Here is a 112,150-nt window from a genome sequence, read left to right as displayed (position 1 = left end):
CACCCTGGTCACGGGGCCGAGACGCCGGTCGACGATCGGCATCCACCCCTCGAAGCCGGAGGCCATGGCGAAGACGCCGATGGTGGCCAGGCCGAGCGCCAGTGCGACGGTCCCGAGGGAGCCCTGGGCGACGAGCGCGGCATTGAGGGCGAAGCAGAACGGGATGATGTACTTCACGACGCCCAGCCGCATGGCCATGAAGCCGGTGGCCATCGGCGGCGACTTCGCGATGCCGGCTGCAGCGAATGCCGCCAGCGCCACGGGTGGGGTGATGTACGAGGCCGCCGCCCAGTAGATCACGAAGAGGTGCGCCGCGACCGGGTTGACGTCGAGGGCCACGAGTGCGGGGGCCATCACTAGGGCGAGGAAGACGTAGACGGCCGAGATCGTCATGCCCATGCCGAGCACGAAGGACGTGACCGCCCCGGCGATGAGGATGAGCAGGACGTTGTCGCCCACCAGGGTGACCAGCTCACCGGCCAGGGACAGGGAGACCCCGGTCATCGACAGGCCACCGACGATGAGACCGACACCGGCGATGATCCCGATGATCTCCGAGATGGCGCGCGCGGACGCGGTGATGATGTCGCGCAGGCCTGCCATGTCGAGACGGTTCTGCCGGCGGGCGAAGGCGATGAGGAGCATCACGACGACGGTGATGAACGGCGCCTTCGCCTCGTCCCGACGGACGACGAGCAGGAAGGTCAGCAGGGCGATGGCGAAGATGAACGGCCAGCCGCTGATGAGGGTGGCCTTCATCTTCGGCAGCAGGTGCTTCGCCTCGCCCCGTAGCCCGTGCTTCGCCGCGTGCGCGTCCACCTGGACGAAGATCCCGAGGTAGTAGAGGAAGGCGGGGATCGCCGCGGCAATGGCGACCTCGGAGTAGGGGATGCCCAAGAAGGACACCATGAGGAAGGCTGCGGTTCCCATGATGGGGGGCGTGATCGAGCCACCGGCTGCCGCCGTGGCCTCGATGCCGCCGGCGTAGGTGGCCGGGTACCCGGACCGCTTCATCGCCGGGATCGTCATGGGCCCGGTGGTCAGCACGTTGGAGACGGCGCTGCCGGACATCATGCCCATTCCTGCGGACGAGGTCACGGCAACCTTGGCGGAGCCGCCGCGTGCTCGACCGAAGAGGGCACGGGCCACGTCGAGGAAGAAGTCGGCGCCCCCGGTTCGCTGCAGGACCACCCCGAACATCAGGAACCCGATGAGGATGGCAGCTGCCGTCTGGAGCGGGAGACCGAGGATCGAGTCGGGACCCAGTGCGTGCCGCTCCGCTGCCGAGTTGGAGTCGAACTGCACCCCCTGGAGGATCGGTACGGGGATCGTCGCCGCGATCATGGGGTAGAGGGAGAACGCCAACGCGATGACCGTGACCGTGAGGCCGGCACTGCGGCGGAGGCACTCGAGGACGAGCGCCCACAGCACGTAGGCGAGGACGAGCGCTTGCACGGGCGACTGGACGTCCCAGCCGAAGGTGACGATGGCCTCCCCCTTCAGTGCGAGGTAGAGGCACACCCCCATGGTGACCGCGACGAGCACGGCATCCCACCACGGGACGTCGAAGACGCTGTGGTGCAGCCTGTCGTCATGAGCCTCGGAGCCGGACGGCTCGACGTCCGTGGGGTCCTTGGGCTTGCGGGCCCGGTAGTAGATGAAGACCTGGGACAGGAAGAAGGCGAGGATGACGTACAGGAACTGATTGGTCAGCAAGGTCGGGCCGAAGGGGTTCCACAGGAAGACCTGGCTGACGACGACTGCCGTGCCGGCGAGCGTGAGGAGTATCGAGACGAGCCGCCACGAGCGGGCGCGTGCCGTGATCCTCGGATGCGTGGGCTGGGTCATGGTGCCTGCCTCAGAGTCCATTGCCTTCCTTCCACTGGGCCCAGGTGTCCGCGAGCCTGCTGTCGTCGTCGACCTCCGTGGTCACGATCTGCCACCCCTCGTTCAGTCGTGGCTCGCGAGCCAGCAGCTCCTCCTGCTTCTTCCGAGCGGCGTCCGTCCACAGATCCCGCTCCTCCAGCACGGCGACGAGCCCCTCGTGGAACGGGACCTGCTGCGGCTCCAGGACGGCGGAACCGGGAGCCCAGTCGGGGGTGGTTCGGGTGGAGTCCTTGTACACGTCGTAGGAGTCGAGGATCGCGTTGACGAATGTGCTGACGGTCTCGGCCTCGGTCTCGGCATAGCTGATGATGGGGACGCTGTAGATGTACCCGATGCTCGTCTCGCCCTCCTTCTGGCCGGGCGCGCCCGAGAACTCCCCGAGCATGAGGGAGGGGCTGAGGTCATCGATGGCCTGCTGGAGGGCCGCGTCGTCCTTGCGGAACTCCACCCAGCGGACGTCGACGGAGCTCTCGAGCTCGAAGAGCGAAGAGCCGTAGACCTGCTGGAAGAGGATGTCGAGCTGCCCCGACTTGAGTCCATCCGCCTGCTCCCCGTACGAGATCGGGACCATCTCGACGTCGTCCTCGGTGAGGCCGGCGGCAGTGAGGGCGACGCCGATCTTGCTGTTCACGGAGGGGTTGGCGGTGATGCGCGGGATCTTCTTGCCCTTCAGGTCCTCGACTCCGCGGATCCCGGTGTCCACGCGGGTGAGCAGGCCGTGGGGTGCGGTCGGGCCCCACACGAGCCGCGTTGGCTGGGGACCCCACGCACGCGTGGCGAACTCGTACGACGCCTCGAACGCGAAGATGTAGTCGTCACCGGTGCGGGAGAAGGTCGCCGTCCCCTGCTTGAGGGGGAGCAGCCGGCCGATCGCGGTGTCAGACGTCATGATCCGGGTGCGGATGTCCTTGACGTCGGCGATCGCGTTGGCCACGGCCGCCATGTCGGCGTAGGTGGCGGTTCCCGTCCCGTACGTGCTGACGACGGCCATGGTGAGCCGTCCGTCCGTGTAGGCGGCGCCCTTGTTGGTGCCACACCCGGCGAGGGTGAGCAACGATCCTGCGGCTGCCAGCGTGAAGAGTTCTCTCCTGCGCACGCCGTCTCCCTTCCTCCCGTGGTCGTCCTCGACCACGGCCGTCGTCCGTGACGCGTTGGTGACCGCAAGCGTGCAGGGTGGGGGCGGATGAACTCCAATACTTCTTCGCCCACGCACTGTTGTCACATGGGCATCAATATCGCGGCGATAGATACCTTTTGCGCCCATAGGCTCGGCGCCGAGAAGCGATCGAGAGGGCGGCAGATGGTGGACGAGATCACCTTCGCTCAGCTGTGCGAGATGCTCACGCTGACCGAGGAGAAGGGGGCCGACGGCGAGCGCCTGTGGAGCGCGCCCGACCAGGCCGTCCCGGAGGACAGGGTCTTCGGCGGCCTGCTGCTGGCGCAGGCGATCATGGTCGCCGCCCACGGTCTGCCGGGTGACATGGTGCCGGTGACCCTGCAGGCCGACTTCCTCGCCGGAGTGCCGGTGACCGGTCGCAACCGGTGGCGCGCCGAGACCCTGGGCGAGGCCGCGAGCCTCGTGAGCAGGAGGGTCGCGCTCGTCGGCGACGGGGGAGCGGAGCTCTTCACGGCGACCGTGCGCCTGGCGCGCGAGCGCGTCGACCTGCCGTCCTACTCGTCGATCCGGCCGCGCGACGTCGTCGGCCCCGAGGGGCTGCTCGACCTGTCGTCCCGCTACGCCGACGAGCCCCGTATCCCCACGTGGTGGCGGATCCGGCGACCGGCGGACCTGCGCCACGTGGAGTTCCCGAGCTTCCTCGAGCCCGCGTCGTCCCGCAGCACCGAGCAGAGCCTCTGGTGGAAGCTTCGCGGGGACGTCGTCGGCGATGCCCTGCGCACGGCGGCGATCATCGCCTACGTCTCGGACATGAGCCTCGTCGAGCCGGCCTTCCGCAGCACCGGTACGGCCAGGCACCGGGACGGGAGCCGGATCCTGAGCCTGACCCACTCCGTGACGTACCACCAGCTGCCCGATCTCACGGACTGGATGCAGATGGACGTGGCGGTGCCGACGATCTCCCACGGTCGCGCACTCGGGCGCGGCGAGGTCTTCCTGGGCCAGCGCCACGTCGCGACCCTGGGCCAGGTCGCCCTCGTGAAGCTGGCGTGACTCATTGATGTCGAGAGTGCATCAGTGCGATATCTAGATCGCGCTTGATGATCTCAATCGATGTCGGAAGGATCATCAACATGACACAGACGTCCCCCCTCGGTTCGCAGCTCCCCCTCAGCGGAGTTCGCGTCGTCGCCCTCGAGCAGGCGGTTGCCGCCCCCTTGGCGACACGGCACCTCGCAGACCTCGGTGCCGAGGTGGTCAAGGTCGAGCGACTCGGGGAAGGGGATTTCGCCAGGGCGTACGACGCGTCGGTGCAGGGCGTCGCCTCGCACTTCGTGTGGCTCAACCGCGGCAAGGAGTCGATCGCGGTGGACCTGAAGTCCGACGAGGGGCGTGAGCTCGTCCTCCGCCTCCTCGACGAGGCCGACGTCTTCGTGCAGAACCTCGCCCCCGGTGCTGCCGACCGGCTGGGCCTGGATGCCGACTCCCTGACCGAGCGCAACCCGCGACTGGTCGTCGTCGGCCTCACCGGCTACGGCACGAGCGGGCCACGACGGGACCGCAAGGCCTACGACATGCTCGTCCAGGCTGAGTCGGGGCTGGTCTCGATCACCGGGACGCCCGAGCAGGCGGCGAAGACCGGCATCCCCACCTCGGACATCGCCGCCGGGATGTACGTCTTCTCGTCGGTCCTCTCCGCGCTCTACCGGCGTGAGCGGACCGGTCGCGGAGCCGTCATCGATGTCTCGATGTTCGACGCCACCGTCGAGTGGCTCGGGCACCCGATGTACGTCCAGATGTACGAGGGCCGGCAGCTCCCGCGGATGGGCCTGAGCCACGCGGCCATTGCGCCGTACGACGCCTACCCCACGACCGACGGGCAGGTGCTCATCGGTGTCCAGAACGACCGCGGCTGGCAGATGCTGTGCCACAAGGTCTTCGCCGACCCGGACCTGGCCGAGGACCCGCGGTTCGTCCGCAACGTCGACCGGGTGGCCCACCGGGCCCAGCTCGACGCCGCCGTCGCGGAACGAAGCAGCCGCATGTCCACGGCCGAGCTCGAGGAGGCCCTCGAGAGCGCCGGCGTGGCGGCGGCCCAGGTCAACGACATGGCCGGCCTGGTGGCCCACCCCCAGCTGAGCGAGCGAGACCGCTGGCGGGACATCGGGACGGAGGCCGGCCCCGTGCGGGCTCTGCTGCCCCCGATGAACTTCCGCGACGTGGAGCTCCCCATGGGCAACGTGCCCGCCCTCGGGCAGCACACCACCGACGTGCTCGCGCGAGCCGGCCTCTCGCCGGAGGAGATCGCCGAGCTGCGGCAGCACCAAACAGTCCAGTGACGACGTCGACACGTCGGACACGCCAGTACACACGCACTGCAGAGAAGGGGAAGCGCTGATGGAGCCTTCAGAGTTCGAGTCCATCCTCGACGCCGTCCGGACCTTCGTCGAGAAGGAGGTCGTCCCGGCCGAGGACGAGATCGAGGAGACCGACCAGATCCCGGAGCGCATTCGCACCGCGGCCGCGCGCATGGGCCTGTTCGGGTACGCACTCCCGGAGGAGTACGGGGGCCTGGGCCTGACGATGTCCGAGGAGGTCCAGCTGGCGATGACCATCGGGCGGACCACCCCCTCCTTCCGCTCCATGTTCGGCACCAACAACGGCATCGCCGGGCAGGTGCTCGTCAACTTCGGGACCGACGGCCAGAAGGAGAAGTACCTCCCGGGGCTGGCCGCCGGCGAGCTCATCGGCTCCTTCGCCCTCACCGAGCCCGATGCCGGCTCCGACCCGTCGGGTCTGCGGACCAAGGCCGTCAAGGACGGCGACGACTACCTCGTCAGCGGGCAGAAGCGCTTCATCACCAACGCGCCGGAGGCCGATGTCTTCATGGTCTTCGCCCGGACCGGTGACGTCTCGGAGGGGACCCGCGGCATCTCCGTCTTCGCCGTGGACTCGGCCCTCGACGGCGTGACCGTCGGCCCCACCGACGCCAAGATGGGCCAACGGGGCGCGCACACGGCCGAGGTCTACTTCGACAACGTGCGCGTGGGCAAGGACGCGCTCATCGGCGGTGTCGAGGGAGAGGGATTCGCGGCGGCGATGCGCTCCCTGGCCAAGGGGCGCCTGCACATCGGGGCCCTCTGCGTCGGCCTCGCCGAGCGGCTCATCGAGGAGTCCCTCGCCCACGCGACCACCCAGACCCAGGGAGGATCGCCGATCTCGGACTTCCAGCTGGTGCAGGCCATGCTCGCCGACAGCAAGACCGAGGCGTATGCGGGACGAGCGATGGTCGTCGAGGCGGCTCGAACGTATGACGACACCAGCGACATGCGGATGGCGCCGTCGGCCGCCAAGCTCTTCTGCACCGAGATGGTCGACCGGGTGGCCGACCGTGCGGTCCAGATCTTCGGCGGCCTGGGCTACATGCAGGAGGTCAAGGTCTCCCGCTTCTACCGGGACGCGCGCCTCTTCCGCCTGTACGAGGGCACGAGTGAGGTCCAGCGCACCATCATCGCCAAGCAGATGATCCGCGGGCAGCGGCGATGACGAGCGACCGGGCGACGAGGGCCGGACGTCCCCTGCACGGGGTGCGGGTCCTCGAGCTGTCCAGCTACGTCGCGACCCCGTTGTGCGGTCTGACACTGGCGCAGCTGGGTGCCGACGTCATCCGTGTCGAGGCCCCCGGAGGGGCTCCGGACCGGACCCGTCTGCCGACGACCGATGACGGCTGCAGCTACTACTGGACGGGGTTGAACAAGGGCAAGCGGGCCATCGCCGTCGACCTGTCGACCCACGAGGGTCAGGAGGTCGTGGCTGATCTTGCCGACGACGCCGACATCGTCATCGCGAACGGGCCCTACAAGGGCCTGGTGACGGCGGAGGCGCTGCGCGCGCGCAACCCGCGTCTGGTCCACGTGCGTCTCAGCGGGACCTGGGACGGCGGGGCGTCGGTGGACTACCTGGCGCAGGCCAAGGTCGGTTTCCAGCACGTGACCGGTCCCCGAGGGCATGCCGCGCCGGTCAACCACGTCCTGCCCGCGTGGGACATCGCCGCCGGCCTGTACCTGGCCACGGGCGTCCTCGCCGCCCTGCGGGAGCGTGACGGGACGGGTGTCGGGACGAGCATCACCCTGGCGCTCGAGGACGTCGCCTTCGCCACCGCGGGCAACCTCGGGCTCCTCACCCAGGCCCAGCTCGACCCGACCCCGCGTGGCCCGGACGGCAACTACGTCTACGGCACCTATGGCCGCGACTTCGCTCTTGCCGACGGACACCGGATCATGCTCGTGGTCCTCACCGCCCGGCACTGGCACGCCCTCCTGGAGGTCACCGGCCTGCGAGCGGCCGTCGCCGGCCTCGAGGAGGCGCTGCAGATCGACCTCGATGACGAGCAGGTGCGCTACGCGCACCGGGACGTGATCAGCGCGCTGCTCGAGCCGTGGTTCGCCCGGCACGACCTGGCAGGTCTCGCCGAGATCCTCGCCGGGCGCAAGGTCCTGTGGTCGGTCTACCGGACCGTCGAGGAGGCCGCGGGGCAGCTGGGCGACAACCCCCTCTTCGCCGAGCTCGACCAGCCCGGCATCGGGACGCACCTCGCCCCGGGGTCGCCGCTCGTCTTCGACGCGCGACGACCCGCCCCCCTGCCCGCCCCGTCCGTGGGCGAGCACACGCACGAGGTCCTCGCCGACCGGCTCGGCGCGGACCGGTACACGAAGCTGCTGAAGTCGCGTGTCGTCGACTCGGCCGACAATCCACTCAGGGAGACAGCATGACTCTGCTCAAGGACACGATCGCCGTCATCACCGGTGGAGCCCAGGGGCTCGGACTGGCGATGGCTCAGGAGTTCGTCGCGGCGGGCGCCAAGGTCGCCATCGGCGACCTCGACGGTGCCCGCGCCCAGGAGGTCGCCGACGGCCTCGACGGCGAGGCGATCGGCCTGGCCTGCGACGTCGTGGACGCCGCGCAGGTGCAGGCCCTCATCGACGCCGCCCGTGAGCGATGGGGGCGGCTGGACGTCTTCGTCAACAACGCCGGCATCACCCGTGACGCGACGATGCGCACGATGTCCGAGGAGGACTTCGACGCCGTGATGTCCGTGCACCTCAAGGGCTGCTGGAACGGCACCCGCCTTGCCGCCGCCGTGATGCGCGAGCAGAAGTCCGGGGCGATCGTCAACGTCTCGTCGCTCTCGGGCAAGGTCGGCATGGTCGGCCAGACCAACTACTCGGCCGCCAAGGCCGGCATCGTCGGGATGTCGAAGGCAGCGGCCAAGGAGATGGCCCACCACGGCGTGCGCGTCAACGCGATCCAGCCGGGCCTGATCCGATCGGCCATGACGGAGGCCATGCCGCAGAAGGCGTGGGACCAGAAGATGGCCGAGATCCCGATGCAGCGCGCCGGCGAGCCCGACGAGGTGGCCAAGGTCGCCCTCTTCCTCGCCAGCGACCTCTCCTCGTACATGACCGGCACGGTGCTCGAGGTCACCGGCGGCCGCTTCATGTGAGCGTGACACCCCCTTCCACCCCGCCCCACGAAGTTGCAGGAGAACACCCATGCGTGACCCCCAGGACGTCGTCGTCTGCGCCCCTCACCGCACCGCCGTCGGTGCCTTCGGCGGATCGATGCGACCGCTGATGCCGGCCGACATCGGGACCCAGCTGATGACCGGCCTCGTCGAGAGGACCGGTCTCGACCCCGCCGCGATCGAGGACGTGATCCTCGGCCACTGCTACGCCAACGGCGAGGCCCCGGCGATCGGCCGGGTGATCGCGCTCAACGCCGGTCTGCCCATCACGACCACCGGCATGCAGCTCGACCGCCGCTGCGGTTCCGGTCTGCAGGCGATCATCCAGGGCGCCATGCAGGTCATCACCGGCGCCAACGACCTCGTCGTCGCCGGCGGCGTGGAGTCGATGAGCAACGCTCCCTTCTACTCCCTGGACATGCGGTGGGGCGCGAAGGGGGGCGTGCGGATGCACGACATGATGGGCCGCGGCCGCGAGACAGCGGGTGGGGTGAACTACCCGGTCGCCGGAGGCATGATCGAGACGGCGGAGAACCTCCGCGCGCAGTACTCGATCTCCCGCGAGGAGCAGGACGCCCTGGCCGCGCAGTCCCACCAGCGGGCGGCCGCCGCCCAGCGCGACGGCATCCTGGCCGAGGAGATCCTCCCGGTGCGGGTGCCGCAGCGCAAGGGGGACGACCTCGTCGTCGACACCGACGAGCACATCCGCCACGACGCCTCGGTGGAGACGCTCTCCTCCCTTCGCCCCATCCTGGGCAAGGTCGATGCCGCCTCGACGGTCACGGCCGGCAACGCCTCCGGGCAGAACGACGCAGCGGCCTTCGCCGTCGTGGCCGACCGGGCGACCGCGGAGGCGCAGGGACTGCGTCCGCTGATGCGCCTGAAGTCCTGGGCGGTCTCGGGGGTCGAGCCCAAGGTCATGGGCATCGGCCCCGTCCCGGCGACCGCCAAGGCACTCGACAGCGCCGGCCTGACCCTGGCCGACATGGACGTCATCGAGCTCAACGAGGCCTTCGCCGCCCAGGCGCTGGCAGTCATGCGCGAGTGGAAGTTCACCGACGCCGACCACGAGCGCACCAACGTCCACGGCTCCGGCATCTCGCTCGGCCACCCCGTCGGGGCGACCGGCGGACGGATGACCGGCGCCCTCGCCCGGGAGCTTCACCGGCGTGACGGCCGCTACGGCCTCGCGACGATGTGCATCGGCGGCGGGCAGGGCCTGGCCGCGGTCTTCGAGAAGGTGGACGCATGAGCAGCCCCCGGACCATTGCCGACCTCGAGGAGCTGAAGGCGCTCGTCGGGCAGCAGATCGGGACGACCGACTGGATCGAGGTGACGCAGGAGCAGGTGGACCTCTTCGCCGACGCGACCGGCGACCACCAGTGGATCCACGTCGATGTCGAGCGCGCGAAGGAGGGGCCCTTCGGCGGCACGATCGCCCACGGCTTCCTCACCCTGTCAATGCTGCCGTCCTTCGGGGCGCAGCTCTTCTCGATCGGGTTCGGAGCGGCTCGCCTCAACTACGGGCTGGGCACCGTGCGTTTCACCAACCCCGTCCCCGTCGGCTCGAGGATCCGCGCGACCGCGACCTTCGAGGAGGTCAACGACCTGCCGAAGGGGACCCAGGTCCTCACCCGCTACGTCGTCGAGATCGAGGGCGTCGAGCGTCCGGCGGTCGTCGCCCAGCAGATCACGCTCATCACCGGCTGAGAGAAGGAGCCACCATGGAGGACCTCAATGCCGAGGAGCGGGAACTCGTCAAGATCGTCCGCGACTTCGTCGACAAGAAGGTGCGGCCCACCGTCCGCGACATCGAGCACGCCAACGAGTACCCGGAGTCGTACATCGAGACGATGAAGGAGATCGGCATCTACGGTCTCGCCATCGACGAGCCCTGGGGGCCCGGCAAGGTGAGCTCGTCGTGCTATGTCCTCGTCACCGAGGAGCTGGCACGTGGGTGGATGAGTCTCGCCGGGGCGATGGGCGGACACACGGTCGTCGCCAAGCTCATCCAGGACTTCGGCACGCAGGAGCAGAAGGACCGGTACCTGCCGCGCATGGCGACCGGCGAGGTCCGGGCCACCATGGCACTGACCGAACCCGGCGGCGGTTCCGACCTGCAGGCCATGAGCACCGCCGCACGGGTGGGCGATGACGACACCTACGTCGTCAACGGCAGCAAGACGTGGATCTCGAACGCACGCAGGTCCTCGCTCATCGCCCTCCTGTGCAAGACCGAGCCGGCCGCCACGCCGGCGCACAAGGGCATCTCGATCCTGCTCGTCGACAAGGAGCAGGTGGAGGGGCACGACGCCGGAGGGTCCGACACCGGTGGCGGCCTCACCGTCAGCCGCGACCTGCCCAAGCTGGGCTACAAGGGCGTCGAGTCCTGCGAGCTCGTCTTCGAGGACCTGCGCGTCGATGCGGGGCAGGTCCTCGGCGGCGCGGAGGGTCGAGGCTTCGCCCAGATGATGCGTGGGCTCGAGGTCGGTCGTCTCCAGGTGGCCTCCCGGGCGCTCGGGGTGGGGCGGGCCGCCCTCGAGGATGCCCTGCAGTACTCCCAGGAGCGCGAGTCCTTCGGCAAGCCGATCTGGAAGCACCAGCAGATCGGGGCCCACCTCGCGAACATGGTCACCAAGCTCACCGCGGCACGGCAGCTCACCCTGCACGCTGCCCGCGTGTACGACAGTGGCGCCCGTGCCGACATGGAGGCGGGGATGGCCAAGCTCCATGCCTCGGAGGTCGGGATGGAGATCGCGCTCGACGCGGTGCGTATCCACGGTGGGTACGGGTACTCGACGGAGTTCGACGTCGAGCGGTACTTCCGCGACGCCCCCCTGATGATCGTCGGTGAGGGGACCAACGAGATCCAGCGCAACGTCATCGCGGCGCAGCTGGTCAAGCGGAACTCGGTGGCCCCGTGACCTCCCCGACCGCCTCGCCGGGCGGGGCGTCCCGCTTCGAGGACGCCCCGACCGCGGAGCGCTCCGAGGTCGCCGAGGTCCTCGACGTGGGCACGGCACACCGCCTCGCCGGTCTGCTCGACGTCGGTCCCGAGGTGCTCGCGGACGGTGAGCTGCCGCCCCTGTGGCACTGGGTCCATCTCCTCGAGCGGCCTGCGTCCGCCCAGATCGGCCCGGACGGGCACCCTCTCACCGGGGTACCGGCCCCTCCGGGGGAGGGCATGAAGCGCATGTTCGCCGGAGGTCGGGTCAGCCTGCACGCGCCGCTGTGGCTGGGCAGGACGGCCACCCGCCGTACGTGGGTCACCGGCTCCCGGACGAAGGAAGGCCGCTCGGGCGCCCTGCGCTTCGTCGGTGTCCGGACCGAGATCAGCCAGGACGGACGGCTGGCCGTCGTCGAGGAGAACGACATCGTCTACCGCCAGGCCGGCACGCGCATCCCGGTCGAGGCGGGCACGCTCGACGCGGCCCCGCCCGACCTCGGCGAGCGCGCCACGGTACGACTGCGGGCCGATGAGGCAACCCTCTTCCGATTCTCGGCCTTGACGTACAACGCCCACCGGATCCACTACGACCTCGGGTGGTGCGCGGTCGAGGGTTATGACGGACTCGTCATCCACGGACCGCTCCAGGCGCTCCTGATGGGCGAGCACGTCCGTCGACACGGGGGAGGACTCCTCGGGCGGCGCTTCGACTACCGCCTCGTCAGCCCGGCCGTCGGCACGCAGGTGATCACCGCGGTCGCCGACCACGGGCAGGCCGGTGGGCAGCTGGCGCTCGTCGACGTCCACGGGCGGACAACGGCGACGGCAAGCCACTCGCCGGTCCCGCCCCTGCCGCCGGACGGTGCATAGGTCGCGCCTATCGACGGGATCGCGGGAGGGTCTTTGTCCTGCGACCCCACCTGCCGTTGGATGTGAACAACCCCCCAATGATGTGGACGCGCACCCTGCGAGGGCGCGCCCCGGAAGTCGAGGCCGAGCAGACGATGACTGACACCACGAGCGGCGACCCGGACGCACGTGACGAGGTGCTCCTCGAGGTCGCGGCCGGGGTGGCGACGATCACCCTCAACCGCCCGGAGCGCAAGAACGCCATGACGGCCGCGTCCTGGGCGCGACTCGGGGAAATCGTGCGCGAGGTCCGTGAGGACCCCGCCGTGCGCGCCGTGATCCTCACGGGTGCAGACGGCGAGTTCTGTGCCGGAGCCGATCTCGGTGGACCGCCCGACCCCCGTCACCCCCTGACCCGGATGCGCAGCTACTCCGACCTCGCGGTCGACCTCTACGAGATGCCCAAGCCCGTCGTGGCGCGGGTCGACGGAGTTGCCGCCGGCGCCGGGTGCAACCTCGCACTCGGCTGCGACCTGGTGGTCGCCACGCCCCGGTCGCGGTTCTCGGAGATCTTCGTCCGGCGTGGGCTGTCGTTGGACTTCGGTGGGGCGTGGCTGCTGCCAAGGGTGGTCGGCATGCAGCAGGCAAAACGTCTGGCACTGCTCGGCGAGATCATCGACGCAGCCGAGGCCGAGCGCATCGGCATGGTCACCTGGATTCGACCCGAGGACGAGATCGACGACTTCGTCGCCGACCTCGCGTCACGGCTCGCCGCGGGGCCGCAGACGGCGATGGCACTCAACAAGCTCATGCTGCACGAGGGGTCCAACCAGGAGCTGCGCGCGGCGCTCGACTCCGAGGCCCGCTCCCAGGTCATCAACTTCGCCACCGACGCCCCCGCTGCCAAGCAGGCCTTCCTCGACAAGACCGAGCCGGTCTTCGAGGGCCGCTGGCGGCTGTGAACAGCCCGACACAGGAGAGACAGATGTCCCGGATCACGACCCGATTCACCGAGACCTTCGGGGTCGAGCACCCGATCGTCCAGGGCGGCATGCAGTGGGTGGGGCGAGCCGAGCTCGTGGCAGCCGTCGCGAACGCGGGCGCCCTCGGCATGATCACCGCGCTCACCCAGCCGACTCCCGAGGACCTGGCCAAGGAGATCGCCCGGACCCGGGAGATGACCGACCGTCCCTTCGGCGTCAACCTGACCATCCTCCCGGCGATCACGCCGCCGCCCTATGCCGAGTACCGCCAAGCGATCATCGAGGGAGGCGTCACCATCGTCGAGACGGCGGGCAACCTCCCCGCCGAGCACGTCGAGGCGCTCCAGCCGGCGGGGGTTCGGATCATCCACAAGTGCACGAGCGTCCGGCACGCACTCAAGGCCCAGTCCATCGGAGTCGACGCGGTGAGCATCGACGGGTTCGAGTGCGCCGGCCACCCGGGCGAGGACGACATCACCGGTCTCGTGCTCATCCCGCGCACCGCGGACGAGCTGTCCATCCCGTTCATCGCCTCCGGCGGCTTCGGTGACGCCCGAGGACTCGCGGCCGCGCTCGCACTCGGCGCCGACGGCATCAACATGGGCAGCCGATTCATGGCCACCACTGAGGCGCCGATCCACGACGACGTGAAACAGGCCATCGTCGGTGCATCAGAGCTGGACACCGAGCTGATCTTCCGCCCGCTGCGCAACACCACGCGGGTCGCCAGCAACACCGTCAGCCGGGAGGTGGTCGAGCGTCTGTCCGACGGCGCTGCCTTCGAGGACGTCCGTCATCTCGTGGCCGGACAGCGGGGCAGGGGCGTGTACGAGACCGGCGACCTCGATGCCGGCATCTGGAGCGTCGGTCAGGTGCAGGGGCTCATCGACGACGTCCCGACCGTTGCCGAGCTCGTCGACCGGATCGTGGGTGGGGCGGCCGACATCATCGAGTCCCGCCTCGCGGGCCTCGTCACCCGCTGAACCCGACCCGCCCCCTTCGAGGAGAAACCGTGCGCCGCACCGTCTACACCGAGGACCACGAGTCCTTCCGCTCCGCCGTCCGCACCTTCGTCGACCGGGAGGTCAGCCCGCACTTCGAGCAGTGGGAGCAGGAGGGACTGCCGGACAAGGAGGTCTACCGCAAGGCCGCCGAGGTCGGATTCATCGGCCAGCAGATCCCCGAGGAGTACGGCGGCCAGGGGGAGGGCTCGTACAAGTACAACGCCGTCTTCATCGAGGAGACCATCGCGGCCGACGTCAACCTGGGCTCCATGCGCGTCCACTCCGAGGTCTGCCTGCCGTACCTGCTGCACCTCACGAACGACGAGCAGAAGGCACGGTGGCTGCCTGAGGTGGCTGCCGGGCGGATGGTCCTCGCCATCGCGATGACGGAGCCGGGCACCGGGTCAGACCTCGCGGGCATCGCGACGACCGCCGTGCGCGACGGTGACTCGTACGTGCTCAACGGAGGCAAGACCTTCATCACCGGTGGGCGCAACGCCGACCGCGTGCTCGTCGTCTGCCGCACCTCCGCGGCGGGGGAGTCGGACCGGCGTGGCGGCCTGTCCATCCTCGTCGTCGACACGAGCACCGAGGGGTTCGCCGTCGGCCGGACCCTGGACAAGTTGGGGCTGCACGCCCAGGACACCGTCGAGCTCTCCTTCAGCGACGTGCGGGTGCCCGCTGAGGACCTGCTCGGCGAGGAGGGGCGGGCCTTCGAGTACCTCTCGCACAACCTCCCCCAGGAGCGGCTGACCATCGCCGTCGGCGCCACCGCCGCTGCCACGCGTGCGATCCAGCTCGCGACCGCATACGCCAACGAACGCACGATCTTCGGCAAGGCGCTCGCGACCTTCCAGAACACGAAGTTCGTCCTCGCCGAGTGCGCTGCCGATGTCGCCGCAGCCCAGGCGATGGTCGATCAGGCGCTCGAGGCCCACGATCGTGGGGAGCTCGACGCCGTCGACGCTGCGAAGCTCAAGCTCTTCACCACCGAGGTCCAGGCCCGGGTCGTCGACAAGTGCCTGCAGATCCATGGCGGTTACGGGTACATCACCGAGTACCCGATCGCCCGTCTCTACGCCGACGCCCGCATCAGCCGGATCTACGGCGGGACGAGCGAGGTCATGAAGACGATCATCGCCAAGTCCCTCGACCTCGTCCGCTGATCCCGAGAGCCACAAAGGTTGCCATGAGTTCCGAATCCCAGACCACCACCTCGGACGTCGCAGAGGGGGCCGAGGTCCTCGTCGACGAGCGACCCGGGGTCCTCGTCATCACCATCAACCGTCCCCAAGCGAAGAATGCCGTCACCCTCGCAGTGTCCGAGGGCATCGCAGCGGCCCTGGACACCCTCGACTCCCGCGCCGACCTCTCGGTCGCGGTGATCACCGGGGCCGGCGGCTCGTTCTGCGCCGGGATGGATCTCAAGGCCTTCCTGCGGGGTGAGCGTCCCTCGATCCCCGGACGCGGGTTCGCCGGCATCACCGAGCGCCCTCCGCGCAAGCCCATCATCGCCGCAGTCGAGGGATACGCACTCGCCGGTGGCTGCGAGGTCGTCCTCGCCTGCGACCTGGTCGTCGCCGCCCGCGGCTCCAGGCTCGGCATCCCCGAGGTCAAGCGGGGTCTCATCGCCGCCGCGGGCGGTCTGCAGCGGCTGCCCGAGCGGGTGCCGCGCAACGTCGCCATGGAGCTCGCGCTCACCGGCGACTTCGTCTCCGCCGAGCGCTTCCACGAGCTCGGGCTGGTCAACGAGCTCACCGAGCCCGGTGGCGCTCTCGAGGGAGCGATCGCGCTCGCCGACCGCATCGCCGCGAACGGCCCGCTGGCGGTGGCCGCGAGCAAGCAGATCATGGTCGAGTACGTCACGTGGCCGCACGAGGACCGGTGGACCCCGCAACGGTCCATCTCGGATGCCGTCAACGCGTCGGAGGACGCCAGGGAGGGCGCCCGCGCCTTCGCGGAGAAGCGCCCCCCGGTGTGGCAGGGGCGATGAGCACGGCACCTCGGGTCGGGCCCCTCACCGGAGTACGGGTCGTCGAGCTGAGCGGGATCGGCCCAGGGCCGTTCTGCGCGATGATGCTCGCCGACCTGGGTGCGGACGTGGTGCGGGTGCACCGCGTCGGCGACCGGTCGAGCGTGAACCCGGTCCTCGACCGGGGCCGCCGCTCCATCGCCGTCGACCTCAAGAACCCGCGAGGAGTCGAGCTCGTCCGCGAGCTGGCGGCAGACGCCGACATCCTCGTCGAGGGTTTCCGGCCGGGGGTGCTCGAGCGGCTCGGCCTCGGTCCGGATGTGCTCCTGGGGGACAACCCGGGCCTGGTCGTCGGCCGGATGACCGGCTTCGGTCAGGACGGGCCGTTCGCTCCCCGTGCCGGGCACGACATCAACTACATCGCCATGTCCGGGGTCCTGGCATCGGTGGGGCGCAAGGGCGCCCCACCCACGCCTCCGCTCAACCTCGTCGGCGACTTCGGTGGGGGCGGTATGGTCCTCGCGCTGGGGGTGGTCTCGGCCGTCCTGTCGGCCCGGGAGACCGGGCACGGCCAGGTGGTGGACGCGTCCATGGTCGAGGGGTCGGCCGCGCTCATGGCGATGATGTACGGGTATCGCGCCGGTGGGCAGTGGGGCCTGACGAGGGGCGAGCAGATCTTCGACTCGGGCGCGCCCTTCTACGACAGCTACGCGTGCTCCGATGGTGGGTACATGGCCGTCGGAGCCATCGAGCCACAGTTCTTCACCGAGCTCGTCACCCGGCTCGGCCTCACCGACCAGCTCGACATCTCGCGACAGCGGGACCGCGCGACCTGGGCGCGGCAGCGAGAACTCTTCACCGCCGCGTTCGCCGCGCACCCACGGGCGCACTGGGAGTCGGTCTTCGCCGACGTCGATGCGTGCGTCACCCCGGTGCTCGACATGGACGAGGCACCACACCACCCACACAACCGTGCCCGCCGGGCCTTCGTGGAGGTCGACGGGGTGACCCAGGCAGCGCCCGCCCCCCGATTCTCCGGCACACCCACCGGGATGCCCCAGGGCGCCCCACCAGTCGGGCGCGACACCCACGCGATCCTCGCGGAGCTCGGGATCGACGAGCCGACCATCCGGACGATGCACGAGAACGGAGCCATCGCATGACCGCCTACTGGCCTGAGGGGATGCCCCGACACCTCGACTACCCCGACGCGACGATCGCCGACCTCATCGAGGGCATGGCGACGCGCTACGGCGAGCGCGCCGCCGTCGTGGACGGTGAGCTGACGTTCACCTACACCGACCTCTACGAGCAGGCGTGCGCACTCGCCCGTGGCCTGCGGCGCGAAGGGGTGGGGCCGGGGGACGTCGTCCTGCTGCACCTGCCGAACTCGGGATGGTTCCCCGCCGCGTACTACGGCGTGCTCCTGTCGGGGGCGACGGTCTCGCCGGTCAACCCGCTGACACCGGCTTCCGGTCTCGTCTCGCAGATCGCGGACACCTCCGCCCGGGTCGTCATCGCCCACCCGTCGAGTCACGAGTCCCTGCTTCCGGCTCTCGACCAGCTCCGTGCAGACGGCCGCGAGGTGGCCGTAGTCGTCGTCGAGCCCTCCGACTGCGCACCCGCACCACGTGGGGAGTCCGCGCCGTCGCCCGCGGGCGTTCGCTCGTGGACGGACTTCATCGACACGGAGGGCTCCGGTCGACCCGATGTGGACACCGTCCCCGATGACGTCGCCCACATCGTCTACACCGGCGGCACGACGGGCATCCCGAAGGGGGTCCGGGTGCTCCACCGCAATGTCGTGGCCAATGTCAGCCAGATGGTCGCCTGGCGCGCGGGGCACCGCCTGGAGGTGGCAGACGGCAGGCTCGACCTGTCCCCCCTGCCCCTGCCCGGAGGAGCCGGTGTGGTCCTGGGCGAGGGGGCCACCGTGGCCGTCTCGCCACTCTTCCACGCCCACATGCTCATCAACTCCTCGTACCTCCTCGCGACGGGCACGACCCTCGTGATCGCGGGCCGATTCCGTCCGGCCGGCCTCCTCGAGCTGATCGAGCGACACAGGGTCTCGTACATCACCGGGTCGCCCACGATGTGGCACGCCCTCGTCAGGGAGCCGACGGTGGGACAGCGCGACCTCTCGAGCGTCCGGGTGGTCTCGTCCGGAGCCGCGCCCATCGACCCGGTGACCTTCGACGAGCTCGCCGTCGTCTTCCCGAACGCGATGGTCACCGAGGGATACGGCCTCACGGAGGGCACGTGTGTGGTCACGGCGATGCCGGCGGTCAGCGACGCACCGCGGGTCAACGGGAGTGTGGGCCTGCCGTTGTGCGACACGGAGATCGAGATCCGCGATGGCGACGGTGCGCCTGTGCCCGCGGGGGAGCGCGGCGAGATCTGGATTCGCGGTCCGCAGGTCACTGATGGTTACCACAACCGCCCGGACGAGACCGCCGGCCAGTTCGTGGATGGGTGGCTCGCGACGGGCGACATCGGTTACCTCGACGAGAAGGGCCTGGTGCACATCGCCGACCGAGCCAAGGACATGCTCATCTACAAGGGGTACAACGTCTACCCACGCGAGCTCGAGGACCTCCTCGCGGGTCACCCGCAGGTGCACAGGGCCGCGGTCGTGGGACGGGACCACGAGTCCTTCGGCCAGGAGCCGGTCGCCTTCGTCGTGCCGGTTGCCGACGAGCACCCCACCGCCGAGCAGCTCATGGCCTGGGTCGCCGAGCGCGTCCTGCCGTACAAGAAGCTGCGATCGGTCCAGGTCGTGGAGTCGTTGCCGACGTCCGATGCCGGCAAGCTGCTCAAGACCGAGCTGCGCTCCCAGGTGCAGCCGGGATGAGCGCGCCGTCGATGCTCCAGCCGGGGTCCTTCGCCGACCGTGTCGCCGTCGTCACCGGCGGCGGCTCGGGCATCGGTGAGGCCATTGCCGTCGAGCTCGCCCGTCTGGGCGCCCTCGTCGTGGTCGTCGGCCGCACCGCCGATCGGCTCGACCGGGTGGTCGAGCGCATCACTGCCGAGGGCTGGCGGGCGGTGTCCGCCGTGCTCGACGTGCGTGATCGGGACGCCGTCGAGCGCATGGTGAGCGACGTCGTCGCGGAGCACGGCCGGATCGACCACCTCGTCAACAGCGCGGCGGGCCAGTTCCGGGTGGCACCCCACGAGCTGAGCCCGGGGGGCTGGCAGGCCGTCGTGGACATCGTCCTCCACGGCACGTGGCACTGCACGCAGGTCGTGGGCCAGCACATGATCGAGCGCGGCGGTGGCGGGTCGGTGCTCTCGATCGGTTCCAACATGGCCAACCAGGGCGGTCCGGACACCGTGCACTCGGCGAGTGCGAAGGCAGGGGTGGTCGCGATGACGAAGTCTCTCGCCGGCGCCTGGGGGCCCCACGACATCCGCCTCAACGTCCTGGTCCCCGGCATGACCGAGGGCACCGCGGGGGTGGACATCCTCTTCCGCGACGAGGCGTCGCTCCGGGCGGCGATCGAGGGGGTCCCCCTCGCCCGCCTCGTGGGTCGGCAGGAGGTCGCCGACGCCGCGTGCTACCTGCTGAGCGACTACGCCTCCTACATCACCGGCACCCAGCTCGTCATCGACGGCGGTCGGGCGCTGGGCCGCCACTGACGAAAGGTCGCGACCAGATGAACCACCCAGGGACGACACCCGGATCCGGCGGTCGGACGACCGTCGCCGACGTCGCCGGCGCGCGCACCCTCCTCTTCGTGCCCGGTGACCGCCCTGACCGCTACGCCAAGGCGGCCGCAGCCGGCGCCGACGTCATCGTCATCGACCTCGAGGACGCCGTCCCCGCCGAGGGCAAGGCATCGGCCCGGGAGTCAGCTGCCCGGTGGTTCGCCGACGGCAACACCGGGATCGTCCGCGTCAATGCCGTGGGGACCGAGTGGCACGAAGCCGACCTCGACGCGCTCGCGGGAGTGGCCGACGTGGTCCTCCTGCCGAAGGCGGATTCGGCCGCCGTCGCGGCCGACGTCGTCGACCGTCTCCGGCCCGGGGTGGCCTCGTCGCCCTCGTGGAGACGGCTGCGGGCGTGCTGGCGGCTCCGCAGGTCGCCGCGGTGCCGGGCGTCTGCAGGCTGGCCTTCGGCAACTTCGACCTCTCGACCGAGCTCGGCGTCGATCGTGACGACCACCTCGCCCTCGCTCCGATGCGCAGCGCCCTCGTCGTCGCGTCCGCCGCAGCGAGGCTGGCCCCGCCGGTCGACGGTGTGAGCGGCGCGATCGACGACCAGGCCGCCATCAGCGCGGACGCGGCGCACGCCGCGCGGCTCGGGTTCGGGGGCAAGCTCTGCATCCACCCGCGCCAGATCGCCAGTGCCGGAGCCCTCTTCGGCCCGAGCGAGGACACGGTGGCCTGGGCCCGTCGGGTCATGGCCGTCGTCGCCGAGGCCGGCTCCGGCGCGATCGTCCTCGACAACCAGATGATCGACAAGCCCGTGGTCGACCGAGCCCGGCGGATCCTCGACGCAGCGGCGTCGAGATGAAATCGCCGGGGCCCTCGACGCCACCGAGCGTCCGGACCAGACGGTCGCCGTCCACGACCCACCACCCACGTAAGGACCACCGATGAGATTGCATGACAGCTTCGCCCACACCCTGCGCTCCTTCGGCGTGGACACGATCTTCGGCCTCATGGGGGATGCCAACATGCTCTACCTGGCGTCATTCAAGGATGCGGGAGGGCGGTTCGTCGGAGTGGCCCACGAGGGTTCGTCCGTCGGTGCGGCGGACGCGTGGTCACGCGCCACCGGGAGGGTGGGCGTCGCATCGGTGACCCACGGGCCGGCCCTGACCAACGCACTGACCTCGCTCGTCGAGGCCGCTCGGGCGCGCACCCCACTCGTGCTCGTCACCGGGGCCACGCCGATCGACCCCACCCACTTCCAGCGCATCGACATCCCTGCGGTCGCGACGGCGGCGGAGTGCGGCTTCGAGCGCGTGCACGCTCCAGCGACGGCCGCTCATGACCTGCGACGGGCGCTGCGTCGGGCGCGGGCGGAGCGACGGCCCATCGTCCTCGACCTACCCATCCACATGCTCCGGGCCGACGTCGAGGAACCGGCGGAGGCCGCCCCCTTCGCCCTGCCCGCGCCGGTGGCGCCCCGTCGGTCCGACCTGGAGAACGCCGTCGAGCGGGCGGTCGCGGCCCGACGGCCCCTCGTCCTGGCCGGACGAGGGGTCATCGAGGCGGAGGGTGAGGACGCGGTCGTCGCCCTGGCCGATGCGCTCGGGGCGCCCATCGCGACCACTCTCCTGGGACGCGGGCTCTTTCGCGGGCACCCGGAGAACATCGGGATCTGCGGCACTCTCTCCCACGCCACCGCCGCGAGCACCATCGCGGAGGCCGACTTCGTGCTCGCCATCGGTGCCGGCCTGGGGACGTACACGACGGCGCGCAGGACGCTCTTCGCCGACAAGACCGTGGTCCAGATCGACGCCGACGCGGCGGCGCTCGGGTGGTACGTCGAGCCCGACGTCGGTGTCTGCGGGGACGCGCGGCTGACGGCCGAGGCGATGGCGGCGATGCTCGAGGACGTGGAGCACCGCCCCACGTCCGGGTGGCGCGAGGGAGTGCGCAGCGCCCTGCGCGAGCACGACCCGCGGGCGGACGTGCGTGAGCACCGCTCGGACGGCCACGCCGATCCGCGCCTCGTCTCCGCCGAGCTGGACGAGCTCCTGCCTGCGCAACGCACCGTCGTCAGCGACATCGGTCGCTTCACGGTGAGTGCGTGGCCGTGGATCCACGCGCCGGAGGGGCGGGCCTTCACGACCATGGGTGCCTTCGGGTCGATCGGTCTCGGTCCCGCGGGCGCACTGGGCACCACCGTCGCACGACCTGACGAGGTCACCGTGCTCCTCGTCGGTGACGGTGGTCTGGCCATGGCGCTCGCCGAGCTGCCGACCCTGGCGCGCGAGGGCGGCCCGGTCCTCGTCGTCCTCTACGACGACGGGGCGTACGGGGCCGAGCACGTCAAGCTGGTCCACTTCGGAGTCGATCCCCGACACTCGATGACGGCCTGGCCGGACTTCCCGGCCCTCACCCGCGCAGCCGGCGGTGACGGGGTCGTGGTCACCTCGGTGGACGACCTGGAGCCGGTGGCCGATCGACTGAGGTCCCCGCACGGTCTCTTCCTCCTCGATGTCCGCGTCGACCCGGAGTTCAACGCCGGCCACTGACGGCTGCAGCTGCGCGACGGCGGCCACGCAGCACCGCCCGGCCTCCCCGCCGGCTCGGTGGTGCGGACGCGCGCTCCTCGTGCGCGGGCGACCCGTCCCGGGGGGAGGTGGTGCGTACATAGGGATCCGCTATGGACAGGATCGCCCGCAGGTCTTTGTGGGGCGCTCGGGCGTCGTGGTCTGCTGACGTCGGTAGCAGGCAGGTCCCGACGCTGGTGACCGTCACGACAACCCAGGAGCTGCAGTCATGCGAGACGCCGTCATCGTCGACGCCGTGAGGACCCCCGTCGGCAAGCGGAACGGGTCATTGGCCGGGATCCACCCGGCGGACCTGACCGCCCACGTGCTGAACGCCGTCGTCGGCCGGGTCGGGCTCGAACCCGCCGAGGTCGACGACGTCGTGTGGGGGTGTGTCAGCCAGGTCGGCGACCAGTCCGGCAACGTCGGGCGCGTCGGTGCCCTGGCCGCCGGTTGGCCCGAGTCCGTCCCGGGCACGACGATCGATCGCAAGTGCGGGTCGAGCCAGCAGGCCGTTGCCTTTGCCGCAGCCGGTGTCATCTCGGGTCAGTACGACGTCGCAGTGGCCGGGGGCGTGGAGTCGATGTCCCGAGTCCCGATGGGTGCCAACCGGCTCGACGGCGACCCGTACGCGCCGTCCGTGTACGAGCGGTACCGGGTCGAGCAGTTCAACCAGGGCGTCGGCGCCGAGATGGTGGCGAAGCGCTGGGGCCTCGACCGCATGCAGCTCGACGAGTACTCGGCACGCTCGCACGAACGGGCGGCCGCAGCCATCGACGCCGGTGCCCTCGACGGACAACTCGCCCCGATCTCCGGTGGGCTCGCGGTGGACGAGGGACTCCGTCGCGGCTCGACCACCGAGACCCTGGGTGGGCTGCGCACCGCCTTCTCCGAGGACGGTGTCATCACCGCCGGCAACTCCTCCCAGATCTCCGACGGAGCCGGTGCGCTGCTCGTCACGACGAGTGAGATCGCAGCAGCCCGCGGGTGGACGCCCCTGGCCCGCATCCACACGACCGTCGTCACGGGCGACGACCCGGTGATCATGCTGACCGGACCGATCCCCGCCACCCGCAAGGTGCTCGACCGCTCCGGCCTGTCGATCGCCGACATCGGAGCCTTCGAGGTCAACGAGGCCTTCGCGCCGGTGCCCCTGGCCTGGCAGGCCGAGTTCGGCGTGGCCGACGAGGCCCTCAACCCGTTGGGTGGAGCGATCGCCGTGGGGCACCCCCTCGGCGGATCCGGAGCGGTCCTCATGACCAGGCTCGTGCACCACATGCGAGACAACGACATCCGCTACGGACTCCAGACGATGTGCGAGGCGGGTGGCATGGCCAACGCCACCATCCTCGAGCTGCTCTGACGACCCGCTCAATCACCCACACCACCCGAAAGGCCACCACGCAGTGAAGCTCACAGGACAGTCCATCGCCGTGACCGGAGGCGCCTCGGGCCTCGGACTCGGCACCGTCGAGCACCTCGTCGGGGAGGGCGCGCAGGTCACGATCATCGACCTGCCGACCTCCGACGGCGGGTCCGTCGCGACCGAGCTGGGCGACGCCGTGACGTTCGCCGCCGCAGACGTCACCGACACCGACCAGTTCGCCGCCGCACTCGACGTCGCGGATGCTCGCGGCGGGCTCCGTGGGGTCGTCCACTGCGCCGGGGCAGGCCGCCGGATGCGCCTGCTCGAGAAGGACGGCTCGGCCGGCTCCCTCGAGGACTTCGAGTTCATCATCCGCCTCAACCTCATCGGGTCCTTCAACGCACTCCGACTCGGAGCGGAACGGATGGCTCGTCACGACCCCGTCGAGGGTGAGCGCGGCGCGGTGGTCCTCACGGCGTCCGTCGCCGCCTACGAGGGCCAGATCGGACAGATCAACTACACCGCGTCCAAGGCGGGCATCGTGGGCATGACGCTCACCGCTGCACGCGACCTCGCGAGCAAGGGGATCCGGGTCTGCACCATCGCCCCGGGCATCATGGACACACCATTGCTCGCACGGCTGCGTGACGACGTGCGGGCCTCGCTGGAGGAGACCGTCCCCAACCCGGCGCGCTTGGGGCACACGGCAGAGTTCGGGTCGCTCGCCGGGGAGATCCTGCGCAACGGCTACCTGAACGGAGAGACGATCCGCCTCGACGGGGCGATCCGGATGGCTCCGCGCTGACCCGACGAGACCCTGCGGCACCGTGGGCCCGAGGAGGCTACGGTGCCATCATGGACCTGCAGAAGTTGGAGTACTTCCTCGCGGTACGCAACCACGGCAGCGTCAATGCCGCGGCGGCGCGCCTCGGGGTCGCACAACCAACGATCTCGCAGGCCCTGCGGTCGCTTGAACGGGAGTTCGGCGTCGAGCTCTTCCACCGCATCGGACGCGGGATGGTCCTCACCTCCGCTGGGCACGCACTCGCCGGGCCCGCACGCCGGCTGGTGCGTGATGTCGCCTCGACGGCGTCGTCCGTCAGCGACCACGAGGGCAACCTCGCCGGCGTCATCGAGATCGCCTCAGCACCATCGCTCGCGATGGGCCCCGTGGTCGAGCTCATCGCAGAGTTCCACCGCCGGCTGCCGCGCACCCGAGTACACCTCGAGTGGCTGCGGGACGAGACCAAGGGTCTCGAGATGCTCCGGGACGGCGACGTCGAGCTCGTACTCACCCACCTTCCGGTGGTGACGACATCGGGACGCCTCTGGGACGGCGACTTCGACGTCCTCCCGATGGGCATCCAGGAGTACTGGTACGCGGTCCCCCCCTCCGAGGCCCACCGCCTGCCCGAGGGGGATGGCCCGATCACGTTCGCCGACCTCCCGGAGATCCCGATGGTCATCGTGCCGGGCAGCGCGGTCGCCGGTCAGATCGAGGCCGCCCTCATCGACGCAGGTCGGGCCCTGCGACCGGCTGCGGTGCTCGAGCACCGCGAGGCGCGCATGTCCTTCGTGGCGGCGGGTGTGGGGAGCACCTTCCTCGAGCGTTCCCTGATCGAGTCGGCGGCGGCTCGTGGCATCGTCTGCCGCCAGGTCGACCCGCAGATCCGCCGGCCCTTCGGCTTCGTCTACGACGAGGAGGAGATCTCTCCCGTCGGTGCAGCCTTCATCGATTGTGCACGGGAGTCGGCTGAGTCAACGGCTGACGCACGACCCGCATGAACGCCTTCGCCGCCGGAGACAGCGGTGTCTTGCGGTGGACCGCGCCGATGGGCCGGGACAACGGCGGGTCGGTGGGGATGGCCGCCACCCTTCGGATGCGGTCCCTGGCGAAGTCGACGGGCAGGATCGCGGCACCGACTCCCAGCTGAAGGAGCTCCCACGCGGCCTGCCGAAAGGCGGTGCGGACGACGACCGTTGCCCCGGACGACCGGATGGCCGCGTCGACGGCGTTGTCTCCGGTGCCCTCACGATTGCCCAGCACGAGTGGTATCTCGTGGAGCCGGTCGAGGGGGAAGGGGTTGGGTAGGCCCGCGGCCCGGTCCTCGGCGGTGGCCAGCCCGAGTTCCTGGTCCCCGAACGGCACGGTGATGAGCGGGCCGGTGTCGACGTCCAGGTAGGTCAGACCGATCTCGGCCCGTCCGAGCCGGACGTCGGCGACGATCTCGGACGGTGACTCCGGCTCGGTGATCGACAGTTGGATGCCCGGGTGGCGCTCCTGCAGCAGCGCGGCTGCTGCGGGAAGGGGGTCCAGGGCCATCGCCGAGTCCGCCGCGATCCTCAGCCGCCCGGCCCGGAGGTCGCGGACCGCGGCCACTCCGGCGCGGGCTCGTGCAGCGTCACGGATGACGGCCCGCGCGCCCACCTCGAAGACCTTGCCGGCGGGGGTGAGCGTCATCGATCGTCCGGAACGGTCGAAGAGCTCTGCGCCGACCTCGCGCTCGAGGGTCCGGACCGCCTGGGACAGGGAGGGCTGCGCGATGTAGAGCTGGTTCGCCGCCTTGGTGACTCCACCGCAGTCGACGACCGAGATGAAGTACTCCACGAGTCGCAAGTCCACCCGTCGAAGGTACCGCTTCCGGCCGATACCGCGGTCCACGCACACGGACCGTTCGACCGGGCAAGAGTCCGTCCGTTCCGACATCGACCCTGCCCTCATAGGTTCTCGCTATAGAGCGCTTCATGTCGTGGTCTTTGCTGACGGGCCACGACCGGTGCCAGATTGCTCACACGGACAACAGAGGAGAGCGACTTGAAGAATACCCATCACGCGCATCGGCACTCAGCGCTGGGCTCGCGTGCAACTCGCGCCGGGCGGAGCGCTCGCCTCGCCGGAGGAGTGACCGCGTTGACCTTGGTGCTGAGCGCCTGCGCCGGAAGTGTCGGAGGTGAGGACTCCGCCGGCGGCGGGGACGGCTATGCAGCCAACGCCTCGCAGGAGGAGATCGATGCCGCGCTCGAGGACCTGGACCCGGTGACCCTCACGTTCCAGCCGTCGGCCGCCTCCGAGTCGTCGATCCAGTCCCCGTCGGGCACGGAGTTCGCCAAGGCCCTCGAGGAGAAGTCCGACGGCAAGATCAAGGTCGACGTCGTCTGGGGCCAGGCGATCGCCGGCTATGACGAGGTCCATGACGCGCTGGCCGACGGGCGCGTTGATCTCGCCTACACCCTCCCCGTCTACGACCCCGCCGAGTTCCCTGCGGCGAATGCCCTCGGTGATGCGTTGGCCGGGGTCTCGCCCTCGCCCTTCGTCGGAGAGATGATTGCCAACGCCACGGCTGCCGACGTGTCGTGGGGAACCCCGGCGATCGTCGAGGAGTACGAGTCCAAGGGACTCACTCCGCTGGTCCCCGTCGTCGCTTCAGGGGGCTACTACTCCGTGTGCGGTGAGAAGGGCGTTTCCAAGAGCGACTGGCAGGGACGGCAGGTGCGCATCGCCTCGAAGACCCAGGGCGAGACGATTGACAGCATCGGTGCCTCGCCGGTGTCGATCGCGTACCCGGAGACCTACGAGGCGCTCCAGCGAGGCACGGTCGACTGCACACTGGCCCAGCTCGTCCCCTCGGCCGAGGGCGGCATCTTCGAGGTCGCCCCGAACGTGGGCTACATGACGGAGACGAGCTTCCCGCGCTCGCCCGGCGCGATGGTGGCCGGCTCCAAGTTCGAGCAGCTCCCGCTGGCCTACCAGCAGCTCGTCTTCGACTCCTACGCCGAGTACTTCCAAGGACAGATGATGACGACGATCGGCGGCAACGCCGAAGGTATCAAGCAGGCGAAGGCCGCGGGAGGCGAGATCGAGCAGTTCCCGACCAGCTTGCAGCAGGAGATCGAGCAGATCAACAAGGCCAACAAGAAGGAGGTCGCGCAGTCCGGCATCATCGGTGAGGACATCGCTGAGCGGGTCGACGCGTCGGCTGAGAAGTGGGCCAAGAAGGCGGAGGAGCTCGGCTTCTCCGACAGTGGCAAGACGGCCAACTTCGATGAGTGGTACGACGAGGGCACCGACTTCACGCCGCTCGCCGAGGCAGTCTACGAGGACGTGCTGGTGGAGCACCGTCCGAACTGATCCGCGCAGCAGGTCGAGAGCCACGACTGCGCGCAGCCACAGGCACCGGGGCGAGCCTCCGCTCGCCCCGGTGCGCCCCACCCACGCTGCGCCCGAGCGCACGATGGGCACCTGACCCGCCTTGGGCGCAGGCCGCCCCAGGCGCTCGCCCGTTCGGTCCCCACGAGGCCAGGAATTCGAGCAATGACGACTTCACCGTTTGCGGAACACACCTCCCGCCTCACCCGCGAGCTCATCCACTCCCTCGTCTCCGAGACGGATGACGGGCAGCTGGCCGGTCGTGTCGGCGTGATCGCAGCCAAGCTCGAGGACGCTGCGCGGCGCCCGCAGGAGGTGACAGTGACGGATCCGCACGTCACCTCGGGACGCATCCGCGATGACGTCACCCCCGCGTCCTCGGCGCGCAATCCCATCGCGCCACCGATGCTGATCGAACGGGACGGCGGCGAGTCGCGGTGTGAGCTGAGCCTGCCGCTGCAGTACCAGGGTCCGCCGGGACGGGTGCACGGCGGGATCGTGGCCTTGTTGCTCGACCACGTGCTGGGGAACGCTGCGAACGTGGGAGACGGCCCTCGCTACTTCACCCGCTACCTCAACGTCTCCTACGAGGCACCCACACCCATCGCGGGGGCACTCGCCGTTGTCGGTCGGGTCGTGCGCGAGGACGGGCGCAAACGGTTCCTGGAGGGCGAGGTCGTGTGCGATGGCCAGGTCCGGGCCCGCGGCGAGGGGTTGTGGGTCGCGCCACGATCGACCTGACCCCAGGAGGCGGTCCATGGACGTGGGCAGTCTGCCCCCCGTTCGAGCAGGAGCGTGTTGCGGAGGTGTACGGGTCCCGAGTGGCCGGTGGACGTTCCGATTCGCAGTAGAGAAAGAGAGTGGATTTCAATGGTGAAGTTCAACACAGGGCTCAATCGAGTTCTGTCGGTCGTGACCGCGGTGGCACTGATCGTGATGATGCTGCACGTCGTCGCCCACGCCATGATGCGCCACTTCTTCGACGCGCCCATCTACGGCACCAACGAGCTCGTCGCCTACTGGTACCTCCCGGCCGTGGCACTTCTGGGTATCCCGGCGGCCCAGCTGCGCAACGAGCAGATCACCGTCTCGCTGCTCGTCGATCGGATGAAGCCGATGTCGGCGCTCATCTTCAAGGTGTTCGGGTGCGTCCTGGGATCCATCATCGCGTTGGGCTTCGCCTGGTTCGGTCTGGGCGAGGCCATGGAGAAGATGGAGATCCGCGCAACGGCCGGTGTCGTGGACATCGTCGCGTGGCCGGTCTACTTCCTCGTACCCATTGTCTTCGTGCTGCTCGCCATCCTCTATGTCATCGACATGGTGATGAGCATCCGAGCCAGGGCACCCGAGGTCGACCTCGTCGCCGGCACGACGGCCGAGCACGAGACCGAAGAGGATTCCGCACTGTGAACGGGCCCACCCCAGGAGAAGTCCCAATGTCATCAGATACCCGTACTCCGTCGGAGGCGGCCAAGCCGAACCTGCTGCCCTCGAGCCCACGGACCCGGAAACCGGGTGTCGTGTCCCTGGTCGTCGGATTCGGACTGGTCGGCGTCTGCCTCGTCGGCCTCTTCACCAGCCAGACGGCCGCCGTGGCCGGTATGTGGTGCGTTGCGATGATGCTGGTCCTGCTGTTCTTGTCCGTGCCGGTGGCGCTGTCCCTGGCCATTCCGTCGGTCGTCGGCATCTACGCCATCAGTGGGGTTCCGGCAGCGGTGAACGTGATGGCCCAGTCGCCGTACAACTCGGTCTCGAAGTGGTCGCTCAGCGTGCTCCCCATGTTCATCTTCATGGGCATGCTGCTGACCAGCTCGGGCATGACCACGAAGATCTATCGAGCCACGGAACGGTGGTTCGCCTGGCTGCCGGGTGGCATGGGCGTGGGAACGACTGCGGCCGGCGCCGGGCTGGCATCGGTGTCGGGATCGACCATCGGCATGACGTACGCCCTTGGAAGAGCCGGGATCCCCGAGATGCTCAAGGCGGGCTACGACAAGCGGATGGCCGTGGGCATCGTCATCGTCTCGGGCCTCCCGGGGAACCTCATCCCGCCGTCGATCCTGCTCGTCGTCTATGCGGGCATCGCCTCCGTCCCCGTGGGGCCCCAGCTGATGGCCGGGGCTGTACCGGGGATCCTCATCGCGATCCTGTTCGCCGCCTTCATCATGCTGGTGGGCACGGTGGCGCCGCACCTGATGGGGCGTGGCAAGGACGCCGCTGCGTATGGAGAGGAGATCACCTGGAGGATGCGGTTCCAGTCCCTCGGTGAGATCTGGGGTTTCCCCGTCATCATGATCGTGCTGTTCGGCGGCATCTTCTCGGGCCTCTTCACCCCGACGGAGGCGGGCGCCGCGGCCGCGCTGGTCTCGCTCCTCCTGCTGCTGCTCCACACGCGCAAGGACGGCCCGTTCCAGAAGCTGGCGCACGCGGCATTTGCGACGGTTTCCTCGACCGCTGCGATCTTCTTCATCATCATCGGCGCCGAGATGCTCACGAAGCTGATGGCCATCACGGGGCTGGCTCGCATGGTGACCGATGCCATCACCGACATGGGGCTGTCCCGTGGGGCATTCCTGGTCATGCTCATCGTCATGTACGTGTTCCTGGGCATGTTCCTGGACACCCTGTCGATGATGCTGTTGACCATCCCGATCCTGCTGCCGACCATTGAGGTGATGGGGGTCAGTCCGCTGTGGTTCGGCGTATTCGTCGTCCTGCTCGGCGAGCTGGCTCTGATCACCCCGCCGGTGGGGATCCTGTCCTACATCGTCCACAACATCTCCAGGTCGCCGGAGGTCAATCTTGGACAGGAGATCACTCTGAAGGACATCTTCACGTCCTTGCTGTGGTTCCTGCCGATCGCGGTCCTGTTCCTCGTCCTCATGATCCTGGTGCCGGAGATGACCGAGTGGCTGCCGGATCTGCTGGCGCAGACCGGTGGAGGTGCCGACGCCGACGTCTGACCAACGACGGAAAGACCTCACCCGACGCTTCCTGGCGTCGGGTGAGGTCTTTGCGTTGAGTCGTTGCCGTGGGCGGTCAGAAGATCGTGTAGCCGCCGTCGATGACGACGGTCGTCCCCGTCTGGTAGCCGGAGGCCCCGGAGGCGAGGAGTACCGCGATCCCCGCGAAGTCCTCCGGCTGACCCCAGCGACGCAGGGGGACCCGCGAGATGACCTGGTCGGTGAACTTCTGGGACGACTGGCTGGCCTGGGTCATCTCGGTGGCGATCCATCCCGGGAGGACGGAGTTCACCCGGATGCCGTGACCGGCCATCTCGACAGCAGTCGCTCGCGTCATGGAGGTCACCGCGGCCTTCGCCGCGCCATAGGCCTGGTTGCGGGCGGCGCCGTCGACCGCGGCGACACTCGCCACGGTGATGATCGACCCGCCACGGCCGGTGGCGACCATTGCTCGGCACACCTCACGCATCGTGAGGTAGACGCCGTCGAGGTTGGTCGCGAGGATGCGACGGTAATCCGTCATCGTGGACTCGAGGAAGGGAGTTCGGCCGCCACCGACGCCGGCGTTGAGGACGGCGACATCGATCCCGCCGGCGTCGACGAGTTCGTCGACGCCGGCTACGACCGCGCCCTCGTCCGAGACGTCGACAACGCTCGTCGAGACGTCCGGGCCGATGGCGGAGAGTTCATCGCGCGCGGCCTCGAGACGGGTGTGAGTGCGGCCCCACAGGTGAACGGCAGCGCCGTGCTGTGCCAGGCCGCTCGCCATGCCGAGCCCGATGCCGGATCCGCCCCCGGTGACGAGAGCGCGTTGTCCCGCAAGGTCGAACAGGCCGCGTCCTGCACTCACACCAGGACCTCGACGCCCTCGTGGTCGTCGATCCGCGTGGCGAGCTCGGCCAGGTGTGAGCGCCGGTCGCCCCAGGTGCGGGTGAGCGCAGTGAGCCGAGCGGTGAGGTGACCGACGGCGTGCTCGGCGGTCACTCCGATGCCACCGTGCATCTGGATCGCCTCCTGGCCGATGAGTCGCGCTGCACCGTCCACCACGACCCGCGCCCGGAGGACGTGGTCCACGTCGAGCGGGCGCTCGTCGGCGGCCATTGCGGCGTACAGCGTTGTACTGCGTGCGAGCTCGAGCTGGGCGTACATGTCAGCGGCCCGGTGCGTGAGGGCCTGGAAGCTCGCCAGCGTCCGGCCGAACTGGGTTCGCGTGCCGAGGTACTCGGTCGTCAGGCGCAGGGCCTCCTGCATGACGCCGACGGCCTCGGCGCACAGGACCACCCCACCGAGGGCGAGCGCCTCCCGCAGGGCGGTATCCGCCGAGGGGCCCTGGGCGAGCAGGGTCGCGGGGCTGCTGTCGAGGACGAGCTCTTCACCGGTCCCACCGGAGGAGGGGAGGAGGAAGACGCCGGTGCCCGACTCGGTGGCGGCGGACACGAGCAGGTGGGTGGCAGCCGGGGCGTATCGCACTGGCGCCTTGGTGCCGCTGAGGGTCCACGAATCGGTCCCCTCGGAGGCGGTGACGTCGGTCGGGACGGGCGACCACGCGCGCAGCGGCTCGGCGAGTGCCGGGATCGGGAGTGCACTCCCTTCGGTCAGGTCGCCGAGGATCTCCCGGCGCACGTCCGCCGGAGCGAGCGCCCGGACCAGCGCACCGGCGACCACGCACTCGGCGAGGGGTACCTGCACCCCGGCGCGTCCGACCGCGGTCGCCGCGGCGGCGAGGTCCGTCATCCCGGCCCCGAGACCGCCGTCCTCCTCGGACCACAGGAGTCCGGGGACTCCGGTCTCGACCAGGCTTGACCACAACGTCTCGTCGTGGGCGGGTGGAGCCGCGGACTCCTCGCGTCCGGTGGTTTGGGATGCGTGGCGGCGGAGGGTGCCCCGAACGGCCTCGGCGAGCGCCTGCTGTTCGTCGGTGGTGGAGAAGTCCATGGGTCAGCCCTTCAGTCCGAGGATGGTGGCCGCGACGATGCTGCGCTGGACCTCGCTGGATCCGCCGTAGATCGTGGCCTTGCGGTAGTTGAGGTAGGTCGGCACGCTCTGCGCGGCCCAGGTGGGTACCGAGTCGAGGGAGTCCCAGGCCAAGGACATCGGACCGCTGATGTCCACGGCGAGCTCGAGGACGTCCTGCTGCAGCTGGGAGCCGCACAGCTTGAGGATCGACGAGGCCGGGTCGGGACGGCCGTCCTCAGAGGTTCCGGAGACCCGGATGGCGGTCAGCTCGACCGACATGAGCTGGGCCTCGACCTCGGCGAATCTCGCGGCGATGGCCGGGTCGTCGAGCAGGGTGCCCTCGCCCAGGCGCACCTGCTGGGCGTGCTCCTTGAGCTGGACGAGCCAGCGCTTGATCAGGCCGGTGTTGGCGACGCCGACGCGCTCGTTGCCCAGGAGGAACTTCGCGTAGTCCCAGCCGCGGTTCTCCTCGCCCACCAGCTGGTCCGCAGGGACGCGGACCTCGTCGAGGAAGACGTCGTTGACCTCGACGCCCCCGTCGAGGGTCCGGATGGGACTGACCGTCACGCCCTCGCTGCGCATGTCGAGGAGGAGGAAGGAGATGCCGGCCTGCTTCTTCGGCGCATCGGGGTCGGTGCGCACGAGGGCGAACATCCAGTCGGCGTGCTGGCCGAGGGTGGTCCAGGTCTTCTGCCCGGTGACGACGTACTCGTCACCGTCCCGTACGGCGGTCGTCCGCAGCGAGGCGAGGTCGGAGCCGGCGCCCGGCTCGGAGAATCCTTGGCACCACCAGATCTCGGCAGTTGCCGTCTTCGGGAGGAATCGTCGTTTGAGATCCTCCGATCCGAAGGCGGCGATCACCGGACCGACCATCGACGTGTTGAAGGGTAGGGGCGGGGGCACGGCGGCCGCCTGGAGCTCGCTGTTCCAGATGTGTTTCTGCAGGGGGGTCCAGTCCTGGCCGCCCCACTCGGTCGGCCAGCCGGGTACAGCGAGCCCCGCCTCGGCGAGGGTCGCCTGGCTGCGCCGGATGTCCTCGGGGGACAACTTGTCCCCTGCGGCGACCTTGGCGCGCAGGTCCTGGGGGAACTCGGTCGTGAAGTAGTCCCGCATGCGTTGCTGGAAGGCGGAGTCGTCCGCAGAGAGGCGTCGGTGCATGGCGACCAACGTACTCAGCGGTCGCAGCGGTGAACATGCCCCGGCGAGACCGTTTGCCTATGCAGGCTGATGTCCCGGCCTATGGGTCAGCGCGGGGCCGTGGGTCAGATGGGCCGTGTGCCTCGGTAGCGTCGCAGTCGTGCACCCTCCCGAACACGTCCTCGTCGTCGGCGGCGGCATCGGTGGGCTCACCCTGGCGGCGGCGCTCGACCCCGGCCGATTCCGGGTGACCCTCGTCGAGGAGCGGCCCGAGCGTGCCGGCGCAGGGACGGTCCTGGCGTTGTGGCGGGGCGCGACGGCGGACCTCGACCGCCTCGGTGTGGGGGAGCGGGTCCGCGCGGCCTCCGTTGCGGCCGATCACGGCACCATTCGCGATGCGGCCGGCGAGGTCCTGGTCGACCACCGCACGCCCGAGCTGACCTTCGCGCCGCGTCCCGAGATCGTCGCCGCCCTCGAGTCGTCACTGCCGGACGGGGCCGCCCGCCTCACCCGCGAGGTCACCGACCCGCGTGCTCTCGCGCGCGAGGTCGGCGCGGACCTGGTCGTCGGTGCGGACGGGGTGCGCTCGGTGTGCCGGCAGACCGTCTTCCCCGACACCGCGCCCGTCCCCACCGGCTGGATCGCGCTGCGCGGCCACCTGCCCGGGCCGCGACCGGAGGGACCGACCGAGTGGTGGGGGCCCGGCGGGCTCTTCGGCATCACCCCGGGCCCACGGGGGGCCGCGTGGTTCTGCGCGGTCCGTGGGGGCCGTGCCGACGGTCTCCAGGCGCCATCCCTCGAGGAGGCACTCGCTCTGGCGACCGGCCGATTCGGCGACTGGGACCCCCTTCTCCAGCGGATCCTGGCCCAGGTCGGGGGCGAGGCGGACGTCCAGCGCATCCTGCTCGCACCACCCTTGCGGAGCAGCGCCGCCGACGGCCTCGTCCTCATCGGTGACGCCGCGCACGCGATGGCGCCCAATCTCGGACGCGGCGCCAACGAGGCCGTCCGTGACGCCGTCACCCTCGCGCGGATGCTCCACCGCCACGGGGCGAAGGGGGCACCCCTCGCCTTCCACAGGCGGCGGCACGCCACCACCCAGGTGCTGCGTGCGGCATCGTCGGTCGCCCTGCGGACGGCGACGACGACCCGGCTGGCCCGTGTGCGTGATCACGTGCTGCGCGCGCTGCCTCAGCAGGCCCCGCCCACGGGCTAGCGTGTGCGCATGCGACGACGCGCTGTGCTGGTTAGCCTCCCCTTCACCCTGGCCCTCGTCAGCGGGTGCTCGGTCTTCGACGAGACCACGCCCCCCGACGAGGCCCTCGCGACGGCGCAGCAGTCCTTCGTCGATGCCGGGACCGTCTCCTTCGACCTCAAGCAGTCGGCGATCCCCAAGGGCCGCAACGGCGTCTCCGCCGCCACCGGCTCGGGGATCGTCGACGAGGCCACCCCGAAGTTCCGCGGTCAGGTCACTGGCGTCATCAACGGCAACTCGGCCGGTGTGGAGATCATCGCCGTCGACGAGGAGACGTGGATGTCCTTCTTCACCCAGGACTTCAACCGGGTGGACATGGCCGACCTCGGCTCGCCCAACCCGGCCGAGTTCTTCCGTGCCGGCAGCGGTGTCGACCAGATCCTGGAGACCAGCACCGACGTCGAGGCCGGGGAGCAGGTCCGCGACGGCAAGACCGTGCTGCAGGAGTACACCGGCACCGTCCCCGCGGAGGACATCCAGCGACTGTTCAACCTGGGTGAGTCCGCGACCGAGTTCGACGTCGTCTACGGCATCGAGCCCGACAGCGGTGAGCTGCGCTCCGTCGTCATCGAGGGGGACTTCTACGAGGAGAAGCCGACGACCTTCGCCCTCGCCCTGAAGGACTACGGCAAGAACGTCGAGATCACCGCGCCCGAGTGATGGGCACCCCCGTGGCAGAGCTGTCCCCGCGCCTGGGCGCGCGCCCGCGCACCCTGCTGGCCCTGGCGTCGACGGCCGTCGCCCTCGCCGCGGCGGACACCTACGTCGTCGTCCTCGCGCTGACCGACATGATGGCCGGCGTCGGCCTCGGCCTGGACAACCTGCAGCGCGCGGCCCCGATCATCTCCGGCTTCCTCCTGGGTTACGTCGCGGTCCTCCCGCTCATCGGCCGCCTCGCCGACCTCATCCCGCGCTCGCAGATCCTGCTGGGCTGCCTCGTCGTCTTCGTCGTGGGCTCAGGCGTGACCGCCCTGGCCGTCGACCTCGACGTCCTCGTCGCCGGACGCGTCGTCCAGGGTGTCGGCGGGGGCGGGCTCGTGCCGGCCACCCTCGCGCTGGTCGCCGACCTCTGGCCACCGGGACGCCGCGGCATGCCGCTGGGCATCGTCGGCGCGGTCCAGGAGCTCGGCTCCGTCCTCGGGCCCCTGCTCGGCGCCGCCGTCCTCGTCGTCGCCGACTGGCGGGCGATCTTCTGGCTCAACGTCGTCCTCGGCGTCATGCTCTTCATCGCGATCGCGGCGGTCGCGGGGGAGAGGCGACGACCCCCCTTCGCCCCCACGGTGCTCGGGATCGTGGCCATCGGCCTGCTGTGGCTCACGCTCGCCGCCCCCGCCGCCCTGGCGACCGACGTCGTCCTGGGCCTCCCGTTCGTGCCCTTCACCGGCGACAGCCGCGTGCTCACGCCGGTCGGTGTCCTCACGGCGGTCCTGCTGCTCGTGCTCGTCGTCATCACGCGGGACCGCTGGTGGCCGCCGTTGCGGGTGAGTGACCTGCCCGGTGCGCTGCTGCTCGGCACCGCACTGGGCTGCATCATCCTCACCTTCGCCTCCGCCGACCCGGAGACCGAGGTGGTTGGCCCGCTCGGCTACGCGCTGCTGCCGGTCGCCGGCATCAGCGCCGCGCTCTACGTCTGGCGCCACCGGCGCGCCGAGAACCCGCTCGTGCCCCGCGGCACGGTCCGCGGACGCACCCCGTGGGCGCTGGTCGTATCCTTCCTCGTCGGCGTCGCGCTCGTCGCGGTGGTCGTCGACGTCCCGCTCTTCTCCCGGCTGACCACGGGCGGGTCGCAGACCGACGCGGCCCTGGAGCTGGTGAAGTTCCTCCTCGCCGTCCCCGTCGGCGCGCTCGTCGGCGGCTGGATCCTGCGCTGGATCGGCGACGGCCTCTCCGCGGGCATCGGGCTCGTCCTCGGCACGGTCGGCCTCTTCCTGATGTCCGGCTGGCAGCGCGGCTCGCTCGAGGAGGTCTCGGCGACGGTCACGCTCGCCCTCGTCGGCTTCGGCCTGGGCATGGCCCTCGCCCCGGTCAACGACGCCGCGCTCGCCGACTCGCCGCAGGACGCCCACGGCACGGCGAGCAGTCTCGTCGTCGTCGCCCGGATGGTCGGGATGGTGGTCGGCCTCGCGCTGCTCACCGGGGTCGGGCTGCACCGGTACTACGAGGCCGTGGCCGCGATGACGCCCGAGCAGCAGACCGACGGCCAGGCGCTGCTGGACGCGGCGCTGCTGCAGGTGCACACGGTCTTCCTCGGTGCTGCCGGCGCCTCCCTCGTCGGCGCGGTCGTCGCCCTCGCCCTGCTCGGGCTCCGGCGGCGTGAGGGGTCAGGCGCGCTGGCTCGCGGCTTCGGCGTCGAGGAGTGACTCGATGCGCGTGGCGACCAGGTCCGTCGCCTCGTACGTGATCATGTGGCCGACGCCGGGCACGGACCGGAAGGTCGCGCCCGGCACCAGCGCCGCCAGGCGCCGCCCCGCCGAGACCGGGGTGAGCCGGTCGCGGGTGCCGGTGACGATCTCCGTCGGCATCGAGGCGAAGGGGGCCAGTCCCGACCGCAGGTCCAGTCCCATGATCGCGCGGTACCAGTCGGCGACGACGTTGGCGCGGGTGCGGCTGGTCATCCGGGCGGTGGCGCGGACCGCCTGCGGGTCGGGGTCGTCCCCGAAGAGGTTGGCCGCGGTCAGCCGCGGCGTCGTCGGCAGTCCACGGAAGCCCGAGGGCAGTCGAGCGAGGGCGGCCATGGCGAGCCGCTCACCGGGGATGCCCCGACGGCCCGGCAGGTGCGCCGCCGTCCCGACGAGGGCGGCCCCGCGGACCCGCTCGCGCAGGAGGTTCGGGTCGAGCCCGGCCAGCGCCATGATCGTCATGCCGCCCATGGAGTGGCCCGCGAGGACGAGGTCGTCCCCGGGTGCGGTGGCCTCGATGACCGCGCGGAGGGTCGCGCCGAGGTCGACCAGGCCGACCGAGCGGTCGAGCCCCACCGTGGAGTGCCCGTGCCCGGGCTGGTCGTAGCTGATGATCCGCAGGTCGGGTCGCCGGGTCCGCAGCTCGGCGACCACCGGGTCCCAGGCCTCGTGGGTCAGGCACCAGCCGTGCGCGAGCACGAGCGTGGGGTCGGTGGGGGCACCGTCGGGGGCGTGGTCGAAGACGGCGATGCGGGCGCCGTCGGGGGACTCGACGGTCAGCCTGCGGGCCGGCGGCGCGGGAGTCACTTGGCCTCGCGGGGGGCCGCTGCGCCGTCGTCGCCGTCGAGGCCGACGATGACCGGGGCGTGGTCGCTGGCGCCCTTGCCCTTGCGCTCCTCGCGGTCGATGGCCGCACCGGAGACGCGCTCGGCGAGAGCGGCCGACCCCAGGACGAAGTCGATGCGCATGCCGCGACGCTTCGGGAAGGCCAGGCGCTGGTAGTCCCAGTAGGTGTAGACCTCCGGCCCGGGGGTGTGCGGGCGCACGACGTCGACGAAGCCGTCGTCGAGGAAGGCGTCGAAGGCCGCCCGCTCCGGGGGCGAGACGTGCGTCTTGTCGGCGTAGTACTCCATCGACCACACGTCCTCGTCGCGCGGGGCGATGTTCCAGTCGCCGCACAGCGCCAGCGGGGTGTCCTCGGCGGCCCACTCGCCGGCGCGCTGCCGCAGCTGCTCCAGCCAGCCGAGCTTGTAGTCCATGTGCGGGTCGCCGAGCGCGCGGCCGTTGGGGACGTAGAGGGACCAGACGCGCACGCCACCGCAGGTCGCGCCGATCGAGCGGGCCTCCGGTGCGACCGGGTCCCCCCAGCCGGGGTCGCCGTCGAAGCCGATGGAGACGTCCTCCATGCCCACCCGGGAGAGGATCGCCACGCCGTTCCACTGGTTGAGGCCGTGGTGGGCGACCTCGTACCCGAGCTCGGTGAAGCGCTCGAGGGGGAACTGGTCCTCCCTCGCCTTGGTCTCCTGGATGGCGAGCACGTCGATGTCGCTGCGCTGCAGCCAGGCCTCGACGCGCTCGACTCGGGATCGGATGGAGTTGACGTTCCAGGTCGCGATACGCACGAGCGTCACCCTAGCCACCGACGCCGAGGCGACCTAGGTTCGGTCCATGCGTCCCTTCATCGAGATCCCTGCCGACGAGGGCACCGCCGAGGCGGTCGTCGCCCGACCCGACGATGGCGCCCACCCCGGTGTGCTGCTGTTCATGGACGCCATCGGGCTGCGCCCGCGCATCGAGGAGATGGCCGACCGCATCGCCTCGTGGGGCTACGTCGTCCTCGCTCCCAACACCTTCTACCGCCTCGGCACTGCCGCGCAGACGAGCCCGCCGAGCGACATGGACCTGACCGACCCCGAGCAGCGGGCGGAGTTCGGGACGGTGAGCATCCCGCGCGTCGGGACGCTGACGCAGGAGCGCATGGAGGCCGACCTGCCGCACTACATCGCGGCCCTGCGCGGGCTCGACGGGGTGGCCGACGGGCCGATCGGTGTCACCGGCTACTGCATGGGCGCGAAGTTCGCCACCCGCGCCGCCGGCCTCGACCCGAGGGTGGCGGCATGCGGTGGCTTCCACGGTGCAGCGATCGCGACGAGCGACCCGGACAGCCCGCACCGCAGGCTCGTCGACGCGCAGGCGTCCTTCGTCTACGGTCACGCCGACAACGACGGCACCAACCCGCCCGAGGACGTCGCCCGGCTGGACGCGGCGCTCACCGAGCACGGCCTGCGGGCCCGCACCGCGGTCTACCCGGACGCCCCGCACGGCTTCACGATGAGTGACACCTCCAGCTACCAGGAGGCGGGTGCCGAGCGGCACTTCACCGAGCTGCGTGAGCTCTTCGACGCCACGCTCGGCGCATGACCGCACTGGTCACCGGGGCGACCGCCGGCATCGGCCGCGAGTTCGCCGAGCAGCTCGGGGCGAAGGGGGTTCCCCTGGTCCTCGTCGCCCGCGACTCCGCGCGGCTCGAGTCGGTCGCGGCCGAGCTGCGCTCGGCGCACGGCGTGGCCGTGGAGGTGCTGACGGCGGACCTGTCCGACCGGGAGGCGCTGGAGCGGGTGGCGGAGCGGCTGCGTGATCCCTCCCGGCCGGTCGACGTCCTGGTCAACAACGCCGGGTACAGCCTGAACTCGCGCTTCGTCGACAGCGACGTCCGCGCCGAGGAGCAGCTCCTCGACGTGCTCGTGCATGCGGTCCTCGTGCTCAGCCACGCGGCCGCGACGACGATGCAGGCGCGCGGCCACGGCCGGATCATCAACGTCTCCTCCGTCGCCGGGTACCTCGCCAGCGGGACCTACTCGGCAGCGAAGTCGTACGTGACCACCTTCACCGAGTCGCTCGCGGGGGAGCTGGTGGGGACCGGGGTCTCGGTGACGGCGCTGCTGCCGGGGTACGTCCGCACGGAGTTCCACGAGCGGGCGGGCATCGACAAGGGCGAGCGGACCGGCCCCTTCTGGCTCGACGCGGCCGACGTCGTGCGTGCGGCGCTCGCCGACGCCGAGTCCGGCACGGTCGTCTCCGTCCCGAGCCGGCAGTACAAGGCGGTCGCCACCCTCGTGCGGCACGCACCGCGCGCGCTGGTCCGCAGCCGTCGCGTCCGCTCCCTGCACCGCAAGGACTGAGTCTCCGGCCCCCTTCGCACGCCCCGTGGGGAAGTGCAGGCTCCGGGAGCGCGGCCATAGACTGCGGGCCGTGACTGACATCGCCGCTGACCGCGCCCGCCTGCTCGAGATCGTCAAGGACAAGGCCATCGTCCACGGACGGGTCACGCTCTCCTCCGGCGCGGAGGCCGACTACTACGTCGACCTGCGCCGCATCACCCTCGACGGCGAGGCGTCGCCGCTCGTCGGTCGGGTCATGCTCGACATGGTGGCCGACCTCGACTTCGACGCCGTCGGCGGGCTGACGCTCGGCGCGGACCCGGTGGCCACGTCGATGCTCCACGCGACGGCGGCGACGGGGGAGCGCCTGGACGCCTTCGTCGTGCGCAAGGCCGGCAAGGCGCATGGCCTGCAGCAGCGCATCGAGGGCCCGTCGATCGAGGGCCGTCGCGTGCTCATCGTCGAGGACACCTCGACGACCGGTTCCTCCCCTCTCGAGGCGGCCACCGCCGCCCGCGAGGCCGGCGCCGAGGTCGTCGCCGTCGCCACGATCGCCGACCGGGCCACCGGCGCGGCCGAGAAGTTCGCCGAGGCGGGCCTGGAGTACCGGCACGTCTTCGGCCTGGCCGACCTCGGCCTCGCCTGAGCCGAGTCCCCCACCCCCTTCGCAGGAGCCTAAGCAGTTGCGAAAAGGAGGAGGGGACGAGGGGCGGTCAGACGTCGCGCTGGGTGCGCTTGCGCAGGGCGCCCCACGCGGAGGCGCCGACGACGAGCAGCAGGAGTGCGTAGATCACCCACGTGATCCAGCCGGTGACGAGCGTGACCGGGTCACCCACCGAGGCCAGCAGCGCGTCCCGCAATGACGTCTCGGCCAGCGGCCCGAGCACCATGCCGATCATCAGCGGCGCCAGCGGGTAGTCGTAGCGGCGCATCACGAAACCGATGATCCCGATGATCAGCAGCAGGACCAGGTCGAAGACGGACGCTGCGGTGGCGTAGATGCCCAGGCCGCAGAAGAGGGTGATCCCGCCGTAGAGATAGTGCTTGGGGATCAGCAGGAGCTTCGACCAGAGCTGGGCGAAGGGCAGGTTGATCGCGAGGAGCACGACCATGGCGATGAAGAAGCTGGCCAGCAGTGCCCACACGAGGTCCGCGCTCTGCTCGAAGAGCAGGGGGCCGGGTTGCAGGCCGTACTGCTGGAGGGCCGCGAGCATGATCGCTGCCGTTGCCGAGATCGGCAGACCCAGGGCCAGCAGGGCACCCATGGCCATACCGGTGGTGGCGTTGCCGGCGGCCTCCGGTGCGGCGAGGCCGCGGATGGCGCCCGTGCCGAACTTCGGCTTCTTGCGTCGCCGGTCGAGGCGTCGCTCGACGTCGTAGGAGATGAAGGTCGGGATCTCGGCACCGCCGGCGGGGATGACGCCGAAGGGCAGCCCGATGACGGTGCCGCGGCCCCACGCGGGCGCGGCCTCGAGGAACTCCTGACGGCTGAGGAACCCGCGGCCGGCCTTGCGGACCTGCAGGTCCTCCCTGTCCCGTCGCACCCGGGAGGCGATGTACAGCACCTCGCCGAGGGCGAGAACCGCCACGGTGACGGTCACCAGGGAGATGCCCTCGAAGAGCTCGGGGAGACCGAGGGTGAAGCGCTCGACGCCGGAGACCGAGTCGACGCCGACCACGGTGATTCCGAGGCCCAGGACCAGCGAGGCCAGACCCTTGAGGACGTTGTCCGAGACGACCGAGGCGGTGGCGATGAAGGCGAACATCGCCAGGGCGAAGAACTCCTCGGGGCCGAACATCGAGGAGAACTCCACCAGGCTCGGGGAGACGAAGACGACGAGCACCGAGGAGATCATGCCGCCGATGAAGGCGCCGATCGCAGCGGTGGCCAGGGCCTGCGGGGCGCGGCCGGCGTTGGCCATCCGGTGTCCCTCGAAGGTCGAGGCGATGGCCGAGGCCTGTCCCGGTGTGTTGAGCAGGATGGCCATCGTCGAGTCGCCGAAGAGGCCACCGAAGTACACGCCGGCGAAGAGGATGAAGGCCGCCGTCGGGTCCAGGGCGAAGGTCATCGGCAGCAGCAGCGCCACGGCCATGGAGGACCCCAGGCCGGGCAGCACGCCGACAGCGGTCCCGAGCAGGCAGCCGATGACCACCCACATGAGGTTCATCGGTGTCAGCGCCCCGGCGAAGCCCTGCATCAGCAGGTCGAGGGTCTCCATCAGAAGCCACCTCCCAGGATGCCGGACGGCAGGTTCAGGCCCAGCGCGGTACCGAAGACGAGGTAGATCAGCGAGCTGAGGAAGAGCGCGACGAGGACGTCGAAGAGGGGCCGCCGGGAGCCGAAGCCGTGCGCGGTGCACCAGAAGACCAGGGCTCCGGCGAGGATCCAGCCGAGGTAGGGCAGGAGCAGTGCGAAGGCGAGGAAGCCGCCCGTCACCCAAGCCAGGGCGGCGAAGTCGGAGTAGGTGCGGTACGTCCCGGCAGTGGGGTCATCGACCGGCTCGGGACTGCGCAGCACGCCCACGGCCAGCAGGACCGCCAGGACCAGCCCGGTCCCCCCGACGATGACGGGCACGAAGCGTGGGCCGGGGAACTCGGCCTCTCCGGGGTCCAGCAGCGCGCTGCCGACGAGCAGGAAGAGGCTGAAGGCCCCGACGATCGCCGGCATGACGAGCGCGGAGCGGCCGTGCCAGAAACCGCCTCTCGCGGCCTCGTGCCGGGCGCGGTTCTCGGGCGGGACGCCGCCCACGTCGGCCTGCGTCATACACCCATCTCCTTGATCAGGGAGCCGATCTTGTCGATCTCCGACTGGATGAAGTCGTCGAGCTCCGGTCCCGAGAGCGGGACCTCCACCCAGTAGTTGCGCTTGACCGCGTCCTTCCACTCGGCGGTCGCGGTGGTCTCCTCCATCAGCGTGACGAACTCGGCCACGTCCTCCTCGCTCGCATTGGGCGGGGCGAACTGGGCACGCCAGTTCGTCAGGGTCACGTCGAACCCCTGCTCCGGCATGGTCGGGATGTCCACCCCCTCCAAGCGATTCTTCGCGGCGACGCCGAGGCCGCGCAGTCGTCCGGACTGGACCTGCGGGTAGATGTCGGGGAAGCCGCCCGAGGACGCCTGGGCGGTGCCGTTGAGCATGGCCTGGATGGCCTCACCGCCACCGGAGGAGGGGATGTAGGTGATGTCTGCGGGGCTGATGCCGGCCGCCAGGGCGAGCTCGGTGATCACCATCTGGTCGGACGAGCCGCCGCCGGTCCACGCGATCTGCTCGGGGTCCTTGCGCCAGGCGTCGACGAGGGACTGCAGGTCCTCGTAGGGGGAGTCGGCCGGGACGTTGACGAGGAAGAGCTCCTCGACCACCCGGGCCACGGGGGTGAGGTCGGTGATCGTGGAGGGGGTGTCGAACTGCGCGTGCGCCGCGATCTGCCCCGTGCCGCCGACCATGAGGTAGTTGGCGGTGTTGCGTTCCTTCATGCTGCCGACGGCGATGGTGCCCCCGGCCCCGGGGATGTTGAGGACCTGGACATTGCCGACGAGGCTGTTGGCGCGCATCGCCTCCTGCATCTCCCGCTGGAAGGCGTCCCAGCCGCCGCCCGCCGCGGCCGGCGCGACGAGGGTCAGGTTCGACCGGACGCTGCTGCCCTGATCCGCCGCGCGGATCGACTGGTAGCCGGCCGCCCCGATGACGGGGACTGCGAGGACGCCGAAACCGAGGCTCAGGGCGCGTCGCCGGGTGGGATCTGCGCCCGGCGGCGCGGTGGCCGCGCTGCCGTCGTCGGCTGCCATGGGGTCAACTCCTGGGTCGGGTGCGCCACGCGGCGGGGACATCGCGCGGTGTGCTCTGCGTCACCGCCACTGTAAGGTCCCTGAGGTGCTACCGCCCAGTCGCCCCGCACCTCCGCGTGCCCCCGGACCGACCCTGCGGGATGGTTAGTCTGAGGAGACGGATCGATCAACCAGGAGGTCGCCATGACCGTGCTCGTTGCCGGAACCCCCACCGCCGAGGGGGACGCCGCCTACCGCTTCGGCATCGCGGAGGCGACGCGCCGGGGTGAGGACCTGATCTACTTCGTCCTCGACGGAGAGCACACCCCCTCCGCCGACCTCGGCGACGTCGTCGAGCGCGTGGAGCGACCCGACGAGCGCTCCCAGTCCGCGGTCGGCGATCTGCTGGACTGCGCCGGGCGCGAGCAGGTCTCGGTGATCGCGGTGGGCGTCCGCCACCGGACGGCGGTGGCCAAGCTCATCCTGGGCTCGCAGGCGCAGCAGATCATCCTCGAGGCGGGCGTCCCGGTCATCTGCGTCAAGCCCTGAGCCGCCACGCTCGCAAGAGCCTAAGCAGTTGCGAAGGGTGGGGCGGCTCCCTTCGCAGGAGCCTAAGCAGTTGCGAAGGGTTGGCTGGTTGCGTTTAAGGTGAGCCAGTCCTAAGTTAGGATCTCCTTAGTCGCCCACCCCAAGGGAACGCCCATGTCGCCGAACCGCCGTGCCGTCATCACCTCGGCCCCCGCACTCCTCTTCGCTCTCTCCGCCTGCGCGACCGGCTCGGCCGACAGCGGGTCCGGGACGAAGGGGGGAGAGTCGGCTTCCGCGGAGTCCGGCGCCTTCCCGGTGACGCTCGAGCACGCCTTCGGCACGACCGAGATCACCGAGGCGCCCACGCGCATCGCGACGGTCGGCTGGAACGACCACGACGTCCTCGCCTCCTTCGGGGTCCTGCCCGTGGGCGCCACCAAGATCACCTGGGGCGGCAACGAGCAGGGCTCGACCGACTGGTTCGACCAGGCCGTCAAGGAGATCGACCCCGACGCGGAGATCGTGCGCTACGACGACACCGACGGCATCCCCGTCGACGAGATCGCACAGCTCACGCCCGACCTCGTCCTCGGCGTCAACTCCGGGTTGACGAAGGAGGACTACCAGAAGCTGTCGAAGATCGCGCCGACCGTTGCCTACCCCGAGCTGGCCTGGGGCACGCCCTGGGAGGTCAGCGTGAAGATGATCGGCAAGGCCATCGGGCGCCCTGACCAGGCCGGCAAGCTCATCGGCGAGACCAACCGACTCATCAACGAGGCGGTGGCCAAGCACTCCGAGGTCAAGGGCAAGTCCGTCGCCTGGCTCTCCTTCAGCCCGACCGACATGTCGACGATCGACATCTACACCAGCATCGACCTGCGCCCGCAGCTGCTGCGCCGCTTCGGCATGGAGGACGCCGGGATCGTGGAGAAGAACTCGAAGGGCGAGGCCTTCTTCTTCTCCGTCTCCGCCGAGAAGGCGCGCGACATCGACGCCGACGTGGTGATCTTCTACGTCGAGAGCGACAAGCAGGTCGAGAAGATCACGAACGACCCGCTCCTCGGCAGGATCCCGGCGATCGAGCGCGGCAGCTTCGTCGCGTCCGCGGACAACTCGGTCGCGATGACGATGTCCTCGCCCTCGCCGATCTCCATGGAGGTCGCGGTGACGGAGTTCCTCCCCTCCGTGGCCGACGCCGCGAAGTCCGTCTGAGCCCATGACCGGTGCCACGCGGACGGGTGCCGTCGCGGTGGGGGGCCTGCTCCTCCTCGCGGCGGCATCGGTCGCGTCGGTGCTCGTCGGGGCGGAGTCCCTGGCCACCGGCCAGGTCCTCGCCGCCGTCCGCGACGCGGGTGACGACGCGGCCGCCGGCATCGTCGCCGCCCGGGTCGACCGGACCCTCATCGCGGTCGTCGTCGGTGCCTGCGTCGCCATCGCCGGCACGGTGCTGCAGGGCCTGACCCGCAACCCGATCGCCGAGCCCGGCATCCTCGGGCTCAACGCCGGGGCAGCGCTGCTCGTCGTCATCGGCATCCGCGCCGGGCTCCTCGACGGTGTCGTCGACTACCTGTGGACCGCACTGCTCGGGGTGATCCTCGCCGGAGTCCTCGTCCACGCGATCACCTCGACCGTTCCCCTTCGCCACCAGCCGATGACCACCGCCCTCGCCGGCGCGGCGATCATGGCCGCCAGCTCGAGCATCATGGTCGGCCTGCTCCTCGCCGACGACACCGCGCTCGACCTCTTCCGCTACTGGCAGGTGGGGTCGGTCGCGGGCAAGGACGCCGGGCTGATCCTGCCGGTCCTGCCCTTCGTCCTCGTCGGGCTCGTGCTCACGCTGACCTCCGGGCGCACGCTCAACGCGATGGCGCTCGGTGACGACGTCGCCCGCTCCCTCGGGCAGCGGGTCGTGCTCGCCCGGGGCGGAGCGCTGGCCGGGGCGCTGCTGCTCACCGCGGCCGCGTGCGCGCTCGCCGGTCCGATCGCCTTCGTCGGCCTCGCGGTCCCGCACCTCCTGCGGCTCTTCACCGGGCCCGACCACGGCCGCCTCCTCCTCGGCTCGCTGCTGGTGGGCCCGGCCCTCGTCGTCGCTGCCGACACCCTCGGGCGGGTCATCGCCCCCCCGGGCGAGGTCCAGGTGGGCGTGATGACCGCGGTCGTCGGCGCCCCCGTGCTCATCGTCCTCGCCCGTCGGGCGGTGCGCCGATGACGCTGACCACCGCACCCGACCCCACGTCCGAGACCGCACAGCTCGTGCGCAGGGTGCGGCGTGACCGCTCGCGACGGGGCTGCGCCGCACGTGGGCCCTGGGGCTGCTCGTCGTCGCGGCCCTCGTCGTGCGCGTCACCCTCGGCGACTACACGATCACCGTCCCGGACACGCTGGCGATCATCGGCGGCACGGACATCCCCGGCGCGAGCTTCATCCTCATGGAGTCGAAGCTGCCGCGGGCGATCGCCGCGGTGCTCGCGGGCGCCTCGCTGGCCGTCGCCGGCGCGGTCATGCAGGACCTCATGCGCAACCCCTGGCGAGCCCCGACATCCTCGGCATCAGCGGGGGTGCGTCGACCGCGGCCGTCTTCTCGCTCATCGTCCTCGGCCTGACCGGGCCGGCCGTCACGCTGGCGGCCTTCCTCGGTGCGCTGGCCGTGGCCGCCTTCCTCGTGGGCATGAGCAGCGGGGGAGCGAAGGGGGGTACCCACGCCCTGATCATCGTCGGCGTCGGCTGCTCCGCGCTGCTCGTCGCACTGACCCACTGGGTCCTGCTGCGCGCGGACGTCTACCGGTTGTCCGAGGCGATGGTCTGGCTGACCGGGTCGGTCGCCTCCGCGAGCTGGACGGAGATCGGCCGCCTCGCGGTGCTCGCCGCCGTGGCACTGCCGGCGATGCTCCTGCTGCACCGGCAGCTGCGCGTGATGATGCTCGGCGACGACCTCGCCGCCGGCCTGGGCGTCACGGTCGACCGCCACCGGGCGCTCGCGATGCTCGGGGTGGTCCTGCTCGTCGCCGCCACCTGCGCCGTGTGCGGACCGATCGCCTTCGTCGCGCTGCTCGCCGGCCCGATCGGTCGCCGCCTGCACCAGGGGCGCACCCGGCTCGTCGACATCGCCCTCATCGGTGCGCTCATGGTGGTCGTCGCCGACCACATCGGCGCCTACCTCGTGCCCGGCGGGGCCAACCTGCCCGTCGGCGTCGTCACGGGACTGGCCGGTGCCCCCTTCCTCCTGTGGCTCATCGTCACCCGAACCCGAGTGGAGAGCTGATGACCGCCGACACGCACACCCCGTCAGTGACGCCGATGGCCGACCGGGCGAAGGGGGAGGCCCGCGCCGTCGTCCCCGCCCGGCTGCGTGCCGAGTCGGTCACCCTCGGCTACCGCGACCGCACGGTCGTCGAGCGCCTCGACCTTGACGTGCCCGACGGCGAGGTGACCGCCATCGTCGGGCCGAACGGCTGCGGCAAGTCCACCCTCCTGCGCGGCCTCGCCCGGCTGCTGCCCGCCCGGGAGGGTCGGATCGTGCTCGACGGGCGCGACCTGGCCAGGACCCCGACGAAGGCCGTCGCCCGCAGCATCGGCCTGCTGCCGCAGGGACCGGTCGCGCCCGAGGGGCTGACGGTCACCGAGCTGATCGCCCACGGCCGCCACCCCCACCAGGGCATCCTGCGCAGGCCCAGCCGTGAGGACGACGCGGTCGTCGCCGAGGCGATGGAGCTGACCGGCACGGTCGGTCTGGCCGAGCGCGTCGTCGACGAGCTGAGCGGTGGCCAGCGCCAGCGGGTGTGGATCGCGCTCGCCCTCGCCCAGCAGCCGGACATCCTGCTGCTGGACGAGCCGACGTCCTTCCTCGACATCGCCCACCAGATCGAGGTGCTCGACCTCGTGCGCTCACTCAACGCCGCGCGCGGCACCACGGTGGTCATGGTCCTGCACGACCTGGCCATGGCCGCTCGTTACGCCACCCACCTCGTCGCCGTGCGCGAGGGCCGGATCGTCGCCCGGGGTGACCCGCGCGAGGTCGTCACGGAGGAGCTCGTCCACGAGGTCTTCGACGTGCGCTGCCGGATCCTGACCGACCCGGACACCGGCACCCCCGTCGTCCTCCCCCGACCCCAGGAGCAGTCATGAAGATCGCCGAGCTGAAGGACCGAGTCGTCTTCGGCGCGGCGCGCGTCTGGTACCGCAACTCGATGGCCGACGTCGCCCAGCGCACCGGCCACGTGCAGTTCCGGGCGAGCGTCGCCGCAGTGCGTGAGCTCAACGCCTCGATGCGGCGGATCACGCTCGCGGCGCCCGAGTTCACCGGCTACGAGCTCGCCGGGCCGGACGAGTACTTCGGGCTGCTCATGCCCGGCGCGGACGGGCGGCTGCACATGCCCGACGGCGAGCGGGTCAACGTGCGCGCCGCCGTCGCCGACATGCCGGAGGAGCAGCAGCCGGGACTGCGCTGGTACACGATCCGCGAGCTGCGCCGCTCGCGCGGTGAGGTCGACGTCGACATCGTCACGCACGGCGACTCGGGGCCGGGGTCGGCCTGGGCGTTGCGTGCGGCCGTCGGCGACCCTGTCGGGTTCCGTTCCGGGGGAGCGCTGTACACGGCCTTCGAGCCGCCGCGCCAGCTCCTCGCCGCGGACGAGACCGCGGTCCCCGCGCTCCTGGCGATCCTCGAGGAGCGGGAGCGAAGGGGGTTGCCCGGCCCGGGCGCCGGCGTCGACGCCCACGTCGAGGTGCCCGCGGCGTCCGTCCTCGGCGGCGTCGAGCTGCCGGCCGGGATCACCGTGCACGAGCGCGGCGACGCCGACCCGGGAACCGCGGTGCTGGCTGCGCTCGCCGCGGACCCGGCGACCACCGCCGGCCTCGACTACGCATGGGCGTGCGGGGAGTCGGGTCTGGCGACCTCGCTGCGTCGGCACCTCGTGCAGGAGGTCGGCATGGACAAGAAGGCGATCACCTTCTCCGGGTACTGGAAGCTCGGGGCTGCGCGGGGCTGAGGCCTGCTCGTGTGACCGGTCAACCGGTGAATTCGGCCGGGGCGCGGCGGCTGCGCGGACGCAGGGCGCGGCGGTCCTTGGCGCGAAGTCCGGACTCGTGTCGTAGCGGTCGCACCGGAGTCGTGACAGTCCGGACTTCGGCCTGAGTCGGACCACCACCCCCTGCGTCCACTCCGCTGTGTGACCGGACCAACCCCCTTCGTCCGCTCCGCCGCGTGACCGACCAACCAACCCCCTTGGTCCGACGCTTGTGCCCTACCTCGTGTGGTGGGACGCATCCCACCAGATGAGGTACGGCACAAGCGTCGGGAAGGACTCTCGTCGGTGGCCGCCCGACACGCGATCGGGGGCTTGCGGTGGGGCGCTGCGCGGGGGAAGGGGCGGTGCCGGATAGCGTTCGGGCATGGAGCCGCACCTCGTCGCACTGGATGTCGACGGCACGATCCTCACGCACGACGGCCGGATGCCTCCGGCGACCCGCGAGGCGGTGCGGGCGGTGGCGGACGCCGGGCACCACGTCGTCATCTCCACCGGGCGCTCGGTGGTCGCGACGCTCCCGGTCCTGGAGATGCTGGAGCTCGACCGGGGGATGGCGGTCTGCTCCAACGGCGCGGTGACCATCGGTCTCGACTCGTCGCAGCCGCAGGGCTACCGCGTCGAGGAGATGGTGACCTTCGACCCCAAGCCCGCGATGAACCTCGTGCGCGAGCACGCCCCCGACATCCTGGCCGCCGTCGAGGAGGTGGGGGTCGGTTTCAAGGTCGCCCGGCCCTACCCCGAGGGCGTGCTCTGGGGTCGCCAGGTCGTCGTCCCGTGGGATGAGCTCGTCGCCAAGCCGGCGACCCGCGTGACCTTCCACGACCCCGACGGGGACAGCGACGACTTCCTCCGGCTCGTCGAGCGGATCGGACTGCACGGGGTCGAGTACGCCGTCGGCTACACCGCGTGGCTGGACCTCGCACCGGAGGGCGTCTCCAAGGGGTCGGCCCTGGAGATCGTCCGGCGCACCCTGCGGATCGAGCCGGGTCGCACCTTCGCGGCCGGCGACCAGCGCAACGACCTCGAGATGCTGCGGTGGGCCGCCCGCGGGGTCGCCATGGGCGACGCCCCCGACGAGGTCGTTGCCGCCGCCGACGAGCGGACCGGACGCGTCGCGGAGGACGGCCTCGTGGACGCGTTGCGACCGTTGCTCTGAGCGGATGCTCCGCGCGGAGCCGCGCGGGTGGATGATGTCCTCGTGAATGCCAACCAGGGGCTCGACGAAGCCCGCCGGGTCGTGCGTGATGTCGGCGACCACCCCGTCCTCGACGCCATGGCCCGATGGGGCTTCCTCATGTCGGGGCTGCTGCACATCGTCATCGGGTACACCGCCACCCGGGTGGCCTGGGGTGGTGGCGGCTCTGCCGACCAGTCCGGGGCCCTCGCCGCGCTCGCGAGCAACCCGGCCGGCGCGCTGCTGATGTGGATCATCGTCATCGGCCTGCTGGCGCTCGTGGTGTGGCAGCTGACCGTCGCGATCGCGCCCGGCGTGGGAGACGGCTGGCTCGATCGGGGCAAGGCCGTCGCCAAGGCCGCGGTCTACGCCGTCCTGGCCTTCACCGCGGCCCAGTTCGCTCTCGGCTCGGGCTCCTCGAAGTCCTCCGAGCAGTCCTCCCAGGGCGTCACCACCGCCCTCATGGCGCAGCCCGCCGGCCAGGTGCTCGTCGGCGCGATCGGTGTCGTCATCGTCGGTGTCGGCGCCTACCACGTGCACAAGGGGCTCACCCACAAGTTCCTCGAGGACCTCGAGAAGGACCCCGGTGCGCCGGCGCGTGCCCTGGGGATGATCGGCTACCCCGCGAAGGGGGTCGTCCTCGGCCTCGTCGGTGCCTTCTTCGTCCTCGCCGCCGTGCAGCACCAGTCGTCCGAGGCGGCCGGTCTGGACGGGGCGCTGAAGTCCCTGAAGGACGAGCCCTTCGGCCCGTACCTGATCACGGCCGTGGGCGTGGGCTTCGTCGCCTTCGGCCTCTACCTCCTGGCCCGGGCGCGCCACCAGCGCATCTGACGGTTCCCGGCCGGGACGACCTGGGTGCGGGCTCGCCGTCTGCTCAGGCCCAGGGGTCGGTGATCCCGCGCAGCAGGGCGAGGGACCTGCGCAGCTGCCGCATCGCCGGGGCGCCGAGGTGGGCGGTCCACTCCGCCTCGATGGCAGCCTCCTCCCGGCGGGCGACGAGCTGCAGCTGAGTGGCCGCCGGGGTGAGCCGCACGAGCCGAGCTCGCGCGTCGGTGGGATCGGGCGCGCGCTCGACGTACCCGGCACGCTCGAGTGCCTCGACGTGGGTGGCAGCGCTCTGCTTGGTGATCTGCGCCGCGTCGGCGAGCTCGGTCAGTCGGGTGCCGTCCGGGCCGATCCGTGCGCAGACGCGGGCCTGGGCGAGGGTGATGGCGTGCCCGGCGTCGGTCAGGGCGCGCAGGATCCGCTCCTCGGCGTGCCGGAACGGGATGAACATCAGCAGCGCCGTGGACAGCCCCTCGGCATCGTCCTGCACGGTCACGATCGGCTCCTCACCCTTGACGCAGATAGTCAGTTAGGCTGACTATATAGGTGGGGCATGTCGGGAGGACGACCATGGACCACGCGACCCTGTGGCGGCACATCCACACCGAGAGGGCGGCGCTCGCCGCCACCCTGCGCACGCTGACGCCGCAGCAGTGGGCGCACGAGTCGCTGTGCACCGGCTGGAGCGTGCAGGACGTGGCCGCCCACGTCATTTCCAACCCGCAGATCGGCTGGCGTCAGCTGCCCGCGGTCTTCGCCGACGCCGCGCGCCTCGGTTACAACGAGGCGATCTTCCGCGACGTGCGGCGAAGGGGGCAGCAACCCCGGGAGCAGATCGTCGCCGACTTCGAGCGATGGGCCACGTCGACCCGGCACGTCCCGACGACGACCTCCGTCGAGACCCTCGTCGATGCGCTCGTGCACCACCAGGACATCGTGCGCCCGCTCGGGCTGCACCACGATCCCGACCCGACGGCGGCCTCGGTGGCTGCCGACCGGTGCCGCCTCCTGGCGGGCCTCCTCGGCAGCCGTCGCGTCGTGCGCGGCGTGCGCATGGTCGCGACCGACACCGACTGGGCCCGCGGCTCGGGGCCGGTGGTCGAGGCTGCGATGGTCGAGCTGCTCATGCTCTGCGCGGGGCGGCCGGCCGACCCGGCGCGGCTCACGGGAGAGGCGAGTGACGCCCTTCGCGCCCTGGTGTGACGGGACCGAGCAGTCGTAGCCCGACGAGCGCCATGGTGACCCCCAGGACGAGCCCGGCGACGACGTCGCTGACGAAGTGGACCCCGAGCGCGAGTCGGTTGAGGACGGTCAGGGCCGCGACGAGGAGGACGAGCACCGTCGCGGACCACCGGATCCAGCGCCGACCCACCATCCGCAGCAGTGCGATGACGAGAACCGCGCCGAGCGCGACGTTGGTGGCGTGGCCGCTCGGGTAGGAGAAGCTGTCGACCATCGCTATCGGGACGTCCGGCTCCGGGCGCGGGCGGGCGACGAGCAGCTTGCACAGCGACCCCAGGGCCCAACCCGCCAGCCCGAGGGGTACGACGAGCAGGGCCCGGCGAGGAGCCCGACCGGTGAGCACGAGACCGGCTGCGAGCAGCAGCACGAGCGGGTGCACCACCCACGGTCCGCTGAGGTCGGCCCACAGCAGGGTGGCGTCCTCGAGCGCGGGACGTCCGTCGATCCAGCCGCGGGCCCGCTCGACCCATGCGAGGTCGATCCCGCGCACCAGGCCGGAGGGCACGACGATGAACTCGCCGACCGCCGCGACGAGCAGCATCACGCCGGTCATGGCGAGCACTGCCGACACGAGGCGGACGGGAGCGGAACGATCGGCAGCCACCACCCGATTGTGCGGCATGCTGGTGCCTGCCATGCCCGATCTCGTCATCACCTCTCCCGCCAACCAGCGCCTGAAGGACCTCGTCACGCTGCGCCGACGCCGCGTGCGCGAGAGCTCCGGGACCACGCTCCTCGAGGGTCTCGAGGAGACCACGCTCGCCCTCGACGCCGGTGTCGTGCCGCACGCCCTCTTCCACTGCCCCGACCTGATGCTCGACCCCGGTGCCGGGGCTGCGCTCGTCGAGCGCGTCCGCCGATCCGGTGCGGAGGTCGTCGAGCTGGGTCGGTCCGCGTTCGAGAAGGTCGCCTACCGCGAGGGGCCGGACGGGATCCTCGCCCGGGTGCCCTCGCCCGGACGCGCGCTCGCCGACGTCGACCTGCCCGAGGGGGCGCTGGTCCTGCTCTGCGAGGGGGTGGAGAAGCCGGGCAACCTCGGCGCGATGCTCCGCACCGCCGACGCGGCAGGGGTCGCCCTCGTCATCGCCGCCGACCCGGTCACCGACTGGGGCAACCCCAACGTCATCCGCTCGAGCAAGGGCACGGTCTTCTCCGTCCCGGTCGCCTCCGCGAGCACCGACGAGGCGTGGACGTGGCTGGCCGAGCACGGCGTCGCCGTCGTCGCGACGACGCCGGACACCGACGTCGACCACACGGACGCCGACCTCACCGGCCCGGTCGCCGTCGCGGTCGGCTCCGAGAAGTACGGCCTGACCGACGCCGCCCTGGCCCGGGCGCAGCACCGCGTGCGGATTCCCATGGTGGGGCAGGCCAATTCGCTCAATGTCGCCACGTCGGCGGCCATCGTCGTCTACGAGGCGGTCCGCCAGCGTCGGGCGGTCTGACCGACCCGATTACTGGCCCGATTGCGGCCTGTGTCACGATGCCACCATGCGCGTTGACCACGTCTCCTTTGCAGCCGACCAGAGCGGTGTCAAGGCCACCGCCGAGCGTCTTGGTGAGGCCCTCGGGGTCGCACCGGTCGACGGTGGTCTGCACCCGCGGTTCGGCACCCGCAACATGATCCTGCCGCTGGCGCACGAGCGGTACGTCGAGATCGTCGAGGTGCTCGACCACCCCAGCTCGGACAAGGCCCCCTTCGGTCAGGTCGTGCGGGCCCGCTCCGAGGCCGGTGGCGGCTGGATGGGTTGGGTCATCCGCGTCGACGACGACCTGGAGTCGGTGGAGAAGCGTCTGGACCGCCAGGCGGTCAACGGCAACCGGCGCCTCGCCGACGGTCGCGAGTTCCTGTGGAAGCAGATCGGCATCAAGGGCACCCTCGCGGACCCGCAGCTGCCCTTCTTCGTCAAGTGGGGCGAGGGCTCGCCGCACCCGTCGCAGGAGGCGGAGACCGAGGTGACCATCGCGTCGCTGCAGATCGCCGGTGACCCCGACCGGGTGCGCGACTGGCTGGGTGGCCTGCCTCCGGAGGAGACCTCCTCGGTCATCGACTTCGACTTCATCGCGCCCAACGGCACGCCCGGCCTGATGTCGGTCACCTTCAACACCCCCAACGGTCCCGTCACCCTCTGACCGAGCCGGATGGCTTCTGTTGTCGAGCGCCTCGGTGACGCCCTTTCGCTCGACGACGACTGGGTCCGCCCCGGCAGCGGTGTCAGCCGCGGGGACGTGGTCCTCACCTTGGCCTCGGTGGTCCTCTCCCTCTTCGTCCTGGAGCTGATGCGCTCCGTCGGCAGCCTCTCCGAGGTCGACGTCTCCGTCACCCAGCAGTGGGTGCTGACCACCGTACCCTGCCTCTTCCTGCTGACCCGGCGGCAGTGGCCGCTGGTCACCGCGTCGCTGGCCACGCTCGCGTACTGGGCGATCGGCACCTACGTGATGCTGATGTCCAGCCTGCTGTCGACGCAGATCGTGTACTTCCTCGTGATCTTCGCCGGCGTCGCCTGGGCGCGCAACCGGCGCGCCATGGTGGCCACCTACACGGTGATCCTCATCGCGATGTTCCTCTGGCTGGTGTGGGGGTTCGCCGTCGGCCGGGTGGCCAGCGACATGGTCACCACCCCCGACCCGGATGCACTCATCCCGGTGACCGTCGCGGCGCCGCTGATCGCCGGGATCGTCAACGTCCTCTACTTCGGCGGTGCCGTCGTCGGCGGGCAGCTGGCCTGGCGCGGCGCCCGGCAGCGCGCCGACCTCGTCGAGCGGGCCGCCACGATCCGCAGCCAGGCCGAGCGGTTGCGCGAGAGCGCGGTCATCGAGGAGCGGTTGCGCATCGCCCGGGAGCTGCACGACGTCGTCGCCCACCACGTCTCCGGGATCGGGGTGCAGGCGGCAGCGGCCCGTCGGGTCCTCGACACCGACCCCGAGGCGGCGAAGGGGGCCCTCGGCCGGATCGAGTCCGGCTCCCGCGACGCGGTGGGCCAGATGCGTGGCCTGCTCGGCACCCTACGGAAGGGGGAGGCCGTGCCCGGGTCAGCCGGTGCCGGTGGAGCGGACGGTTCCGCCGGCTTCGTCGAGGAGGCTGGTTGGGACGGCTCGGACCACACCCCGCAGCCGGGGCTGGGTGACATCCCGCAGCTGGCCGACTCCCGGTCATCCACCGCGCTCACCGTGGTGCACGAAGTCGTCGAGGAGGACCCCGGCGATCTGGACCGGGTGCCCACCGCGATCGGTCACTCGCTCTACCGGACCACCCAGGAGGCCCTGACCAACGTCACTCGGCACTCGACCGCACGTACCGCCCGGGTGTCGGTGCGGGTGGACGCGTCCACCGCGGAGGTCGAGGTCACCGACGACGGGCGTCCGCGCCCCGGGACATCGGGGACGGGCATGGGCCAGCTGGGCATCCGGGAGCGGATCTCCTCCCACCACGGCGCGGTCGAGATGGGACCACGCCCGCTGGGCGGCTACCGCGTGCGGGCGCGGATCCCCCTTCGCTCCGGGGGTGACTCGTGAGCGGGATGCTGCGGGTGCTGCTCGTCGACGACCAGCCGCTGATCCGGTCCGGCTTCGCGATGATGCTCTCGGTCGAGGAGGACCTGGCGGTCGTCGGTGAGGCCGCGAACGGCCGCGAGGCGGTCGAGCTGGCGGCCGCGCACCGGCCCGATGTCATCGTCATGGACGTGCAGATGCCGGTCATGGACGGGATCGCCGCCACCCGCGAGATCGTCGAGCGCGGGCTCGGGCACGTGCTCATCCTGACCACCTTCGACCGGGACGATTACCTCTTCGACGCGCTGCAGGCGGGCGCAAGCGGATTCCTGCTGAAGAACGCGGATGCGGAGCAGCTCGTCGACGCCCTGCGCGCCGTCGGGCACGGGCACGCGCTGCTGGCCCCCGAGGTGACCAAGCGGGTCATCGCGCAGATGTCCGCCGCGCCGCAGGGGGCCGAGGAGGGCGGACGCCACGCCGAGCTGCTGTCGTACCTCACGGGGCGGGAGCTCGACGTGCTGCGGCTCATCGGTGCCGGGCGCTCCAACGCCGAGATCGCCGGCGAGCTGGTCATCGGCGCTGCCACGGTCAAGACGCACGTGTCGAGCATCTTCGCCAAGCTGCAGGTGCGCGACCGGGTCGGCGCGGTGATCATCGCGCACGAGGCCAGCATCGTCTGACCGGCCCCGCCGCCCCCTCTGATTCGCAGGAGCCTAAGCAGTTGCAGGGTCGGGCCCGCAGGAGCCTAAGCAGTTGCACGGCCGGGCCCGCACGAGCCCAAGCAGTTGCGTGGGTCGGGAGGGCGAGTCGGGTCCACCGCCCTCCGCCCCTAGGGGGAGGCCCCCTTCGCCCTGAGACCACCCCGGAGGCTGATCCGCCGAGGTGGTCGGCTCAATAGCGTTGTCCGCATGGACACGACACCGCAGGACATCACCGTGGAGGGGCTGACGCGACGGTTCGGTGACCTCACCGCCGTCGACCACGTCGACTTCACGGTCGAGCAGGGGATGATGACCGGCTTCGTCGGAGGCAACGGGGCCGGGAAGACGACGACGATGCGCATGATCATGGGCGTGCTGTCGGTCACCGAGGGACGGGTGCTCTGGGGCGACCGGCCGATCACGACCGCCGACCAGCGCACGATCGGCTACATGCCCGAGGAGCGCGGCCTGTACCCGAAGCAGAAGGTCCTCGACCAGCTGATCCACCTCGGCCAGCTCAAGGGCCTGTCCCGCACGGCCGCCCGCCGGTCGGTCATGGTCCTCCTTGAGCGGTTGCGCCTCGCCGACCGCGCCCACGACCCCGTCGAGTCCCTCTCCCTCGGCAACCAGCAGCGGGTGCAGATCGCGGCCGCGCTGACGATCGAGCCGGCAGCGCTGATCCTCGACGAGCCCTTCTCCGGGCTCGACCCCGATGCCGTCGACTCGATGGCCGACCTGCTGCGCGAGCACACCTCACGCGGGGTGCCGGTCCTCTTCTCCAGCCACCAACTCGACCTCGTCGACCGGCTCTGCGACAGGCTCGTCATCCTCGCCAAGGGCCGGGTGCGCGCCAGCGGCAGCCCCACCGAGCTGCGTGGTGGAGCGCCGCAGCGCCACCGTCTCGTCGCCGTCCGCGACGCCGGCTGGGTGCGGGAGCTGCCCGGCCTGGCCGCCGTCGACGTCGACGGACCGACCGCGATCATCGACATCCCGACCGACTCCGAGGAGGAGCGCCGCCGGCTCCTCGGCGAGGTGCTCGCCGAGGGCCTGCGCCGTGGGGGTGTCCTCGAGGTCAGCCCGATCGTCCCGCCCCTGTCCGAGGTCTACCGAGAGGTGACGGCATGAGCACCGCGAGCTCCTGGGCACTCGTCGCACAACGTGACGTGTCGGTCCGCCTGCGCGACAAGACCTTCCTCGGGTCGACCCTCTTCACCCTCGTGATCATCGTCGGCCTCATCGGCTTCCAGATCTGGCTGAGCAGTAACGAGACGACCTACGACGTGGCAGTCACCACCCAGTCCGCGCAGATGGGTGAGGTCCTGGTCGAGCAGGGCTCCGGGAACGACGACACGGTGACGATCGAGACCACCGAGGTCGACGACGCCGCCGCCGCGAAGGCCGCGGTCACGGAGGAGACGGTCGACGCCTGGCTCTCGCCGACCGACGAGGGCTGGCAGCTGATCGGCAAGTCCGAGGTCGACCCCGAGCTGCGGGCCATGGCGGAGGACACCATCCGCCAGCACGTCCTCGCCGCGAACGCCGCCGACGCAGGCACCGACCTGGGCGCACTCCAGGCGGGCAGCTCCGTGACCACGGACGTCCTCGACGGTGACGCCGAGCAGCAGATGATCGGCCAGGCGGTCGGCTTCGCCATGGCGATCCTGTTCTACATGGCCGCCATCGTCTTCGGGATGTACCTCGCGATGAGCGTGACCGAGGAGAAGCAGTCCCGCATCGTGGAGATCATCGCGACGTCGATCCCCCTTCGCCAGCTGCTCGTCGGCAAGCTCGCCGCCGCCGTCGCGCTCGCCGTGGGCCAGCTCGTGCTCTTCGGCGTCGTCGCCCTCGTCGGGGTGACCTTCACGGACTGGGGCGACCTGCTGCCGAGCTTCACCTCGGGCGTGGCCTGGTTCGTCGTCTTCTTCCTCGCGGGCTTCACGATGATCGCGGCGATGTACGCCGTCGCCGGGGCGCTCGCCTCCCGGCAGGAGGACATCCAATCCACCTCGCTGCCGGTGACGGTGCTGACCATGGTGATGTTCTTCGGCGCGCTCTTCGCCGAGGGCACGGTCGCCGAGGTGCTCGCCTGGGTCCCGCCGTTCTCGGCGATCCTGCAGCCGATGCGTCTGGTCACCGGCGAGTCGGCGTGGTGGGAGGCGCTGCTCAGCCTCGGCCTGCTCGCCCTCGCGACCGGCGCAGTCGTCCTCCTCGCCGAGCGGATCTACCGGCGGGCGCTGATGCAGACCTCCGGCAAGCTGACGATCGCCCAGGCGTGGAAGGCCGAGATCTGAGCTCCGCCGAGTCGATGTGATCCCGCGTGTGGGGACACGCGCGAATACGTCGATCCAGCGGGGAGGGGGACGAAGGGGAGGGGAGACGAGGGCCGGCCGGGCACCCGCAGGGGGAGTGCCCGGCCGATCCTCGTCAGACGCGTCCGGCTCCTCGGGGCGAGGCGAAGGGATCGCGGCGTGCCTGGATGCATCGACCAACGGGCACGGGGTAACGCCTGCGCTGGGTAGTGCACGGCAACTGCCGGGACACGTGGCCACGGCAGGAGCGACAGCGCCTGTGGTGCCGTCCGGATGACGAGGATGAGGAGAAGGCATGGCGTTGTCGTCGGCCGGTCGGGTCGGGGCGGCCGGGGCAGCGGTGGTCGGAGTCACCTTCGGCATGGCGCGGTACGCCTACGGGGTGACGCTGCCCGACATCCAGGAGGACCTCGAGCTGTCCGAGCTCGTCCTCGGCCTGATCTCGAGCGCGACGTTCGCCGGGTACCTGGCCGGTTTGCTGCTCGCGCGGCCGCTCTCCGTCCGTAGGGGCCCCCGCGCCCCGACGAGCGTCGGTGCGGTCAGCGGTACGGCCGGGGCGGTGATCGTGACCCTCGCGCAGTCCCCGTGGCTGCTTGCCGTGGGCGTCGTGCTCGCCGGCAGTGCGGGCGGCTGGGCCTGGGCACCGTACTCGGACATCGTGACGCGGACGGTGCCCGAGCGCGCGCAGCCGCGGGCCCTGGCGATCATCACGACGGGCACCAGCGGCGGCCTGGTCCTGCTGGGCGGTCTGGCCGTCCTGGCCACGACGGGTTCGTGGCGTCTGGTCTGGACCGGCATCGCCCTCGCCGCGGTCGTCGCCGCCATCGTCAACGTGCGACTGGTCCCGAAGGTACCGCCGCGCAGCTCCTCGACCCCGCGAGCCGGGTGGCGAGGCCTCATCATGCCGGTGCGGGTGCTGCGGGTGCCGATCGCCTACTCGCTCGTCTACTTCGCAGCGATCGTCGTCTACTTCACCTACGCCGCCGACGTCCTCGAGAGCAGCGACCTCCCGACTGGAGCCGTGCCGGTCCTCTACATGGTGATGGGGACGACCGGCATGGTGGCCGTGATGACGGGGGCGCTCGCGCAGCGTCTGGGTAGTGCCCGGGTCGCGGCGCTGTGCCTGGTGGCGGTGGCCGCGGCGTTGGCGCCGCTGGGACTGGCGAGTGACTCCGTGCCGGCCGTGGCGGCCTCGGCCTGCGTCTTCGGCGTGGGCTACATGACCGGATCGGCGGTCCTGGCGGTGTGGACTGCCGAGGTGCTCCCCGAGCGTGCGGGGACGGCCTTCACGGTGTGCCTGGTCGTGGGCGCGGTCGCCTCGGTGGCTGCTCCTGCCGTGGCCGGCGCGCTGCTTCCCGCCATGGGGATGACGATGCTCCTGGTCGCCACGGGCGTGGTCTCCCTCGCCAGCGGAGTGGCCCTCCTCCTGCACCGCCCTGCCGCCGGGTCGATGTAATCGCGCGTGTGGGGACGCGCGCGGATACATCCACCCGACGAAGGGGGCGGCCCCCTCAGTCGTCCGGCAGCACCTTGCGCAGCCGAAGGGAGTTGAGCACGACGAGGACCGAGCTCATCGCCATCGCGGCGCCGGCGATCATCGGGTTGAGCAGACCGGCCACGGCGAGCGGGATCGCGGCGATGTTGTAGCCGAAGGCCCAGCCCAGGTTCTGCTTGATCACCTTCAGCGTCTCCCGGGAGAGGGAGATCGCGCGGGGGACCGACTCGAGGTCGGCGTGCACGAGGACGATGTCGGCCGACTCCATCGCGACGTCGGTGCCGGTGCCCATCGCCATCCCGAGGTCGGCACGCACGATCGCGGCCGCGTCGTTGACGCCGTCGCCGACCATCGCGACGACCCGACCCTCGCCCTGGAGTCGCTCGATGACGTCGTGCTTGTCCTGCGGGCGGACGCCGGCGATGACGTGCTCGGCGTCGATGCCGACGGTCGCCGCGATCGCGGTCGCGTTGTGCTCGGCGTCGCCGCTGAGCAGCCACACCTGCAGGCCCTCGGACCGCAGTGCACGGATCGCGTCGCCGGAGGTGTCGCGGACCTCGTCGGCCACGGTGAGCGCCCCGCGGGCCTTGCGCTCCCACCCGACGAAGACGGTCGTGCCGCGGCGCTCGAGCGTCGCCAGCTCCGGCGGCACCTCGTCGAAGAGGTCGGACGTGCCGACGGTGACGCGGGTGCCCTTGATGCTCGCGACCGCGCCGGAGCCGGGGAGGCTCTCGAAGTCTGTGATCCGCGGGATCTTGATCCCCTGGTCCTGCGCGCGGCGCACGATGGCTCGCGCGATCGGGTGCTCGCTGCCGGTCTCGACGGCCGCGGCCGCGGTGAGGACGGCTGCGGGGTGCAGCCCCGGAGCGGCGGCGAGGTCGGTCACCTGGGCGACGCCCGTGGTGATCGTGCCGGTCTTGTCCAGGACGAGGGTGTCGATGCGGCGGGTGTCCTCGAGGACCTGCGGGCCCTTGATGAGGATGCCCTTCTGCGCGCCACGGCTGGTGCCGACGAGCAGCGCCATCGGCGTGGCCAGGCCCAGCGCGCACGGGCAGGCGATGATCAGCACCGTCACGGCGACGCCGATCGCGGTCGTCGCCGACCCGGAGCCGATCCACCAGCCGACGAAGGTCAGCAGCGCGACCACCAGGACGGCGGGGACGAAGACCGCGGAGACCCGGTCGGCGAGGCGCTGGACGTCGGCCTTGCCGGTCTGTGCCTGCTCGACGAGCCGCACGATCGCGGCGAAGGTCGTGTCCGAGCCCACCGCAGTCGCCTCGACGATCAGCCGCCCGGAGGTGTTGACGGTGCCGGCGTCGACCCGGTCACCCGAGCGCACGTCGACGGGCACGGACTCCCCGGTGACCAGCGAGGTGTCGATGGAGCTCGTGCCGTCGATGATGCGGCCGTCGGTCGCGACCTTCTCTCCCGGCCGCACGATGAAGTGGTCGCCGACTTGCAGCTCATGCAGCGGCAGGATGACCTCGGTGGTGGCCCGGGAGCGCGAGTCGATCCGCTGGACTGCCACCCCCTTCGCCCCGAGGTCCATGAGCTCGGTGAGTGCGGAGCGCCCCTCGTCCTTGCTGCGGGCCTCGAGCCAACGGCCGATGAGCAGGAAGGTGGTGATGACGGCCGCGGTCTCGAAGTAGTAGTGCCCGCCCTCGCCCGCGCCGGTGAGCAGGGTGACGAGCGACCACAGGTACGCGGCGCTGACACCGAGAGAGACGAGGGTGTCCATCGTCGACGCGAGATGGCGGGCATTGACGAACGCCGCGCGGTGGAAGGGCCACGCCGCCCACACCACGACCGGGGTGGTCACGAGCAGCTGCAGCCACGGGTTCGCGGGGAAGCTCCACGGCCCCATCGCGAGCAGCACGACGACCGCGGCGAGCGCTGCGGCCACGATCGCGCGTCGGGCGAGGTCGGCGCGGGCGACCGGGGTGTGCTTGGGGGGAGTGAGGCGGGCCTCCGGCTCGATGACGGTGGCGCCGTAGCCGGACTTCTCCACCGTCGCGATCAGCTCGTCGATGCTCACCGACTCCGGGTGGCTGACCCGGGCCTTCTCCGTCGCGAGGTTGACGACGGCGTCGACGCCGTCGATCTTGCCGAGGTTGCGCTCGACCCGGGCCGAGCAGGAGGCGCAGGTCATCCCCGTGATGGCCAGGTCGACGGTGTGCTCGTCCGTCGTCGACTCGGAGCGGGGGTCGGTCACGGTCGACATCAGGTCGTCACCGTGGTCCCGGCGCAGGGGGAGAAGGGGGTGGTGTCCATGGCTTCATTCTCCTGATCGGGCGGGGTGGTTCGGGGAGGCGAAGGGGGTGCGTCACCCCATCCTTCTCCGCAACTGCTTAGGCTCTTGCGACGTCCGGGCGGTCACCTGTCGCAACTGCTTAGGCTCTTGCGACGTCCGGGCGGTCACCTGTCGCAACTGCTTAGGCTCCTGCGACGTTTGGGCGGTCAGGACCGCACCAGTCGGGCGATCGCCTCGCTGGCCTCGGTGACCTTCTCCGCGGCGGCCTCGTCGCTCTCGCGGGCGGCGTCGACGACGCAGTGACCGACGTGGTCCTCGAGCAGGCCGAGGCTGACGGCCTGCAGCGCCTTGGTCGCCGCGGAGACCTGGGTGAGGATGTCGATGCAGTACGTGTCGTCCTCGACCATGCGGGCGATGCCGCGGATCTGGCCCTCGACACGGCCGAGCCGCTTGAGATACTGCTCCTTGCTGCCGCTGTATCCGGCCATGGGGTTCCTCCAGAGGTGTCGTCGTTCTGCCCCATCATACCCCCTCAGGGTATGAGCGTCAGGCGGCGACGGCGGTCACCACGTGGGCCGAGAGACGGCCGACGTAGGGCTGCGTGCCCCACCGCGCCTCGAGCAGCCGGGTCAACTCCGCGGTGGTGCGGGCGGTGTCGACGTGGCGCTCGGCGAGGATGTGCGCCAACGGGGTCCCCTGGCAGTGCGCGACGGCGATGTCGCGGGCGGACGTGGGCCGACTGTGGTGCGTGACCGTGCGGATGCTGACGTCGGTGAAGCCGGCATCCTCGAGCTCCGTCCGGATGACGGTCACGTCGGTGTACCCGAAGGGGGTGCGTCGCAGGAACTGCGGTGGGTCATCGACGAAGAGCACCGTGAGCGCCTCAGCCACGGCCAGGCTGGCCTCGTTGTCCTCGATCCGCCCCCAGACGGCCATGACGTGGCGCCCGCCGGGACGCAGGACGCGGCGCACCTGCGCATACGCGCCCGGGCGGTCCGGGAAGAACATGACTCCGAACTGGCACATGACCGCGTCGAAGGACGCGTCGTCGAAGGGGAGGTCCTGCGCGTCGGCGGGGATCCAGCGCACGAGGTCGGACGACGGGAGGACGGTGGCCGCCCGGTCGAGCATCCCCGGACTGAGGTCGGTGGCCGTGATCCGGGCCGAGGGCAGGAGCCGGTGCAGCGACCGGGTCACGGCCCCGGTACCTGCGGCGGTCTCCAGCACGTCGTGGGGCGCGGCCGAGGCGACCTCGGCGGCGACGTCCTCGGCATAGTCGAGGAACATCATCGGCACCACGAGGGTGTCGTAGAGCTCGGGGATCGATCCAGCGAAGACGCTGTCGGTGGACACCCTTCGAGTATGACCCTGTCGTGCCCGCAATGACAGGCCCTGGGTCAGCCGATGATGCGGAAGAGCGGGCTGTCCGGCGCGATCGTCTCGATGCCCAGCGGGGAGGTGTCCATCCGCGCGAGCAGCGGCAGCAGGTCCTCCGGGTCGCCGAGCTCGAGGCCGACGACCGCCGTGCCGGTGTCGCGGTTGTTGCGCTTGATGTAGTCGAAGAAGGTGATGTCGTCCTCCGGCCCGAGGACGTCGTCGAGGAAGCGCCGCAGCGCCCCCGGCTCCTGCGGGAAGTCGACGAGGAAGTAGTGCTTGCGCCCCTCGTGGACCAGCGCCCGCTCGACGATCTCGGCGTAGCGGGAGACGTCGTTGTTGCCCCCGGAGACGACGGCGACGACGGTCGACCCCGGGGCGAGGTCGAGGTCGGCCAGGACGGTCGTGGCCATGGCTCCCGCGGGCTCGGCGATGATCCCGTCGGTCTGGTACATGTCCAGCATCTCGACGCAGATCGCGCCCTCGGACACGGTGGTCAGCTCCGCCCCGGTGGCGGCGACGGCCGCGTGGGTGAGGTCCCCGACCCGGCGGACCGCGGCCCCGTCGACGAAGGGGGAGACCTCCTCGAGCGTGACCGGCGCCCCGGCGGCCAGGGCCGCGGCCATCGAGGCCGCGCCCTCGGGCTCCACGCCGACGAGGCGGGTGTCGGAGGCGTGGGCGGCCAACCACGTCGACATACCGCCCAGGAGGCCACCGCCGCCGACGGGCACGGTGACGACATCGGGTGCGCGGCCGAGCTGCTCGAGGATCTCCACGGCGACGGCTCCCTGGCCGGCCATGGTCTCCACCGCGTTGAAGGCGGGGACGACGACGGCGCCGGTGCGCTCCGCGTCGGCTGCTGCCGCGGCCGCGGCGTCGTCGTAGACCTCGCCGGTGACGATGACCTCGACCATGTCCCCACCGAGGGCGGCGACGCGGTCACGCTTCTGGCGAGGAGTGTTGCGCGGCAGGTAGATCCGCGAGTGGACCCCGAGCCGCTGCCCGGCGAAGGCCACGCCCTGGGCGTGGTTGCCGGCGCTCGCGGCGACGACCCCCTTCGCCCGCTGCTCCTCGGGCAGGGAGGCGATGAGCGTGAAGGCCCCACGCATCTTGTACGACCGCACCGGCTGCAGGTCCTCGCGCTTGAGCCAGACCTCGGCGCCGGTCGCGGCGGACAGGCGCTCGCTGCGCTGCAGCGGCGTCGGCGGGAGGAAATCGGCCAGCAGTGCGGCCGCCTCGTCGACGTCGGCCGCGGTCAGTGGGGATGCAGCAGTCACGACCCCACGGTAGCCCTCGCGCTGTCGATCCCCGCGAACTGAACCGGTTGCTGGACGCACGCCCTCTCTGACCCGGTTCACCTCGACCACGAGGCGATATCGAGCTTGCGACGCACCTCGACGCCGAAGCGAGGTGCCCCGCATCGCGCCAGTGACTCCAGCAGGGTGAATGGCGTGAACGGTGGCCGTTGACTGTCCTCGCACTGCGACGCGAGTGCAGCGGTGACGTGGCGCGGATAGAGGTCGAGCTGGTCGAGGAGGAAGTCGTCAGGCGCCACCACTTCGAGGGCGTGAGGGGCCAGCGCATCGGCAGGGAAGTCCTTGAGGTTGAAAGTCACGATGACTTGGCAGCCGCTGTGAGTTGCTGCAGCCAGTACGTGCCTGTCCTTCGGATCGCACGTCATGCTGTCGATGAGCGATTCGTAGCTCGTCACCGAGGCCTCGGGAAATGCCTGCGACATGGCAGCGACCCGCCTCTGTGCTCCGTCAGTACCTGCAGTCGCGACCTTCGAGAGGTTGCGCTCCAACTCTGTCAGGACATCATGCGACCAGTGCGGCCGGAAGGCGCCGGTCTCCGCAATGCGCAGCAGCAAGTCGCACAGGGTCGGTGGATAGAGGACGCAGGTGTCGAGAAAGACGGGGAACGTCATGAATCAGCGCATCGCAGGCGGTATGCCGTCGGCGGCTTCGTAGAGATCGGACTCCTGGCCGGCACGCACCATCTCGCCGAGAGCGTCTCGACGCTCTGTGCGGACGCGTTCCTGGTAGTCGAGCAGGTCGCGTAGTCGGACGTACCGGTGGCGGCCTGGTTTCTCCATGGGGACTTCGCCGCGCTCGAGTATGCGGACGAAGGTGGGGCGGGAAATGCCCAGGAAGTCTGCTGCCTCCTGAGTGGTCAGCATCGAGTTCAACGGAGCGACATTGACGCCCATGCCTGCACTCAATGCCTCGGCGACCTGTCGCAGGACGTCGACCATCGACTCAGGGATCTCGTGGCGAGTGCCGTCGGCGGCAACCACGGCGGGTCGCTGCGCCGGCGCTTGACCGCCGGCGCGCTCCAGTGCCCCGATGAAGTCCAGGATCTCTGCCTCGTTCGCGCCGTCGGGAAGGTAGGTGTGTGAATGTGCGGATGCTGCTGTGCGGGCCATGGCACCATCCTAGTCAGAAACGAACAAAACGAAAGGCGCTGCCCCGGGCCCGACGTCGATGTGCACGCCTGGCCCACGAAATATCGTCAGCCGAGCGCACACAACGCCGTCACCCTTGCGCCGACGGCCCCCGCAGGGCGGCGTCGACGACCCCCTTCGCGTCCGCCTGGACCTGGGTGAGGTGCTCGGACCCGCGGAAGGACTCGGCGTAGATCTTGTACTTGTCCTCGGTGCCGGAGGGGCGGGCGGCGAACCACGCGGACTCGGTGACGACCTTCAGCCCGCCGATGGGGGCGCCGTTGCCTGGGGCCTGCGTCAGCTTCGCCGTGATCGGCTCGCCGGCGATCGAGTCGGCGGTGACGGCGTCGGGGGTGAGTGCCTTCAGCGCGGCCTTCTGCGCGCGGTCGGCCGGGGCGTCCTCACGGGCGTAGGCGGGCTCGCCGTGGCGCGCGACGAGGTCCGCGTAGTGCTGGCTCGGGCTGCGACCCGTGGTCGCGGTGATCTCGGAGGCGAGCAGCGCCAGGATGATCCCGTCCTTGTCGGTCGTCCACACCGACCCGTCGAAGCGCAGGAACGACGCCCCCGCCGACTCCTCCCCACCGAAGCCGACCGATCCGTCGAGCAGGCCCGGCACGAACCACTTGAAGCCGACCGGCACCTCCCACAGCTCCTTGCCCAGGTCGGCGGCGACGCGGTCGATCATCGAGCTGGACACGAGCGTCTTGCCGATCCGCTCGCTCGACCACCCCGGGCGCGCGCCGCCGTAGAGGTACTGCAGCGCGACGGCGAGGTAGTGGTTGGGGTTCATCAGCCCGCCGTCGGGGGTGACGATGCCGTGCCGGTCGGCGTCGGCGTCGTTGCCGGTGGCGATGTCGAAGCGGTCCTTGCTGGCGATCAGGCTGGCCATCGCGGAGGGGGAGGAGCAGTCCATGCGGATCTGCCCGTCCTTGTCCAGCGTCATGAAGCGCCACGTCGGGTCGACAAGCGGGTTGACGACGGTCAGGTCCAGCCCGTGGCGCTCGCCGATCGCACCCCAGTAGTCGACGGCGGCGCCGCCCATCGGGTCGGCGCCGATGCGCACCCCCGCCTCCTTGATCCGGGCGAGGTCGACGACGTTCGGCAGGTCGTCGACGTAGGCGGTCAGGTAGTCGTGCTCGGTGGCCTCGGCCCGGGCCCGGGCGAAGGGGGTGCGCCGCACCTGCCGCAGCCCATCCCTGAGGTGGGCGTTCGCCGCGTCGGCGATCGCGGTGGTCGCGTCGGAGTCGGCCGGGCCGCCGTGCGGGGGGTTGTACTTGAAGCCGCCGTCGCTCGGGGGGTTGTGCGAGGGGGTGACGACGATGCCGTCGGCCAGGCCCACCCCCTTCGCACTGAGATCCTTGCCCTGGTTGGCGGTGAGGATGGCGTGCGAGATCGCCGGGGTCGGCGTGTAGCGGTCGGCGGGGTCGACGAGCACCGTGACCTCGTTGCCGGCGAGCACCTCGAGCGCCGAGACCCACGCCGGCTCGGAGAGGGCGTGGGTGTCGCGGCCGAGGAAGAGCGGCCCGTCGATGCCCTGCGCGCGCCGGACGTCGACGATCGCCTGGGTCGTCGCGAGGATGTGTGCCTCGTTGAAGGACCCGGCCACGGACTTCCCGCGGTGCCCGCTGGTCCCGAAGGCGACCTGCTGGTCGACGTCCTCTGGGTTCGGCCGGACCGCGTAGTACGCGGTGACGACGTGGCTGACGTCGATGAGGTCCTCGGGCAGGGCGGGTGTACCGGCACGATCAGCGGCTGTGCTCATGCCACGACGGTAGCGGTGCGCACAAGGCGCCGTCCGGGGAGCCGGGATCCTCGCGCACGGGGGGCTGCGGTCAGTGGACGAGGTCGAGCCCGGCCGGTTCCACGGCCCGTCCCGGACCGAGGCTGGACGGGCACGGCAGCCCGGCGGCGACCCGGCGGGCCCGCGCGAGGTGGCGTCGGGCGAAGAGCCCGGTGGGGACGACGCTGAAGAGCGTGAGTCCGGACGTCTGCGCCCGCGTCGCGATGGCGTGGTCGAGCTGGTTGTCGGTGACGAGTGTCAGTCCGATCTCGCCGATGGCGTCGCGGTCGACCCCGACGAGGGCCTCCCGCACCGTGGCGGTCAGCTGGCTCCGGGCGCGGTCACGGGCCTCCTGCAGCTCGTGCGCGGTGACGATGTGGGGGAACATCCCCACCGGCGGGTGGTACCCGGCGACCACGTGCAGCTCGGCGGACCACCGGCGCGCGAGCCCGAACGCCCAGGCCAGCGCGAGCTCGTCCGCGCGGCGCCCGATGACCCCGAGAACGATGCGTTCCGGCCACGCCACGACGACCACCCCAAAGACGAATGGCTCCCTGAGCCAACCACCCAGTGCCACCAGTCTCCCAGACCGTCGAGGGGGTGAACAGGGCTCGCCCGTCGGCGCTACGGTCGTGCCATGAGCGCTGCCGGAAACCTCACCTGGACCCCCGCCGTCGACGCCCCCGACCGGCTGGCGCCTCCCGTGGCCGCGGCGATCGGGCGCGTCCCCTCCGCGCGGGTCGCCGAGATCGACCCGGAGCTGGCGGACACGGCCGCCTTCTGCGAGGCGTACGAGTCCGCGCCGGAGCACTCGGCCAACTGCGTCGTCGTGGCCGGGCGAAGGGGTGGGGAGACCAAGTACGCCGCTGTCCTCGTCCGGGCGACGGACCGGGCGGACATCAACAACGTGGTGCGCCGGCACATCGACGCCCGCAAGATCTCCTTCGCCCCGATGGGCGAGGCCGTGAGGCTGACCGGAATGGAGTACGGCGGCATCACCCCCATCGGCCTGCCGGACGCGTGGCCCGTCCTCCTCGACGAGGGCGTGGTCGCGGCCGGCGAGGTCGTCATCGGCTCCGGGGTGCGCGGCTCGAAGCTGCTCGTCGACGCGACCGAGCTGGCCGCCCTCCCTTCCGCCGAGGTGCTGGCGCTCGCGCTGTCCTGACGTCGTCGGCGCGATCGGGCCGCCCGTAGACTCGTGGACGTGCCGACTCCAGTGACCACCCACAGCGTGATGGCGAATGCCGCACGCATGCGGGCACTGATGCGCACGATGCGCCATCCGGGCACGAACGGCTGGACCAGCGAGTGGGGCACCAACGCCCACGGCGAGATCGCCGGGTGCCCGCCACCGGCGTGAGCCCCGCGTCCATGGCGACGCACGCGTAGCCCATTCCGGTAACCCGTGAGAGCTGAGTCCCCCATGCCCGAAAACCGACCGTCCCTACCCCTGCGCCGCGCCCCCCACGAACTGTGGCGAGGGGTGCGCGAGAGCGCCCGCAGCGACGCGTTCGGCGGTGCGCTGCTGCTCGGCGCCACCGTCCTGGCGCTCGTCCTGGCCAACTCGCCCGCCGTCGGCTGGTACGAGGCCGTACGTGACTTCTCCTTCGGTCCGTCGGCGCTGCACCTCGACCTGACCGTGGGGGAGTGGGCCGCCGACGGCCTGCTGGCGATCTTCTTCTTCGTGGTCGGCCTGGAGCTGAAGGAGGAGTTCGTCGCGGGCAAGCTGCGTGACCCGCGACAGGCGGCCATGCCCATCGCCGCGGCCGTCGGCGGCGTCGTCGTCCCGGCGCTGATCTTCGTCGGCATCGCGATGTCCGCGGGGAGCGAGGCGCTGCGCGGGTGGGCGATCCCGACCGCGACCGACATCGCCTTCGCCGTCGCCGTGCTCGCCGTCGTCGCGCGCTTCCTGCCCCCGGCGCTGCGGGTATTCCTGCTGACCCTGGCGATCGTCGACGACCTCATCGCCATCACGATCATCGCCGTCGTCTACTCCGAGGGCCTGCACCTGCAGTGGCTCCTGCTCGCCGTGGTGCCGCTGGCGCTCTTCGCCCTCCTCGCGCAGCGGGGCTACTACTCCTGGTACCTGCTGCTGCCCCTGGGCGTGATCACCTGGGCCCTCGTGCACGCCGCGGGCGTCCACGCCACCGTGGCCGGCGTCCTGCTCGGCTTCACCGTGCCCGTGCTGGCCACGAAGCGCGCCTGGGTGCAGGTGGGCACGAGCGATGACGGTGAGCCGATCTACGACGGCCTCACCGCCCACCTGGCCGACCAGTGGGGTTTCGTCTCCACGATGGTCGCGGTGCCGGTCTTCGCCTTCTTCGCCGCCGGGGTGGCCGTCGGTGGTGTCGAGGGGCTGCGCAGCGCGCTGTCCGACCCGATCACGCTGGGGATCATGGCCGGTCTCGTCATCGGCAAGCCGATCGGCATCGTCGGCACGAGCTTCGCGCTCAGCCGCCTGCCGTCCTTTCGTCTGGACGACTCACTGCGCTGGAGCGACCTGGTCGGGGCGAGCTTCCTGGCCGGCATCGGCTTCACCGTCTCGCTGCTCGTGGGTGAGCTGGCCTACGGCAGCAGCGGCGTCGCGGAAGAGCACGTGAAGATCGGCGTGCTCCTGGGATCCTTCACCGCGGCCATCGTCGGAGGCATCATCCTGTCGGTGCGCAGCCGGCAGATCCGGGCTGCGGAGGGCAACCAAGACGCCGGGCGCCGGGGGGTCTGAGGGGGCGAGTCCCGGGCCACCCACCGCAAGAGCCTAAGCAGTTGCGAAAAGGGAGAGGGACGGGAAGTCGGGCGGCCCCGGGGTCAGTGCTCGGCGGCCGGTGACGAGAGCTGCGTCAGCTGCTGGGTGAAGGCCTCGGCGCGGGCCGTGGCCTCCTGCAGCTCCGCGACCCTGGTGAGGGCGTCTTCGTGGATCGCATCGAGCTGCGTCCGGGCGGCCGAGGCGTCCGCCGCGCTCGCGTCGGCGTCGGCGAGGACGTCGAGGGCGTCCACCAGCTGACGCATCTCCTCGACCGAGAAGCCCATCGGCTTCATCGGCTTGACCAGCAGCAGCCGCTCGATGTCAGCCTCGCCATAGAGCCGGAAGCCGCCCTCGGTCCGCGCGGACGGGGTCAGCAGGCCCATCTCCTCGTAGTAGCGGATGGTGCGGTGCGACAGGCCGGTGCGGGTGGCGACCTCGCCGATGTGCACATGGGCCCGGCTCATGGGCCTCCTCCTCCCGTCGTCACCGCACATGGCGGGAAGGCTACCTCCCGGTGGAGCCGCATCCGGGTACTCTCACGTTGCGGTAGAGTTGGCCCGCCGCCGCGGCCGCAGACCCCCCGGACCTCCCCTGCTCGGGCGGTGCGCCACGGCGCACCCGGTCGACACGGTCGTCGACCCCCTTCGCCACGACAGCTGACCCAAGGACCTCCCTGTGCCCGACTCCTCCACCCGTACTGTGCCCGCGGGTCCCGACTTCTCGGCGGTGCCCGAGGCCGGCGCCCGCGAGACGTCCACCCGGGCGGCGCTGCGCGACCCCCGCCGGCTGAGGACGGAGATCCTCGCCGGACTCGTCGTCGCGCTGGCCCTGATCCCCGAGGCGATCTCGTTCTCGATCATCGCCGGGGTCGACCCGCGGGTGGGTCTGTTCTCGAGCTTCATCATGGCCGTGACGATCGCCTTCGTCGGCGGCAGGCCCGCGATGATCTCGGCGGCCACCGGTGCCGTCGCGCTGGTCATCGCCCCCGTCGCCCGCGACTACGGCATGGACTACTTCCTGGCCACGGTCGTCCTCGCCGGCGTCCTGCAGATCGTGCTGTCGCTGCTGGGCGTGGCCAAGCTGATGCGCTTCATCCCGCGGATGGTCATGGTCGGCTTCGTCAACGCCCTGGCCATCCTCATCTTCATGGCGCAGCTGCCCTACCTGCTGGGCGTGCCGTGGCTGGTCTACCCCATGGTCGCGGTCGGGATCCTCATCATGGTCGGCCTGCCCCGGGTGACGACCGTGCTGCCCGCACCGCTGGTCGCGATCGTGGCCATCACCGCCGTGGTGTGGGCCGGTGGATGGAGTCTGCCGGACGTCTCCGACCAGGGCGAGCTGCCGCAGTCGCTGCCCCAGCTGCTCCTGCCGAACGTGCCACTGACCCTCGAGACGCTGCAGATCATCGGGCCCTTCGCCCTGGCCATGGCCCTCGTCGGCATCCTCGAGTCGCTGATGACCGCCAAGCTCGTCGACGACATCACCGACACCCACTCGGACAAGACCCGCGAGACCTGGGGCCAGGGCGTGGCCAACATGGCCTCCGGCTTCTTCGGCGGCATGGGTGGCTGCGCGATGATCGGCCAGACGATGATCAACGTGAAGGTCTCCGGCGCGCGCACCCGGATCTCCACCTTCCTCGCCGGCGCCTTCCTGCTGGCCCTCGTCGTCGGTGCCGGCCCGCTGGTGGGCATGATCCCGATGGCCGCGCTCGTGGCGGTGATGATCATGGTCTCGGTCGCGACCTTCGACTGGCACAGCGTCCACCCGGCCACGCTGCGCCGGATGCCGCGCGGCGAGACCGTCGTCATGGCCCTGACCGTCATCGTCACCGTGACGACCCACAACCTCGCCTACGGCGTGATCGTCGGCGTCGTGGCCGCGATGATCGCCTTCGCCCGCCGCGTGGCGCACTTCGCCTACGTCGAGCGGATCACCGAGACCGATGTCGACGGTGACGGGGAGCCGGACGTGCGGGTGTACAAGGTCACCGGTGAGCTGTTCTTCGCCACGAGCAACGACCTCGTCTACCAGTTCGACTACAGCGCCGACCCCGAGCGCGTGGTCATCGACCTGTCCGACAGCCACATCTGGGACGCGTCGACCGTGGCCGCCCTCGACGCGGTGCAGGCGAAGTACGGGCGCTTCGGCAAGACGGTCGAGATCGTCGGGCTCAACCAGGCCTCGGCCGACCGGCACGAGCTGCTCTCCGGTCGCCTCGGCGACGGGCACTGACGAAGGGGGCCGACCCCCTTCGTCAGAGGGAGGCCAGCAGCTCGCGGACCCGCCCCTTGATCTCGTCGCGGATCGGGCGCACGGCGTCGACCCCCTGGCCGGCCGGGTCGGCCAGCTCCCAGTCCTCGTAGCGCTTGCCGGGGAAGATCGGGCAGGCGTCGCCGCAGCCCATCGTGATGACGACGTCCGAGGCCTGCACCGCGTCGGTAGTCAGGACCTTCGGCGACTCGGCGGACAGGTCGATGCCCTCCTCGAGCATCGCCTCGTGGACGGCGGGGTTGATCGAGTCCGCCGGGGCGGAGCCGGCCGAGCGCACCTCGACGGCTCCCTCGGAGAGGACGCGCGTGTAGGCCGCGGCCATCTGGGAGCGGCCGGCGTTGTGCACGCAGACGTAGAGGACGGACGAGCGATCGGTCATCGGGGACTCCGGGTGGTGTGGGGTCGTGGTCATGCGAGCACCTCGCGCAGCAGCGTGGTCACCCGCGCCTGGATGTCGTCGCGGATGTCGCGGACGACCTCGAGGAGTTGGCCGTCGGGGTCGGCGACGTCCCAGTCCTCGTAGCGCTTGCCGGGGAAGACCGGGCAGGCATCCCCGCACCCCATGGTGACGATGACGTCGGCGGCCTGCACCGCGCTGTGCGTCAGCGGCTTGGGGTAGGGCGTGGTCAGGTCGATCCCGCGCTCGGCGAGGGCCTCGACGACGGTGGGGTTGACCTCGTCCACCGGCTCCGAGCCCGCGGAGCGCACGTGGACCCGCCGGGCGGACAGGTGCTCGGCCAATGCTGCGGCCATCTGGGAGCGGCCGGCGTTGTGCACGCAGAGGAAGAGGAGCTCGGGGACCTGCTTGGCCACCCGACCCTCGGCCTGGGCCACCGCCGTCAGCTGCTCGCGGGCCTGCCGGGCGACGAAGATCGGCAGGTACCGGGTGATCCTCGCCCGCGGCCCGAGCAGCGCACCGGCCTCCGCGACGACCTTGGCCACCGTCTCGGGTGGGAAGACCCCTTCGTAGGCGTAGGTCAGGTCCTCGACGATCTGGTCGTAGGGGGAGGTGCCGTCGGCGCTCACGAGGACTCCTCGGACAGGGCGCGCTGCTGGACGGGGGACGCCTCGGGTGACGAGTGCGGGAATCGCCGTCGCAGCGCGAGGCTGACGTAGACCAGGCCGACGAGGACGGGGACCTCGATGAGCGGCCCGACGACACCGGCGAGGGCCTGGCCGCTCGTCGCGCCGAAGGTGGCGATCGCGACGGCGATGGCCAGCTCGAAGTTGTTGCCGGCGGCGGTGAAGGCGAGCGTGGTCGTGCGCTCGTAGCTCATCTGCAGCAGGCGTCCGGTGAGGTACCCGACGCCCCACATGATCGCGAAGTAGGCCAGCAGCGGCACGGCGATCCGGGCGACGTCGAGCGGCTGGGAGGTGATCGCCTCACCCTGGAGGGCGAAGAGCAGCACGATCGTGAAGAGCAGCCCGTAGAGCGCCCACGGACCGACCTTCGGCAGGAAGGACTCCTCGTAGCGTTCGCGGCCCCACCGGCGCTCGCCGACCCTGCGGGAGAGGTAGCCGGCCAGCAGCGGGATGCCGAGGAAGATCAGGACCGACTTCGCGATCTGCCACGGGGAGACGTCGAGGCCCGTCTGGGACAGGCCGAGCCAGCCGGGCAGCACGGCGAGGTAGAACCAGCCGAGCGCGGCGAAGGCGATGACCTGGAAGACCGAGTTGATCGCCACGAGCACGGCGGCGGCGTCCCGGTCGCCGCAGGCCAGGTCGTTCCAGATGATGACCATGGCGATGCAGCGGGCGAGCCCGACGATGATCAGGCCGGTGCGGTACTCGGGTAGGTCGGGCAGGAAGGTCCAGGCCAGGGCGAACATCAGGGCAGGGCCGACGAGCCAGTTGAGCACGAGCGATGACCCGAGCAGCCGGCGGTCGCTGGTGACGGTGTCGAGCCTGTCGTAGCGCACCTTCGCCAGGACCGGGTACATCATCACGAGCAGCCCGAGCGCGATCGGCAGCGAGATCCCGTCGATCTCGACCGCGCTGAGCGCCTCGCCGAGGCCGGGCACGACGCGGCCGAGCAGCAGCCCGGCGACCATGGCCAGGCCGATCCACACGGCGAGGTAGCGGTCGAGGGTCGACAGACGCGCCGCTTCGGGCGCCTCGTGGGTGGTGACGGACACTCAGTTCTCCTTGCGGGCACGGACGAAGGCGCTGGCGAAGGCCCCGTCCAGCGCATCGATGATGGTATCGAGGGTCCAGCCCTCGGGGAGGTGCTCGCCCACCATGTCGGACATGCGCTGCAGCTCCTCCCGGTCGAAGGTGCGGGTGACCTCGACGGAGGCGTCGGTGAAGCCGGCGTCGCCGAGCTTGGCCACGTAGTCGGAGTCGAGCAGCGCGCCGGACACGCACCCGGTCCACAGGCCGACGATGCCGCGCAGCGCGTCGGGGATCTCGCGCAGGAGCACGATGTCGGAGACCGCGAAGCGACCGCCCGGCCGCAGGACGCGGTGCGCCTCGACGAGCACGGCGTCCTTGTCGGGGGAGAGGTTGATGACGCAGTTGGAGATGATCACGTCGACCGATCCGTCGGTCATCGGCACGTCCTCGATGGTGCCCTTGTGGAACCGCGCGTTCTCGATCCCGGCCTCGGCCTGGTTGCGTCGGGCGAGCTCGAGCATCTCGTCGGTCATGTCGAGGCCGTGGGCGGTGCCGGTCGGCCCGACCCGTCGGGCGGAGAGCAGCACGTCCAGGCCGCCGCCGGAACCGAGGTCGAGGACGTCCTCACCGGGGGCCAGCTCGGCCAGGGCGGTCGGGTTGCCGCACCCGAGCGAGGCGGCCAGGGCGGCGTCCGAAGGGGTGTCCGTCCCCTCGTAGAGGCCGACGGTGATCGGGTCGGTGGCCTGCGGGCCGCAGCACGACTCGGCGGTCGGGCCGCAGCACGACGCACCGTCCGTGGGGGAGTCGAGGGCCTGACGCGCCGCTGCGGCGTACCGGTCGCGGACGATCTCGTGGGTGTCCTGCTGTGTCATGACCGCTCCTGCTTTGACGTTCATCGAATCAAGCTGACGGCACCAGCGTGACCCCTGATTTGAAGTATGTCAAGATAGCGACATGAGCGCTATCGAGTCCGAGCCCCGCGAGCGGGCCGTCACCTGCTGCGGGTTGGCCACCTCGCCGATCTCGGAGGACGATGCCGCCCGGCTCGCACCGGTCTTCAAGGCGCTCGGCGACCCGGTCCGGCTGCGGATGGCGTCGATGATCGCGGCGCAGCCGGAGCTGTGCGTCTGCGACATCACCCCGGCCTTCGACCTGTCGTCGGGCACGGTCTCGCACCACCTGCGGCTGCTGCGCGAGGCCGGGATCGTCGGCAGCGAGCGCCGCGGCACCTACGTCTACTACTGGATCAACCCCGAGGCCCTGTCCGCGCTCTCTGCGCTGCTGGCGGTGACCGAGCCGGCCTGACGGGTGCCGCGTCGGGGGTTCACGGGGGCGCAGGTCGCCTGCGACCGTGAGCCCCTGTGTGTTCCTATTGACCCATGACCGACCTCGCGATCGTCGCCGCCGACCCGACCCCCCTTCGTGCGCGTGTCGGCACGAAGTTCGCCTACGGCACCCGGGGCGTGCGTGAGGCGCTGCTGTCCTTCGCCGTCTCGAGCGCCCACGAGGTGCTCGAGGAGGAGATCCTCATCCACGCGGCCGGCCGCCAGGTCGAGCCGATCGAGCTGGCCGGCAGCCACGGCACTCGCCTGCACCTGGTCGAGGAGGTCGGCGACGGGTGGCTCGAGGTCACCTACAACGCCCTCGTGGACATCACCCGTCCCACCGGTGAGCAGGTCGGCCGCGAGATCCTGCACGACCGCTGGGTCTTCACCCGGCCGAGCCGCTATGCCGAGTCCGACCGGCTCGCGCCGATGGCCGCCCAGCTCTTCCCGACGCAGACCGGCTTCGAGCGGGTGCAGGCGGTCACCGAGTGGGTCCACTCGCACATGGCCTACATCTCCGGGTCGAGCCGCGGCACCGACGGCGCCATCGACTCGATCCTGCAGGCGAAGGGGGTCTGCCGGGACTTCGCCCACGTCGTCGTCGCGCTGCTGCGGGCCCTCGGTGCCCCGGCCCGGCTGGTCTCGGTGTATGCGCCGGGGTTGCAGCCGATGGACTTCCACGCCGTGGCCGAGGTGTGGGTCGAAGGTGCCTGGCACATCGTCGACGGCAGCCGTCTGGCCCCCGCGAGTCCATGGTGCGCATCGCCACCGGCCGCGATGCGGCCGACACCGCCTTCCTCACCACCCGCGGCGGCCGCACGACCTTCAACCGCCAGGTGGTCACGGCCAGCCTGGAGCAGGGCAATCTGCCGCAGGAGGACCTGGGCGCCCTCGTCCGCCTCCCCTGATCCGGAGGGCGAAGGGGGTGGCCCCCACGGCTCCGGGCGGCTACCGTGCGGTAATCGGTGCCGGCGAAGAAGCTGGCCCACCCCCTGGAGGTCCGCATGCGCACTCGCCGCACTCTGTCCGTCGCCACGAGCGTCGCCGCCGCCGCTGTCGTCGCCGTGGTGGGGGTGAGCGCACCCGCAGCGATGGCCGCGCCTCCTGTGCCGGAGGTCGTCCAGCTGGGCGACTCCTACTCCGCCGGCAACGGCGCGGGCACCTACACCGGGCAGAGGTGCTGGCGCTCACCGGACAACTACGGCGCGCGCGTCGCGGAGCAGATGGGTGCGACCTACGACAACGTCGCCTGCAGCGGCGCCGTCGTCGCCGACATCCTCGAGCCGCGCTCGCTGGGCAGCTCCACCACGCGCACCGCGACCTACGAGCTGCCGGGCAGGGTCGCCAACGTCGAGCGCCACTGGCTGCGTCAGGCGCAGAGGCAGCAACTGTGCGGCACGCCCGCACAGGACGACTGGTACTTCGACTACACGATCACCGACAGCACCCTGATCAAGGGCACGGGCACCAACCGCGGCCTGACCGCCACGGCGGAGTGCCAGCTGACCGCGGCACCGCAGATCGATGCGGTCACGAAGGACACCGACGCGGTCTTCCTCACCATCGGCGGCAACGACGTCGGCTTCTCCACGATCGTCCTGTGGTGCATGGCGGCGCGCAATGCCGCTGCCTGCCAGCAGTCCCTGGACGCCGCGAACGCCCGGATCCCCCAGCTGCAGACCGACATCGAGGAAGCGCTCGCCGCCGTCCACGAGCGCTCCAACGGCCGGGCGGACATCCACCTGCTCGGCTACCCCTTCCTGCTGAACACCGACAGCTACGGCATCCCGGAGGCGGCCCCGACCTACGACGCGGGCGCTGCGCTCGCCACTTTCCAGGATCGGGGCGACGGGGCGATGGCCGAGGCCATGGCGACGCTGGACTCCCGCCTCGACGGCCCGGGCGACCTCACCTTCGTCGACGTCAAGCCCGCGTGGGGCGGGCACACGCACGGGCTCGACCCGCGCAGCACGCCCGACAACAGCGACGCCTGGCTGGTGCCGGTCGGCGCACCGGGCGCCCAGATCCCGGAGTGGGTCCACCCGACGGTCGAGGGCTACCAGGCCTCGGCCGACGCGCTGCTCGCGGCGATCGACTGACCCACCCACGGCGGACGAAGGGGGGCGACCGCCCCCTTCGTCGCGCGGCACCTCAGCAGTCGTATAAGGTTTGTCCATGGTTGCAGCGGCGGGGACACGATGGAGGGCGCGACTTCTCGCGGGGGTGCTCCTCCTCGTGTGGTTGGCCGTCGCCGGTGTGGGGGGCCCGCTCGTCGGTCAGCTGACCAGCGTGCAGAACAACGACCAGGCCTCCTTCCTGCCCGACGACGCCGAGTCCACGCAGGTGGCTGCGCGGCTCGGCGAGTTCGGCGCCGACACCACGCTGCCGCTCCTGCTGGTCGTCGAGGACGAGAGCGGCGTGGACCGCGCCACCATCGGTGAGCTGCAGGGCTGGGCGACGCAGCTGCCGCAGCAGAGCATCGAGGACGTGCCCGGCACGGTCGGGGACTACCTCGCCGAGTCGCAGGTCCCGGTCATCCCCGCCGAGGACGGCGAGGCCGTGCTCGTCCCGCTGACCCTCGACGCGGCCGAGGCGGAGCAGACCGTCGACGAGACCGCGATCTCCACCCTGATCGTCGAGGCCCTGCGCGCCGACCTCGCCCCGGACGTGGACGCCCAGGTCGCCGTCACCGGCCCGGCCGGGTTCGCCGCGGACCTGGGGGAGGCCTTCGCCGGCATCGACGGGATCCTGCTCCTCGTCGCGCTCGTGGTCGTGCTGATCATCCTCGTGGTGGTCTACCGCAGCCCGATCCTGCCCTTCGTCGTGCTGACGACCAGCATCTTCGGCCTGGCCTTCGCGGCGCTGATCATCTACCCGATGGCCGACGCCGGCTGGATCCAGCTGTCCGGTCAGAGCCAGGGCATCCTCTTCATCCTCGTCGTCGGCGCGGCGACGGACTACTCACTGCTGCTCGTCGCGCGCTACCGGGAGGAGCTGCACCGCTCCGACCCGCTGGCCGCGCTGCGCGTCGCGTGGCGACAGACCTTCGGGCCGGTCGCCGCGAGCGGGCTGACGGTCATCGCCGGCCTGCTGTGCCTGCTGCTGTCCGACCTCGGCAACATCTCCAGCCTCGGACCGATCGGAGCGCTCGGAATCGTCGGCGCGATGGTCGCGGCCCTGACACTGCTGCCGGCGGCACTGGCGCTGCTCGGCCGCGCCGCCTTCTGGCCCTCGATCCCCAAGCAGGGCGACGAGCCCAGGCACCGGCTGTGGTCGGGTGTCGCCGACCGGGTCACCCGCCGCCCGCGCCGCACGTGGATCGTCACTGCCGCAGCGCTGCTCGTCGCGGCGGGGGCCGCCACGACCTTCAACGCCTCGGGGATCACGCAGGCAGAGTTCTTCACCACGGACGTCGAGTCGGTGCAGGGGCAGGAGATCGTCGACGAGCACTTCGGCGGCGGTGACCAGCGGCCGGTCCAGGTGATCGTCCCGGAGTCCGGTGCGGCCGAGGCGAAGGGGGTGCTGGCCGACCACCCGCAGGTGGCCGACCGCGCCGAGGAGATGCCCTCGCAGGAGGGCTCGGGGGACGTGCTGCTCAGCGCGCCGCTGACCGTCGGCTCCGAGTCGGACGAGGCCGGCGAGACCGTGCGCGAGCTGCGTGACCAGCTCGACCCGGTCAGTGCTGATGCCGTCGTCGGCGGGGCAGCTGCGACGACCGTCGACACCGACGATGCCAGCCAGCGCGACTACGTGGTCGTCATCCCGGCGATCCTGCTCGTCGTCACGCTGATCCTCATCGGGCTGCTGCGCTCGGTCGCCGCCGCGCTGATGCTCGTCGCGGTCAACGTACTCAGCTTCGCCGCGACGCTCGGGGTGGCCGCGGTGCTCTTCAACCACGTCCTCGACTACCCGGGGGCCGACCCGTCGACGCCGGTGCTGGCTTTCGTCTTCCTCGTCGCACTGGCTGTGGACTACTCGATCTTCCTCATGACCCGTGCCCGCGAGGAGGCGCTCGCGGTCGGTACGCGACGCGGCATCCCACGTGCGGTCGCGGTGACCGGTGGCGTGATCACGAGTGCGGGCGTCGTTCTCGCAGCGACGTTCTCGGCGCTGTGGGTGATCCCGCTGCTCTTCCTCGCGCAGATCGCCTTCGTCGTCGCCTTCGGTGTCCTGCTCGACACGATCGTCACGCGCTCGATCCTCGTGCCGGCGATCGTCGCAGACGTCGGCAACCGTATCTGGTGGCCGGGTGACGGGCGGATGACATCGGACGACGAGGCTCCGAGGACTGGTCGGGCCGGGCGGCACCGGGCCGGCGTCAGGTGAGCAGGAGCCGCAGCACGGCGGGTGCGACCAGCGCCCCGACGGCACCGAGGAGCATCGATGGGCCGTAGGCGAATTCGTGCCGCCGCCCCTTCCGCGAGACGAGCACGATCGCGACGGCGACCACACCACCGATGAGGAAGGTCGCCAGCGTCGCCCACATGACCTGGGTCCAGGACAGCCACCCGAGCAGCATCCCGAGCAGGCCGGCGAGCTTGACGTCGCCGAAGCCCATCCCGCCGCCGGGCAGGATCGCCAGGACGAGGAAGAGGACGAAGAGCGCCACGCCCGCCAGCAATGCACGGGCGAAGGGGGACCAGTCACCAATCGCGTTGCTGCACACCGCGAGCAGCACGGCGAGCACCGGGTATGCGGGCAGCTGGATCGCGTCCGGTAGTCGCTGGACGTCGAGGTCGACGAAGGCCAGCACGACCATCGTCCAGACGGCCAGGACGTAGACGATCGGGACGACGATCGGCCGGCCGGGGGCAATCGCCCACCACGCGAGCGCCGTCACTGCTGCGGTCACGGGCACGACCCACCAGGAGGCCGGTTGGGGTCGATCGAGCTCGTCCGGGAGGCGGTAGTGCGTCGTCGCCAGTCGTGACCGCAGCACCGCCCCGACGGCGGCTCCCGTTGCGAGAGAGGCGATCAGGGCAAAGGTCGCAGACACACGAGCACCCTATCCGCGCCGGCAAGGGTACCGGGTGAGAAATTTTTCGAATTCTCTGGCAAAGGTCTGGTGAAATCCTTACTTCTCCCTTAATGTCTCTTTTGGGGGATCGGACTCACGGGGAAAGCACGATGGTGAGTTTCCGATCCGGGGGGTTCGAGATGGATGCGGACCGCGATCCAGTGCTGCCTTGATGTCGGCACGAAGGTCACCCACCTGCTTCACCGCCGACAGTGGTCCCCGGCGTCGGATGCAAGTGCAGTTCCGTGCAACACCACTCGAACGCCACAGGTGCCGTGGGCACGTGGCACCTCAAAGAAGGAGAAAGACCATGCTCGAGATCTTCGTTCGTCTCCAGAGCCTCCTGGCCACCCGCGAGAAGGGTGCGACCGCCGTCGAGTACGGCCTGATGGTGGCGCTCATCGCCATCGTCATCATCACGGCCGTGGGCACCGTGGGTGACAACCTCGTCACTGTCTTCGAGGACATCGCGGCCGAGCTCACCGGCGTCGCCGCCACCTGAGCCACCCTGGTGGGGCTCCGTGGCGGGGGCGCCGCAGCGTCGTCGCTCCCGCCACGGATGGCCCGCCCAAGGTCGGGCTCTTCGTCAGACGGCTCACCGGACGCAATCGTGAAAGAGAACCTTCGTGTTACCGGCTCGGTAGCCGGACAGCACCCACCAACAGTCCGACCACGCGAGAGGGGCGGATCATGAGGTCCATCCGACGCCCTGGTCGTGGCGGGCACGACCGCGGCGCAGCCGCCGTCGAGATGGCACTCGTGTTGCCACTGCTCCTGGTCATCGTGGGCGGCGTCGCCGATTTCGGGCGGTACTTCTTCTACGAGGTCACGTTGACGAATGCCGTTCGTGAAGGCGCCCGCGTCGCGGTCGTCGACGACACCGCCGACGTCGAGCTACGGGTCAGGACGGCGACCAACGATCTGCCTGGCCTCACCGTTGTACCCGGCTCGTGTTCGGGCGCCGGCACAGACGTCGAGGTGACCGCGACGTATCCGGACTTCCAGTGGTTCTTGCTCGATCCGGCGATGGGCATGTTCGGCAGTGAGATGACTCTCCTGCCCGAGGCGAAGGCGGTCATGCGATGCGAGGTCTGACACGGGTTCTCACCCGACACCGGCGGGAGCGCGGCGCCGCCGCCACCGTACTGGCCGTTCTGCTCGCCGGTGGGGTGGTCATGGGCATGCTCGCCATCAGCGTCGACGTCGGCAACATCATGTACGAGCGCCGCCAGGTGCAGAACGCCGCCGATGGAACCTCATTGGCCCTGGCCGCGGAGTGCGCCGCCGATGCAGACAGCTGCGACCCCGGCGAGGTCGAGGACCTGCTCGGGGCCAACTCCCACGACGCCCTCGGGCAGTACGGCACGACCAAGTACACCGAAGGGGCCTGTGCCAGCGGCACGGCAGAGCAAGTCGGGACCATCCTGAACGATTGCACCATCGAGGGCGACACGGCGGATCTCAGCAAGTGCCCGCCATTGCCCGCGTTCTTGGTCGATGAACCGGGTATCCCATACGTCGAGACCTATGCCGCGACCGAGAGCGCCAGTGGGGATGCGTTGTTCCTCCCCTTCTCCAAGATGCTGGCCGGCGGTGGTGCCGACGACGTCAGCGTGACCGCCTGTGCCCGCGCCGCCTGGGGGAAGCCCGTGGGATTCGAAGGATCACTACCGCTGACATTCTCTGCTTGCGAGTGGCAGAAGCAGGTCGATTCCGGTCCCGGCTACGTAACCGAGCATCCGGTGGGCCCTTCGGAGACGGATCCCGGTTATGGCGGACCGGGGCAGCCCGCGTGGCCGACCGATCCGGACAAAGAGGTCGTGGTCATGCTCCACGACCCGAATGACGAAGATGATGACTGCTCTTGGAACAGCGGGATGGACACGTCCGGAGGTTTCGGCTGGTTGGAGAGCGATGGAGACTGCGAAGCCACTCTCCATCCCGACGACTGGGTGCACATCGACACGGGGGCGGACATCCCCAGCGGCTGTGGTGAGGAATTGCCCCAGCTACGCCACAGGGTGGTCGACATTCCAGTATTTGACTGCATAGTTGGTTCCCACCCGAGCACACCTCCGACTGGCCCTCCTACTGCTGCGGATGACTGTGATCCAACGTCGGGTGAGGCAGGGGGAAACAAGTCGTGGTACCACCTGGCAGGTTGGGCAAAGTTCTACATCAGTGGCTACAAGTTGACCGGAACGGACGTCGGAACGAGTTCCATGCCCGGGGGTAAGTCCTGCACTGGCGGCGAGCGCTGCCTCATCGGTTGGTTCATGTCTGGAGTGCTCGCGGACGACCGTGACATCGGGTCGCCGGGGAGCGGCGACGACTTCGGTGCCTACGTCATCAAGCCAGCCGGCTGAACCACCATGCCAACCTTTAACGAGAGTGAGAGTTCCCAATGAATCGTCGCGTCATTGCCGTACTCGTTGCGGTCCTGCTCGCCGTGGTCGGCGCCGCCCTGGTCATCAACTACGTCCGTGGTGCTGATGCGCGGGCCGTCGCCGATGCACAGCCGATCCCGGTGTATGTCGCGTCGCAGGCCGTCCCGGCGGGCACCACCCTCAAGGACGCCCTGCGCAGCGAGCTGATCACCGAGACCACGGTCGCCGCAAGTGCGTTCCCTGCCGGCGCGTTGGAGGAGATCGGCCCGGACAACAACGCCCTGCTGGCTCTCTCCGACGTGCAGGCAGGTGAGTTCCTCATGACCGACCGATTCGGGACGACTCCCACGGGGGAGAAGGCCATCGAGGTGCCACCGGGCATGGTTGCCATGTCCGTCGAGCTCTCGGACCCAGCCAGGGTCGGGCAGTTCGTCACTCCTGGCACCGACATCGCCATCTACGCGACCCACTCGATCAAGGCGGTCGGGGAGGACGATGAGACGAAGGCGTTCAACGAGCTCGACATTCACGGGACCCACGTCCTGCTGCCCGAGGTGAAGGTCATCGCCATGGGCGACACCGCGCTGGCAGCGCCTCCTGCTGCCAAGGACGAGGACAAGGAGGGGGAAGCGGAAGCGAACGCCGCCCCGAGTTTCCTCGTCACGGTCGCCGTCACACCTGAGGACGCACCCCGCCTGGCGCACGGCATCAACCAGTACACCCTGTACGCGGGTCTGCGCGGGTCGGACGTGCAGATCGACAAGAACTCGCAGGCCAATGACCTGACGGTCTTCCCCCAGGACGTGGCCGACCTGCTGAGCGAGGTGCAGTGATGACGATCCTGTGGAGCCTTGACCCGCACGTGGGCGAGACCTATCGGCTCGCCCTCGGGGGCGAGGCGGAGGTGATGACCCAGGCGCCGCGCATCCTCAAGGCGGTCGACGAGTCGGCGAACCACCAGCTCGTCGTCATCGCACCGGACATCGGTGTCGACTCCGCCTGCGAGCTCGCCGAGCGACTGCGGGTCGAGCATCAGGAGGTCGGTGTCCTCCTGCTACGCCAGCGCCTCGACGTCAACGTCATGGCCCACGCGCTGCGCAGCGGCATCCGCGAGGTCGTGCAGTCCGACGACCACACTGCACTCGCCGACGCCGTCCGGCGCAGTGAGCAGCTGACCGCGCAGCTAGCCGGCGAGGGGGCGGGTCGTGGCGAGGGGGAGACGCGGGCCCGCATCATCACCGTCTTCTCGGCGAAGGGGGGAGTCGGCAAGACGACCGTCTCGACGAACGTGGCCGCCCACCTGGCCGCCAGCGGCAAACGCACCCTGCTCGTCGACCTCGACCTGATGTTCGGCGATGTGGCCATCACCCTCCAGCTGCTTCCGTCGGGGACGGTCTCCGACCTGGTGGCCATGCGTGGTCACCTCGACAAGTCGGGGCTCGACTCAGTCGTCGCGACGCACGAAGAGACCGGACTGGACGTGGTCGCTCCCTCCAGCGACCCCGCGGACGCCGATCGGGTCCCCTCCGATGTCATCGCCGAGCTGTTGCGCACGGCCCGGGTCCACTACGACTACGTCATCGTCGACACTCCGCCGGCTTTCACCGAGCACGTGCTCACCGCCCTGGACGTCAGCGACCTGACCCTGCTCATCGCCACCCTCGACATCCCGGCGGTGAAGAACCTGCGGATCGCGATGAACACCCTTGACACGCTCGGGGCGTCCCGCGACAGTCGGGTCATCGTGCTCAACCGCTCCGGGATGAAGGTCGGCCTCGCCGACGACGAGGTGGCGACGGCCTTGAAGCAGGAGCCCGCGATCAGCATCCCCAACAGCCTGGCCGTTCCCACGGCCGCCAATCGTGGGGTGCCCCTGGTCATGGAGAACCCTCGGGATCCGTCCACGGTGGCCATCCGCGAGCTGGCCGACCAGGAGATCCGGGCCCGCTTCGGCGACCCCGTCCACACGAACGGGCGCAAGACGTCAAGGCTGCGAAGGAGCAGGGTATGAGCACTCTCGCCGACCGTCTGGACCAGGCCCGCACGGCGCAGACAGGGCCGAGGCCCTCGGAGCCGCGGGCCTCGCGGCGCTCGGACGCGCCGCAGTCGCGGCGCCGCGACGACCCCTTCGCCGCCGTCAAGGACCGCGTCCACCAGGAGCTGGTGGCCTCGCTCGGCCCCCGGCTGTACGACCCGCACCTGTCCGAGTCGGAGCTGGCCAACCAGGTGCGCACCACCCTGCAGGCCGTGATCGACGCCGAGAACACGCCGCTCTCGCAGTCGGACCGGACGAAGATCGCCCAAGACGTCTCCGACGACATCCTCGGCCACGGACCCCTCGAGCCGTACCTGCGCGACGAGGAGGTCACCGAGATCATGGTCAACGGTCCGGAGGACATCTTCATCGAGCGGAACGGGAAGATCTTCCCCGCCCCGACGCGCTTCGCCGACGATGCCCACCTGCGACGGACCATCGACAAGATCGTCTCCCGTGTCGGCCGGCGCGTCGACGAGTCCAGCCCCATGGTCGACGCCCGTCTTCCGGACGGTTCCCGTGTCAACGCGGTCCTGCCCCCGGTCGCGATCGATGGTTCCATGCTGACGATCCGCAAGTTCGCCGCCGACCCCTTCACGGACCATGACCTGGTGACGATGGGGACGATGACGCCCCTCGTGCGCGAGTTCCTGCAGGCATGCGTGCTGGGCCGCCGCAACATCATCATTTCCGGCGGCACGGGCTCGGGCAAGACGACGACCCTCAACGTCATCAGCGGATTCCTCCCCGACGACGAGCGCATCGTCACGATCGAGGACGCGGCCGAGCTGCAGCTGCACCAACGCCACGTGCTGCGGATGGAGTCACGCCCGGCGAACATCGAGGGCCGCGGCGAGATCACCATCCGTGAGCTCGTCCGCAATGCACTCCGCATGCGCCCCGACCGGATCATCGTCGGTGAGGTTCGTGACGGAGCGGCCCTCGACATGCTGCAGGCGATGAACACCGGCCACGACGGCTCGTTGACGACGACCCACGCCAACTCGCCCCGGGACAGTCTCGCTCGTCTGGAGACGATGGTGCTCATGGCGGGAATCGACCTGCCCGTCCGGGCGATCCGCGAGCAGGTCGCCGGTGCCGTCGACCTGATCGTCCAGCAGTCCCGACTCAAGGACGGCTCCCGCCGAATCGTGGCCGTGAGCGAGGTGATCGGGATGGAGGGTGAGATCATCACCCTGCAGGACATCTTCACCTTCGACTACGCTGCCGGTCGCGACGAGAGCGGTCGGTACCTTGGAGGGCTCGTGCCGACCGGTATCCGTCCGGGCTTCACCCAGGACCTCGCCGATCTGGGCATCGATCTGCCGATGCACCTCTTCGCCCGGATCACGCCATGACCCCACTCGTCGGGCGACTCCTCGCCGGCACCACCCTCCTCGGGGTCCTGCTGGTTCTCGGAGGCGCGCCGGCACAGGCCGCGATGGATGTGGCGATGAGTGACGTCGAGTCCACCGGTCCGGCGGTGACCGGCGTCCTCACCTTCCGCAGCCCGACCGCTGTCGAGGTCGACCCGGACGACCTCACCGCGACCATCGACGGCGTGAAGCGCCCAGCCAGCGTGTCCGGATCCACCAGTATCGAGCGCACGTCGATGCTGGTCATCGACACCAGCGGATCGATGGGGGCCGACGGGATGGCGACCGTCCGCTCGGCGAGTCGCGCCTACTTGCAGGAGGCACCGAAGGACGTGCAGGTCGGGGTGACGACGTTCGCGGACACCGCCGGCGTCGATCTGCCACCGACGACTGACCGCACGAAGGTGCAACGGGTCGTTGACGGGCTGATGGCCCGCGGTGAGACGAGTCTGTACGCCGCCGTCATGGCCGCGGCGAAGGAACTGGGCGGGGACGGGGACCGCAGCATGGTCCTGCTCAGCGACGGTGCCGACACCATGAGCGAGCAGCCGAAGAGGGACCTGGCGTCGGCGACCAAGGCGGTGCGAGACCGTGGGATCCGCGTCGATGTCGTGCGCTTCCAGACGGAGGACAAGGACACGATGAACGCCCTCGGCGGCTTCGCCACTGCCGGTGGTGGGTCGATGCTCGCCGCCGATGACGCGACAGCAGTCGGGGACGCCTTCCAGACGGCGGCCCGTGCCCTGAAGTCGCAGGCCAAGTTCGAGATCACGACGCCGGAGCAGCTCTCAGGCATCCACACGGTCCGGCTCGAGGGGACCGCAGGGGGCGCCCCCTTCGCCGTGGAGCAGAGGATCGATCTCGGCTCGGCACCCGCCCCCGATCCAGAGTCGGACGAGGAGGCGGGCACTGCAGCGCTGCCGGTGCCTGCCCTGGATGACTCCCCATGGCGCTCCTTCACGTTGCCGTTGATCGGGGCGCTGGCCATCGGCGTTGCCGTTTTCCTCTTTGCCTTCGGCCTCATCGTGCCCACCGTGCAGACCCGTCGTGAGCAACGGCTGGCTGCCGTCGAGAGCTACGTGGCTCCCACCATGGTGCGGTCGCGTCGCGAGGGGAAGGAGGCCTCCTCGTCGCTCAGCGAGCGGCTCGTCGTCTTCGGTGAGCGAAGGATGCAGGGGCGGCGGTCCACGGCCCGGACGATGCAGCTGATCCACCGTGCCGACCTGCCGCTGCGGGCTGGTGAGTGGTTCGTGCTGTGCGTGGTGGCGGTCATCGCGGCCGTTGCCGTCGGAGTCGTCCTCATGCCCGACGCCAAGCTCGTCGGCGCCATTCTGGGGCTGACGCTGGGCGTGGTGTTCCCACAGGTACTTCTGCGCTTCCTCGCCGCCCGCCGGGCCAAGGCCTTCGAGCGCCTGCTGCCGGACGCTCTCGTGCTCGTCTCGACGAGCCTGCGCAGTGGGTTCGGCCTGCCGCAGTCGCTCGATGCCGTCGCGCAGGACTCGGCGCCCCCCGTGGGCAAGGAGTTCTCCCGGGCTCTCGCCGAGACCCGGATCGGGACCGACATTGCCGACGCGCTGGAGCACATGGCGGATCGGATGGGCAGTGAGGCCATGGCCATGGCAGTGATGGCGATCCGCATCCAGCGGGAGGTGGGCGGCAACCTCGCCGAGACCTTGGCGACGACGGCGCACACCCTGCGCGAACGTGAGGCCTTGTACGGGCAGATGCGCACGCTGTCGGCAGAAGGGCGTCTGTCGGCGTACATCCTCATCGCGCTACCGATCGGGGTCTTCTTCTACATGACCCTGGTCAACCGTGAGTACGTGCAGCTGTTGTGGACCCATCCCCTCGGTCTACTCATGTCCGTCGGGGGCCTCGTGTCCTTGTTCTTCGGCATCCTCTGGATGCGCAAAGTCGTCACGATCGAGGTGTGACATGACCATTGTCGTCGTCGGAGTCCTTTTCATCGCCCTTGCCGTGGTCGTGATCGTCATGGCTGTCGGGGCCGGCCCGAGTGGGCCCACCGGGGTGGCGAGGAGTCTCGCGCTGATCGAGGGAAGCGTCGGGTCGCAGGCGATCGTCCGCAGTGAGCTGGCGACCAAGGACCGTCTGGTCACGCCGGTCATCAACGCCTCGCGCGCTCTGGCGACGAGACTCTCCCCGTCCGGGACGTCGGAGCGCTTGGCACGAGGTCTGGACCGCGCCGGGAACCCGTCGCCGTGGACGGTCGATCGGATCATGGGTGTGAAAGGTTTGTGCCTGCTCCTTGGTGTCGCGCTCGCACTGCTGAACGTGGGACTGAGCGCCAGCGGCCTCCTATTGGCGGTCGTGGCGGGAGCAGCGATGCTCCACCTGCCTGACGTCCTGCTCTACAACGTGGCCCTGCGCCGTCAGCAGCAGACCTCCAAGGACCTCGCCGACACCCTTGACGTGCTGAGCGTCTGCGTCGAGGCCGGACAAGGCTTCGACGCCGCCTTGCTGCGGGTGGCCCGCAACAGCGACGGCCCGATCTCGGGGGAGTTCGCCCGGGTGCTCTCGGAGATCCAGATCGGTAAGTCCCGTGGCGACGCCTTCTCGTCAATGGGGGAGCGGGTCTCCCTCCCCGAGGTGAAGAACTTCATCTCGGCCATCGTGCAGGCCGATCGGCTCGGGATCCCGATCGCCAAGGTGTTGCGGGAGCAGACTGCGGCGATGCGCGTGACCCGCCGGCAGAAGGCGGAGGAGAAGGCGCAGAAGGTGACCGTGAAGATTCTCTTCCCACTGCTGCTGTGCATCTTCCCAGCGCTCTTCGTCGTCATCATCGGCCCGGGTGCCATCCAGATGGTGGAAGTCTTCTCCGGCGGAGCGCTCTAGACGTGGCAAACGGGCCGTCGGCCACACGACGGTCCGCAACCTCATCGGCTTACGTCTCGACGTGGGTGGAGCGCTCGCGTCAGTTGCCGAGGGTGGGCGATGGCAGGCCGTCGGAGGTCAGGGTGAAGGCGGTCTGCACCAGCCGCGTGAGCTCCTCGGGCGAGCTGTCCGATTTCGCCCACAGCCGCATCGCGGCGGTCACGGCGGTCACGGCGGCAGCGGCGACGAGCCAAGGGTAGAGGTCCCTGTCGACGTCGCCACCAGTGCGCTCGGCGATCTTCAAGCGCAGGAGCTCCTCCAGGTGCGCGTGCTGTGCCACTTGGTAAGGGCGCAGGGAGGGGTTGTCGTCGATCAGCTGCATCTTCTGCACGCTCAGGCGCAGGTCCTCGGAAGTCGTCGAGGCCACGAAGTTCGTCACCACCTGGCGTAGGGCCTCAAGGGGCGCCTCGTCCTCCGGGCGCTGGGCGAACTCCTCGATGAGGTCGGCCGAGGCGTCGCCGCCGGCAGTCACGACGGCCTCTTCCTTGCACGAGAAGTAGTTGGAAACGGTGCGCGGCGAGACGAATGCCACCTGGGCGATCTCCTCGATCGTCACGTCGCTCAGCCCTTTTTCCAGGGTCAACTGAAGCGCGGCGTCCGCGATCGACTCGCGGGTCATCTGCTTCTTCAGCTCTCTGAGGCCCAACTCTTCCTTGACCATTTCCTTACTATACACGGAGTGCCCTGCCTGCGGAGTTTCTTTATCTGCAAAATTGTCGACCATAGGGAACCTACGACATCGGAGCCAGCGGCGCACCTCAGAGGGGCCGTGTTGCGGTGGCGACGTGCGCGATCAGAATCCGAATCTCGTTCTCTGAGTGCGGAATTCGCGATGGATTGTAGCCCAGGACACGGCATATATTCGTGACAAGAAAACTGGTGGATCAAGCGATCTTGCGGATACAGCAAACATCTGCCATCCTTCTCGTGGCGCTGGTTCATCTCAGGAACTGGGCCTCCCCCCTGATCGGGTCAGACGACCCGCAGACCTAGTGAAGGAAAAGTCATGAACCGTGCAGCCGCTTACCTGGCCACCATGTACACGCTCGTCGGCGACCGCTTCGAGGGTCGCAAGGAGCGCGGCGCCACCGCCGTCGAGTACGGGCTGCTGGTCGGCCTGATCGCCGTTGTCATCATCGTCGCGGTCACGACCCTCGGCACTGAGCTGAACTCGATGTTCACGGAGGTCGGGACCAAGCTGAAGGGCGGCGAGGCGCCGGCGGCCGAGACCCTCTGATCTCCGCAGGATCCGTTACCGGCGCAGCAGCCAGCGGCTGCTGCGCCGGTCGCACATCTGGAGGGTGCATGACGTCTCGACGGCAGGATCGTGGGGCGGCCGCAGTGGAGTTCGCTCTCCTGTTCCCGCTGTTGGTGCTCCTGGTGCTCGGCATCGCGGAGTTCGGGCGGGCCTACCATGTCCAGACCGTGCTGTCGGCCGCGGCTCGCGATGGTGTCCGGGTCATGGCCCTGCAGGACAGCCCCGCCGACGCCCGTGCCGTGGCGAAGACCTCGGCGTTGCCGCTCGTGACGCTGACGGACGGTGATATCGGTGTCACCCCCACGACCTGTGCCACGACCACGGGTGCGGCGCAGACGGCCACCGTCACCATCACAAGGGACGTGAGTTTGATGCTCCTGTCCGACCAGTTCACCGTCACGCTGACCGGCAAGGGGACCATGCGATGCAACGGTTGATCCGGCCCGAGGAGCGCGAGCGCGGTGCGGCCGCCGTCGTCGTGGCGCTGCTGATGGTCCCGCTGATCGGCTTCGCGGCCATCTCGATCGATGTCGCCGCCATGTATGCCGAGCGGCAGCAGCTGCAGACCGGAGCCGATGCCGCCGTGCTGGCCATCGCCCAGGACTGCGCGCGCGAGGCCTGCGGCGACCCCGCCCAGACGGCCCAGGAGCTCGCCGTTCCCAACAGCAACGACGGGGACCCCACGGCCACCCTCGCCCACTTCGACCCCACCGTCGGCCGGGTCACTGTGGACAACCAGGGCACCAGTGAGCACTGGTTCGCCCCCGTGCTCGGGCAGGAGGACAGCGCCGTGGTCTCGGCCAGGAGCTCGGCCGGCTGGGGCTACCCGAGCGGTGGCACCGCCATGCTGCCCCTGGCCCTGTCCTACTGCGAGTGGGAGAGCCAGACCGGTGGCGGCCTGCCCTCCGGCACCACACCGCGCACGATCTATCTGTCCGGCACCAGTGGCGCCGCCACGCCGTGCCCGGGGCCGTCCGGCAACGTGCCCGGCGGGTTCGGCTGGCTCAAGACCGACGGGTCCACCAGCTGCAACGCGACCTCGGTGATCCTCCAGACCCTGCTGACGGACACCGGTGTCTCGGTCTCCAGCGGGTGCACCCCCGAGGACTTCGTGGCCCTGCACGACACCACGGTGCTCCTGCCCATCTTCGACAAGTCGACGGGCACGGGCTCATCCGCGACGTACCGCGTGTATGGCTACGCGGCGTTCAGGCTCACCGGTTACAGCTTCAACGGCTCGTACAAGTGGAACGCTCCGTGCAGCGGTGACGCGCGGTGCATCCGGGGGTACTTCACCCAGTTCGTGGACCTGTCCGACGCCTTCGACTACAGCATGACCGCGCCGAGGCTCGGTGCCGCCGTCATCTCCCTGACCGAATAAGAGGAAGCACCCCCGTGTCCCGTCGTCTTGTCGCCGCAGCAGTGGCCCTCGTGCTGACCATCATCGGCACCCTCGTCATCGTGTCCTACGTGGCCGGTGCGGACGAGCGCGCCATGTCCGACCTCGAACCCGTCAAGGTGCTCGTGGTCACCGAGGAGATCCCGAAGGGCACACCGGCCAGCCAGCTGGCCGATCGGGTCGCCGTTAAGACGGTGCCGGCGTCCGCGAAGGCGCCCGGTGCCCTGACCTCCCTGGAAGAGGTCTCGGGACAGGTCGTCGAGACGGAGCTGACGACCGGCGAACAACTGCCGGCCCATCGCTTCGTCGAGCCTGACGCGCTTGCTGCGGCGGGGGAGATCGAGGCGCCCGCCGGGTCGCACCAGATCACCGTCCGGTTGGACCGCACCCGTGTGATCGGTGGCCATCTGCGCGCGGGTGAGAAGGTGGGCATCTTCGTCTCGCTCGAGGGTGAGGCCCAGGATGGCAAGACCTCCCTCATGGACCACAACGTGCTCGTGACCAGGGTCCAGGGCGGGGTGGCCCCGCCGGCTGACCCGGCCGCCGAGCCGGCCGCCGAGCCCGCGGCTGCCGCACCGCCGGCCGAGACCATCATGGTCACGCTGGCACTCGACGCTCCGGCGGCGGAGAAGGTCGTCTACGCGGCCGAGTACGAGCGCATCTGGCTCTCGCTGGAGGGCGCGAAGGCCGATGCCAGCGGCGCTCGTACCGTGACGCGGGAGAACCTGGGCCAATGACCCGCATCGCACTGGCCACCGCCTCCGCGGATCTGGAGGCCCGGTTCCGCGCCGCGACCGGGGGAGCGTTCGTCGCCCTGCCTCCGGCGCCCCTGCCGAGCAACCCGGCCCAGCTCTTCGCACTGCTCGACGGTGCCCCCGCACCGGACGTGGTGGTGCTGGACACCGAGCTGGCCGAGGAGCACGCCCTCGACTTGGCGACGCTGCTGGACGAGCAGTGCCCGCAGATCGCCGTGGTCCTGGTCGCCGAGCACGGTCCGGATCTCGGGCTGGCTGCCATGCGCGCCGGCGTCCGCGACATCTACCACCCGCAGGCCGACATCGCCGAGGTCCAGTCCGTCCTCGACCGGGCCTCGCTCGCCGCGCAGGCACTCGCGCAGACCGTCGCGCCCCCGAGCTCGGACGACCTTCCGGCGACGGGACGGGTGATCGGCGTGCTCTCCCCCAAGGGGGGTGTGGGCAAGACCACCGTGGCCACCAACCTGGCCGTCGGCCTGGCGCGCACCGCCCCCAACTCCACCGTCCTCGTCGATCTCGACGCACAGTTCGGCGATGTCGCCACCGCGTTAGACCTGGCCCCGGAATTCACCCTGGCCGACGTCGTCCACGGCTCGGCGGCACGCGACTCCATGGTCCTCAAGACCTTCCTGACCCTCCACGAGACGGGCCTGCACGTCATCTGCGGACCGCCCTCGCCCGCCGCGGCCGACACGATCACCAGTGAGGACGTCTCGCAGCTGCTGCAGATGCTCGCTCTCGAGTTCCGCTACGTCGTCGTCGACACCGCCCCGGGCCTGTCCGAGCACACCCTCGCCGCGCTGGACCGCACCACCGACCACGTCCTGCTGACCAGCATGGACGTGCCGGGCGTGCGCGGCCTGCGCAAGGAGCTGGACACGCTGGCAGAGCTCGGGATGCTCACCCCCGCCCGGCACGTCGTCGTCAACTTCGCCGACAAGCGCGGGGGGCTGTCGGTCGCGGACGTGGAAGCCACCATCGGCACCAAGGTCGACCTCCGGCTGCCCGTATCGCCCGCCACCCGGGTCGCCACCAACAAGGGGGTGCCGCTCCTGCAGTCGGGGGGCCGCGACCCGGTGACGAAAGGGTTACGACGTCTGGTCGAGCGACTCACGATCCCCGAGACCGTCATCGCGCAGCCGGACCCCGACTCACGCCCGCCCCGTCACGGACGAAGGAGAGGACGATGAACCTGTCCGAACGCCTGCAGGCAATGCGCGACCAGCAGGGCGGCGGCCGTCCTGCTGGCCAGGACCCCGTCGCGTCTCCGCAGCGCCCCGGGACCCCGCCTGTTGCCCCGAGCCCGTCGAGCGCGAGCGGAAGCGAGAGCGTCCCGCCCCCCGTGCCGCCCCCGGCGACGTCGCCGGTGAAGACGCAGACCCAGCCCGCGAAGGCACCCGCGGCGGACGCGAGAGCCCGGACGACGACCCCGCCCACCTCGCCGCGGAAGACGTCTCCGGGGACATCTCCCCGCACACCACCGGCCACCGTCACGACGGGCAGCGATGCCCTGACCAAGCTGAAGGACCGCGCCACCACGACCCTCTTCGAGCGGATCGGCGCCCGACTCAACGACCCCTCGTTGGACGAGGACCAGCTCCACCACATCGTGCGCACCGAGCTGAACCACGTCGTGGAGGAGGAGAAGGTGCCCCTCTCCGGCGACGAGCGCCGCAGACTGATCCGGGAGGTGCAGGACGACGTCCTCGGCCACGGCCCCCTGCAGCGGCTGCTCGACGACCCGGAGGTCACCGAGATCATGGTCAACGGCCCCGAGATGGTCTACGTCGAGCACCAGGGCAAGCTCACCCGCAGCGATGCACGGTTCACCTCCGAGGAGCAGCTGCGGCGGGTGATCGAACGCATCGTCTCCCGGGTCGGTCGCCGCATCGACGAGTCCTCCCCGTTGGTCGACGCACGCCTGGCCGACGGTTCCCGCGTCAACGCGGTCATCCCACCGCTGGCCTTCAGCGGCTCGACGCTGACGATCCGCAAGTTCGCCAAGGATCCCTTCAAGGTCAACGACCTCATCGGGTTCGGCACGATCAGCCCCGAGATGGCAGAACTGCTCCAGGCCTGCGTCGAGGCACGGCTGAACATCATCGTCTCCGGTGGCACCGGGACGGGGAAGACCACCCTGCTGAACGTGCTCTCCTCCTTCATCCCCGAGGGGGAGCGGATCGTCACGATCGAGGACGCGGTGGAGCTGCAGCTGCAGCAGGAGCACATCGTGCGCCTGGAGAGCCGCCCGTCCAACATCGAGGGCAAGGGCGAGATCAGCATCCGCGAGCTGGTGCGCAACTCGCTGCGCATGCGCCCCGACCGCATCGTCGTCGGCGAGGTCCGCGGCGGGGAGACCCTGGACATGCTGCAGGCGATGAACACGGGCCATGACGGCTCGCTGTCGACCGTGCACGCGAACTCACCGCGTGACGCCGTCGCGCGTCTGGAGACCCTCGTACTCATGGCCGGCATGGACCTGCCGCTGCGCGCGATCCGCGAGCAGATCGCCTCCGCGGTCGACGTGATCGTCCAGCTGACCCGTCTGCGCGACGGCACCCGTCGAGTCACCGCGGTCACCGAGCTGCAGGGCATGGAAGGGCAGACCGTCACCCTGCAGGACGCCTTCCTCTTCGACTACTCGGCCGGCGTGGACGCCTCCGGCAGGTTCCTCGGCAAGCCGGAGCCGACCGGGATCCGACCCACCTTCACCGACCGCTTCGCCGACCTGGGCATCACCCTGTCGCCGAGCGTCTTCGGTGCACCCCAGAGCGGTGCGTACCGGTGACCCGGGTCCTGACGTCCGGCGCCGGGCCGGGTGTGATCGCCCTCGCCCTCGCGCTCCTCGTGCTGACCTACCTGCTGCTCAGTCCCGGGCCGGCACGCCTGCCCAGGGACCGACGTCGTCCGCAGGACGCGCGCCCCAGTGCCCTGACCGGTGCCACCGACACGGCGACGAGGCTCGTCGACACGATCCTTCGCCGTCGCGGTGCCGACAACAGCATCGCTGCTGCCCTGGACAACGCCGGCCTGACCACGCGAGTCCAGGACTTCGCCTTCCTGGTGGGCATCGGCGCCCTGGTCGCCGCCACGATCGGCCTGCTCCTGGCGGGTCCGCTGCTCGCCCTCCCGCTGGCCGCGGCGGCCCCCCTCGTCGCCAAGATCGCACTACGCGTCCTGGCGAGCCGGCGTCGGGTCGCGTTCGCCGAGCAGCTCGACGACTCCCTCCAGCTCATGGCATCCAGCCTGCGGGCGGGTCACAGCCTCCTGCAGGCCCTGGCGTCCGTCGCCACCGAGGCCGAGGAGCCGACCTCCACCGAGTTCGCCCGCATCATCAACGAGACGAGAGTCGGCCGCCCGCTCAACGAGGCCCTCGACGAGACCGCCGAGCGCATGGGCAGCGAGGACTTCAACTGGGTCATGCAAGCGATCGTCATCAATCGTGAGGTGGGCGGCAACCTCGCCGACGTGCTCGACGGCGTCGGTCACACCATCCGTGAGCGCAACCAGATCCGCCGTCAGGTCAAGGTCTTGGCGGCAGAGGGGAAGATGTCCGTCTACGTCCTCATGGCGCTGCCGGTCGGCATCGCCGGCTTCCTCTGGCTCACCAACCCCGAGTACCTGGCTCCGTTCACGCAGAGCCTCCTCGGCTACGGGCTGCTCGCCCTGTCGCTCGTGATGTTCGCCATCGGAGGCGTGTGGCTCCGCAAGACCGCACGCATCACGTTCTGATGGCCGTCGTGGACATGGAAGGAGGGCGAGCGTGCCGCCGATGATCCTGCTGACCGCCGTCGCCACCGGCCTCTGCCTGGGCGTGCTCGTCTGGGCGGTGGTGGCCGGCCCGGACGTGACGCGCCGGCGCGTCGTGACCAATCTCCATCGCGGCCTCCCCAGCACCGGTGCCGGTGGAGAGGACGACGGGGCACGAGAGCCCGCCGCCGCTGCCCTTCCCGTGCTCGCCCGCCGACTCACTCCGGCAGGGGTCGTCAGGCGGTTGGACCTGCTCCACGGGCGGGCGGGGCGCCCGGCGGCCTGGCAGCTCGAGAGGCTCCTCGTCGTCAAGACGGTGCTCCCGGTCTTCGGCGTGCTCGTCACCCTGCTCCTGACCAGCAAGCCGCTGCTGATCGTGCTGGGGCTCACGGTCACGCTGGTGTGCTACTTCGTGCCCGAGCTGCTGCTGTACAGCCGCGGACTGGAACGACGCGAGGAGATCACCCTGTCGTTGGCCGACACCCTGGACCAGATGATGATCGCCGTCGAGGCCGGACTGGGCTTCGACTCCGCCATGGCACGGGCCGGGAAGAACGGGGACGGACCCCTGGCCGAGGAGCTGGTGCGCACCCTGCAGGACATCCAGCTCGGCCAGTCCCGCCGGGACGCCTATGACGCGCTCGCCCAGCGGACCGATGTACCCGACCTGCGCCGCTTCGTCCGCTCGATCATCCAGGCCGACGCCTACGGTGTCGCCGTGGTCGACGTGCTGCGCACGCAGGCAGCCGAGATGCGGATGAAACGGCGCCAGCGTGCGGAGGAGAAGGCCATGCAGATCCCGGTCAAGGTGATCTTCCCGCTGATGCTGTGCATCCTGCCGGTGCTCTTCATCGTGCTGCTGGGTCCGGTCGCGTTGAAGATGATGACCGCCTTCAGCTGACGCGCCTCTTGGCGGAAGGGTCCACCGGCTCTCCGCTGGGCCGAGGGCTGGCCGGTCAGCTCTCCGGCCGCTCGCCCGGGTCGTACCCCCGCGCGATGAGCGCATCACCCAGCTCCTCCGCGACCCGCGCCGACCGCACGACGACAGGAACCCCGAGCGCGGTGATCGACCACCCGCGCCCACGGGCCCGTCGCGCCTGCTGTGCGGTCTCGACGGTCGCCATGAGCAGCGGCACGCTGCGCACGGCCAGGGCGATGGTCATCCCGATGACCTCGGTGTTGACACCGACCCGTCGCAGCGGGGAGAGACCGCGCTGCAGGGTGGCCAGCATCTCGCTCACCCGGGTGGTCAGCGAGACCGTCCATGCGAGCAGCACGAGGGAGAGCAGGCGCCCGACGGTCACGGCCGCGGCGCCCGGGCCCTGCTGCCACCACATGATCGCGGCCAGCACGACCGCGGCGATGCCGACGAAGCGCAGCGGCTTGGAGAGCATGCGCAGCCGCACCCCGGTCGACAGCAGGGCGACCAGCGACGTCGCGAGCAGGCCGAGCGCGACCCACGGTGAGGAGATCAGCAGCGCCCCGATCGTGAGGAGCACGAGCGCGAGGATCTTCACCCCCGCAGGCAGCCGGTGCGCCCACGAGTCGCCGGAGCGGTAGACCCCGACGAGGTTCACGCCATCATCCGCTCGTAGTGCTCGATCACCTCGGCCGGTGCCCCGTCCGCAGCGATCACCCCGTCGGCGATGAGCAGCACCCGGTCGAAGTCCTCGAGCAGCTCCAGGTGGTGGGTGACGAGCACGAACTGTTGGCGCAGCGCGGCGAAGCGCTCCCGGGCCGCGCGCTGGTTGCGCAGGTCGAGCAGGGTCGTCGGCTCGTCGGCCACGATGATCTCCGGGTCGACGAGCAGCACCGCGGCCAGCGCGAGCTGCTGCTGCTGGCCCGAGGAGAGCAGGTGGCAGGGGTGGTCGGCGTGGTCGGCCAGACCCGAGGCGACCAGCGCCGCCTCGACCTTCGCCTCGCGCTCGGCGCGGGGCAGTCCCCGCACCGAGAACGCGAGGTCCTCACGCACCGTGGGCATGACGATCTGCGAGGTCGCGTCGGGGAAGAGGAAACCCACGGTGCGGCGGGCCCCCTTCGGGTCCTCAGCGACGTCCCGACCCGAGAGGAGCACCCGACCACGGGTCGGCCGCACGAGCGCGTTGATCGTGCGGGCGAGGCTGGACTTGCCCGAGCCGTTGGCGCCGATGATGCCGACGCGTCGCTCGGTCAGCTCCGCGTCGATCCCGCGCAGGACCGTGCGGTCCCCGAGGTCGAGGTGGACCTCCTCGAATCGGATGCTCATCGGCGCAGGATCGGCTCGACCCGGCTCAGCGGCGACGCAGGTCGGGCAGCGCGCGCAGGGCACCCGCGGCGACGATCGCCGCGAGGACGTTCTTGACCACGTCACCGATGAGGAAGGGCAGCACGGCCGCGCCCAGCGCCGCGCCGAGACCCATCCCGGTGACGGTCATCAGCCACGCGGTGCCGATGACGTAGAGCACGGGCATGCCGGCGATGCCGGCGAGCACGAGCCGCAGCACCGAGACCTCGCGGCGCACGGCCCACGTCGCGAGGGCCCCGACGACGAGCGCCGTCGGGACGAATCCGACGAGGAAGCCGCCGGTGGGCCCGGCGAAGACCCCGAGCCCACCGACGTAGCCCGCGGCGACGGGCAGGCCGATCGCGATGAGCGCCAGGTAGGTCAGCACGGTCAGCGCGCCGCGGCGTGCACCGAGGACCATCGCGGCGAGCGCGACGGCGAAGGTCTGCAGCGTGATCGGCACCGGACCGATGTCGATCGCGGGGAAGAGGGTCAGCGCGACGATGAGCGCCGCGAAGACCGCGACGTAGGCGATCTCCTTGACGGCGGAGTCGCTGTGGGTCTGCGGTGCGGCGCTCACGCGTCGTCCTCCTGGACGATGTCGACGAGGCTCGGCGCCAGGCCGATGTAGGTCTGCGGGGTCAGCGCCGCGAGCCGCTCCTCCACGTCGGCCGGCAGCCCGAGGCCGCGGACGAACTCCACGAGATCCGGCTGCCCGATGCGTCGACCGCGAGTGAGTTCCTTCAGCCGCTCGTAGGGCTCGTCCATGCCCTCGACCCCCTGGGCTGCGAGCGCCCGCATCACCGACTGGATCGGCTCGCCGAGCACCTCCCAGTTGGCGTCGAGGTCGGCGGCCATCGCCTCGGGCACGGCGTCCAGGCCGGCGAGCCCGCGGCTGGCGTTGTCCAGGGCGAGCAGCGAGTGGCCCAGGGCGGTGCCGATGTTGCGCTGCATCGAGCTGTCGGTGAGGTCGCGCTGCAGGCGCGACTGCACGAGCGTTGTCGCGAGCACGTCGAGCAGGGCGTTGCTCACCTCGAGGTTGGCCTCGGCGTTCTCGAAGCGGATCGGGTTGACCTTGTGCGGCATCGTGCTCGAGCCGACGGTGCCCTGCCCGCGCACCTGGGCGAAGTAGCCCAGCGAGATGTAGCTCCACATGTCGGTGCAGAGGTTGTGCAGCACGCGGTTGAAGCGGGCGATGTCGGCGTAGACCTCGGCCTGCCAGTCGTGCGACTCGATCTGCGTGGTCAGCGGGTTCCACGTCAGGCCCAGGTGCGTGACGAAGGCGCGCGAGATCTGCGGCCAGTCCGCGTCCGGGACGGCCGCGAGGTGCGCGCCGTAGGTGCCGGTCGCGCCGTTGAGCTTGCCGAGGTACTCGGCTCCGCGGATGCGGCGCAGCTGGCGCTGCAGGCGGTGCGCCAGCACGGCCAGTTCCTTGCCCATCGTCGTCGGCGTCGCCGGCTGCCCGTGGGTGTGGGCGAGCAGCGGCACCTCGCGCAGCTGGTCGGCCATCCCGGCCAGCGCGTCGACGAGTCCTTCGGCGCGGGGCAGCCACACCTGCGTCACGGCCCCCTGGACCATGAGGGCGTAGGAGAGGTTGTTGATGTCCTCGCTGGTGCAGCAGAAGTGGATCAGCTCGGCCAGACCGCTGTCCTGCGCGTCCGGCGCGATCCGGGAGAGGCGCTGCTTGAGGAAGTACTCGACGGCCTTGACGTCGTGCTGCGTGACCTTCTCCGTCGCGGCCATCTCGGCGATGTCCTCGGGGCCGAAGTCCTCGACCACCTGCCGCAGCGCGGCCTGCTCGTCCTCGGTCAGGGCGCGCACGCCCGGCACGACCTGGTGGGCCGTCAGGTGGATCAGCCACTCGACCTCGACGTGCACGCGCATCCGGTTCAGCGCCGGCTCGCTCAGGTGGTCGATGAGCGGGGCGACGGCGGGTCGGTAGCGGCCGTCGAGCGCACCGAGGGCGATCTGGGGAGTGGCGTCAGCGAGGCTCTGCATGCGCACATCTTCCCATCAGGCGAAGGGGGCCCCTGCCCCGGTCGGACGCGGCGCCCGTCGAGATCGTCAGCTCGAGGTCGAGGAGGACTCCGGGTCGACCGGCGGGGTGGGCAGCGGCGGCTGGTCGGCGTAGGTCTTGACGACCCGGCTCGTCATGCGGTGCAGCTCCGGCATGGTCCGCGGCCGGTCGAGGGTCGCCGTCGCCTCGGCGTAGAGGGTGCGGCCGTTGTCGAAGGTGACGTAGAGCCGCGTCTTGCGGGTCGGGTCGACGTCGGTGTCGCTGCGCACGGCGGTCACGCCCTCCTCGATCTCGACCGCCTCGCTCGACTCGCTCACGTCCTGCACCAGGCCCTGGTCGCCGGAGGACGCGGGCACGTCGAGGTAGCGCCACTGGACCATCAGGGCCCCCTCGGGGCTGGAGCTGACGACGCGGCAGCCGTCCTCCGTGGCCTCGACCGTCGCGGGCTCGCCGTCGGTCGTCCACTCGTCGACGACCTTCTGCGGGAGGAGCTTGCAGTTGATCGCGTAGGGGTCGGGCGTCGGCGGGTCGGTCGGGGTGGGCGAGGTCGGCGACGAGGAGGTCGAGCTGCTGGTCGACGGTCCAGAGCTGGTCTCGGAGGGGGAGCTCGACGAGGGACCGCCGTTGGCGTCACCGCCGCAGGCGGAGACGACCAGTGCCGCGGACGCGATCAGCGCGCTTGCGGCAGTGGTGAACCGGCGTCGTGGCATGCGACGGAGGGTACCCGCCCTGTCTGACACCGGACTGGGAGCCCGCTGGACGTGGCGCGTCGTGCGCGCGGGGACTCACTCGCGCGACGCGAGCTGCTCACGGACGAAGTCGACGATGCCGTCGGCGGCCGCGACGACCTCGGCGTAGGTGCGGTCGAAGGAGGCGTCGTCGCCGTACCACGGGTCGTCGATCGCCAGGGCGTCCCCCTTGGGCCCGCTGGGGTCGAAGGACCGGATCATCCGGATCTTCGACTGCGCATCGGGCACGGCCGCGAGCCGGCGCAGCACCGAGTAGTGCTCGTGGTCGGCGGCCAGGACGAGGTCGACATCGGTGAAGGAGCGCCGGTCGAAGACGCGAGCGCGGTGGCCCGAGTAGTCACCGGTGTGCCCGTGCCGCTCCAGCGCGTCGATCGTGCGCGGGTCGGCCGGGTTGCCCTCCTCCCACGAGGTCGTCCCGGCCGAGTCGATGGCGACCCGGTCGGACAGACCGGCCTCCTCGAAGCGCTCCCGCAGCACGAATTCGGCCATCGGCGAGCGGCAGATGTTGCCCGTGCACACCACCGTGATCCGATACGTCATACGGACATCGTCGCCCACGAGCCCGGGGAGGACCAATCGGAGGTCGTCTCCTCGGTCGATGTATCCGCGCGTCGCCCAGCGCTCGCCGATACATCCACCCGGCCGTGTCCGGGGCCGCTTACACGCCGACGGCGCGGCGCAGCTGCGCGCCGGTCCAGCGGCGGCGGTCGGGGCCGGCCGCCTCCGCCTCGCGGACGAGGTCGACGACCCGGGCGCACACCGGGGCGGTGGTGCCGTGGGTCTCGGCCAGCGCGACGACCGCGCCCTGCATCTCGTCGATCTCGGTGGGGCGACCCGCGGCCAGGTCGTCGGCCATCGACGAGCGGGCCTCCGGCGCGACCTTGAGGGAGGCGCGTGAGAGCCCGGCGAAGACCGGGTCCGGGGCGCGCAGCAGCGTGGGCACGAGGACCGGTGGCAGAGGTGTCGTCCCCGCCGGGCTCACGCCGAGGCGCTTGGCGAGGAAGAGGGCCTCCTCCTGGCAGGCGGCGAGCACGGTGCGGCAGTCGCGGTCGCGCAGCTGGACGGCCAGCGGCTCACCGGTGAGGGCGTTGACGGCGTTGTTGAGGTTGAGCAGGAGCTTGCCGAAGAGGACGCCGCGCATGTCCGGCTCGACCTCGATCTGCAGCCCGGCGCCGTGGGCCGCCCGGATGAAGGGGTCGACGCGTGGGTGGTCCTTGACCTTCATCCGCCCGCTGACCGTCTGCGCCCAGTGGGTCTCGCCGACGCGCACGACGTTGAAGGGGACCATCCCCGACAGCGCGAGCGGTCGGGAGGCTCGGCTGGGGAAGGCCGAGCCGAGAGCCTCGTCGATCATCGAGGCGGCGCGCAGCCCGTTCTGGAAGGAGACGACCACCGAGTCGTGGTCGAGGTACGGCGCGATCTGCCGGGTGGCGTGGACGGTGCCGCTGCTCTTGGTCGTCATCAGCACGTAGTCGGTGTCGACGACGGCGCTGGCCTCGGTCGCCAGGGTGAGGCGCTCGGGCGGGACGGTGCGGCTGCGGCCCTTGAGGTCGCTGACCGTCACCCCCTGCTGCTCGATGGCGTCGATGATCGGGGCGCGGCCGATGAGAGTGACGTCACTGGACGAGGCGAGCCAGCCCCCGAGATGGCAGCCGATGCTGCCGGCCCCCATGATCGCGACACGCGTGCGGCGCACCGCCTCACCCCCTCTTGACACCTCCGTGGTCCTCCGTCCGATCGTATCCATGTCGCAGCCGGTACCGGGTCCCCCTTCGCCCCTCACCTGCGGGTCCCGCGGCGAGGGGCGACAGGGAGGGGCTAGACCGGGACCCTCTCCTCGGCCGGTGCCGCGGCGGTGCGCCGGGTGAGCGCCTCGCCCTCGACGTCGACGTTGGGCAGCAGGCGGTCGAGCCAGCGCGGCATCGCCCAGGCGCGGTCACCGAGCAGGTACATCAGCGCCGGGATGAGCGCCATCCGCACGACGAAGGCGTCGAGCAGGACGGCGGTCGCCAGTGCGAAGCCCATCGACTTGATGAGGTTGTCCGGCTGCAGCACGAAGGCGGCGAAGACGGAGATCATGATCACCGCGGCCGCCGTGACGACCCGGGCCCCGTGGCGGAATCCGTCGACGACCGCCTCGTGGGCGCTCTCCCCGTGGACGTACGCCTCCCGCATCCGCGTGACGAGGAAGACCTGGTAGTCCATCGCCAGGCCGAAGACGATCCCGATCATCAGGATCGGCAGGAAGCTGATCAGCGGGGCCCCGTCGACGAGGCCGAAGAGGCCCTCCTGGAAGACGAGCACGGTCGCCCCGAGCGTCGCCATCGTCGACAGGACGAAGCCGAGCGTCGCGGTGAGCGGCACGAGGACCGAGCGGAAGACGAGCATCAGCAGCACGAAGGCCAGCCCGACGACGACCGCGAGGTAGGGGACGAGCGCGTCCTGGAGCTTCTCCGAGACGTCCACCTGGATCGCGTTGAGGCCGGTGACGCCGATCGTCGTGCCGGTCGCCTCCTCGAGCTGCGGGACCCGGTCGCGCACCTCGTGCAGCAGCTCCTCGGTGGCGGGGTCGCTCGCCGAGGTGGTGGGGGTGACGAGCACCTGGCCACCCTGCCCGGACTCGTTGACACCGACGACCTGGGCGTTGGCCACGCCGTCGAGCGCACCGAGCTCGGCCGCGACCTCGCCGAAGGCGGCACCGGCCGCGCGCGGGTCCTCGACCTCACGGGCGTCGACGACGACGGCCATGCGGGCCTCCTGGCCCTCGCCGAAGTGCTCGGCGATGAGGTCGCCCGCCTGGCGCTGGGAGGTGCCCTCCGCGGCGGTCGAGTCGGTCGGCAACGCGAGGCTGAGGTCCTTGGCCGGGACGGCCAGGGCGCCGAGGGCGAGGACCGTGACGAGCACGGCCAGGACCGGGCGGGCGCCGATGGCGCGGGCCCAGCGGGTGCCGCCGTTGTCGGTGGTGGCGCCCTCCTCGACGATCCGGTCCTTGCGGATCTGCCCGGCGAACGCGCGCCGGCCGAGCGCCCCGAGGATCGCCGGCAGCAGGGTGAGGGCGACGAGCACGGCGACGAGGACGGTACCCGCGGCGGCCAGGCCCATGGCGGTGAGGAAGGGGATGTTGACGACGGCGAGCGCGGCGAGCGCGATGATCACCGTCAGGCCGGCGAAGACGACGGCCGAGCCGGCCCGGCCGACGGCCAGGCCCATCGCGTGCTCGCGGTCGCCCGTCTCCCGCAGCTCGGTGCGGTAGCGGGAGAGGATGAAGAGCGCGTAGTCGATGCCGACGGCGAGGCCGAGCATCGTGGCCAGGATCGGGGTGGTCGTCGACAGGTCGAAGAAGGCGGTCGCGCCGAGGACGCCGAGCGCGCCGGTGCCGACACCGACGAGTGCGGTGAGGATCGGCAGGCCGGCGGCGACGAGCGAGCCGAAGGTCAGCACGAGCACCAGCAGCGCGACGCCGATGCCGATGAGCTCGCTCGTGACGCCCATCTCCGGCATGCCCTGCATGCCGGAGCCGGTGGCGGCGGCCTCGAGCCCGGCGTCGCGGGCGTCCTCGACGGCCGCGTGGACGGCGTCCTTGGTGGCCGGCTCGACGTCGGTGACGGAGTCCGCGTCGAAGGTCCACTGGATCAGGCCGGCACGCCCGTCCTCGGACAGCGGGGAGACGACCGCGGCGTTGGCCTCGGCGACCTCCTTGGGCGTGCCGTTCTCCTGCGCCGACGCGAGGTACTGCTGGGTCACGCCCCGGTCCGCGGTGACGGGATTGACGAACTGCTCCGGGTCGCCCGCCTGCGGCACCTCGCGCAGCGCGGTGAGCAGGTCCTCCACGGCCTTGCGGTTGGCCGGGTCGGAGAGGCGCTCGTCCTCGGGTGCAGCCACGACGACGGTGCCCGCGGGGGTCTCGAGCGGGTCGTCGGCGCCGGGGAAGAGCTCCTGCTGCAGCTCCATGGCCTGCTCGGAGGGGATCCCCGGGATCGTGAAGGAATCGGACATCGGCTTGGCGATCGTCGTGGCGACGCCGCCGATGGCGACGAGGACGAGGAGCCAGCCGACGAGGAAGGCGGGCCAGCGCCGGTGCGCGAGCCGCCCGAGCCGGTAGAGGGCGTGGGCCATGGTGGGTGCCTTTCGGGGCGTCGTGGGTGGTGGCCTCGTCGTCGGGGCCGGAGGAGGACGAAGGGGGTCAGCCGCGCTACGTGGAGCTCGGGGCCGGGTGCGCGGAGAGGGCGCAGGAGCCTAAGCAGTTGCGCACGATGTGCTGCCGGTACGGGGGGCGAGGACCTCGCGGGCGAGGTCGAGGTTGTGGTGGATGCGGGCGGTCAGGCCCCCGGTGCCGAGGTCGCTGGGTGAGGCCTCGATGAGGTCCTGGACGGCACGTCCGATGAGACCGCCGACGACGGTGAAGACGATCTTGGCCTGCTCCTCGCCGACCCCGTCACGGGCGGCGAGGTGCGTGACCAGGGACAGGCCGAGCTCGTCCACGTGGTCCTGTACGCGCACGAGCAGCTCGGGGTTGCGGCGGATGACGTCATGCAGCTGCTGCCAGTCCGCGGCGGTTGCGTCGTCGCCGCCGAGGCTGTCGATGGCGGTGATGACGAGGTCCTCCACGAGGTCACCCGTCGGGCCGCCCGAGCGCAGGGTCGCGACCTGCTCGTCGGTGATCCGGGGCAGCACGCCGAGGACGGCCTCCTCCTTGGAGGAGACGTGGTTGAAGAGGGTGCGGCGCGAGCACCCCACCGCGGCGGCGAGGTCCTCGACGGTGAAGCCGGAGTAGCCGCGCTTGACCGCCAGGCGCTGGGCGGCGGCGATGATCGCCTGCCGCCTGCTGCTGGTCGTTGCACTAATTGCCACAGAGTGCATTCTGCACTATCGCGACAATCGTGCAAAATCCTTCGCAGGAGCCTAAGCAGTTGCGCAGAAGGGGGCCGTTTCTCTGCAGGAGCCTAAGCAGTTGCGCGGGTGGGGCCTGCTTCTGTGCAGGAGCCTAAGCAGTTGCGAAGGGGGCGGGTGCGCGCCGAAGGGCCGCCGTCCGCGGTGGACGACGGCCCTTCGGTGGGGCGATGTGGTGTCAGGCGACGGGGGTGGCGGCGAGACGGCCCACGAGGGCCCGCAGCTCGGCGAGGGCCTCGGCGTCGACCAGCGTGCCGTCGACGAAGGCCTCGTGGGAGGTCCCCACGCCGAAGGTGTCCTCGACGACATCGGCGCCGGCGACCTGGAGGGCGCGCACGGCGTCGGTGCGGGCCCACTGCGCTGCATACGGGGCGGCGGAGGCGGCCAGCACGATCGTCCGCGTGCCGGAGACGCAGGCCTCGCCGTAGGGGCGCGAGGCCCAGTCGATGGCGTTCTTCATGACGCTCGACAGGGTGCCGTTGTACTCCGGCGTGACGGCGATCAGTGCGTCGGCGTCCGCGATGGCGCGGCGCAGCTCCTCGGCGACGGCCGGGACGCGACCCTCGGCGTCGAGGTCCTCGGAGTAGTGCGGCAGGTCGGCGACGCGGTCGAAGACCCGGGCGGTGCTGCCCTCGGGCAGCTGGGCGATCGCGTTCTCGGCGAGCTGACGGTTCGTGGAGTCGGCGCGGAGGCTGCCGACGAGGACGATGACGTTCATGTGGGGCTCCCTTGTGGGGTGGTCAGTGAAGATGAAGGTTCAACCAAAATAGTAGCAAGTTCAACCATCTGACCGGACGCCGGGGTGGTGCGGGCTGTTCCCTCCGCGCAGCCGAGCGGGGGCGAAGGGGGCATCCCCCCTTCGCCCCCGCGTGCGGGCAGGCTTGTGCCCTACCTCATGTCACGGGACGCGTCCCACCACACGAGGTAGGGCACAAGTCCGCAGGACTGGTCAGTCTCAGGCCCGGGTGATCGTCCCGGACGTCTCCCCGTGCTTCTTGCACTCCGCGACCCAGCCCTCGGCGGTCTCGTTCACCGTCAGGCGGCGCCGGCAGCTCGGGCAGTACTGCGGCGGACCCTGCTCGAGGCGCTGGCGGCAGAGCACGTGGCTCTTCTTCGATGCCGACTCGCCGCAGTGGCCGCAGTAGGTGACGGTGCGGACCGGAGGGATCGCACCGAGCGTGTCGGGGTCGCTCCAGCCGGAGTCGCCGGCAGCGGGCAGGTCGCTCGTCACAGGCCCACGTCCAGGGACGGGTGCGGCATCTGCAGGTCAAGCACAGCGTGGTCCTCCTCCGGGGCAAGCCCGTGTGTGGCGAGGTCGTGGTCGACGATCACGGCAGGGGTCCGCCGGGCGGATCGTCCTTCGCGCCGGGGCCGCCGAGCGTGAGCCCGGTAACACACCGGCGTAGCGAGGATAGTGCGCGAGGTGGGGATTGCGAACCATGCCCCTGCCCCCGGGTCACCGCCGGACCATGTGCGGGGGTCACACAACGGTCACAGTCTGCGGCGACACGCAACAAGTGCGGGGGAGGGCGCGTCCGGGGTCAGGAGACTGCACGCGGACGAGAGGTACGAGGACACATGACGATCCGGACCAGCAGGGTGGCAGCAGCGCTCGCAACGGCGGCGCTGCTCGCGGGGTGTGGCGCGCAGGGGGCGCCGGAGGCTCGCACCCCCGATGGGACGAGCTCGACCAGCACGTCCCCGACCGAGCGGGTGACGAGCAGCTCGTCCTCGTCCACGAGCTCGTCGTCCACGAGTTCACCGTCCACGACTGCCACGAGCGCCACGAGCTCATCGTCCACGCAGCCGTCGACGAGCACCACGACGACCGCGCCCGAGACCACGAGCCCGGAGCCGACGCCCACGACGTCGGAGCCCACGACGTCGGAGCCGACCGCCCCGACGCCCACCGCCGAACCGACGCCCACCCGGGAGCCGTCGACCCCGCCGCCGAGCCCGGAGCCGACTCCCACGCCGGAGCCGACGCCCGAGCCCACGCCCGAGGAGACCATCCTGCGGCCCGGCGACTCCGGCCCCGCGGTGCTCGAGCTGCAGCAGCAGCTGTCCGCCCTCGGGTACTGGTTGGGTACCCCCGACTCGAGCTACGGCGACCTGACCGTCCAGGCCGTCATGGCGTTGCAGGGGTCGGCCGGCCTGGGCCGTGACGGCATCGCCGGACCGCGCACGATGTCCGCGCTCGAGCGTGGCGTGCGGCCGCCCGTCCACGGTGGACCCGCCAACCGCGTCGAGGTGGACCTCGACCGTCAGGTTCTGCTCGTCGTCCGCGGCGGCGCCCTGGAGTACGTCCTGCACACGAGCACCGGATCGGGGGAGCGGTACATCTCCTCGCAGGGCAACCCCGCCATCGCGACCACGCCGCCCGGGACGTTCTCCGTCTTCCGCTTCGTCGACGGGTGGGACGAGGCCCCGCTGGGCACGCTCTACCGGCCGCGCTACTTCAACCGCGGCATCGCCGTCCACGGCCTCGGGTCGGTCCCCGGCTACCCGGCCTCGCACGGGTGCGCACGGGTGAGCAATTCGGCCATGGACCTGATCTGGTCGCGGGACCTCATGCCCATCGGGACCACTGTCGTCGTGCACTGACCCACCGCGCGCCCCCCTCACCGCCCACCCCCGCTCACCGCCGCCCGGCCGCAGCCCTGCCCGAGGTCACCCGGGGGCGGATGCGGCGGCTCGGCTGGCGCTCCCTTCGCTCGACGTGGTCACGATGCGGTCCATCCGCTCCAGGCCGACGCCGTGGTGGGTCACCATGACCACCGACCGGCCGCCCGCGTGCTCGAGCAGGTCGGTGATGACCGCGATGGCGGTCGGGTGGTCGAGGTGGGCGACCGGCTCGTCGAGCAGGATGACCGGCCGGCCGCTGGCGATGGCGCGGGCGATCGACAACCTCGTCCGCTCGCCCCCGGAGACGCCGTGGCCGCCGGTGCCCAGCCGGGTGTCGAGGCCGTCGGGGAGGTCGTCGAGCCAGCCGCCCAGACCCGCCCGACGAAGGGCGATGACCAGCTGCGCGTCGTCGGCCTCGGGGGCGGCGAGGGCCAGGTTGGCGCGCAGGCTGCCGGCGAGCACGTGCGGCTCGTCGTCGACGAGGGCGAAGAGTGCCCGCACCTCCTCCAGCGGCGCTTCCGCGACGTCGGTGCCGTCGACCGTGTAGGTGCCCGCCGTCGGGTCGAGGTGGCGGGCGAGGACCGCTAGGAGGGTGGACTTGCCGCTGCCGTTCGGCCCGGTGATCGCGATCCGCTCACCGGGGTCGACGGTGAGGTCGAGCGGCCCGACGCCGGTGCGCCCGGGGTGCCATCCCGCGGTGAGCCCGCTCAGGCGGAGGCGCGGGACCCCTTCGGCGCGAAGGGGCTCGCCCCGGCCGGGTCGACCACGGCCGGGAGCCGGTTGCGCAGGTCGTCGAGGCGGTCGGCGCAGGCGCGGGCCCGGGCGAGCGCACGGGTGGCGTCGGTGAGCACACCGAGCGTCTCGCCGACGGCCACCGGGGCGAGGACGAGGAGGGCGCGGACCGGGTCGCTCGCGGTGGAGGCGGCGGCGAGGGCCGCGCTCGCCAGGGTCGCCGCCCCGGTGATCACGAGCACGGCGGCGGCGCT

General features: G+C 70.6%; 114 protein-coding genes and 1 pseudogene (2 of these 115 only partly in view). 73 read left to right on the top strand and 42 right to left on the bottom strand.

Going from position 1 to position 112,150, the window contains the following annotated elements:
- A protein-coding gene (locus tag PVE36_RS14155) for a TRAP transporter fused permease subunit (protein WP_277453225.1) crosses the window boundary here: on the bottom strand, window positions 1–1,848 show its 5' portion. 171 nt of this gene lie to the left of the window's left edge; 1,848 of the gene's 2,019 nt are visible here — the first part of the coding sequence; it begins with the start codon at window positions 1,846–1,848; its stop codon lies beyond the left edge, outside the window.
- Window positions 1,849–1,858: 10 nt separating this feature from the next.
- Complete coding sequence (locus PVE36_RS14150; RefSeq protein WP_277453224.1) at window positions 1,859–2,983, bottom strand: TAXI family TRAP transporter solute-binding subunit; 1,125 nt, start codon at window positions 2,981–2,983, stop codon at window positions 1,859–1,861.
- A gap of 204 nt (window positions 2,984–3,187) precedes the next feature.
- On the opposite strand from PVE36_RS14150, the gene PVE36_RS14145 reads away from it, so the two are divergent.
- The 21 genes and pseudogenes from PVE36_RS14145 (at window position 3,188) to PVE36_RS14045 (ending at window position 25,658) form a co-directional block, all read left to right on the top strand.
- Window positions 3,188–4,057: an acyl-CoA thioesterase domain-containing protein gene (locus PVE36_RS14145; RefSeq protein ID WP_277453223.1), complete on the top strand. Its 870-nt coding sequence runs from the start codon at window positions 3,188–3,190 to the stop codon at window positions 4,055–4,057.
- Window positions 4,058–4,137: 80 nt separating this feature from the next.
- Complete coding sequence (locus PVE36_RS14140) at window positions 4,138–5,343, top strand: CaiB/BaiF CoA-transferase family protein (RefSeq protein ID WP_277453221.1); 1,206 nt, start codon at window positions 4,138–4,140, stop codon at window positions 5,341–5,343.
- A 58-nt stretch (window positions 5,344–5,401) separates the two neighbouring features.
- Window positions 5,402–6,550 (top strand): acyl-CoA dehydrogenase family protein, encoded by a 1,149-nt coding sequence (locus PVE36_RS14135; protein ID WP_277453219.1) that lies wholly within the window; start codon window positions 5,402–5,404, stop codon window positions 6,548–6,550.
- Entirely contained in the window at window positions 6,547–7,776 is a 1,230-nt protein-coding gene (locus PVE36_RS14130; RefSeq protein ID WP_277453218.1) for a CoA transferase, read from the top strand. Before PVE36_RS14135 ends, PVE36_RS14130 begins: the two co-directional genes overlap by 4 nt.
- A complete protein-coding gene (fabG, locus tag PVE36_RS14125; protein ID WP_277453217.1) occupies window positions 7,773–8,507 on the top strand; it encodes a 3-oxoacyl-ACP reductase FabG in 735 nt (244 codons plus the stop codon). The genes PVE36_RS14130 and fabG overlap by 4 nt, the downstream gene beginning before the upstream one ends.
- Before the next feature lie 49 nt (window positions 8,508–8,556).
- On the top strand, window positions 8,557–9,780 hold the full coding sequence (locus PVE36_RS14120) for an acetyl-CoA C-acetyltransferase (protein WP_277453216.1): 1,224 nt from the start codon (window positions 8,557–8,559) through the stop codon (window positions 9,778–9,780).
- Window positions 9,777–10,238, top strand: a complete 462-nt coding sequence (locus PVE36_RS14115) for a MaoC family dehydratase (protein ID WP_277453215.1) — start codon at window positions 9,777–9,779, stop codon at window positions 10,236–10,238. Before PVE36_RS14120 ends, PVE36_RS14115 begins: the two co-directional genes overlap by 4 nt.
- Before the next feature lie 14 nt (window positions 10,239–10,252).
- Window positions 10,253–11,452 carry an acyl-CoA dehydrogenase family protein gene (locus tag PVE36_RS14110; RefSeq protein WP_277453214.1) on the top strand — a complete coding sequence of 400 codons (1,200 nt, stop codon included), beginning with the start codon at window positions 10,253–10,255 and terminating at the stop codon, window positions 11,450–11,452.
- The gene (locus PVE36_RS14105; protein ID WP_277453213.1) at window positions 11,449–12,345 is read left to right on the top strand and encodes a MaoC family dehydratase N-terminal domain-containing protein; all 897 of its coding nucleotides are present in this window, start codon (window positions 11,449–11,451) and stop codon (window positions 12,343–12,345) included. The genes PVE36_RS14110 and PVE36_RS14105 overlap by 4 nt, the downstream gene beginning before the upstream one ends.
- A gap of 134 nt (window positions 12,346–12,479) precedes the next feature.
- On the top strand, window positions 12,480–13,286 hold the full coding sequence (locus tag PVE36_RS14100; protein WP_277453211.1) for an enoyl-CoA hydratase-related protein: 807 nt from the start codon (window positions 12,480–12,482) through the stop codon (window positions 13,284–13,286).
- 23 nt (window positions 13,287–13,309) lie between these two features.
- On the top strand, window positions 13,310–14,290 hold the full coding sequence (locus PVE36_RS14095) for a nitronate monooxygenase family protein (protein ID WP_277453210.1): 981 nt from the start codon (window positions 13,310–13,312) through the stop codon (window positions 14,288–14,290).
- A 29-nt stretch (window positions 14,291–14,319) separates the two neighbouring features.
- Entirely contained in the window at window positions 14,320–15,477 is a 1,158-nt protein-coding gene (locus PVE36_RS14090) for an acyl-CoA dehydrogenase family protein (RefSeq protein WP_277453209.1), read from the top strand.
- A gap of 23 nt (window positions 15,478–15,500) precedes the next feature.
- Entirely contained in the window at window positions 15,501–16,304 is an 804-nt protein-coding gene (locus tag PVE36_RS14085) for a crotonase/enoyl-CoA hydratase family protein (protein ID WP_277453207.1), read from the top strand.
- Window positions 16,301–17,446: a CaiB/BaiF CoA-transferase family protein gene (locus PVE36_RS14080; protein ID WP_277453205.1), complete on the top strand. Its 1,146-nt coding sequence runs from the start codon at window positions 16,301–16,303 to the stop codon at window positions 17,444–17,446. The genes PVE36_RS14085 and PVE36_RS14080 overlap by 4 nt, the downstream gene beginning before the upstream one ends.
- Window positions 17,443–19,134, top strand: a complete 1,692-nt coding sequence (locus tag PVE36_RS14075) for an AMP-binding protein (protein ID WP_277453203.1) — start codon at window positions 17,443–17,445, stop codon at window positions 19,132–19,134. The genes PVE36_RS14080 and PVE36_RS14075 overlap by 4 nt, the downstream gene beginning before the upstream one ends.
- Window positions 19,131–19,919: an SDR family oxidoreductase gene (locus PVE36_RS14070; RefSeq protein ID WP_277453202.1), complete on the top strand. Its 789-nt coding sequence runs from the start codon at window positions 19,131–19,133 to the stop codon at window positions 19,917–19,919. The genes PVE36_RS14075 and PVE36_RS14070 overlap by 4 nt, the downstream gene beginning before the upstream one ends.
- Before the next feature lie 17 nt (window positions 19,920–19,936).
- A pseudogene (locus PVE36_RS14065) lies at window positions 19,937–20,796 on the top strand (CoA ester lyase).
- A gap of 82 nt (window positions 20,797–20,878) precedes the next feature.
- Window positions 20,879–22,489, top strand: coding sequence for a thiamine pyrophosphate-binding protein (locus PVE36_RS14060; protein ID WP_277453200.1), 1,611 nt, complete (start codon window positions 20,879–20,881; stop codon window positions 22,487–22,489).
- Window positions 22,490–22,736: 247 nt separating this feature from the next.
- Entirely contained in the window at window positions 22,737–23,870 is a 1,134-nt protein-coding gene (locus tag PVE36_RS14055) for a thiolase family protein (protein ID WP_277453199.1), read from the top strand.
- 70 nt (window positions 23,871–23,940) lie between these two features.
- Window positions 23,941–24,678 (top strand): SDR family NAD(P)-dependent oxidoreductase, encoded by a 738-nt coding sequence (locus PVE36_RS14050; RefSeq protein WP_277453197.1) that lies wholly within the window; start codon window positions 23,941–23,943, stop codon window positions 24,676–24,678.
- 50 nt (window positions 24,679–24,728) lie between these two features.
- On the top strand, window positions 24,729–25,658 hold the full coding sequence (locus PVE36_RS14045; RefSeq protein ID WP_277453196.1) for a LysR family transcriptional regulator: 930 nt from the start codon (window positions 24,729–24,731) through the stop codon (window positions 25,656–25,658).
- Here PVE36_RS14045 and PVE36_RS14040 read toward each other — a convergent pair.
- Window positions 25,603–26,496, bottom strand: a complete 894-nt coding sequence (locus PVE36_RS14040) for a LysR family transcriptional regulator (RefSeq protein WP_277453194.1) — start codon at window positions 26,494–26,496, stop codon at window positions 25,603–25,605. The two genes, PVE36_RS14045 and PVE36_RS14040, sit on opposite strands and share 56 nt — an antisense overlap.
- 279 nt (window positions 26,497–26,775) lie before the next feature.
- On the opposite strand from PVE36_RS14040, the gene PVE36_RS14035 reads away from it, so the two are divergent.
- The 4 genes from PVE36_RS14035 to PVE36_RS14020 all read left to right on the top strand — a co-directional run bounded on the left by PVE36_RS14035 (window position 26,776) and on the right by PVE36_RS14020 (window position 30,983).
- Window positions 26,776–28,002, top strand: coding sequence for a C4-dicarboxylate ABC transporter substrate-binding protein (locus PVE36_RS14035; protein WP_277453193.1), 1,227 nt, complete (start codon window positions 26,776–26,778; stop codon window positions 28,000–28,002).
- Between the two features lie 183 nt (window positions 28,003–28,185).
- Window positions 28,186–28,761, top strand: coding sequence for a PaaI family thioesterase (locus PVE36_RS14030; protein ID WP_277453192.1), 576 nt, complete (start codon window positions 28,186–28,188; stop codon window positions 28,759–28,761).
- A gap of 180 nt (window positions 28,762–28,941) precedes the next feature.
- Window positions 28,942–29,430: a TRAP transporter small permease gene (locus PVE36_RS14025; RefSeq protein WP_277453190.1), complete on the top strand. Its 489-nt coding sequence runs from the start codon at window positions 28,942–28,944 to the stop codon at window positions 29,428–29,430.
- A gap of 110 nt (window positions 29,431–29,540) precedes the next feature.
- Entirely contained in the window at window positions 29,541–30,983 is a 1,443-nt protein-coding gene (locus PVE36_RS14020) for a TRAP transporter large permease (RefSeq protein ID WP_277453189.1), read from the top strand.
- 76 nt (window positions 30,984–31,059) lie between these two features.
- On the opposite strand, the gene PVE36_RS14015 is transcribed toward PVE36_RS14020, so the two are convergent.
- From PVE36_RS14015 to PVE36_RS14005, 3 genes are read right to left on the bottom strand one after another with little or no spacing between them, the layout of a single operon-like run.
- Window positions 31,060–31,833 (bottom strand): SDR family oxidoreductase, encoded by a 774-nt coding sequence (locus PVE36_RS14015; protein ID WP_277453186.1) that lies wholly within the window; start codon window positions 31,831–31,833, stop codon window positions 31,060–31,062.
- Complete coding sequence (locus PVE36_RS14010) at window positions 31,830–32,918, bottom strand: acyl-CoA dehydrogenase family protein (RefSeq protein WP_277453184.1); 1,089 nt, start codon at window positions 32,916–32,918, stop codon at window positions 31,830–31,832. The genes PVE36_RS14015 and PVE36_RS14010 overlap by 4 nt, the downstream gene beginning before the upstream one ends.
- A gap of 3 nt (window positions 32,919–32,921) precedes the next feature.
- Entirely contained in the window at window positions 32,922–34,097 is a 1,176-nt protein-coding gene (locus tag PVE36_RS14005) for an acyl-CoA dehydrogenase family protein (protein WP_277453183.1), read from the bottom strand.
- A 139-nt stretch (window positions 34,098–34,236) separates the two neighbouring features.
- On the opposite strand from PVE36_RS14005, the gene PVE36_RS14000 reads away from it, so the two are divergent.
- Genes PVE36_RS14000 through PVE36_RS13990 form a run of 3 tightly spaced genes read left to right on the top strand, consistent with a single transcriptional unit; the run spans window position 34,237 to window position 37,691 of the window.
- Window positions 34,237–35,292 carry an NAD(P)/FAD-dependent oxidoreductase gene (locus tag PVE36_RS14000; RefSeq protein WP_277453181.1) on the top strand — a complete coding sequence of 352 codons (1,056 nt, stop codon included), beginning with the start codon at window positions 34,237–34,239 and terminating at the stop codon, window positions 35,290–35,292.
- A gap of 9 nt (window positions 35,293–35,301) precedes the next feature.
- Complete coding sequence (locus PVE36_RS13995) at window positions 35,302–35,991, top strand: LppX_LprAFG lipoprotein (protein ID WP_277453179.1); 690 nt, start codon at window positions 35,302–35,304, stop codon at window positions 35,989–35,991.
- Window positions 35,991–37,691 carry an MFS transporter gene (locus PVE36_RS13990; RefSeq protein WP_277455862.1) on the top strand — a complete coding sequence of 567 codons (1,701 nt, stop codon included), beginning with the start codon at window positions 35,991–35,993 and terminating at the stop codon, window positions 37,689–37,691. The genes PVE36_RS13995 and PVE36_RS13990 overlap by 1 nt, the downstream gene beginning before the upstream one ends.
- On the opposite strand, the gene PVE36_RS13985 is transcribed toward PVE36_RS13990, so the two are convergent.
- A complete protein-coding gene (locus PVE36_RS13985) occupies window positions 37,653–38,537 on the bottom strand; it encodes an alpha/beta hydrolase (RefSeq protein WP_277453178.1) in 885 nt (294 codons plus the stop codon). The genes PVE36_RS13990 and PVE36_RS13985 overlap by 39 nt on opposite strands.
- Window positions 38,534–39,352 carry an exodeoxyribonuclease III gene (locus tag PVE36_RS13980; protein WP_277453177.1) on the bottom strand — a complete coding sequence of 273 codons (819 nt, stop codon included), beginning with the start codon at window positions 39,350–39,352 and terminating at the stop codon, window positions 38,534–38,536. The genes PVE36_RS13985 and PVE36_RS13980 overlap by 4 nt, the downstream gene beginning before the upstream one ends.
- A 46-nt stretch (window positions 39,353–39,398) precedes the next feature.
- Between PVE36_RS13980 and PVE36_RS13975 the strand changes: the two genes are divergently transcribed.
- From PVE36_RS13975 to pyrE, 3 genes are all read left to right on the top strand, one after another.
- Window positions 39,399–40,151, top strand: a complete 753-nt coding sequence (locus PVE36_RS13975) for a dienelactone hydrolase family protein (protein WP_277453176.1) — start codon at window positions 39,399–39,401, stop codon at window positions 40,149–40,151.
- Entirely contained in the window at window positions 40,148–40,912 is a 765-nt protein-coding gene (locus PVE36_RS13970) for an SDR family oxidoreductase (RefSeq protein WP_277453175.1), read from the top strand. Before PVE36_RS13975 ends, PVE36_RS13970 begins: the two co-directional genes overlap by 4 nt.
- Window positions 40,913–40,982: 70 nt before the next feature.
- Window positions 40,983–41,537: an orotate phosphoribosyltransferase gene (gene pyrE / locus PVE36_RS13965; RefSeq protein ID WP_277453173.1), complete on the top strand. Its 555-nt coding sequence runs from the start codon at window positions 40,983–40,985 to the stop codon at window positions 41,535–41,537.
- A 67-nt stretch (window positions 41,538–41,604) separates the two neighbouring features.
- Here pyrE and PVE36_RS13960 read toward each other — a convergent pair whose 3' ends face one another.
- From PVE36_RS13960 to PVE36_RS13950, 3 genes are all read right to left on the bottom strand, one after another.
- Window positions 41,605–43,110 (bottom strand): tripartite tricarboxylate transporter permease, encoded by a 1,506-nt coding sequence (locus PVE36_RS13960; RefSeq protein ID WP_277453172.1) that lies wholly within the window; start codon window positions 43,108–43,110, stop codon window positions 41,605–41,607.
- The gene (locus PVE36_RS13955; RefSeq protein ID WP_277455861.1) at window positions 43,110–43,559 is read right to left on the bottom strand and encodes a tripartite tricarboxylate transporter TctB family protein; all 450 of its coding nucleotides are present in this window, start codon (window positions 43,557–43,559) and stop codon (window positions 43,110–43,112) included. Before PVE36_RS13955 ends, PVE36_RS13960 begins: the two co-directional genes overlap by 1 nt.
- Window positions 43,560–43,651: 92 nt before the next feature.
- Complete coding sequence (locus PVE36_RS13950) at window positions 43,652–44,677, bottom strand: tripartite tricarboxylate transporter substrate-binding protein (RefSeq protein ID WP_277453171.1); 1,026 nt, start codon at window positions 44,675–44,677, stop codon at window positions 43,652–43,654.
- Between the two features lie 183 nt (window positions 44,678–44,860).
- Between PVE36_RS13950 and PVE36_RS13945 the strand changes: the two genes are divergently transcribed.
- The 9 genes from PVE36_RS13945 to PVE36_RS13905 all read left to right on the top strand — a co-directional run bounded on the left by PVE36_RS13945 (window position 44,861) and on the right by PVE36_RS13905 (window position 52,216).
- Entirely contained in the window at window positions 44,861–45,205 is a 345-nt protein-coding gene (locus PVE36_RS13945; RefSeq protein ID WP_277453170.1) for a universal stress protein, read from the top strand.
- A gap of 153 nt (window positions 45,206–45,358) precedes the next feature.
- Complete coding sequence (locus tag PVE36_RS13940; RefSeq protein ID WP_277453168.1) at window positions 45,359–46,396, top strand: ABC transporter substrate-binding protein; 1,038 nt, start codon at window positions 45,359–45,361, stop codon at window positions 46,394–46,396.
- 4 nt (window positions 46,397–46,400) lie between these two features.
- Window positions 46,401–47,393, top strand: a complete 993-nt coding sequence (locus PVE36_RS13935; protein ID WP_277453167.1) for an iron ABC transporter permease — start codon at window positions 46,401–46,403, stop codon at window positions 47,391–47,393.
- Between the two features lie 127 nt (window positions 47,394–47,520).
- Window positions 47,521–47,787, top strand: coding sequence for an iron chelate uptake ABC transporter family permease subunit (locus PVE36_RS13930; RefSeq protein ID WP_277455860.1), 267 nt, complete (start codon window positions 47,521–47,523; stop codon window positions 47,785–47,787).
- Window positions 47,709–48,446, top strand: coding sequence for an iron ABC transporter permease (locus PVE36_RS13925; RefSeq protein ID WP_277455859.1), 738 nt, complete (start codon window positions 47,709–47,711; stop codon window positions 48,444–48,446). Before PVE36_RS13930 ends, PVE36_RS13925 begins: the two co-directional genes overlap by 79 nt.
- 35 nt (window positions 48,447–48,481) lie before the next feature.
- Entirely contained in the window at window positions 48,482–49,309 is an 828-nt protein-coding gene (locus tag PVE36_RS13920) for an ABC transporter ATP-binding protein (RefSeq protein ID WP_277455858.1), read from the top strand.
- Window positions 49,306–50,172 (top strand): siderophore-interacting protein, encoded by an 867-nt coding sequence (locus PVE36_RS13915; protein WP_277453165.1) that lies wholly within the window; start codon window positions 49,306–49,308, stop codon window positions 50,170–50,172. Before PVE36_RS13920 ends, PVE36_RS13915 begins: the two co-directional genes overlap by 4 nt.
- Before the next feature lie 403 nt (window positions 50,173–50,575).
- Window positions 50,576–51,367, top strand: a complete 792-nt coding sequence (locus tag PVE36_RS13910; protein WP_277453164.1) for an HAD family hydrolase — start codon at window positions 50,576–50,578, stop codon at window positions 51,365–51,367.
- A gap of 42 nt (window positions 51,368–51,409) precedes the next feature.
- Window positions 51,410–52,216 carry a DUF1206 domain-containing protein gene (locus PVE36_RS13905; protein WP_277453162.1) on the top strand — a complete coding sequence of 269 codons (807 nt, stop codon included), beginning with the start codon at window positions 51,410–51,412 and terminating at the stop codon, window positions 52,214–52,216.
- A 43-nt stretch (window positions 52,217–52,259) separates the two neighbouring features.
- On the opposite strand, the gene PVE36_RS13900 is transcribed toward PVE36_RS13905, so the two are convergent.
- A complete protein-coding gene (locus PVE36_RS13900; RefSeq protein WP_277453161.1) occupies window positions 52,260–52,706 on the bottom strand; it encodes a MarR family winged helix-turn-helix transcriptional regulator in 447 nt (148 codons plus the stop codon).
- A 74-nt stretch (window positions 52,707–52,780) separates the two neighbouring features.
- Between PVE36_RS13900 and PVE36_RS13895 the strand changes: the two genes are divergently transcribed.
- Window positions 52,781–53,413, top strand: a complete 633-nt coding sequence (locus PVE36_RS13895; RefSeq protein WP_277453160.1) for a maleylpyruvate isomerase family mycothiol-dependent enzyme — start codon at window positions 52,781–52,783, stop codon at window positions 53,411–53,413.
- Here PVE36_RS13895 and PVE36_RS13890 read toward each other — a convergent pair.
- A complete protein-coding gene (locus tag PVE36_RS13890; protein ID WP_277453159.1) occupies window positions 53,373–54,056 on the bottom strand; it encodes a phosphatase PAP2 family protein in 684 nt (227 codons plus the stop codon). The genes PVE36_RS13895 and PVE36_RS13890 overlap by 41 nt on opposite strands.
- Window positions 54,057–54,087: 31 nt before the next feature.
- Here PVE36_RS13890 and PVE36_RS13885 point away from each other — a divergent pair, with 31 nt between their 5' ends.
- The 7 genes from PVE36_RS13885 to PVE36_RS13855 all read left to right on the top strand — a co-directional run bounded on the left by PVE36_RS13885 (window position 54,088) and on the right by PVE36_RS13855 (window position 61,410).
- Window positions 54,088–54,897: an RNA methyltransferase gene (locus PVE36_RS13885; protein WP_277453157.1), complete on the top strand. Its 810-nt coding sequence runs from the start codon at window positions 54,088–54,090 to the stop codon at window positions 54,895–54,897.
- Window positions 54,898–54,943: 46 nt separating this feature from the next.
- Window positions 54,944–55,585, top strand: a complete 642-nt coding sequence (locus PVE36_RS13880) for a VOC family protein (protein WP_277453156.1) — start codon at window positions 54,944–54,946, stop codon at window positions 55,583–55,585.
- A 9-nt stretch (window positions 55,586–55,594) separates the two neighbouring features.
- Entirely contained in the window at window positions 55,595–56,968 is a 1,374-nt protein-coding gene (locus PVE36_RS13875; protein WP_277453155.1) for a sensor histidine kinase, read from the top strand.
- A 5-nt stretch (window positions 56,969–56,973) separates the two neighbouring features.
- The gene (locus tag PVE36_RS13870; protein WP_277455856.1) at window positions 56,974–57,624 is read left to right on the top strand and encodes a response regulator transcription factor; all 651 of its coding nucleotides are present in this window, start codon (window positions 56,974–56,976) and stop codon (window positions 57,622–57,624) included.
- 228 nt (window positions 57,625–57,852) lie between these two features.
- The gene (locus PVE36_RS13865) at window positions 57,853–58,770 is read left to right on the top strand and encodes an ATP-binding cassette domain-containing protein (RefSeq protein ID WP_277453154.1); all 918 of its coding nucleotides are present in this window, start codon (window positions 57,853–57,855) and stop codon (window positions 58,768–58,770) included.
- Window positions 58,767–59,936: an ABC transporter permease gene (locus PVE36_RS13860; RefSeq protein ID WP_277453152.1), complete on the top strand. Its 1,170-nt coding sequence runs from the start codon at window positions 58,767–58,769 to the stop codon at window positions 59,934–59,936. The genes PVE36_RS13865 and PVE36_RS13860 overlap by 4 nt, the downstream gene beginning before the upstream one ends.
- Window positions 59,937–60,249: 313 nt before the next feature.
- The gene (locus tag PVE36_RS13855; protein WP_277453151.1) at window positions 60,250–61,410 is read left to right on the top strand and encodes an MFS transporter; all 1,161 of its coding nucleotides are present in this window, start codon (window positions 60,250–60,252) and stop codon (window positions 61,408–61,410) included.
- 55 nt (window positions 61,411–61,465) lie between these two features.
- On the opposite strand, the gene PVE36_RS13850 is transcribed toward PVE36_RS13855, so the two are convergent.
- From PVE36_RS13850 to PVE36_RS13815, 8 genes are all read right to left on the bottom strand, one after another.
- The gene (locus tag PVE36_RS13850; protein ID WP_277453150.1) at window positions 61,466–63,670 is read right to left on the bottom strand and encodes a heavy metal translocating P-type ATPase; all 2,205 of its coding nucleotides are present in this window, start codon (window positions 63,668–63,670) and stop codon (window positions 61,466–61,468) included.
- A gap of 236 nt (window positions 63,671–63,906) precedes the next feature.
- Complete coding sequence (locus PVE36_RS13845; protein ID WP_277453149.1) at window positions 63,907–64,188, bottom strand: metal-sensitive transcriptional regulator; 282 nt, start codon at window positions 64,186–64,188, stop codon at window positions 63,907–63,909.
- A 58-nt stretch (window positions 64,189–64,246) separates the two neighbouring features.
- Window positions 64,247–65,053: a class I SAM-dependent methyltransferase gene (locus PVE36_RS13840; protein ID WP_277453148.1), complete on the bottom strand. Its 807-nt coding sequence runs from the start codon at window positions 65,051–65,053 to the stop codon at window positions 64,247–64,249.
- A 44-nt stretch (window positions 65,054–65,097) separates the two neighbouring features.
- A complete protein-coding gene (gene ilvA, locus PVE36_RS13835; protein WP_277453147.1) occupies window positions 65,098–66,351 on the bottom strand; it encodes a threonine ammonia-lyase IlvA in 1,254 nt (417 codons plus the stop codon).
- Between the two features lie 77 nt (window positions 66,352–66,428).
- Entirely contained in the window at window positions 66,429–67,001 is a 573-nt protein-coding gene (locus tag PVE36_RS13830) for a PIN domain-containing protein (protein WP_277453146.1), read from the bottom strand.
- Window positions 67,002–67,004: 3 nt separating this feature from the next.
- A complete protein-coding gene (locus tag PVE36_RS13825; protein ID WP_277453145.1) occupies window positions 67,005–67,499 on the bottom strand; it encodes a helix-turn-helix domain-containing protein in 495 nt (164 codons plus the stop codon).
- A 109-nt stretch (window positions 67,500–67,608) separates the two neighbouring features.
- Window positions 67,609–69,279: a phosphoglucomutase (alpha-D-glucose-1,6-bisphosphate-dependent) gene (pgm, locus tag PVE36_RS13820; protein WP_277453143.1), complete on the bottom strand. Its 1,671-nt coding sequence runs from the start codon at window positions 69,277–69,279 to the stop codon at window positions 67,609–67,611.
- Between the two features lie 70 nt (window positions 69,280–69,349).
- Window positions 69,350–69,823 (bottom strand): universal stress protein, encoded by a 474-nt coding sequence (locus PVE36_RS13815; protein WP_277453142.1) that lies wholly within the window; start codon window positions 69,821–69,823, stop codon window positions 69,350–69,352.
- 111 nt (window positions 69,824–69,934) lie between these two features.
- Here PVE36_RS13815 and PVE36_RS13810 point away from each other — a divergent pair, with 111 nt between their 5' ends.
- The 3 genes from PVE36_RS13810 to nhaA all read left to right on the top strand — a co-directional run bounded on the left by PVE36_RS13810 (window position 69,935) and on the right by nhaA (window position 72,019).
- Window positions 69,935–70,462: a YbaK/EbsC family protein gene (locus PVE36_RS13810; protein ID WP_277453141.1), complete on the top strand. Its 528-nt coding sequence runs from the start codon at window positions 69,935–69,937 to the stop codon at window positions 70,460–70,462.
- A gap of 39 nt (window positions 70,463–70,501) precedes the next feature.
- Entirely contained in the window at window positions 70,502–70,657 is a 156-nt protein-coding gene (locus PVE36_RS13805) for a hypothetical protein (RefSeq protein ID WP_277453140.1), read from the top strand.
- Between the two features lie 123 nt (window positions 70,658–70,780).
- Entirely contained in the window at window positions 70,781–72,019 is a 1,239-nt protein-coding gene (nhaA, locus tag PVE36_RS13800) for a Na+/H+ antiporter NhaA (protein WP_277453139.1), read from the top strand.
- Between the two features lie 83 nt (window positions 72,020–72,102).
- Here nhaA and PVE36_RS13795 read toward each other — a convergent pair whose 3' ends face one another.
- Entirely contained in the window at window positions 72,103–72,504 is a 402-nt protein-coding gene (locus tag PVE36_RS13795) for a MerR family transcriptional regulator (protein ID WP_277453138.1), read from the bottom strand.
- 304 nt (window positions 72,505–72,808) lie between these two features.
- On the opposite strand from PVE36_RS13795, the gene PVE36_RS13790 reads away from it, so the two are divergent.
- Window positions 72,809–74,275: a SulP family inorganic anion transporter gene (locus PVE36_RS13790; protein WP_277455855.1), complete on the top strand. Its 1,467-nt coding sequence runs from the start codon at window positions 72,809–72,811 to the stop codon at window positions 74,273–74,275.
- Between the two features lie 22 nt (window positions 74,276–74,297).
- Here PVE36_RS13790 and PVE36_RS13785 read toward each other — a convergent pair whose 3' ends face one another.
- The 4 genes from PVE36_RS13785 to arsM all read right to left on the bottom strand — a co-directional run bounded on the left by PVE36_RS13785 (window position 74,298) and on the right by arsM (window position 77,298).
- Window positions 74,298–74,693 (bottom strand): arsenate reductase ArsC, encoded by a 396-nt coding sequence (locus tag PVE36_RS13785; protein WP_277455854.1) that lies wholly within the window; start codon window positions 74,691–74,693, stop codon window positions 74,298–74,300.
- A 29-nt stretch (window positions 74,694–74,722) separates the two neighbouring features.
- Window positions 74,723–75,340, bottom strand: coding sequence for an arsenate reductase ArsC (locus PVE36_RS13780; RefSeq protein WP_277453137.1), 618 nt, complete (start codon window positions 75,338–75,340; stop codon window positions 74,723–74,725).
- Window positions 75,337–76,365, bottom strand: a complete 1,029-nt coding sequence (gene arsB, locus PVE36_RS13775) for an ACR3 family arsenite efflux transporter (RefSeq protein WP_346780648.1) — start codon at window positions 76,363–76,365, stop codon at window positions 75,337–75,339. Before arsB ends, PVE36_RS13780 begins: the two co-directional genes overlap by 4 nt.
- An 84-nt stretch (window positions 76,366–76,449) precedes the next feature.
- Window positions 76,450–77,298 carry an arsenite methyltransferase gene (gene arsM / locus PVE36_RS13770; protein WP_277453135.1) on the bottom strand — a complete coding sequence of 283 codons (849 nt, stop codon included), beginning with the start codon at window positions 77,296–77,298 and terminating at the stop codon, window positions 76,450–76,452.
- An 82-nt stretch (window positions 77,299–77,380) separates the two neighbouring features.
- On the opposite strand from arsM, the gene PVE36_RS13765 reads away from it, so the two are divergent.
- From PVE36_RS13765 to PVE36_RS13750, 4 genes are all read left to right on the top strand, one after another.
- A complete protein-coding gene (locus PVE36_RS13765; RefSeq protein WP_277453134.1) occupies window positions 77,381–77,731 on the top strand; it encodes a metalloregulator ArsR/SmtB family transcription factor in 351 nt (116 codons plus the stop codon).
- Between the two features lie 74 nt (window positions 77,732–77,805).
- Window positions 77,806–78,828 carry a transglutaminase family protein gene (locus PVE36_RS13760; protein ID WP_277453131.1) on the top strand — a complete coding sequence of 341 codons (1,023 nt, stop codon included), beginning with the start codon at window positions 77,806–77,808 and terminating at the stop codon, window positions 78,826–78,828.
- Window positions 78,756–79,850: an SGNH/GDSL hydrolase family protein gene (locus PVE36_RS13755; protein ID WP_277453129.1), complete on the top strand. Its 1,095-nt coding sequence runs from the start codon at window positions 78,756–78,758 to the stop codon at window positions 79,848–79,850. Before PVE36_RS13760 ends, PVE36_RS13755 begins: the two co-directional genes overlap by 73 nt.
- A gap of 76 nt (window positions 79,851–79,926) precedes the next feature.
- A complete protein-coding gene (locus PVE36_RS13750; RefSeq protein ID WP_277453128.1) occupies window positions 79,927–82,077 on the top strand; it encodes an MMPL family transporter in 2,151 nt (716 codons plus the stop codon).
- On the opposite strand, the gene PVE36_RS13745 is transcribed toward PVE36_RS13750, so the two are convergent.
- Entirely contained in the window at window positions 82,070–82,747 is a 678-nt protein-coding gene (locus PVE36_RS13745) for an A24 family peptidase (RefSeq protein WP_277453126.1), read from the bottom strand. The genes PVE36_RS13750 and PVE36_RS13745 overlap by 8 nt on opposite strands.
- Window positions 82,748–83,078: 331 nt before the next feature.
- On the opposite strand from PVE36_RS13745, the gene PVE36_RS13740 reads away from it, so the two are divergent.
- From PVE36_RS13740 to PVE36_RS13705, 8 genes are all read left to right on the top strand, one after another.
- Window positions 83,079–83,270: a Flp family type IVb pilin gene (locus tag PVE36_RS13740; RefSeq protein WP_277453124.1), complete on the top strand. Its 192-nt coding sequence runs from the start codon at window positions 83,079–83,081 to the stop codon at window positions 83,268–83,270.
- 188 nt (window positions 83,271–83,458) lie between these two features.
- Window positions 83,459–83,863: a TadE family protein gene (locus PVE36_RS13735; protein WP_277453121.1), complete on the top strand. Its 405-nt coding sequence runs from the start codon at window positions 83,459–83,461 to the stop codon at window positions 83,861–83,863.
- Window positions 83,851–85,134: a Tad domain-containing protein gene (locus PVE36_RS13730; protein ID WP_277453120.1), complete on the top strand. Its 1,284-nt coding sequence runs from the start codon at window positions 83,851–83,853 to the stop codon at window positions 85,132–85,134. The genes PVE36_RS13735 and PVE36_RS13730 overlap by 13 nt, the downstream gene beginning before the upstream one ends.
- Window positions 85,135–85,172: 38 nt before the next feature.
- Window positions 85,173–85,988, top strand: a complete 816-nt coding sequence (locus PVE36_RS13725; protein WP_277453118.1) for an RcpC/CpaB family pilus assembly protein — start codon at window positions 85,173–85,175, stop codon at window positions 85,986–85,988.
- Window positions 85,988–87,166 carry an AAA family ATPase gene (locus PVE36_RS13720; protein ID WP_277453112.1) on the top strand — a complete coding sequence of 393 codons (1,179 nt, stop codon included), beginning with the start codon at window positions 85,988–85,990 and terminating at the stop codon, window positions 87,164–87,166. The genes PVE36_RS13725 and PVE36_RS13720 overlap by 1 nt, the downstream gene beginning before the upstream one ends.
- Window positions 87,163–88,548, top strand: a complete 1,386-nt coding sequence (locus tag PVE36_RS13715) for a CpaF family protein (protein ID WP_277453111.1) — start codon at window positions 87,163–87,165, stop codon at window positions 88,546–88,548. Before PVE36_RS13720 ends, PVE36_RS13715 begins: the two co-directional genes overlap by 4 nt.
- The gene (locus PVE36_RS13710) at window positions 88,545–90,500 is read left to right on the top strand and encodes a type II secretion system F family protein (protein WP_277453110.1); all 1,956 of its coding nucleotides are present in this window, start codon (window positions 88,545–88,547) and stop codon (window positions 90,498–90,500) included. The genes PVE36_RS13715 and PVE36_RS13710 overlap by 4 nt, the downstream gene beginning before the upstream one ends.
- A 1-nt stretch (window position 90,501) precedes the next feature.
- Complete coding sequence (locus tag PVE36_RS13705) at window positions 90,502–91,419, top strand: type II secretion system F family protein (protein WP_277453109.1); 918 nt, start codon at window positions 90,502–90,504, stop codon at window positions 91,417–91,419.
- 79 nt (window positions 91,420–91,498) lie between these two features.
- On the opposite strand, the gene PVE36_RS13700 is transcribed toward PVE36_RS13705, so the two are convergent.
- Entirely contained in the window at window positions 91,499–92,119 is a 621-nt protein-coding gene (locus PVE36_RS13700; protein ID WP_277453107.1) for a TetR/AcrR family transcriptional regulator, read from the bottom strand.
- A 345-nt stretch (window positions 92,120–92,464) separates the two neighbouring features.
- On the opposite strand from PVE36_RS13700, the gene PVE36_RS13695 reads away from it, so the two are divergent.
- The 8 genes from PVE36_RS13695 to PVE36_RS13660 all read left to right on the top strand — a co-directional run bounded on the left by PVE36_RS13695 (window position 92,465) and on the right by PVE36_RS13660 (window position 99,521).
- Complete coding sequence (locus PVE36_RS13695) at window positions 92,465–92,695, top strand: Flp family type IVb pilin (RefSeq protein ID WP_277453106.1); 231 nt, start codon at window positions 92,465–92,467, stop codon at window positions 92,693–92,695.
- Between the two features lie 68 nt (window positions 92,696–92,763).
- Window positions 92,764–93,153, top strand: coding sequence for a TadE/TadG family type IV pilus assembly protein (locus PVE36_RS13690; protein ID WP_277453105.1), 390 nt, complete (start codon window positions 92,764–92,766; stop codon window positions 93,151–93,153).
- Window positions 93,141–94,097, top strand: coding sequence for a pilus assembly protein TadG-related protein (locus PVE36_RS13685; RefSeq protein WP_277453104.1), 957 nt, complete (start codon window positions 93,141–93,143; stop codon window positions 94,095–94,097). The genes PVE36_RS13690 and PVE36_RS13685 overlap by 13 nt, the downstream gene beginning before the upstream one ends.
- Before the next feature lie 14 nt (window positions 94,098–94,111).
- A complete protein-coding gene (locus PVE36_RS13680; protein ID WP_277453103.1) occupies window positions 94,112–94,852 on the top strand; it encodes an RcpC/CpaB family pilus assembly protein in 741 nt (246 codons plus the stop codon).
- Window positions 94,849–96,060, top strand: coding sequence for an AAA family ATPase (locus tag PVE36_RS13675; RefSeq protein WP_277453100.1), 1,212 nt, complete (start codon window positions 94,849–94,851; stop codon window positions 96,058–96,060). The genes PVE36_RS13680 and PVE36_RS13675 overlap by 4 nt, the downstream gene beginning before the upstream one ends.
- Before the next feature lie 176 nt (window positions 96,061–96,236).
- The gene (locus PVE36_RS13670) at window positions 96,237–97,658 is read left to right on the top strand and encodes a CpaF family protein (protein WP_346780592.1); all 1,422 of its coding nucleotides are present in this window, start codon (window positions 96,237–96,239) and stop codon (window positions 97,656–97,658) included.
- Window positions 97,655–98,602 carry a type II secretion system F family protein gene (locus PVE36_RS13665; RefSeq protein ID WP_277453098.1) on the top strand — a complete coding sequence of 316 codons (948 nt, stop codon included), beginning with the start codon at window positions 97,655–97,657 and terminating at the stop codon, window positions 98,600–98,602. Before PVE36_RS13670 ends, PVE36_RS13665 begins: the two co-directional genes overlap by 4 nt.
- A 40-nt stretch (window positions 98,603–98,642) precedes the next feature.
- Window positions 98,643–99,521, top strand: a complete 879-nt coding sequence (locus PVE36_RS13660) for a type II secretion system F family protein (RefSeq protein ID WP_346780647.1) — start codon at window positions 98,643–98,645, stop codon at window positions 99,519–99,521.
- 55 nt (window positions 99,522–99,576) lie between these two features.
- Here PVE36_RS13660 and PVE36_RS13655 read toward each other — a convergent pair whose 3' ends face one another.
- The 12 genes from PVE36_RS13655 to PVE36_RS13600 form a co-directional block, all read right to left on the bottom strand.
- Complete coding sequence (locus PVE36_RS13655) at window positions 99,577–100,197, bottom strand: energy-coupling factor transporter transmembrane component T (RefSeq protein WP_277453095.1); 621 nt, start codon at window positions 100,195–100,197, stop codon at window positions 99,577–99,579.
- Window positions 100,194–100,865, bottom strand: coding sequence for an ABC transporter ATP-binding protein (locus tag PVE36_RS13650; protein ID WP_277453094.1), 672 nt, complete (start codon window positions 100,863–100,865; stop codon window positions 100,194–100,196). The genes PVE36_RS13655 and PVE36_RS13650 overlap by 4 nt, the downstream gene beginning before the upstream one ends.
- Before the next feature lie 25 nt (window positions 100,866–100,890).
- Window positions 100,891–101,463: a biotin transporter BioY gene (locus tag PVE36_RS13645; protein ID WP_277453091.1), complete on the bottom strand. Its 573-nt coding sequence runs from the start codon at window positions 101,461–101,463 to the stop codon at window positions 100,891–100,893.
- The gene (purB, locus tag PVE36_RS13640; protein ID WP_277453089.1) at window positions 101,460–102,881 is read right to left on the bottom strand and encodes an adenylosuccinate lyase; all 1,422 of its coding nucleotides are present in this window, start codon (window positions 102,879–102,881) and stop codon (window positions 101,460–101,462) included. Before purB ends, PVE36_RS13645 begins: the two co-directional genes overlap by 4 nt.
- A gap of 66 nt (window positions 102,882–102,947) precedes the next feature.
- A complete protein-coding gene (locus tag PVE36_RS13635) occupies window positions 102,948–103,610 on the bottom strand; it encodes a hypothetical protein (protein WP_277453088.1) in 663 nt (220 codons plus the stop codon).
- A 75-nt stretch (window positions 103,611–103,685) separates the two neighbouring features.
- Window positions 103,686–104,189 (bottom strand): low molecular weight protein-tyrosine-phosphatase, encoded by a 504-nt coding sequence (locus PVE36_RS13630; RefSeq protein ID WP_277453087.1) that lies wholly within the window; start codon window positions 104,187–104,189, stop codon window positions 103,686–103,688.
- 118 nt (window positions 104,190–104,307) lie between these two features.
- Entirely contained in the window at window positions 104,308–105,345 is a 1,038-nt protein-coding gene (locus tag PVE36_RS13625; protein ID WP_277453085.1) for a 2-dehydropantoate 2-reductase, read from the bottom strand.
- Window positions 105,346–105,467: 122 nt separating this feature from the next.
- The gene (locus PVE36_RS13620) at window positions 105,468–107,765 is read right to left on the bottom strand and encodes an MMPL family transporter (protein ID WP_277453084.1); all 2,298 of its coding nucleotides are present in this window, start codon (window positions 107,763–107,765) and stop codon (window positions 105,468–105,470) included.
- A 120-nt stretch (window positions 107,766–107,885) separates the two neighbouring features.
- Window positions 107,886–108,500, bottom strand: coding sequence for a TetR/AcrR family transcriptional regulator (locus PVE36_RS13615; RefSeq protein WP_277453083.1), 615 nt, complete (start codon window positions 108,498–108,500; stop codon window positions 107,886–107,888).
- 217 nt (window positions 108,501–108,717) lie between these two features.
- Window positions 108,718–109,257, bottom strand: coding sequence for an NAD(P)H-dependent oxidoreductase (locus PVE36_RS13610; RefSeq protein ID WP_277453082.1), 540 nt, complete (start codon window positions 109,255–109,257; stop codon window positions 108,718–108,720).
- 237 nt (window positions 109,258–109,494) lie between these two features.
- Window positions 109,495–109,770: a hypothetical protein gene (locus PVE36_RS13605; protein ID WP_277453081.1), complete on the bottom strand. Its 276-nt coding sequence runs from the start codon at window positions 109,768–109,770 to the stop codon at window positions 109,495–109,497.
- Between the two features lie 310 nt (window positions 109,771–110,080).
- On the bottom strand, window positions 110,081–110,536 hold the full coding sequence (locus PVE36_RS13600) for a hypothetical protein (protein WP_277453080.1): 456 nt from the start codon (window positions 110,534–110,536) through the stop codon (window positions 110,081–110,083).
- 43 nt (window positions 110,537–110,579) lie between these two features.
- Between PVE36_RS13600 and PVE36_RS13595 the strand changes: the two genes are divergently transcribed.
- Complete coding sequence (locus PVE36_RS13595; RefSeq protein ID WP_277453079.1) at window positions 110,580–111,143, top strand: L,D-transpeptidase family protein; 564 nt, start codon at window positions 110,580–110,582, stop codon at window positions 111,141–111,143.
- Window positions 111,144–111,209: 66 nt separating this feature from the next.
- Here the strand turns inward: PVE36_RS13595 and PVE36_RS13590 are convergent, their stop codons facing one another.
- Together PVE36_RS13590 and PVE36_RS13585 are read right to left on the bottom strand one after the other, a co-directional pair.
- On the bottom strand, window positions 111,210–111,788 hold the full coding sequence (locus PVE36_RS13590; RefSeq protein ID WP_277455851.1) for an ATP-binding cassette domain-containing protein: 579 nt from the start codon (window positions 111,786–111,788) through the stop codon (window positions 111,210–111,212).
- A gap of 83 nt (window positions 111,789–111,871) precedes the next feature.
- Window positions 111,872–112,150, bottom strand: partial view of a hypothetical protein gene (locus tag PVE36_RS13585; RefSeq protein WP_277453078.1) — the 3' end only. It continues 702 nt past the right edge of the window; only the last 279 of its 981 coding nucleotides appear in the window; the start codon falls outside the window, past its right edge — the gene reads right to left on this strand; it ends in the stop codon at window positions 111,872–111,874.

The organism is Janibacter sp. DB-40 (genome assembly GCF_029510815.1).
Taxonomy (GTDB): domain Bacteria; phylum Actinomycetota; class Actinomycetes; order Actinomycetales; family Dermatophilaceae; genus Janibacter.
Note: the sequence above shows the minus strand (reverse complement) of the source record. Positions and strands in the feature narration are given on the sequence as shown.

Bases quoted from the DNA above. Each gene is read 5' to 3' on its own strand.
- PVE36_RS14145 (WP_277453223.1), top strand. From the start codon at position 3,188: ATGGTGGACGAGATCACCTTCGCTCAGCTGTGCGAGATGCTCACGCTG.
- PVE36_RS14140 (WP_277453221.1), top strand. From the start codon at position 4,138: ATGACACAGACGTCCCCCCTCGGTTCGCAGCTCCCCCTCAGCGGAGTT.
- PVE36_RS14135 (WP_277453219.1), top strand. From the start codon at position 5,402: ATGGAGCCTTCAGAGTTCGAGTCCATCCTCGACGCCGTCCGGACCTTC.
- PVE36_RS14130 (WP_277453218.1), top strand. From the start codon at position 6,547: ATGACGAGCGACCGGGCGACGAGGGCCGGACGTCCCCTGCACGGGGTG.
- fabG (WP_277453217.1), top strand. From the start codon at position 7,773: ATGACTCTGCTCAAGGACACGATCGCCGTCATCACCGGTGGAGCCCAG.
- PVE36_RS14120 (WP_277453216.1), top strand. From the start codon at position 8,557: ATGCGTGACCCCCAGGACGTCGTCGTCTGCGCCCCTCACCGCACCGCC.
- PVE36_RS14115 (WP_277453215.1), top strand. From the start codon at position 9,777: ATGAGCAGCCCCCGGACCATTGCCGACCTCGAGGAGCTGAAGGCGCTC.
- PVE36_RS14110 (WP_277453214.1), top strand. From the start codon at position 10,253: ATGGAGGACCTCAATGCCGAGGAGCGGGAACTCGTCAAGATCGTCCGC.
- PVE36_RS14100 (WP_277453211.1), top strand. From the start codon at position 12,480: ATGACTGACACCACGAGCGGCGACCCGGACGCACGTGACGAGGTGCTC.
- PVE36_RS14095 (WP_277453210.1), top strand. From the start codon at position 13,310: ATGTCCCGGATCACGACCCGATTCACCGAGACCTTCGGGGTCGAGCAC.
- PVE36_RS14085 (WP_277453207.1), top strand. From the start codon at position 15,501: ATGAGTTCCGAATCCCAGACCACCACCTCGGACGTCGCAGAGGGGGCC.
- PVE36_RS14080 (WP_277453205.1), top strand. From the start codon at position 16,301: ATGAGCACGGCACCTCGGGTCGGGCCCCTCACCGGAGTACGGGTCGTC.
- PVE36_RS14075 (WP_277453203.1), top strand. From the start codon at position 17,443: ATGACCGCCTACTGGCCTGAGGGGATGCCCCGACACCTCGACTACCCC.
- PVE36_RS14070 (WP_277453202.1), top strand. From the start codon at position 19,131: ATGAGCGCGCCGTCGATGCTCCAGCCGGGGTCCTTCGCCGACCGTGTC.
- PVE36_RS14060 (WP_277453200.1), top strand. From the start codon at position 20,879: ATGAGATTGCATGACAGCTTCGCCCACACCCTGCGCTCCTTCGGCGTG.
- PVE36_RS14055 (WP_277453199.1), top strand. From the start codon at position 22,737: ATGCGAGACGCCGTCATCGTCGACGCCGTGAGGACCCCCGTCGGCAAG.
- PVE36_RS14045 (WP_277453196.1), top strand. From the start codon at position 24,729: ATGGACCTGCAGAAGTTGGAGTACTTCCTCGCGGTACGCAACCACGGC.
- PVE36_RS14030 (WP_277453192.1), top strand. From the start codon at position 28,186: ATGACGACTTCACCGTTTGCGGAACACACCTCCCGCCTCACCCGCGAG.
- PVE36_RS14010 (WP_277453184.1), bottom strand. From the start codon at position 32,918: ATGGACTTCTCCACCACCGACGAACAGCAGGCGCTCGCCGAGGCCGTT.
- PVE36_RS14005 (WP_277453183.1), bottom strand. From the start codon at position 34,097: ATGCACCGACGCCTCTCTGCGGACGACTCCGCCTTCCAGCAACGCATG.
- PVE36_RS13995 (WP_277453179.1), top strand. From the start codon at position 35,302: ATGCGACGACGCGCTGTGCTGGTTAGCCTCCCCTTCACCCTGGCCCTC.
- PVE36_RS13990 (WP_277455862.1), top strand. From the start codon at position 35,991: ATGGGCACCCCCGTGGCAGAGCTGTCCCCGCGCCTGGGCGCGCGCCCG.
- PVE36_RS13975 (WP_277453176.1), top strand. From the start codon at position 39,399: ATGCGTCCCTTCATCGAGATCCCTGCCGACGAGGGCACCGCCGAGGCG.
- PVE36_RS13970 (WP_277453175.1), top strand. From the start codon at position 40,148: ATGACCGCACTGGTCACCGGGGCGACCGCCGGCATCGGCCGCGAGTTC.
- PVE36_RS13960 (WP_277453172.1), bottom strand. From the start codon at position 43,110: ATGGAGACCCTCGACCTGCTGATGCAGGGCTTCGCCGGGGCGCTGACA.
- PVE36_RS13955 (WP_277455861.1), bottom strand. From the start codon at position 43,559: ATGCCGGCGATCGTCGGGGCCTTCAGCCTCTTCCTGCTCGTCGGCAGC.
- PVE36_RS13950 (WP_277453171.1), bottom strand. From the start codon at position 44,677: ATGGCAGCCGACGACGGCAGCGCGGCCACCGCGCCGCCGGGCGCAGAT.
- PVE36_RS13945 (WP_277453170.1), top strand. From the start codon at position 44,861: ATGACCGTGCTCGTTGCCGGAACCCCCACCGCCGAGGGGGACGCCGCC.
- PVE36_RS13940 (WP_277453168.1), top strand. From the start codon at position 45,359: ATGTCGCCGAACCGCCGTGCCGTCATCACCTCGGCCCCCGCACTCCTC.
- PVE36_RS13935 (WP_277453167.1), top strand. From the start codon at position 46,401: ATGACCGGTGCCACGCGGACGGGTGCCGTCGCGGTGGGGGGCCTGCTC.
- PVE36_RS13920 (WP_277455858.1), top strand. From the start codon at position 48,482: ATGGCCGACCGGGCGAAGGGGGAGGCCCGCGCCGTCGTCCCCGCCCGG.
- PVE36_RS13915 (WP_277453165.1), top strand. From the start codon at position 49,306: ATGAAGATCGCCGAGCTGAAGGACCGAGTCGTCTTCGGCGCGGCGCGC.
- PVE36_RS13910 (WP_277453164.1), top strand. From the start codon at position 50,576: ATGGAGCCGCACCTCGTCGCACTGGATGTCGACGGCACGATCCTCACG.
- PVE36_RS13895 (WP_277453160.1), top strand. From the start codon at position 52,781: ATGGACCACGCGACCCTGTGGCGGCACATCCACACCGAGAGGGCGGCG.
- PVE36_RS13885 (WP_277453157.1), top strand. From the start codon at position 54,088: ATGCCCGATCTCGTCATCACCTCTCCCGCCAACCAGCGCCTGAAGGAC.
- PVE36_RS13880 (WP_277453156.1), top strand. From the start codon at position 54,944: ATGCGCGTTGACCACGTCTCCTTTGCAGCCGACCAGAGCGGTGTCAAG.
- PVE36_RS13875 (WP_277453155.1), top strand. From the start codon at position 55,595: ATGGCTTCTGTTGTCGAGCGCCTCGGTGACGCCCTTTCGCTCGACGAC.
- PVE36_RS13870 (WP_277455856.1), top strand. From the start codon at position 56,974: ATGCTGCGGGTGCTGCTCGTCGACGACCAGCCGCTGATCCGGTCCGGC.
- PVE36_RS13865 (WP_277453154.1), top strand. From the start codon at position 57,853: ATGGACACGACACCGCAGGACATCACCGTGGAGGGGCTGACGCGACGG.
- PVE36_RS13860 (WP_277453152.1), top strand. From the start codon at position 58,767: ATGAGCACCGCGAGCTCCTGGGCACTCGTCGCACAACGTGACGTGTCG.
- PVE36_RS13855 (WP_277453151.1), top strand. From the start codon at position 60,250: ATGGCGTTGTCGTCGGCCGGTCGGGTCGGGGCGGCCGGGGCAGCGGTG.
- PVE36_RS13850 (WP_277453150.1), bottom strand. From the start codon at position 63,670: ATGTCGACCGTGACCGACCCCCGCTCCGAGTCGACGACGGACGAGCAC.
- PVE36_RS13845 (WP_277453149.1), bottom strand. From the start codon at position 64,188: ATGGCCGGATACAGCGGCAGCAAGGAGCAGTATCTCAAGCGGCTCGGC.
- PVE36_RS13830 (WP_277453146.1), bottom strand. From the start codon at position 67,001: ATGACGTTCCCCGTCTTTCTCGACACCTGCGTCCTCTATCCACCGACC.
- PVE36_RS13825 (WP_277453145.1), bottom strand. From the start codon at position 67,499: ATGGCCCGCACAGCAGCATCCGCACATTCACACACCTACCTTCCCGAC.
- pgm (WP_277453143.1), bottom strand. From the start codon at position 69,279: ATGAGCACAGCCGCTGATCGTGCCGGTACACCCGCCCTGCCCGAGGAC.
- PVE36_RS13810 (WP_277453141.1), top strand. From the start codon at position 69,935: ATGAGCGCTGCCGGAAACCTCACCTGGACCCCCGCCGTCGACGCCCCC.
- PVE36_RS13795 (WP_277453138.1), bottom strand. From the start codon at position 72,504: ATGAGCCGGGCCCATGTGCACATCGGCGAGGTCGCCACCCGCACCGGC.
- PVE36_RS13785 (WP_277455854.1), bottom strand. From the start codon at position 74,693: ATGACCGATCGCTCGTCCGTCCTCTACGTCTGCGTGCACAACGCCGGC.
- arsB (WP_346780648.1), bottom strand. From the start codon at position 76,365: ATGGTCGCCGGGCTGCTGCTCGGCCGCGTCGTGCCCGGCCTCGGCGAG.
- arsM (WP_277453135.1), bottom strand. From the start codon at position 77,298: ATGACACAGCAGGACACCCACGAGATCGTCCGCGACCGGTACGCCGCA.
- PVE36_RS13765 (WP_277453134.1), top strand. From the start codon at position 77,381: ATGAGCGCTATCGAGTCCGAGCCCCGCGAGCGGGCCGTCACCTGCTGC.
- PVE36_RS13760 (WP_277453131.1), top strand. From the start codon at position 77,806: ATGACCGACCTCGCGATCGTCGCCGCCGACCCGACCCCCCTTCGTGCG.
- PVE36_RS13755 (WP_277453129.1), top strand. From the start codon at position 78,756: ATGCGCACTCGCCGCACTCTGTCCGTCGCCACGAGCGTCGCCGCCGCC.
- PVE36_RS13750 (WP_277453128.1), top strand. From the start codon at position 79,927: ATGGTTGCAGCGGCGGGGACACGATGGAGGGCGCGACTTCTCGCGGGG.
- PVE36_RS13740 (WP_277453124.1), top strand. From the start codon at position 83,079: ATGCTCGAGATCTTCGTTCGTCTCCAGAGCCTCCTGGCCACCCGCGAG.
- PVE36_RS13735 (WP_277453121.1), top strand. From the start codon at position 83,459: ATGAGGTCCATCCGACGCCCTGGTCGTGGCGGGCACGACCGCGGCGCA.
- PVE36_RS13730 (WP_277453120.1), top strand. From the start codon at position 83,851: ATGCGAGGTCTGACACGGGTTCTCACCCGACACCGGCGGGAGCGCGGC.
- PVE36_RS13725 (WP_277453118.1), top strand. From the start codon at position 85,173: ATGAATCGTCGCGTCATTGCCGTACTCGTTGCGGTCCTGCTCGCCGTG.
- PVE36_RS13720 (WP_277453112.1), top strand. From the start codon at position 85,988: ATGACGATCCTGTGGAGCCTTGACCCGCACGTGGGCGAGACCTATCGG.
- PVE36_RS13715 (WP_277453111.1), top strand. From the start codon at position 87,163: ATGAGCACTCTCGCCGACCGTCTGGACCAGGCCCGCACGGCGCAGACA.
- PVE36_RS13710 (WP_277453110.1), top strand. From the start codon at position 88,545: ATGACCCCACTCGTCGGGCGACTCCTCGCCGGCACCACCCTCCTCGGG.
- PVE36_RS13705 (WP_277453109.1), top strand. From the start codon at position 90,502: ATGACCATTGTCGTCGTCGGAGTCCTTTTCATCGCCCTTGCCGTGGTC.
- PVE36_RS13700 (WP_277453107.1), bottom strand. From the start codon at position 92,119: ATGGTCAAGGAAGAGTTGGGCCTCAGAGAGCTGAAGAAGCAGATGACC.
- PVE36_RS13695 (WP_277453106.1), top strand. From the start codon at position 92,465: ATGAACCGTGCAGCCGCTTACCTGGCCACCATGTACACGCTCGTCGGC.
- PVE36_RS13690 (WP_277453105.1), top strand. From the start codon at position 92,764: ATGACGTCTCGACGGCAGGATCGTGGGGCGGCCGCAGTGGAGTTCGCT.
- PVE36_RS13685 (WP_277453104.1), top strand. From the start codon at position 93,141: ATGCAACGGTTGATCCGGCCCGAGGAGCGCGAGCGCGGTGCGGCCGCC.
- PVE36_RS13675 (WP_277453100.1), top strand. From the start codon at position 94,849: ATGACCCGCATCGCACTGGCCACCGCCTCCGCGGATCTGGAGGCCCGG.
- PVE36_RS13660 (WP_346780647.1), top strand. From the start codon at position 98,643: ATGATCCTGCTGACCGCCGTCGCCACCGGCCTCTGCCTGGGCGTGCTC.
- PVE36_RS13650 (WP_277453094.1), bottom strand. From the start codon at position 100,865: ATGAGCATCCGATTCGAGGAGGTCCACCTCGACCTCGGGGACCGCACG.
- purB (WP_277453089.1), bottom strand. From the start codon at position 102,881: ATGCAGAGCCTCGCTGACGCCACTCCCCAGATCGCCCTCGGTGCGCTC.
- PVE36_RS13635 (WP_277453088.1), bottom strand. From the start codon at position 103,610: ATGCCACGACGCCGGTTCACCACTGCCGCAAGCGCGCTGATCGCGTCC.
- PVE36_RS13630 (WP_277453087.1), bottom strand. From the start codon at position 104,189: ATGACGTATCGGATCACGGTGGTGTGCACGGGCAACATCTGCCGCTCG.
- PVE36_RS13620 (WP_277453084.1), bottom strand. From the start codon at position 107,765: ATGGCCCACGCCCTCTACCGGCTCGGGCGGCTCGCGCACCGGCGCTGG.
- PVE36_RS13610 (WP_277453082.1), bottom strand. From the start codon at position 109,257: ATGAACGTCATCGTCCTCGTCGGCAGCCTCCGCGCCGACTCCACGAAC.